Genomic DNA, 115,343 nt, shown 5'->3' on the forward strand with positions numbered 1-115,343 from the left:
CGGAGAACGGCTTTGAGGTGACCATCATGGCCGGCCGCGACACCGACTACCGGCTACTACGGAAAATCATGCAGACCTGTGTCGACCAGCAGTATCGTCAGGTGAAGCTGGCAGTCGAGTCGGTTGGGGAGGTCCGCAATGGTTGACCCTTCCAATGCCCAGCGCGGCTTGCCCTGGACCCCTGAAAAAGGTGAAAACCGACGTTTTGTACGAATCCTGTTGGTGACGCTGCTGGTGTTTTTGCCGCCTGCGGTGGTCATTCCCATGCTGGACGTCCCCGCGCCTGAACGCAGCGAAACGGAAAAAGTGCCGCCAACGCTGGCAAAACTGGTGGAGCAGAGTCAGCCACCCGAGCCTGTGGCACTGCCTGAACCGCAACCAGAGCCGCAGGCAGATCGATCCGAGCCCGAAGCAGAACCAGAACCAGAACGAACGGACGTTAGCCGGCGACCACCTGACCCTGACCGCCAGACCACCGAGCAAGCCAGGGCGACGGCGTCCCGTTCGGGTCTGTTCGCAATGAAAGAGCAGATGGCCGCGCTGCATGGGACAGACGCCGAGCCGGTCCAGACCCTTGCCGCTAATGTCCCGTCAGGAAACCCGAACGAGCCGGCCAACCGCCGCACCCGTGACGACGCTCTCAAAGGCAGCGGCGGTGTTGTGGACGAACAGGCGCCAGCACGAGTGGCAGAGGTCAGTGGTCATCAGGTTCGTGAGGTGGTGGCCACTCCACATCGTGAACCGGTGAAGGCAGCAGCGGCTGAAACCGGACCCGGAGCCGCTGAACGAGGCATGAGCAATATCCGCAAAGTGTTCGACGCCCAGAAAACCGCACTGTATTCCATGTATCGCCGTGAACTGAGGCAGGATCCGACCCTTGAAGGCAAGGTGCTGCTCGAGCTGGTCATTGAGCCCGATGGGACCGTGTCCCATTGCGAGGTGGTCAGTTCCGATCTGGACAACCCGGAACTGGAAACCCGGATCGCAACCCGGGTCCGACTGTTCAACTTCGGCTCCGCGGACGTTGCGGTGCGAAGGGTCAAGTTTCCGATTGATTTCCTGCCGGGATAATCAGTATTCGATCGTGATTCTTGGCAGGCGGGGCTTGTTGAGTGTCAGCTTTTGGGTCGGCGCAATAACCCGGGCCTGCCCGCTGACGACTTCTTCACTGTTCTGATTGTGAACAACGCACTGGAACGCCACCCGGTTTTTTGCCTCTTTCGTCTGCACGGTCAGGGTGACGGTGAGGGTGTCGTCGAGTTTTACGGGACGTTTGAACGCCAGGCTCTGCTCCAGATAGATGGTTCCGGGGCCGGGCATGACTGTGGCCAGTGCGGCTGAGATCAGCGAACCGCTCCACATGCCGTGGGCAATACGCTCCTTGAACATCGAGCCGGCCGCGAAATCTGCATCCAGATGCACCGGGTTGACGTCTCCGGAAACAGCCGCGAACAGCACGAGCTCATCTTCCGTCAGGGTGCGGGTAAAGGTCGCAGAATCGCCCTCATGCAACTCGTCATAGGTGATGTTTTCCAGGGTGTCAGGCGTGTCGCTCATGGGCTTCTCCACGATTGGGCGAGGTTTGTAAAGGCACGGAACAGGTGTGCTCTGAAAACTACCTCATCGGTCACAAAACTGCTATTCTCTGCCACTCATTTTTAGGCTGATACTTTTGTCGGGTTGATTTTTTAACCACCCCGACAGCGGTAGAACAATATAAACACAAGCGCCCTACAGGAGATGGTGATGGATTTCGAGCAGTTCTATCAGGACAAGTACCCCGCTGGTGTGCCCCGAGAGGTCGACCTGAACAAATATAAAAGCATGGTAGATGTGTTTGATCAGGCCGTTCAGAAATACGCAGACCGTCCCGCATTCAGCGCCGTTGGCGCCACCCTGACATACCGTGACCTCGACACCCAGAGCCGCAATTTTGCTGCCTGGCTTCAGAACAAGACCGACCTCAAGCCGGGCGACCGTATCGCGGTACAGATGCCGAACGTCAGCCAATACCCGGTGGTTGTGTTCGGTGCCATGCGCGCCGGCCTGATTGTGGTCAACACTAACCCGCTTTACACCACGCGGGAAATGGAGCACCAGTTCAACGATTCCGGCGCCAAGGCCCTGGTGGTTCTGGCCAACATGGCCGAGAACGCGGAGAAGGTCCTGCCTCACACCGGTATCGAGCACGTGATCGTGACCGAGATCGCCGACATGCATTCGCCGATCAAGCGCACGCTGCTGAACGCCGTGATCAAGCACGTCAAGAAAATGGTACCGCCGTTCAACCTGCCGCAGGCGCACAAACTGCCGGCCGTGCTGAGTGCCGGCGCGCGAGAGAAGTTTTCGCCGGTTGAAAGCAAACCGGACGACATTGCCGTTCTTCAGTACACCGGTGGAACCACGGGCGTGGCCAAAGGCGCCATGCTGACCCATGGCAACCTGGTGGCTAACCTGCTGCAGACCCGCCCGATGATGGAAGACATCATAGTGGAAGGCCAGGAAGTGGTCATTGCGCCGCTGCCGCTGTATCACATCTACTCCTTTACTCTGAACTGCGGAATCATGCTGGAAGCCGGCGCGCACAACGTGCTGATCCCGAACCCGCGGGATATTCCCGGGTTCGTTAAGGAGCTCAAGAACCACAAATTCACTGCGTTCCTGGGCCTGAACACCCTGTTTGTCGCCCTGTGCAACAACGAAGACTTCCAGGCGCTCGATTTCAGCGCGCTCAAACTGACGTCTTCTGGCGGTATGGCGCTGACCAGCGACACCGCCAAGATGTGGCAGCGGGTAACCGGCTGCGAGATCACCGAAGGTTACGGCATGACCGAAACCTCTCCGGTTGTTACCTTCAACCCACACAGTGCCATTCAGCTGGGCACCATCGGTCTCCCGATTCCGTCTACCGTGGTGAAGACCATCGATGACGACGGCAATGAGACGCCGCTGGGCGAGCCGGGTGAACTCTGCGTCAAAGGCCCCCAGGTCATGCGCGGCTACTGGCAGCGACCGGAAGATACCCAGAAGTCCTTTACCGACGACGGTTTCCTGCAAACCGGCGATATCGCGCTGATTCAGGAAGACGGCTACATCCGCATTGTCGATCGTAAAAAGGACATGATCATTGTGTCCGGCTTTAACGTATTCCCGAACGAGATCGAGGACGTGGTGAGCAGCCATCCGAAGGTTGTCGAGTGTGCGGCCGTCGGCATCCCAGACGCGAAAAGCGGTGAAGCCGTCAAGGTGTTCCTGGTGGCGACTCCGGAAGGGGTGTCCGAGAACGAACTCAAAGAGTTCTGCCGTGAGCGTCTGACCGCTTACAAAGTGCCGAAGAACTTCGAATTCCGCGATGAGTTGCCCAAGACCAACGTGGGCAAGATTCTGCGTCGTGAACTGCGCGACGAAGCGAATAAGAAGTAAAATTCCGCCTGGGCCTGTTCCGACAGGCTCTTACGGTAAGGAAAACCCCGCCACGGCGGGGTTTTCCCGTTTAACAGGCCAGCCAATGCCGTTAGACTGGCGCTTTTCCATTGATTGCAAACGACACTGGTAACTTCCGTTCATGACTCGGACTCCCACAAACGCATCCTCGCCCGCACCTGACAATGCCGCGGCAGTGAAGGCCATTCAGGAACAACTGGATGCCTGCAACCAGCAGGAAGCGGCCCGCATTCACAAATTGCTGGCGCGCAACAAGGGCAGGCCGGATCAGAAGGACCTCGAGAAGATAGCGGGATGGCTGGATCGCGGTCTGGCACGGGTGCAACAACGCCAGGCGCTGCACAAGCCGGCGACGTTCCCGCCGGACCTTCCGGTTTCGGAACGGGTTGATGATATCCGTGACGCCATCGAGAACCACCAGGTAGTTATCATTGCTGGTGAGACGGGCTCTGGTAAAACCACCCAGATTCCCAAGATCTGCATGAACAGTGGGCGAGGCATTCGCGGTCTGATCGGCCACACCCAGCCCCGCCGGATTGCGGCTCGCAGTGTCGCGGCCCGGATTGCTGAAGAGCTGGGCGAGCAGACCGGCCAACAGGTGGGCTACCAGGTACGCTTTACCGACACGACTTCGGAGCAGTCCCGCGTCAAGGTCATGACTGACGGTATCCTGCTGGCGGAAATCCAGCATGACCGGTTTCTGGACCGCTACGATACGCTGATCATTGACGAAGCCCATGAGCGCAGTCTCAATATCGATTTCTTGCTGGGTTACCTGCGCCAGCTGCTGCCGAAGCGGCCGGACCTGAAGGTGATCATTACCTCTGCCACCATTGAGGTGGACCGGTTCAGCGATTTTTTCAACGATGCGCCGGTGATCGAGGTCAGTGGTCGGACCTACCCGGTGGATATCCGTTACCGCCCCTTGACGGGCGACGAGGATGATCGTGACCAGGGCTGGACCGACGGTGTGCTTCAGGCCCTTGAGGAGATCGAGCAACACGAGCGTCAGCAGAAAAAGCCTCCGGGCGATGTACTAGTGTTCCTGCCCGGGGAGCGGGAGATTCGCAATCTCAGCAAGGTGCTGCGGCATGTGGATCTGAAGCACACTGAGGTGTTGCCGCTTTACTCCCGCCTGAGCAATCAGGAGCAGAACCGAGTGTTCCAGGGCCATCGGGGCCGGCGTCTGGTGCTTTCCACCAACGTGGCCGAAACCTCGCTGACCGTACCGGGCATCCGCTACGTTATCGACACCGGCGTCGCCCGCATCAGTCGTTACAGTGTGCGCTCTAAGATTCAGCGGTTGCCGATTGAAGCGGTATCCCAGGCCAGTGCCAACCAGCGGGCAGGGCGCTGCGGTCGGGTGGCACCGGGCATCTGTTTTCGACTTTACGATGAAACGGATTTTATCAACCGATCAGAATACACCGATCCGGAAATTCTGCGCACCAATCTGGCCTCCGTTATCTTGCAGATGGCGACCACCGGTCTGGGCGACATTCGCCATTTTCCGTTTCTGGAAGCGCCGGACAGCCGCCTGATCAATGATGGTTATAAACTGTTGGAAGAGCTGGGCGCGGTCGATGACAAGCGCCGGGTGACCCGTCTCGGCCAGACCATGTCGCGGCTCCCGCTGGACCCTCGTCTGGCGCGTATGCTGGTGACCTCGGCAGAGCTTGGCAGCCTGTCGGAAACGCTGGTGATCATTGCCGGCCTGAGTATTCAGGACCCGAGGGAGCGCCCACAGGATAAACAGCAGGCAGCCGACCAGGCCCATGCACCGTTTAATGACAAGGAATCCGATTTCGCCAGCCTGCTCAATCTCTGGCGTTTTTACGAGGATCAACGGCAGGAGCTGTCTCAGAATCAGTTGAAGAAAGTGTGTCAGAAAACCTTTCTGTCGTGGATGCGCATGCGGGAGTGGCGTGATATCCACCGTCAGCTGACGCTGATCTGTCGCGAGCAGAAACTGGCGATCAATACCGAGCCTGCCAACTACGATTCGCTGCACAAAGCGATCCTCGCAGGACTGCTGGGGCAGGTGGCGCTGAAGGTGGAAAAGCGTGAGTACCTCGCTACCCGAAACCGGAAGGTGACGCTGTTTCCGGGTTCGAAAGTCTCAAAGAGCGCACCCAAGTGGATTGTTGCCGCTGAAATCGTTGAAACCAGCCGGGTGTTTGCACGAACGGTGGCCGCGATCCAGCCCGAATGGATTGAACCACTGGCCGGTCACGTGGTGAAGCGCCACTATTTCGAGCCGCATTGGGAGCAGAAACGCGCCCAGGTGATGGGCTATGAAAAAGTCACGTTGTACGGTCTGGATGTCGTGACGCGGCGCCGTATTCCCTACAGCAAGGTGGACCCCGGGGTCTGTCGGGATCTGTTTATCCGCCGCGCCCTGGTCGAAGGAGACTACCGGTCACGCGCGCCGTTCATCGAACGCAACCGGGCGTTGTTGGACACGGTGGAAAACCTGGAGAAGAAAACGCGTCGGCGGGATTTGCTGGTGGACGACGAGGCACTGGTGGCGTTCTACGACCAGCGCCTGCCAGAGGACATCGTCAGCGGCCGGCATTTTGAAACCTGGTGGAAGGGGCTGAGTGCGCCGGACCTGAAAAATATGGAATTGACGGAACAGGATATTCTGCAGCGACCTGTGGATGCGCAGGCCGGCAACCTGTACCCGGATTTTCTGGCGTGGGAGGGCGTTCAATATCCCCTCAGTTACGAGTTTGAACCGACCAGTGAGCGCGACGGCGTCACGCTCCAGGTGCCGTTGATGGCATTGAAACAGATTCCGGCCCGGCGGCTGGAATGGCTGGTTCCGGGCCTGTTGAGGGAGAAATGCATCGCATTGGTGAAAGGCCTGCCCAAATCCTTGCGACGCAATTTTGTACCGGTGCCGGATTTTGTGGACGCAGCCCTGGAGAACCTGCAGCCCACCAATGAACCGCTGGCCCTGCAGCTGGGAGAGCAGCTGCGGCGAATGACCGGTGTGCAGATTGATCCCCAGGTGTGGTCAGAGGATGAGTTACCGCGGCATCTCAGGATGAACGTCCGGGTGCTCGGTGATGGCGGCAAGGTCATGGCTGAGGGCCGCGAGGCATCGGTCCTGCAGGAGCAGCTTGAGGGCAAGGCCGAGGAGGCTCTTGCATCGGCGGCACAAGCCAGCGACGACAAGCTCACGGATCAGGTTCACGAGACGTGGGATTTCGGAGCCTTGCCTGAATCGGTCCAGACCGAACGGGGCGGAATGCAGGTAACGGTCTACCCGGCGCTGGATGACCTGGGTAAAGGGGTCAGGGTTGCGCGATATCTTGACCGCTTGACCGCCGAGGATGCCACTCGCAAGGCTGTCGCCAGGCTAATGCTGAACCGTTTTGGCAATACCCTGGACGAGCTTGAGCGTAAATTGCCCCATTTCAAGGCCTCGGCGCTGATGTTCGCCCCAGTCGGTCAGGCCCGGGTGTTACTGGATGACCTGCTGCTCGCGACAGTCATGATGCATTTTCTGTCCGATGAATTACCCCGTGACCAGGGGCATTTTGACGCCATCTTCAACCAGGGTCGTGGTGAATTCATCCCTGCACTGGAACAGGCAGACCACCACTTGCACGACGCCATGAAGGGTTATCACCGGGTCGCCAAACAGTTGAAAGGGAAAATCAGCCTGTCCCTTGCCAACAGCATGGCGGATCTGAAGTTTCAGCTGCGACACCTTGTCTACCCCGGGTTTCTGGTGGCGACACCGGCGGCCTGGCTTCAGCAGTTCGGCCGCTATTTCGAGGCCGCGGCTTTGCGGCTGGAGAAAATGCCACGAGAGACCGGTCGCGAGCGAGAATTTCTCCATACCATCGAACCTCTGTGGTCCCGTTACGCCAGTAAATTCGAGCAGCAGCAGCGCCAGGGGGTTCGGGATCCGGAGCTTACCCAGTACCGCTGGATGCTGGAAGAGTTCCGTGTGTCATTCTTCGCACAGCAACTGGGCACGGTCATGCCGGTGTCGGTCAAGCGCCTTGACCGCCAGTGGGAGCAGACACGGGTGTGATACTTTGGTCGTCGCGGGCAAATCGCCGGGACTGTGTTACTATTTGGTGCATTGTCGGAATTATCTTTCACTCTTTTTAAGACAGTTGACGTGGAGTTAGCGTGATTAAAGCCGTCATTAGCGGAACCGGTCTGTACACACCGCCTGCAACCATTGATAACGATGAGCTGGTGGAGGCATTCAACGCCTTCGTGGAGCTTGAGAATGCCCGAAACGCAGACGAAATCTCCCGTGGCGAAAGGGAACCCTTGCAACCCTCGTCCTCTGCCTTTATCGAGAAAGCATCCGGGATTAAACGCCGCCATGTGATTGACAAGCAAGGTATTCTGGATCCGGAGCGGATGGCTCCGTCGATTCCGGACCGCAGCAATGATGAACCGTCAGTGCAGTGCGACATGGCCGTTGCGGCCTGTCATGAGGCGTTACGGCAGGCCGGCAAAACCGCAGCTGACGTGGACGCGGTGATTGTCGCCTGTTCCAACCTGCAGCGGGCGTATCCGGCCATTTCCATCGAGGTCCAGGAGGCCCTGGGTATTGATGGCTTTGCCTATGACATGAACGTCGCCTGCAGTTCGGCAACCTTCGGTTTGCAGGCGGCGGTGAATTCCGTGGAAAATGGCAGCGCTCGCGCGGTGCTGGTGGTGAGTCCGGAAATCTGCTCAGGCCACCTTAATTTTCGCGATCGCGACAGCCATTTCATTTTTGGTGATGCCTGCACCGCGATCCTGGTTGAGCGGGAATCCGATGTTGCCGCCGGTCAGGGCTTCGAGATTCTCGGCACCAGCCTCAAAACCAGATTCTCGAACAACATCCGCAACAATTTCGGGTTCCTGAACCGTGCCGATGAATCCGGTTTGGGCAAGCCGGACAAGCTGTTTGTCCAGCAGGGCCGGAAAGTGTTCAAGGAAGTGTCGCCGCTGGTGGCAGAGACCATACTGTCTCAGCTGCAGCAGTTGACCCTGGTACCTGACAATCTGCGGCGCATGTGGCTGCATCAGGCCAATCTCAACATGAACCAGCTGATTGCCCGGAAGGTGCTCGGGCGCGACGCCACCACCGATGAGGCCCCGGTGATTCTTGACGAATACGCCAACACCAGTTCCGCCGGTTCGATCATTGCCTTCCACAAGAACAAGGACGATTTACAGACCGGCGATCTCGGGGTAATTTGCTCGTTCGGTGCCGGGTATTCCATCGGCAGCGTTGTCGTGCGCCGCCGATAGCCCCTTTGATCAATGGGTTGCCAGGGCTCGCAGGGAGTCCGGCAACCGGGTCGATGAGCGGTTGACACGGTCAAACCACACGATCTTCGCGTAGCCCTCGGCGTACAATTCCCCGGTTTCGGCGTCTGTCAGGGTGTGATAGGTGTCAAGGCTGGTATTACCCGCCTTGTCAGCGTATGTTTTGACCACAATTGTTGCCGGGTGGTTCAACTCCTTCAGAAAAGTCGCGCTGGTCTTTATAATGATCGGACCGTCCGCGGCCTCGGAGCCGCCGAGGTTCATGGAGTTCAGCCACACAATCCGGGCTTCTTCGAAAAAGCGGAAATAAACCGTGTTGTTGGCGTGGCCGTAAGCATCCATATCACCCCAACGCAGGGGCGTGGACAAGGTGTTGACTAGATTTCCCGGTACTGACATCGGGTTCCTCCGAACCTGAGAACGAATAAAAAGAATAACAGAGCTGGTATTCTCGACGAACAGAAACGGAATTAACAACCTCAGGCTCTTAGATGACACATTTTTATTTCCGGCGCCCGTCGCCGACGCTGGTTTTATTCGCGGTGCTTGCCCTGTTTGCCGGTGTGTCGAACGTGGCCGCCCAGAACATGCAGGAGCCGGCGCCGGAGCAATCGCAGCCGGTGAAAGAATCGGATCCCTACGAGAATTGGAACCGTAAGGTGTATGGCTTCAATGAGGCCATCGACGATTGGTTCCTGCGCCCCATCGCCACTGGGTACAGGACGGTCATGCCCGGTTTTGCGGATCGGGCCGTCACCAACTTTTTCAATAACCTCACCGAAGTTCGAAATTTCGCGAACAGCCTGTTCCAGCTCAAGGGCGAGTCTGCGGTGGTTGCGGCGGGTCGCTTTACTTACAACACCGTATTTGGCCTTGGGGGGCTGATTGACGTCGCCACCGCCTTCGAGCTGCCGGAACGTCCGGAAGATTTCGGTCAGACACTGGGTTATTGGGGAATGAACTCCGGCCCTTACCTGATGTTACCCTTTCTGGGCCCGTCCAACCCCCGTGATCTGACCGGTTTCGGCACGGATATGGTATTACTGCCGTCTGCCTGGGATTATGCCGAAACCCCGGACGTGTATTACGCCCGTGGCTTGCAGGTTGTCGATAAGCGCGCTGATCTGATCCCCGCTGAAGGCTTTATGTCCGGAGACGGCTATACTTTCGTGAGAAATGCCTATCTGCAGCGGCGGGAGTTCCTGATCAATGATGGTAAAACCACTTCCGATCCGTTTGCTGAAGAAGACGAAGACCTGATGCTGGAAGATTTCTGACGCCAATGACCGACGACCGCATTCGCAAGTTTCGCAAAATGCTGGCGGAGGCCCCCAATTACGAAGTTTGGAAAGCCGCTGCCCTGGAACTCGATTTCCTCGAGGGCAGCGCGGAGTGGAAAGAGGATTTTGTTTCTGATCTTTACCATTACGAGCTGATTTACGATCGGCTCAGCAATCTCCAGCAGTACCGTCAACAGAACGATGTCGAGCGCCTGAAGCGCGCGCTCCGGGAGGGGCTGCATCACGACCTCGGGAACATGGGGAACCCAGCGCTCTATACCCAGTCACGGGTGGGCACCAAACATCTGATTGAAGAGTATATCGTTCAGGTGTGTGAGGCGCTGGATTTCCTCTGCGATCACCCCGTGCAGGGTTTTCCGGTTTCTGAAAAGCTCCAGTTCTTCCGCGACACCCTGAACAGCTATGGTCGCCCGACACTCCTGCTCAGCGGCGGCGCGACTCTGGGCATGTTTCATTTCGGCGTAATCAAGGCGCTCTGGGAGAAGGGGCTATTGCCGCAGGTGATTGCCGGTTCAAGTATTGGTGCCATCATTGCAGGCATACTGGGTGTGCATACGGACGCGGAAATCCCGGAAATGCTGGTGCCGGAAAACCACCACCTGAAAGCCTGGAAATGGCGGGGGCTGCTCAGCGCCATGCGGGGTGACGGCCTGATGGATCAGGATCAGCTAAAGTCCTGCCTGCGGGCCAACATGGGTGAGCTGACGTTCGAAGAGGCGTATCAGCGTACCGGGCGTTCCATCAACGTTAGCGTCTCACCGGTACAGGCCCATCAGAAGGCACGGTTACTGAGTGGATACACCTCCCCGTACCTGCTGGTCTGGAGTGCCGCACTGGCCAGTGCGGCGGTCCCGGGTATTTTCCCGCCGGTCACTCTGATGAAAAAGGACATGCACGGGCACTCGCTGCCCTACATGCCGAGGCTGAAGTTTGTGGATGGCTCGGTGGTGAGCGATCTGCCCATCGAGCGTCTGATGCACCTGTACGACGTCAACTACACCATTGTCAGCCAGACCAATCCCCATGTGGTTCCGTTTCTCGCCCGGGGCGGGCGGGACGAAAAACTCAGTCTTGCCAAGTTGCCGGTGCACCTGATCAAGTCGGAAATCCAGTTTCATGGCCAGGGGTTGTTCGACTACCTCCGTAAGCGGGTTCGCCCGGAAATCCTTCGACAGATTTCCGGACAGATGTACACGATCATGGCGCAACGTTATTCCGGCGATGTCACCATAGCGCCGAATTACCGTTTGCGAGATTTTCGCCGTATGCTGAGTAACCCGGAGCCGGCGTATGTGCGGGAAATGATCCTCGCTGGTGAGCGCGCGACCTGGCCCAAGATCTCAATGATTCGTTCACACGCCCGGATATCCAAGACCCTTGAGCGCTGCGTCCGTCGTCTGAAAAACCAGCAAAAACGGGCCACCGGTGAATTGAGGCTGGTCAGCAATGCCGAATCCGGGAGCTCTTGAGATGACACGCCAGGGAGCCGGGCGGTATGATGAGCGCGTCATCGGGGGCGACGTCTGTCCCTGCGACTTTTTCTTTCTCCGCCTGAGCATCTGACTGGACACTCATGTACTACGATTTCTTCGGTTTTCGGGAACCCCCGTTTTCGATTGCTCCGGATCCCCGCTACCTGTATCTGAGTGAGCGCCACAAAGAAGCCTTGGCGCATCTCATGTATGGCGTCCAGGGGCAGGGCGGATTTATTGTCATTACCGGTGAGGTGGGCACAGGGAAAACCACCGTCAGCCGCTGCTTTATTGAAAATGTACCCGACCACGTCGACATCGCCCTGATCCTCAACCCCAGGCTGTCCGCGCGCGAGTTGCTGTCGTCGGTTTGCGATGAGCTTGAAATTTCTCACCCCCTGGGTGCCAGCATCAAACAGCTGGTTGATCTGATTAACGCCGACCTGCTGAAAGCCCATGCGGCGGGCCGCCACAAAGTGTTGGTGATTGACGAGGCACAGAACCTCTCCGCAGACGTGCTGGAACAGCTGAGGCTGCTGACCAATCTGGAGACCGCTGAAAAAAAGCTGCTTCAAATTGTGCTGCTGGGGCAGCCGGAACTTCAGGCGTTGCTGGCGCGACCGGAGCTTCGTCAGTTGAACCAGCGAGTGACTGCCCGCTATCACCTGGATGCGCTGGCTGCGGACGAGCTGCCGGGCTACCTGCGCTACCGGCTCGGTGTGGCGGGGCTGCGGGCCGATATTTTCAGCGCCGGGGCAATCAAGACATTGTTCCGCGTCAGTGACGGCATTCCGAGATTGGTCAACCTGATCAGTGACCGAGCCTTGCTGGGGGCCTATGCGGAAGGCGAACACGTCATTACCCGCAGGCACATCCGCACGGCCGCACACGAGGTCAACGGTGGTTTGTCTGCCAGAGTTACCTCTCGAAGCGGGGGGAACAAGCGTCACTGGCTGATGATATCGGCATCTGTTTTGCTGGCGCTTTTTGCCACTGTACTGCTGCTCGATCGCTGGAATTCCGATGCAGTGTCGCCGAGTCCGCAAGCCAGCGAAACCATACAACCACTGGCAGGTGCCATCGAACGCCTCGAGGACGCGATCGAGAGCGAGACACAGACCCAGAACCAGAACCAGAACCAGAACCAGAACCAGAACCAGAACCAGAACCAGAAAGAAGACCCCGCGCAGGCCGACCTCCCGACGTTTCCAGCGTTGGATTTCGCCCGCCAGACCAGCTCGCGAACCGGAGCCTACCGTTTGCTGTTCTCAATCTGGGATCTGGAGTATTCGCCCTCGGAAAACCCTGCCGAGTGCCTGTTTGCCGTGACAAACAATTTACGATGCCTCGAGCGTCAGGGCACCTGGCGGAGCCTTTCGTTCCTGGACAGACCCGCCATATTGGAGCTGCGCAATACTGAAGAGGTTACGGGAGAGGATTCCCAAGCAGGTCTGAGGGGGTCAACCGGTTATGCCGTACTGCGCAGCATCAACGGTGAGGAGGGGGTGCTGATCACCGCGGACGGTTCGCATACGGTGAGTGTCGGTTCCCTTGAGCGCCTCTGGACGGGAAAGTTCACCGTGCTCTGGCAGTTGCCGTCCTATATGCTGGGTGAGCGCGATGAGACCCCGGCTGCCCGTGCCGGCATGGCCGCCAGAATGATGGAATTGGCCGAGCTTCACAGCACTGACCCCACAGAGAACGACCGGATCAATCGGATGGACCTTACCGAGCAGATAAGGTGGTTTCAGAGCAAGAAAGGCTTGACGGTGGATGGCATTGCCGGGCCCATGACCCTCATTCAGATTAATAATGATCTGGACGCAGACCTCCCGCGGCTCAGCGACGGTGCATCGGGTGGAGGGAACTGATGTCCTACATTCTCGACGCCCTCAGAAAATCCGAAAGCGAGCGTCGTCAGGGCAAGGTCCCTGACCTGGGCCAGCAGGTTCAGATCATTCATAAACCGCGAAAGAAATCGGTCCCGCCTGCTGTCTGGATCACGATTGCCCTGATCATCAATGCCGTGGTTCTGGCCTTCATTTTCTGGCCAGTGATGGCGGAGAAGATTCGCACGTCTGCTGCGCCGGAGATACGGGATGTGCCAGAAACTCAGGAAACCACGGAAACTCAGGAAATGTCTGCGGTTAACCTGCCCGATGTGCCCCCGGTGGGTGAGCCTGAACTCGCTGAGACCGGGGAGCCGGAGCCGCGGCTGGCGCCTACGATTATTGTACCGGACCGCAGGTTGCCGGTGGCGTCCCCCGCTGAATCCGAGCAAATCCCGGAGGGCCGTGTACCGCATCTTGTTGAACTACCCGTGCCCTTTCAGAGAAGCATTCCCGATTTGAAGTTCAACAGTCACATCTACGCCTCAGAGCCGTCGGCGAGACGGGTAATGATCAACAACCAGTACATGAGGGTAGGCGACAGCTTTTCCGGCATTCGCGTTGAGCGCATCACCGAAGAGGGGGTGGAACTCAGCAAGGAAGGCCGCCGTTTTCGCGTGGGTGTGGTACGTGACTGGATGAGCCCCCGCTGATGGCCCTCGCTGACGACACAAAGCAGCAGATTCAGCAAAGTTACCGGGACGTGCTGGCAGGCAAGGATATTCGTGCCCGTTACGGTCAACGCCTGATGATTGCGGAAATCGCGCGGTATATGGGCGATATCACGGAAAATGATGGCCAGCGAACCTCTCCGCCGTCGGCCTGTGTGGTGGAGGCCGGTACCGGTACCGGGAAGACCCTCGCTTACCTGATTGCGGCCATTCCGGTTGCCAAGGCGCTGGGTAAGACCCTGGTCATCTCGACCGCCACGGTCGCGTTGCAGGACCAGATCGTTCATAAGGATCTGCCGGATCTCAAGAAACACAGTAAAATGGACTTCTCCTGGACCCTGGCGAAGGGCCGCGGACGCTACCTTTGCATGTCGCGGCTGGAGGCAAGACTGCACGATGAGGGTAACGGCGACAGCGATACCATGCCGCTGTTTCTGCTGGACGGCCCTGGGCATGAAGAGCCGGGCACCCGTGCCTTCTTTGAGGAAATGCTGGCCAGCTACGGGTCCCGCACCTGGGATGGTGATCGGGACCACTGGCCTGACCAGATTCCCGATGACGTCTGGCGCCAGGTCACAACCGATCACCGCCAATGCACCAACCGGCATTGCAGCTACTTTGACAGCTGTGCGTTCTTCGACGCCCGTAAAGACCTGGACGATGCTGATATCGTGGTGGCCAATCACGATCTGGTGCTGGCGGATCTGGCATTGGGCGGCGGCGCCATTCTGCCGGAGCCGGAGAATGCCCTGTTCATTTTTGACGAAGCCCATCATTTGCCCGACAAGGCCCTCAACCACTTCGCCGCGTCGGTTCCGCTGAATGCCACGCGCCAGTGGCTCAAGCAGCTTTCGCAGGCCCTGGGTAAGATGCAACCCTACCTGTCGCCGACGACGCTGGCGGCCAAGACCATTGATCGTGTCAGCCATGCCTCCCGGGAGGTGGACGTGGCGCTGACAGAGGTCTACGACGAAGCCGAGCAGAATACCGGCTGGGAATTCAGTGAGGAACGTCGTTCTGCCCAGTGGCGCTATCCGGAAGGTGAGTTGCCGGAAGCACTGGCGGATTTGGCCGCAAACGCGCGCCTGGTAACCGCCAACCTGGTTCGTCAGCTGGGCGTGTTGGCGGACGAGCTGCAGAAAGCCTTTGATGAGCGTAAAGAGCATGAGGTGGATCGGGAGACGGCGGAGTCCTGGTACCCGGTGATCGGATCCTTTCACGCGCGTTCGGAAGAGCAACTGAGACTCTGGGCAGCCTGGTGTGAGCCCACGGCAGTGAAAGCCGAGGAGGACGCGTCTGGCGAGGAGGCGCCGTCAAAGCCCAGGCCAAAGCTGAAAAGCCCACCAGCGGCCCGCTGGGCTGTGCGCCAGCGCTGGGATCATGCTGAAGATATCACCCTCTATAGCAGCCCGGTACTGGCAGACAACCTGTTGTATTCCCGTTTGTGGTCGCGGGCCTACGGCGCGGTGTTGACCAGCGCCACTCTGACAGCGCTGGGACGATTCGACCGCCTTCAGGCGAGGGCGGGTCTACCGGAGGCCAGCCGCTTCCTGGTGGTGCCCAGTTCTTTCCGCTATGCCGAAATGGCCACGGTGGAAGTGCCGGCGATGACCGCCATGCCCACCGATGATGCGTTCACGGACGCGTTGGTGTCACGATTGCCGGACTTGTGGGCCGGGGAGAAGGCCACGCTGGTGCTATTCACCTCCCGCCGGCAAATGCAACTTGTGCGGGATGCGCTGGCGCCGGAATACCCGGACCTGATTGTCACCCAGGACGACATGGCCAAAGGCGAAGTGCTGCGCCAGCACTGTGCCCGCGTCGATGAGGGGCGACCCAGCGTGTTGTTTGGCGTCGCGAGTTTTGCCGAGGGAATCGACTTGCCCGGCAAGTACCTCGGCCACGTGGTAATCACACGGCTGCCATTTTCGGTGCCGGATGATCCCATTGAGGCCAGCCTCGCCGAGTGGGTGACTCAGCGGGGTGGCAATCCGTTCATGGAAATCACCGTACCGGACGCCTCCATCAAGCTGGTGCAGGCCGTGGGCCGACTGCTGCGCACCGAGCAGGACACCGGACGGGTGACCATTCTTGACCGCCGCATTATTGCACGCCGGTACGGCCAACTGCTGTTGGACGCGCTACCGCCGTTCCGCAGGATCATCGAGCACTGACCGTTCCCTGCCCATAAAAAAAGAGCCACTCGATGAGGAGCGGCTCTTGTCAAAGGGGGTTCGTTTAGAACCCGGGCGTCGAAACAACGCGGAACAAGAAGTCTGAAGGCCTGAAGTTTCAGAATTCCCGGTGAGGGCTCGCCTCACCATGGGGATCATCATAGAAGAAGGCGGGGCGTACCCGGATCGTCCAAAGGGCGTAGTGGGGCGGATTACTCCGGGAAAACTGTGACGTGCATCACAACGTGATGCCGCCAGATGACGGCGTCAATCCAGCAATCCCAGTTCCCGCGCTCTTGCCAGTGCCTCCGTGCGGCGACTGACCCCAAGTTTGCCGTACAGATTGCGGATGTGAGCCTTTACCGTCGCCGGGGCGACAGTCATCCGCGTGGCAATCTCCTTGTTGGCAAGCCCCTGGTTAATCAATTCGAGAACTTCTAATTCCCGTTGGCTCAGGGGTTCGGCAAGGGCGTCATTGCCTGATTCGGGCGGCTTTACGTGCGGGGGTTGTTCTGCGACTTCGGCCCGTTCAGGGGCAACCGGGTCCAGATTCCGGAGCATGTCGAGCACACGGCCGTTCCAACTTGACGGCGCATGCAGCGCCGGGAGGTCCAGCAATCGCTGGCGAATGGCCGCACTTTCCTCGGCAAAGATCCGCATGAAGCCCGCCTGCGCCCCTTTCTTTACAGCCAGTGTCAGTATCTCATCCGCTTCCTCTGTCCTGTTTGCGCAGTACAGGGCCTCCGCATGCACGGTAAGGATTTCCACCAGATGACGGAAATGCTGATCCCTCTCTGCGCCTGCGCGCATCGGGGTGAGCAGTGCAATTGCCTCGTCAGCGCGGTGTGACGCCACGAGAACTCGGGCGGTGCTGATCTGGTTCTGCTCGAAATTAAGGGGGTTGGAAAACGCCTCGCCTTTCACCGAATCAACCCATTGCATGGCCTGTTCAGGGTGCCCCGAGGCAAGGTAACAGCGAGACAAGAGGGCCGAACACGCCGGTGGCTCGAACACGATGTGATCGCGGCGTCGCCGAGCCACCGATACTGCATCCTCGAGGGCCGATATGGCGTCCTCATGGCGCCCCTCGCTGAATGCCAGGTGGCCGCGAACATACTGAATGATGACATGCTGGCCAGGCTCGGTGCCGTTGGTGACGTGGTCCAGCAGCGGCGCAAGGTGCGATGCCGCCAGCTCGGGTTCGTTGCGCTCCCGGTAGATCTCGGTCAGTGCGCTGTTCTGCCAGCAGGATATCAGCCTGGGCTGGGACGGATCAGAATAATGCTGGTCGACCCAGCGGCGAACCGATGTGCAGGTTTCCAGCGCCTCATCGATATCTCCGCGGTTGTACTGGATCCACGCCAGCAATCCGCCACTGGAGAGGACTGTGCTGGGTTTGCGTTCGAGCTCGCCGTATCTTACCGCTGAACGAAGCGCTTCCTGGGCCGATGCCAGATCCCCCTTGTCGTAATAATCGAGACCCACACCGTAGTAGGTTACCGATTTCAGCGGAATACGGGTGTGGTCGATATCCCGAAGCACCTGTTGGGTAAGATCTGACGCGCTTTTTTCGTCACTACGGGTGCGCGCCAGGTAGGAGCGAATCAGTGAGATTTCACTCTGCAGGCCCAGCGCACCCTCCGCATCCGGGTGGGAGTCCGCCACCCGGCGGTCGAGCATGTCTTCCAGGTCTGACAACAAGGGTTCCAACACGTCCACCCGGTTGGCAAAGAACAGCGACCAGATTCGCAGCATCTGCAATTGGGGGCTGTCGTCCACGGTAGCCACGGGTAAGGCATCCAGCCATTGCAGCACGGGCAGGTGATACCCGCCATGAATCAGGTTGTTGCCGTGTTCAGCAAGAACCTGTGCCAGCCAGGTCCAGTCCTGTTGCCGAACGATCTGGGCTATGCCCTCCTGAACGTGATCGTGGGTCATCAGCCACTGCACGGCCCGCTGCCAATGTAGGCGGGCCGATTCCGGATCGCGCGCCCACGCCCTTTTCAGCAGGGCATCCCGGAACAGGTCATGGTATCGGAACCAGTGATTTCGGGTGTCCAGAGGGATCAGGAACAGGTTCTGGCGCAGCAACTGCTCAAGCATCGTCTGACTGTTTGATGTGTCGCGTACGCGATCACACAGCGATGCGCACAAGCGCGGACAGCAGGCGGTGCTGGTCAGAAAATCCCGGATTGCCTGTGGCTGCTGCTCCAGCACCTCGGTAAGCACGTAATCGTTAATGCTGCGCTCGTCGACATCCACAGAGATGGCGGAGGCGGTGGGCGAGCCGCTGGCATCCGTCGCGCCTGTCAGCGCGGAGAGCTGCATGGCAGCCACCCAGCCCTCGGTCTTTTGAAGAATATGACGGATGTCATGTTCGGACACCTCCATCTCCATCGTCTCCCGGAAGAAACGTCGGCACTCGTCCTCGGAGAAGGCGAGCAGAGCAGGGTGCACGTCTTCAATCCAGCGTCGGACCCGCCAACGCGCGAGCGGCAGGGAGGCTTCGGTTCGCGAGGTGAGAGTCAGGGTGACCCCGGGCGGGAGGTAATCCACGAAATACGCCAGCTGGCGCTGGATTTCGGGGTTTCGGATGAAATGGAAGTCATCCAGAACCAGTGACCAGTTGGCACCGTCGCTGGACAGGGCGTTGATCAGGGCCGTGATCGGGCCCTCAAGTTCTTGAAGCGAGCAGTGACTGAGTTGTTGACGACAGGTGTCCATGCCTGCCAGTCCGCTGTGTTCGAAGGCACCGGTCATGTATTGCCAAAAACGCCTGGGTTCGTTGTCATGCTCATCGAGGGACAGCCAGGCGGTAGAAGACCCGAGTTGAGCGCACCACTGGCTGGCCAGGGTGGTTTTGCCAAAACCGGCCGGCGCGACCACAAGGTTGAGACGCTTGGGAGCTCCCGGTTGCAACAGACCGTATAACCGCTCGCGCCTTACGGCGCGGGGGTCTGAGGTGGGTCTGAGGAACTTGGTGGTGAGAAGCATCTTTTCCCTGAATGCGCTTGAAGTGTCGATACCGGATTGTGTGCTTTGTCACACTGAAGTCAAGGGAGAGAGCTGCAAAAACGTCATTAGCGATGCGGCGTTATTCGATTTTTGGTCTAAACTGACTGAGATAGGTTTTGTATACTCAAAAAGAATGAAAAATATTATTGTTATACGTATTCTGTTCCTTACGGCAGGGCCGCAGGAACAGAGCACAAGCGGCCCGACATTTGCGGGCGTTCAGGGGAGCGACAGGGTCGATGAAATTACAACAGTTGCGCTATATCTGGGAAGTGGCACACCACGATCTCAATGTATCGGCAACCGCCCAGAGCCTTTTCACTTCACAGCCGGGGATCTCCAAACAGATCCGTTTGCTCGAGGACGAACTGGGTCTTGAGGTATTTGCGCGCAGCGGCAAGCACCTCACCCGCATTACGCCCGGGGGTGAGATCATCATTCGAGAGGCCGGAGAGATTCTCCGACGGGTCGAGGGTATCAAGAAGATTGCTCAGGAATTCAGCAATCAGCGGAAGGGCGATCTGAGTATTGCCACCACGCACACCCAGGCCCGCTATGCGCTGCCACCGGTGATCAGCGGGTTCATCGAAGCCTACCCTGACGTATCTCTGCACATGCACCAGGGCACACCCATGCAGATTTCGGAGATGGCGGCTAATGGCGCAGTAGATTTTGCCATTGCCACAGAAGCCATGGAGCTGTTCAACGACCTGATCATGATGCCGTGCTACCGGTGGAATCGCAGCGTTATCGTGCCGCGGAATCACCCGCTGGCAGCGCTCTCCGAGTTGACGCTGCCGGAACTCGCCAAATACCCGTTGGTGACCTATGTGTTCGGGTTTACCGGCCGCTCAAAGCTGGATGAGGCGTTTCAGTCACAGGGACTGACCCCGAAAGTGGTGTTTACGGCGGCGGACGCCGATGTCATCAAAACTTACGTCCGCCTGGGCCTGGGTGTTGGCATCATCGCCAGCATGGCCTTTGATGAAAAAGTGGATACCGATCTGGTCGCGCTGGATGCCCGCAAGCTGTTCCGTCCCAGTGTAACCCGCATCGGATTCCGCAAGGGCACCTTCCTGCGGGGTTATATGTACGACTTTATTCAGCGCTTCGCGCCTCATCTCACCAAGGACAGTGTCGATGAGGCGGTCGCGCATCAGGGCAGTCGCTCAGAAATCGAAGAGCTGTTCAAGGACGTGAATCTGCCGACTTACTGATTGTCACTCGCGATCAGGTTACCTGCGTGCAGGCCACACTCTTTCTGTGTGGCCTCTTCCCACCACCAGCGTCCTTCCCGCTCATGCTGGCCCGGCAAGATTGGCCGGGTGCAGGGCTGGCAACCAATGCTGACAAACCCCTTTTCGTGCAGGGCATTGTAGGGAACCTCAGACATCCGGATGTAATCCCAGACTTCTTTTGAGGTCCAGTCAGCGAGTGGGTTGAATTTGATCAACTGATGGGTATCGCTGGAAAAGGCGCTGTCGATCTGCGCCACCGGCACCTCGTTGCGGGTACCCGGGCTCTGGTCCTTACGCTGGCCAGTGATCCAGGCATCCACCGTGGCCAGCTTGCGCCTCAGCGGATTGACCTTGCGGATGCCACAGCACTCACCGTGGCCATCTTTATAGAAGCTGAACAGCCCCTTACCGTTCACCAGCTCCTGTACCTCCGTGGCATCCGGAAACAGCACCTCTATCTCAATGCCGTAATGCTGACGCACTTTCTCGACAAACTCGTAGGTTTCCGGATGCAGCCGACCGGTGTCGAGAGTGAAAACCTGCAGGTTGTCTGTCAGCTTGTGGGCCATTTCAATCAGTGCTACGTCCTCGGCACCACTGAACGAGATCGCAATGTTATCGAATCTGGCCAGGGCCGCTTTCAGGATGGCGCGCGGGCTTTGGCCGTCCAGTTCCTGTTGTAACGATGCAATATCAGTCATGAAAAGGGTTGTCCGTGATAAATGTGTGATAAATCTACCATTAACCGCTGCTGGCCTGAAGGAATCTGGTTGTATAACCTTATAGCGGGCAAGATGCACGATGCATTCGGCGGCGTATTTTCTTATCATACGTGCCGATTACCCGCCGCGCTGCTCATCGGCGCTGTAACTACTGACTTGATTAGCAGGAGAACACTGTGGAACTCGCGTGTCTTGACCTCGAAGGCGTACTGATCCCGGAAATCTGGATCGCGTTTGCAGAAAAAACCGGCATTGAGGAACTGAGGGCAACCACCCGCGACATTCCCGACTACGACGTGCTGATGAGACAGCGTCTTCGCCTGTTGGACGAGCATGGTTATGGCCTGCCACAGATTCAGGAAGTGATCGGAGAGCTGGACCCGCTGCCCGGTGCCAGGGAATTCCTCGACTGGCTGCGAGAGCGGTTTCAGGTGGTCATTCTGTCAGACACCTTCTACGAGTTTGCCATGCCGCTGATGAAGAAGCTGGGCTATCCGGCGCTGCTGTGCCATAAGCTGGAAGTGGCGGAGAATGGGCAGATCACCAATTACCTCTTGCGTCAGCGGGACCCGAAGCGCCAGTCGGTGCGGGCGTTCCAGCTGCTCAATTACCGGGTCATTGCGGCCGGTGATTCCTACAACGACACCACCATGCTGGGTCAGGCTGAAGCGGGCATTCTGTTCCACGCACCGCAGAACGTGATCGATGAATTCCCGCAGTTTCCGGCGGTGCATACGTTTGAGGAACTCAGGCAGGAGTTTCTGAAAGCAAGTGCGGTGCACAGCGAGACCTGATCGGTCTCAGGTGTTGAAGTGCTCCAGAAAAGCCATGAGGGGACGCACTTTGGTCAGCGTCTCCTCATACTCAGCCTGCGGATCGGAATCCGCGACCACCCCTCCGCCTCCCCAGCATCGGATGGTACCCGCGTCGTCACACAGCAGCGTACGAATGGCGATGTTGCTGTCCAGTATGCCGTTCAATCCCCGGTAAAATACCGATCCGCAGTACGGCCCGCGCCAGTGCGGCTCCAGCTCACGGATGATCTCCATCGCGCGGATCTTCGGGGCACCGGTGATCGACCCTCCGGGAAACGCATCGATCAATGCTTGCATCGGCGACACGTCTTCCCGAAGCGTGGCACGGATGTGACTCACCAGGTGATGAACGTTGCGGTAAGACTCCAGTGAAAACAGGGCGTCCACGGACACGCTGCCTGCCTCGGCGCTGACGCCCAGATCATTCCGCAACAGATCCACAATCATCAGATTCTCGGCGCGGTCTTTCTCCGATGCCTGCAGTTCGTTCGAGTAGGCCACGTCCTGTGCGGACGTATCGCCGCGTGGTCGGGTGCCCTTGATGGGGCTGGTCAGGATCGTTTTGCCGCGAATTTCCAGAAACCGCTCCGGAGACACCGACAGAATGCTCTGCCCGCCGGCCCGGATAAACGCGCTGTAGGGTGTCGGGTTTTCAGCGGCCAGCGCCTGGAACGCGTGCCAGGGGTTGCCGCGGAACTCTCCGCTGAATTCCTGGGACAGGTTCACCTGATAGCAGTCACCTGCGCTGATGTAGTCACGAATGGCGCTGACGCTATCGCGGTAGTCCCGTGCGGATTGCCGCGGGGCAAAAGGCCGGATCATTGTCCAGTCGGCGGGCCCTGGGGCAAGATCGGACTGCAACCAGCGAGCCAGCGTTTCAAGGGTACGTTGCTCACATGCCGGGTGAATCCACAGATAATACGTCCCACTTGTGCGGTTGTGGCTGGCAGTCCAGAGATAGAAGCCCGCATGCAAGAGGGGAGTATCGACATTCGGGCACAGGGGCGCCAGGCGTTTTTCTCTGACATAACCGAGTTCGTAGCTCAGGAAACCGATCCAGCCACCGCTCAGAAAGTCCGCCGCTATTGACGAGTCGAGTGCGTATTTTTCGACCACCTGTTCCATCTCGTCGGCGAGTCCGGACAATCTGGCCCGGTCCGACGATTTGCTGTTGACCGTTATGGATTCGCAGGCAAGGGCGGAGAAGCCACAAAGCAGACCCCGTGCATTTCCCTCACCGGTACTGCCTATGTAGGCGAAATCCGGTGCCCCAGACGCTTGCGCCTGAAGTCTCTGGTACTCCTCTCGGGTAAGTAGTCTGGAAACAGATAGGCTCAAAATTTCCCCGTGAAATATAGAAGATGATACACAGGCCACAAAACGGGCATTGTGAGGCGTAAAGCCGCACTGATCTAATAATAAAGCAGTATGTTCTGCTCAGATCGGTGGGTTGATACGCCAAGGTATTTTACCCGAGTTATAGGTTTCAAATGTGGAAATCAGATCAAAATAAAAAGGACACCTGTCATGCAAAAGATGAATCGTTTCATTTTCGGTGTTGCACTCGCCGCTGTGAATTTTCTGCCCCTATCAGTTGCCGCTGAGGAGGAACAGATCGAAGTGCAAATACCTAAAAACAGTGTTCTGTCAGATGGCAAGCTTTCCAGTGAGGAATTGGCACGATACGCAATTGTCGGGCAGGAACAGCTGGTCAGGTTGACGGAAAAGGCGACGCAAGAGTACACAGTAGGATTGCAGGAAAACGATAGCACTATGCCAGCCGCCTGGATGCTGCTGAACGATGGCGAGACCATCAAGCGGATCAACATTGACGGCCAGACCGGCCAGACGCCCGCAAGTGTGCGAATTCTGATGTATCGGGCCGCGCTGAAGTCTATCGCCCGACGAGGTAAGATCAACGCTGCCGTCATTCTGTACACCGGCAAGGTTAAAGAGGGCGAGAAAGCTGAGGCTTTGGTTATCGAACATGAGCACCGGCTCGGTATTGCCGGGAACAAGATCATCCCCTACACCATCGAAGATGGAAAAGTTTTTTATTCTCAATCTGTTACAAAAGAAAAGCCCTTTGAGATGTTCTATGACGATCGAGGGCAGGCGCCCACGAATCAAATCTGAAGATGAGATGTGAATCCCGTTTGTTTCAGGTTGTAAGCAATGCGTTAAGAAGTGTGAATGCAGTCACGGACTAGGACTGTAAAACAATCTTAAATGGCCTCGTGGGGTAAGGGACTCCACGAAAAATACAAACTCAGATAATAACAACATGAGTTTATAAGGAGATAAATATGAAAGGCCTGAAGAAAATCGCACTCGCAACGGCTGTAGCCGCTGCTCCTTTTGCAGCTCACGCTGACCTGAAAGCCATGGATGACAGCGCAATGGGCAACATTACCGGTCAGGCCGGTGTGACCATTGAGCTCGAAACCAAAGTCAGCATCGGACAGTTCAAGTACACTGACGAAGGCTCGTTCGCGGTCAACGACATCATCCTTGGTGGTGCCGGTGTAACTACTGACGGTGCAGCTGCGGGTTACAATGACCTGCTGGACCAGCTGAAAATTGACATCGATGTTGCAGACGACGGCGACGCTGTAATTCACGTAGCGACTCTCGATGGTAATCCGATCGACTGGGGTTTGAAGGTTGGGTCCATGGAGCTTCTGGCTGGTACTACCGGTTCAGACAGCACCACGCTGATCTCTAACATGAGCGGCTACGGTAACCTTGCTCAACTGGATATCCGTGTGGATACCGCTACTGACCACCTTAACATCGTAGCTGCATTTGACGTGCAGGATATGGATTTCGACGTTGAATTCCTGGGTATCGGCGTGCGTGACATGACCATCTCCGGTGCAGGCGGTAACTTCGACTACGATGGTGATGGCTCGGTAATGACAGCTGATGCTGACGGCGAATTCGGTTTGGATCCGACTTCCAAGGAAGCACAGGTTCTAGCTGGTTTCGCTAACGTGAACTTGGACGTCTACAAGGGTGCTGGTCTGGGCGCATCAACTGCCACCGACGTGCTGCGTATCGACGTGAACAACGTCTACATGGACATGTCCATCGGTGCTGTTGAAATCGGTGGAACTTCCATCGGTTCGTTCGCCATCGACAACCTGGCGATCACCGACACCAAGCTGGCTGTTTACGGTCACTAAGCTGACCTGACACCTATGGTGTTGAACGCCCCGCTTAGGCGGGGCGTTTTTGTTTCTGGATGAGTACCGTCCAGGCATAAAAAACGGCACTTTCCAGTGCCGTTTTTTTGCGTCCCGTTAAAGTAAAGTGCCCAGTTAACGATCCGGGACCGCAATGGACAGATCAAATCCGCCGCCGGGCCGCGGCGTCAGGGTCACGGGCCCTTCGTTAATGGCCTGCGGGACTTCGATCCGGTCAATCCCAGGAGGGTTACCTATGGAAAAGTTCAGATTCTGGCCATCAAACCCGACACCGAGTTGATCGTTCAGGAATGTTTGGGTGAACGGCTCGTCGGGGATCTGCGCCTGCTGGCCAAAAATGATCGGCTGAATCGGGGGTGTGAAGTCTGCCGGTGGGCGCGCCCGGGCCAATTCTTCCTGGGGTAGCAGCAGTGCACGGCGCAGGAATTCTTCCTCTGCGCTTTCCAGCGCATCCGACGTGCCCTCGTCCTGGTAACGTTGCATTGCCTCCCGGTAGGCTTCCTCCTCGGCTTCCGTCAGGACCGGCTCGCCGGGTGAGATGGTCAACGACCGAATGATGCGCTGGCGATCAGCCTCGCTTTTACGCTGATCCTTGGGCACCACGATCACGGCAGAATCCTTGACGTAGGTCTCGACCATTTCGTCAGAGGTCATGGTCTGAACACCGGCCAGCAGACTGCTGCTGAACAGCGCGGCACCGGCTGTGCTGATGATGGCGATTGAGAGGGAAGTTCGGCGTGTCATGGTGTAGCCTCTTGGCTTGTGATCCACGAAAATGAGGCGCTTCTGAGGATACTTCGATCAGTCTGCTCCCTTAATAATCAGTATTCGGATTGCCCGACACAAATTCAAGGGCTTTGTGGCGGTAATGTGATCACATCCTGTGTATTGTCAGTATTGTTATGAAAACCCTGTCAGCGAGGGGTAACACGATTCAAGGATGCTCTATGTTTCAGGCATTACGAGTTCGGTGGCAGCGGTGGGTGAACCGCAGGATTCCCCGTACCGATAAACAGGTATTCAGCCAGCGCAATATTTTTATTCTGCCAACCGGTGCCGGCGTGGTGTTTGGTGTGTTGTTGCTGATCATGCTCATTACCGGCATTAACTACCAGAACAGCCTGATTTATCTGCTGACGTTCCTGCTGGGTGCCATCATGGTGGCCGCCATGCATCAGACCCACCGCAATCTCGCTGGCCTCGAGCTGACACTGGTGAAGACCGGGGAGGGGTTCGCCGGTGATTCTTTACCTTTTCATTTCCGGGCTGTTTCCGGGAAACACGATGCGGTCGCCATTTCTCTGTGTTCCGACGGTCACACACTGGACCAGCAACACGTCCCCGCCCGGCAGGCCGCCGACATGACGATCGCACTGGCCTGTCATCAGCGTGGTTATTTCCGGCCGGATCGTATTCGTGTCGAGACCCGGTTTCCGTTCGGACTTCTCAAAGCCTGGTCGTGGGTCAGGCCGGTGTCCTGCGCCATTGTCTACCCGCGGCCGGTGCCGGCGCCGGAAGCGCCCAGCACGGTAACCGACGGTGACGACCAGTCCAGCGCGCGCTCGGTGGAGGGTAACGATCATGCGGACATGCGCCCGTGGCGCGAAGGCGACCCGAGTCAGCGTGTGCTCTGGAAACGTTACGCCCGTTCCGGGCAGATGGTGATTGCAGATTGGGAAGGGGAGCAGGGCAGTCCCCATTGGCTGGATTTTCATGCTTTTCCGGGCGTGGACATGGATTTGCGGCTGAGTTATCTCACGGCTCAGGTGCTGGAGCGGGGGCGGAGCGGAGCGCCGTTTGGCCTGAACCTGCCAGGACAGATGATCGAGCCGGATACCGGACCGGCGCATGTCGCCCGGTGCCTGAAAAGTCTGGCGGTGCTCGGCATTGAAAAGCCGCGGGATGATTCCTCCGCGCCCTTCGGCACCCGGCAAACCGGAACCACGCAGGAATTTGCAGTGGGAGAATCCGGATAATGGCTTTGTCAGGCTTGGCTGCCACCAGCGGAATTCACGGCAATGCGCCGGCATTGCCGACGCGGGCGCTGCTCTGGTTGATAGCCAGCTTTGCGGTGTTACTGGTGCCTCAATGGGATCGGTTACCCATCTGGCTGGTGGTCACCTGTGTTGTGCTTGCGGGCTGGCGCTATATGGCACAGAGCGGTCGTGTCCGACTCCCCGGTAAATGGTTGAAAACGGGGATCATGCTGGTGGTTATCACGGTTTACGTCGGCACCGTCCAGGGTCGCTTTACCGTTGATACGGCGGCCTCGTTCTTTGTGCTGGCGGTCGGACTCAAGTGGCTCGAGACCCGTTCCAGGCGCGACTTTTACGTTCTGTTCTTCATTCTTGTGTACCTCGCAACAGTGAATTTCCTGTTTCACCAGCAAATCTACTGGGCGGTGCTTAATCTCTTTGCCGTCGGCCTGCTGCTGGTAGGCCTGCAGGTACTGAATGCGCCGGATCTCCCTGACACCATGGCGTCCGGTTGGCGCCGTTTGGGCATGATGCTCCTGAAAACCTTGCCCATTGTGATTCTCCTGTTTGTGTTCTTTCCACGCATGGCGCCGCTGTGGAGCGTCCCGATGGTGTCTGGACAGGCGCGCACCGGCATCAGCGACACGATGCGCCCCGGGGACATATCGAACCTGGCGCAAAGCAGTGAGCGTGCCTTTCGCGCCACCTTCGGGGAGGAGCTCCCGGCCTACCGTGATCGTTACTGGCGCGGCTTGATCCTGGATTACCTGGATGGAGAAACCTGGCGCCAAGGCCGTGAAGAGCCGTTCCGCCGACCCGGCCGCGTTGCTGTTGACGGCGGTGCGGGTGAGCTGGAGCGTGGTCAATACGATGTGCTGCTGGAACCCACGGACCAGACCTGGGCGTTCGCACTGGAAAACTCTGTTGCCGTTTCTGACAACGTGCTCAGCGCTGATGACTCGTTGTTCCGCTTCCGCCGGCCGGCAGATTCATCGGTCCGTTATCGGATGAAATTAGCGGCCGCCGAGGTCACACGGACGGACACGGCCGAACCTGACAACGTCAGGCGTTATCTGCAACTACCGTCAGAGGGGAACCCCCGCGCCCGCGATTTGGCGGAGGATCTGCGAGCGACCGCGGCGAGTGATCGCGAGGTGGTCAATGCGCTGATGTCAAAGTTCCGTGAGCAGGAATACTTTTACACCTTGCGCCCGCCGGCCATGCCGAACGATGGCGTCGATACCTTACTGTTCGACGAGAAGCGCGGGTTCTGTGCTCATTATGCCGGCGCCGCCACCTTCGTGTTCCGTGCCGCCGGAATTCCGTCACGGGTGGTTGTCGGTTATCAGGGGGGAGATCCCGGTGCCGATGACGAGTATCTGATCGTGCGCCAGTATGATGCCCATGCATGGGTGGAGGTATGGCTTCAGGGGCAGGGTTGGGTGCGGGTCGACCCTACCGCCGCCATCGCTCCGGACCGAATTGAGCTGGGCTTGCGGGATGCTGTGGCCGATGAAGGGTCGTTTCTGGAAAATGAATGGGCGTCTCCTCAGCGCTACGGTGATATTGCCGTCCTGCAGTGGGCTTCCCTCCAGGTTGACCGGATCAACTACCAGTGGCAGCGCTGGGTGGTAGGTTATCAGGGGCAGTCACAGATGGATCTGATGTCCCGTCTGCCAGGCGGCATGGGGCTCAAGGAACTGGGTTACGCCACGGCCGGCATCGTCGGGCTGGCGCTATTAATTGCCGGGCTGGTGTCCGCCTGGCAGGTTCGTGGCAGCGGGTCGCGCGATCCCATGGTCCGCCTGATCAGTCAGTGGCACCGGTTGTGCGAGCGCAGCGGTATCCCGGTGCGGCAGGGGGAGACGCCCGTTCAGCTGGCACAACGAATCGGCGCGGCAAGGCCCGCCGCCAGCAACACGGCGCGATCTTTTGCCCGGCTGGTCAACAAGCATTACTATGGCAGCGAATCTGTGGCCCAAAGTGATTCCCGGAATGCCATGAGGCGTTTGCTGTCGACGATGCGCCGGCAGCTTCAGCGTGATTCCGGGCAAGCCAATACAGCACGAAAAACGCCAGCAAGGTCAGAAGGTTGAATATAGACAGTTTATCAATGCCCTGGCTGAACGAGGCCTGGGCCAGCCTGCAGAAGCGATTTGATGAGAATCGGCTGCCGCACGCCCTGTTGGTCAACGGTGAGCGGGGTGTGGGTAAGCGCCTGTTCGCCGATGCCCTGGCGTCTTTGTTGATTTGCGATCAACCGGAAAAAGGTGGAGGCATCCTGGCCCGCCCCTGTGGTCGCTGCAAGCAATGCGAACTGGTGGCGGCGGGCACCCATCCTGATATACGGGTTTACACACCGGAAAAATCGCGGATGATCAAGATCGACCAGATTCGGGCCTTGTCGTCCTTTGCCGTAGCCTCACCGCAGGTCGGCCACCGTAAAATCGCCATTGTTGACCGCGCCGATCAACTCAACATCAACTCGGCCAACGCCCTGCTCAAAACGCTGGAAGAGCCCTCGGCTGATGTGGTGCTGATCCTGTTGCAGGAGAGCGGGCGCCCGGTGCTGCCTACCATCCGCTCCCGGTGTCAGTCCATGCTGATTCCCACTCCCGGGGAAGACGACGCGGCCCGCTGGCTGACGTCTCGGGTCATGGAACTGGAGGAAGATTCTCGCCCCGCTGCGGCAGAGTGCGTCAAAGCCCTGGCCATGGCCGCCAATGCGCCCAGACTTGCACTGGAATATCTCAACAGCGACTTTCTCGCGCAGCGTGACCAGGCTCTGGAGTGTTTCCGGCACTTCATGAAGGGCCAGATGACTGTTGGTGAGGCCGCAAAACCCTTCAAAACGCTGGGCCTGGATGCGGCGCTATGGCTTTTTGAGCGTTGGGCCGCCGATCTGGCGAGGCTGGGCGCCGGCGGACACGCCCTGGATTCGGACGCGGCGGACATGCTGGGATACCTTGCCAGAAACAATCCGCCATGGCGGGCCCATCAGTTACTGGACCAGATTCATGAAGCCCGTTCCGCGGCGGTATATAACGTGAATCCTGAGCTGGAGGCCGGGCGCCTTCTGATTGCCTGGCAAGGGCTGATGCCCGTCAAGAGGCGCGTGCCCGCCTGACCGTGCGGAGGCACAACAGAAAGAGCGTATTACAGTCACTGCTGCTATCATTGGGAAATATTGCGGAATTCGACAAATTCCCAACAACAAACAGATACATAGCCAGACAGAAGGTGTGAATTATGGGGCCCGGTTTCGGCGCACGAAGTGGCATTCTGACCCTCACTATCAAAGACAAGGCGGTGCTTTACGCCGCTTATATGCCCTATATCCGGCAGGGCGGGCTGTTTATACCGACGCAGAAACAGTATCAACTCGGTGACGAGGTGTTCCTGTTGTTGAACCTGATGGATGAGCCGGAAAAAATTCCGGTGGCTGGCAAGGTTATCTGGATCACCCCGAAAGGTGCCCAAGGAAACCGGGCAGCCGGTATTGGCGTACAGTTCAATGGCGATGACGAAACCGCCAGAACCAAAATAGAATCCTATCTGGCCGGTTCGCTGAGTTCTGACCGACCTACCCACACCATGTAACTGGAAGCCACTACCCACCCTTGATGACTGACACTGCTCTGAATCCCGAAAACACTGACACTGCGCCTTGTGAAGAGGTGACCTGGCCACTGCAGGATATTGAGCTGGCGGGGCTGCATTGGCCAGCGAAATACCCCACGGCAGATGCCTGCCCCGTGCTGATGCTTCATGGCTGGCTGGATAACTGTCTGACCTTTGACCGACTGGCACCTTCCCTGGCTGAATCCCGGAATGTATTTGGTATCGACATGGCCGGTCATGGTCATTCCGGGCATCGCCCGTCCGGGCAGAGCTATCTGCTGATGGATTATGTCGCCGACCTCGCAGAGCTGATCGCGCAACATTTTGCCGAAGGGCCTGAAGGTCGGGTCGATCTGGTTGGTCACTCACTGGGTGGGATAGTCTGCGTCCTCTATGCCGCCGCGTTCCCGGAACACGTGCGGAGCCTGGTGATGATCGACAGCCTGGGGCCGATCAGCCGGCCATCCGCCGACACCATTCCCCAACTGCGCAAAGCCATCAAAAAGCGGCTGGCCGGCTCCGGAAAACCGGTGGTTTACCCGGACACCCGCACCGCCGGCAAGGCCAGGGAGGGCGGTCTGAGTCCGCTCTCCACCGAGGCGGCCATGACCCTGATCCCCAGAAACATGAAAGCCGTTGACGGTGGTTACGTGTGGGGCACGGATCCAAGGCTGCGTCATCCGTCACCGATCATGCTGGAAGAAACCCAGGTGCTGGCCTCTCTGGCCAAACTGACGACTCGCGCCTTGTTCATTCGTGCAGAACACGGTTTGCTGGCCCAGCGTGAAGGCTGGCAACCCCGCCTGGACGCCATTCCCCACCTTGAGACCATCACCGTCGCCGGTGGGCACCATTGCCATCTTGATGGCGACGTTGAACCGGTCAATCACGCAATCAGGGCTTTTATTAACCATGACTCGTAACATCGCTATCCGTCTGGCCGGCGCCGTGCTGCTTCTGTTTCCTTTACTTGCATTGGCGGTCGAGCCCGATCCTGCAAGTATCCCCGAGGCCTTTGCCCAATCTTCTCTTGAGGCGGAAGTGCCGGTGGTGTCATCGGGACACCTGGTCCTGTTCAGTCCGGTGCGAGAAGTGAACAACCAGATTCGTTCCGATAAAATGGCACGAATTCCGGTTCGCGGCGTCGGCCAGCTTCACGAGATCTCCCGGGACTCCAGCCGGAGAGAGGCCCGTGAGCATTACCAGAGAGTGCTTCAGGCCCGAGGGGCTCAGGTATTGTTTGAGTGCAGCGGCCGCAGTTGCGGGCGCAGCAACGTGTGGGCAAACCAGATCTTCGACCAGGCGACTCTGTATGGTCGTGACGCCGATCAGGATTACCTGGTTGCGGCAGTGACGGACCCGTCTGGTAAGACCTGGCTGACCCTGGTGTACACCGTTACCCGTGGTAACCAGCGTGAATATGTCTGGATTGAGCATCTGGAAGCGGGTGAGGGTGCTGCGATACCCGGCCTGAATTCCGCCAATGCCCGAGTGCGCGGCCCGATCATCGTGCCTTGGCAGGGCGGTATAACCTATCGGTTTGACTGGAGCGCCAGCGACCGTCGTATGCTGAGCAACTGGATGGACGAGAAAGGCGCCAGGGCGACATTGACCGGGTATGCAACCCTGGGTGCTGATGAAGATCTGGATGACGCCATGGCGCGTGCGGGAGAGGCGTTGGAGTCGCTGTCGCAAGTGCTCGACAAAACCGGCGTGTCCCTGGCGCGACAAACACTGATCAACGTCGGACCTGCGGTCATCATTCCATTACCTGAGCGGCAGGGCGACCGCATTGAAATCGTGGTAATCACGGGGCCAGACCAGTGAGTAACTCAAACGACAATCAATCACCCGGGCCTCGCAATTCCGGGCAAGGCGGAGTCAGCGACGGCGCCTCAGCCATGGTGGAGAGCCCGGACCTGTCTGCTGCGGAAGCGGCGTCCAGTTTGGCGCGCAAGCCCACATTGCCCGGAAAAGGGAAAACCGTCGCGCTGACGCTCGGTAGCGGCGGGGCGCGTGGCTATGCTCATATCGGCGCTATTGAAATCCTGCAGGAGCGGGGTTACGACATCATTGCTATTTCCGGTTGCTCGATGGGTGCGTTGATCGGTGGCATGTACGCGTCGGGGAAAATGAAAGACTACAAGGACTGGGTCACTGGTCTCGGGCAGTTCGATGTGTTGAGGTTGCTGGATGTGACCTTCAATTCAGTGGGCGCTATCCGCGGAGAGAAGATTTTCTCCGTGGTGCGGGACATGCTGGGTGATACCAGGATAGAGGATTTGCCCATCGCCTTTACGGCGGTGGCAACCGACCTGCTGGCGCACAAGGAAATCTGGTTTCAGGAAGGGCCGCTTGATCAGGCGATTCGTGCATCAGTGGCGATTCCCGGCGTAGTGACGCCGCTGGTCCTCAACGGACGTGTGCTGGTAGACGGTGCGCTGCTGAACCCATTGCCGATTATTCCCACCATTTCTTCTCATGCCGATATGGTCGTTGCTGTGAACCTCAGCGGTGAGGATGATCGACGCAGACGGATTCCGGATGCCGCCTTCGGTGACGCCGGTGACGCGGATGAATGGGTCGACGTATTGCGAGACAAAGCGTCACGCTGGTTTGACTGGGATGCCTTGAAGACCCTCACCGGCAAGAAGAGCGGTCTGCCCAGCGACGACAGCGCTGAGGACAAAATCAGCAAGGCGGTGGAGAAAAATCAGTCCGAGAAACGCCAGCATGACAAACACAGTGTGGCCGTCAGCAAGGCAGCGGAAGAGGCCGAGCAGGCCCATGAAACGATTGACTGGGACAAGCTGGGCATTGGCAAGTTTGATGTGATGAACCTCACCATCGAAACCATGCAGAGCGCCCTGGTGCAATACAAGATCGCGGGTTATCCCCCGGATCTGCTGGTTAACGTTCCGAAAAACGCCTGCCGTGCCTACGACTATCATAAAGCGCCGGAACTGATTCAGCTCGGCCGCGAGCGCATGGCGGCAGCGCTGGATCGTTACGAGGAGAGCCGCACCAGCTCGGGACCGTTGGCACTCTGACTCAGCCGGTGGGGCTGCAGTGTGGCGAACAAACTGCGTATAATACCGGCCACTTTTGCACTCACGCACTTTGGCAGGAACCCGAACATTGTGACCAACCCCATTGACGAGCTTTACACCGTGCGGGATTACCTTCGGTATGTTTCCACGACGTTTTCCGCATCGCCTCTGTATTTCGGCCATGGCACCGATAACGTCTGGGATGAAGCCGTTCAGCTGGTGATGCGCACACTGAACCTGCCGCTGGAAAACAACACGCTGTTTCTGGACGCCCGGCTGATACTGGCAGAGCGGGAGTTGATCCTCCGTCGTATGCAGCGGCGTATCGAAGAGCGGGTGCCCATGGCCTATCTGCTGGGTGAGGCCTGGTTCATGGGCATGCCCTTTCACGTGGACGAACGGGTTCTGGTGCCACGGTCTCCCATCGGTGAGCTGATCGAGCGCGGTTTGCAGCCCTGGTTGGGTGAGGCGCCGGTGCAGCGTGTGCTGGATCTGTGCACTGGCAGTGGCTGTATCGGCATTGGTGCCGCAACCGTTTTTGACGAGGCGGAGGTGGACCTGGCGGATATTTCAACGGATGCACTGGACGTGGCCGCCAGCAACATCGAGTTTCATGGTCTCCAGGATCGGGTCCGCACGGTAAAAACGGACGTCTTCGACGGCGTTGAAGGTCGGTACGATGTTATCTTGAGCAATCCGCCCTATGTCGACGCCGCGGATCTTGCCAGCATGCCGGCCGAGTACCGTCATGAGCCGGAACTGGGTCTTGCAGCGGGCAGCGACGGTCTGGATATTGCTCACCGGATCATTGCCCATGCCGCGGACCATCTGAACCCGGGCGGCCTGTTGATCGTTGAGGTGGGCAATAGCTGGGTAGCCTTTGAGCAGGCGTACCCGGATTTGCCGTTTACCTGGCTGGAATTTGAAAACGGTGGTGACGGGGTCTTCCTGATCTACGGGGATGAGCTGCGTCAATGGCAGAGCAATTCCTGAGAATCTTTTTATAAAACCTGGATAAGATACTGAATCATGTCGGGAAACACATTCGGAAAATTGTTTACGGTTACCTCTTTTGGTGAGAGCCACGGGGCCGCGCTGGGTTGCATCATTGATGGCTGCCCTCCGGGCCTGGAGCTTTCCGAAGCCGATATGCAGCGGGATCTCGACCGCCGCAAGCCCGGCACCTCCCGTCACACCACGCAACGCCGCGAGGCGGATGAGGTCAGGATTCTTTCCGGGGTGTTCGAAGGTAAAACCACGGGCACGCCTATCGGCCTGGTGATCGAGAATACCGATCAACGCTCCAAGGACTATTCGAAAATCTCCGAGCAGTTCCGTCCGGCTCACGCCGATTACACCTACGCCCACAAGTATGGCGTTCGTGACTACCGGGGTGGCGGCCGCTCCTCGGCCCGGGAAACGGCAATGCGGGTGGCCGCAGGCGCGGTGGCCAGAAAGTTTTTAGAGCAGCGCCTGGGTATTACGGTTCGGGGTTATCTGTCACAGCTTGGGCCGATCAAAGCCGAAAAGTTTGATTGGGATCAGGTGCATCAGAATCCGTTCTTTTGCCCGGACGCGGACAAGGTCCCGGAAATGGAAGCCTACATGGATGCGCTCCGCAAGGAAGGCGATTCCATCGGAGCCCGCATCAATGTGGTTGCCGAAGGCGTGCCGCCGGGCCTGGGTGAACCGATTTTTGATCGCCTTGATGCCGATCTCGCCCACGCCCTGATGAGCATCAACGCCGTCAAGGGTGTGGAGATCGGAGCCGGGTTCGACTGTATCGAGCAAAAAGGCACCGAGCACCGGGATGAGATGACGCCCGAGGGTTTTCTGTCGAACAGCGCGGGTGGCGTTCTGGGCGGTATTTCCTCCGGTCAGCCCATCGTTGCCAGCATCGCGCTGAAGCCGACGTCGAGCCTGCGGATACCTGGTCGCAGCATTGATGTGCACGGCAATCCGGTAGAGGTGATCACCACCGGGCGCCACGATCCGTGTGTGGGTATCCGGGCGACGCCGATTGCCGAGGCGATGATGGCCATCGTATTGATGGATCATTACCTTCGGCATCGTGGTCAGAACGGTGATGTCGTGGTACCCACGCCGGTACTCGGCCAGCTCTGACGGGCGCAGAGAGACCATTGTCTATTCACTGGCGGCTTTCCAACCTCTATTTCTGGTTCTTTGCCCTCCTCGGAGGGCTCCTTCCTTACTGGTCCCTCTATCTTGAAGGGCAGGGCTTTTCCTACCTGCAGATTGCCACCCTGATGGCCACCATTCAGCTCACCAAGATTATTGCGCCCAGTGTCTGGGGCTGGCTTGGTGACCGCACCGGTCAACGGGTTCGATTGGTGCGTTTCGGAGCGATCACCGGTTCACTTTTTTTCGCCGGGGTGTTTCTGGAGCCCGGTTTTTATGGCCTGCTGCTGGTCATGCTGGCCTTTACCTTTTTCTGGAATGCCATCCTGCCGCTGTACGAGGTTATTACCCTCAGAGCGCTGGGGAAGCAAAAGGACCGGTATGGCAAGGTAAGGCTTTGGGGTTCTGTCGGATTTATCGGAGCGGTTGCACTGGTGGGTGGCATTCTGGAGTGGATGCCCATTGAGGGGTTGCCCTGGTTGTTGCTGCCGGTGTTTGCGGGCATTGCGATCTCGGCATTTCTGGTGCCGTCCGAGCGTGGTGAGCGCAAACCCCCGGCGCCGAGGGGAAGCCTGAAAGCCATTCTTACGCATCCTGCGGTGGTGGCGTTCTTCCTGATGAATTTTCTGCTTCAGGTGTCCCACGGGGCCTACTACACCTTCTTCAGTATTCATCTTGAGCAGCACGGCTACGGCAAGCTGGCGATCGGCCTGCTGTGGTCGCTGGGTGTGTTGGCGGAGATCGGGCTGTTCCTGGTCATGCACCGTCTGACACGCCGCCTGTCGGTCCGTCAGATCGCCATAGGGGCCCTGACATTGACCATGATTCGCTGGGTACTGATCGCTGAGCTCACCGATGTGGTTGCTGTTCTGGTGTTTGCCCAGCTGTTGCATGCGGCATCCTACGGCGCGTTGCATGCCATTTCGGTTCAGTATGTGCAGGGGTTTTTTGGCCAGCATCACCACGGCCAGGGTCAGGCACTGTACAGCGGGTTGACGTTTGGCGCCGGCGGAGCGCTGGGTGCCTGGATGTCCGGCTTTCTGGTGGAGGGGTTCAGCACCTCAGCAGCCTTCTGGGGCGGCGCGGCCGCCATGCTTGTTGCGATCGTGATCACCTGGCGCGGGTTGCGGCCACCGCCGTCAGACGGTGACACCAGCCCGCCGTGACGGCTATGGAAGCGGGTGCTCCTGTGCCCGCACAACCTCAATAAGGGCCCGCGCGGCACCCGAAAGCTGGCGTCCCGACAACCCGACGGCGCCCAACACCCGCGTGACCGGAAAGCCGAGATCCAGCCGTCGCACGCTCTCGTCCACCATGCTCAGTGGCAGCACGCTCCAGCCCAGGCCCACGCTGGTCATCATCTTGATGGTCTCAAGGTAATTGGTGGGCATCTGCGGGTGCAGAGGCAGGTTGGCTTCCAGAAACAAGCGGCTGACCACCCGGTAAGTGGCCGTTGTGGTATCAGGCAGCAACGCCGAATGCCTGGCCAGGTCAGCGAGCCTGGGTGCGTCAAGGTCAGCCAGGGCATGCTCCGGACCCGCAACAAACGCCATCGGATCCGACCACTGTTCATACACCGAGTAATGGCCCGGCATGCTGTCACTCAGAGTGACAAAAGCAAGCTCCGCGTTACGCTTGCGCATCTGCTCGTAGGCCGCGTCGGACTCCATGAACTGCAGGCTTAGCGATACCCCGGGAAAGTCACGGGTGAAGCGCCGTAACCAGTTAGGCAAGTGGTGAAGCCCGATATGGTGACTGGCGATGATGTGCAGTTCCCCCTCGACCGTTGCAGAGTCTGGCGACAGCGCCACCCGGGCGTTATGAATCTCGTCCAGAATTTTGCGGGCGTGGGGCAACAAGCGGGCACCCGCGCTTGTCAGGCGGATCTGGCGGTGGCTGCGGTCTATCAGCGGCGAGCTCAACTGGTTTTCCAGGGTTGCCAGGCGCTTGGAAATTGCAGGCTGGGTCAGGTGCAGGATCTCGGCAGCCTCGGAGAATGAACCCTGATCGACGATGGTCAGGAACGCTTTGAGTAAGTTGGCATCCATGGCTCCGCTCCGGTGATGCTCTGCGTGGTTGGTCAGGCAGTGCTGTGATCCCAAAATAAGGTATGCCAAAAAGGAATGCAAAGAATAAAAAACATGAATTGAGGTTATTCATGCAAAGGCGGTAAACTGTTCCCAGATACGCGGTACACAGCAACCCCCAGAGAGTGAGAGAAAATCATGGCGGGCAAGACCTTATACGACAAATTGTGGAACGACCATCTCGTCAAACAGCGTGATGACGGCTCGGCGCTGATCTACATCGACCGGCAACTGCTTCACGAAGTAACGTCGCCCCAGGCCTTCGAGGGTTTGCGCATTGCGGGTCGTAAACCGTGGCGTCTTGATGCCAATCTCGCCACACCGGATCACAACGTGCCCACCACTGACCGCGCCCGGGGCATCGACGGCATTGTCGACCCGGTGTCCCGTATTCAGGTGGAAACACTGGACAGGAACTGCGACGAATTCGGCATTCTTGAATTCAAGATTCTGGATCAGCGCCAGGGCATCGTTCACGTGATCGGGCCGGAGCAGGGCGCGACACTGCCGGGTATGAGCATTGTCTGCGGCGACTCCCACACCTCGACTCACGGCGCCTTCGGGTGTCTGGCCCACGGCATTGGCACCAGCGAAGTAGAACACGTTCTGGCTACCCAGTGTCTGGTGCAGCAGAAAATGAAGAACATGCTGGTAAAAGTGTCCGGCAAGCTTGGCGCCGGCGTCACCGGCAAGGACGTGGTGCTGGCCATTATCGGCAAAATCGGTACCGCTGGCGGAACCGGCTATGCCATCGAGTTTGGTGGTGAAGCCATCCAGGGCCTGAGCATGGAAGGCCGCATGACTATCTGCAACATGTCCATTGAGGCGGGAGCGCGGGTTGGCATGGTGGCCGTGGATGACACCACCATCGCGTATGTCAGGGATCGTCCGTTCTCACCCACAGGGGAAGCCTGGGATGCCGCCGTTGATTACTGGCGCACGCTGCACAGCGATGACGACGCCGCGTTCGACAAAGTGGTCGAACTGAACGGTGCCGATATCCAGCCACAGGTCAGCTGGGGTACGTCTCCGGAAATGGTCGCCGGCATTGACGGCCATGTGCCCGACCCGGCGAAAGAAACCGATCCGATCAAGCGCGAGGGCATCGTTCGTGCCCTGAAATACATGGGCCTGGCGCCCAATCAGGCGATCACCGATATCAAGCTGGATCGGGTGTTTATTGGATCCTGCACCAACAGCCGTATCGAAGATCTCCGTGAGGCAGCCGCCGTGGTGAAAGGTCGTAAAGTGTCCCCATCGCTGAAGCAGGCGATGGTGGTGCCGGGTTCCGGGCTGGTCAAGGCTCAGGCAGAACAGGAAGGGCTCGACAGGATCTTTATCGAAGCGGGTCTGGAGTGGCGTGACCCGGGCTGCTCCATGTGTCTGGCCATGAACGCCGACAAGCTGGGGCAGGGCGAGCATTGCGCGTCCACCTCAAATCGCAACTTCGAAGGTCGTCAGGGCTTTGGCGGTCGCACCCATCTGGTCAGCCCCGCTATGGCGGCAGCCGCCGCGGTATCCGGCCATTTTGTTGATGTTCGTGAACTGACCCACTGAGCCACAGGAGAGAACCATGCGCGCTTTTACGCAACACCGGGGCCTCGTTGCTCCCATGGACCGTTCCAACGTGGACACGGACATGATCATTCCCAAGCAATTTCTGAAGTCCATCAAGCGCACCGGATTCGGCCCGAACCTGTTTGATGAGCTGCGCTACCTGGATGAGGGCAAACCTGATCAGGATTGCTCCCAGCGTCCGGTGAATCCGGATTTTGTACTGAATCAGGACCGCTACAAGAACGCCAGTGTGCTGCTGGCCCGTAGCAATTTCGGATGTGGTTCCAGCCGGGAGCACGCCCCCTGGGCCCTGGACGATTACGGCTTTCGGGTGATCATCGCGCCGAGTTTTGCCGACATCTTCTACAATAATTGCTTCAAGAATGGCTTGTTACCCATTGTTCTTGATGTAAAAGTGGTTGATCAGTTATTCCGTGAAGCTGAAGTCGAAGAGGGTTATCAGCTGGCGGTGGATCTTGAGGCAAAGACGGTAACCACGCCCTCCGGTGAATCCTTCGGGTTCGACGTGGACGATTTTCGTCGCCATTGCCTGCTGAACGGGCTGGACGACATCGGTGTCACGCTGGAGGATGCGGACCTGATCAAATCCTATGAAGACAGCCGTCGCAAAACCGCTCCCTGGTTATTCGGCGCTGGTCACTGAATCTGACAATTTACTGAATCTGCAAGGAACGGCTATGTCCAGAACAATTCTGATGCTGCCCGGTGATGGTATTGGTCCTGAAATCGTCGCTGAAGCCGAGAAAGTGCTCCACAAAATCAATGAAACGTTTGATCTTGGCCTGATCTTCGAGGGCGGTCTTGTAGGTGGTGCAGCCATTGACGAAACCGACAGCCCCCTGCCGGATGAGACGCTGGAAAAGGCCCGCAAGGCGGACGCGATCCTCCTCGGCGCGGTCGGCGGCCCCCAGTGGGACAGTCTGCCCATGGCAAAGCGCCCGGAAAAGGGGTTGCTGGGCCTGCGCTCAAATCTGGAGTTGTTTGCCAATCTGCGGCCGGCCATTCTGTACCCGCAACTGGCGTCAGCATCCTCGCTGAAACCGGAGGTGGTGTCAGGGCTGGATATTATGATTGTGCGCGAGCTCACCGGCGGTATTTACTTCGGCCAGCCGCGCGGCGTGCGGGAACTGGAGAGTGGTGAGCGCCAGGGTTACAACACCTATGCCTATACCGAATCCGAGATCCGCCGGATTGGCCGGGTGGCTTTCGAGGCGGCCCAGCAGCGTGGCAAGAAACTCTGCTCGGTCGACAAGGCGAATGTGCTTGAAGTGACCGTACTCTGGCGGGAAGTGATGAACGATCTGCGCCGCGAGTACCCGGACGTGGAACTGTCCCATATGTATGTGGACAACGCCGCCATGCAGCTGGTTCGCGCCCCCAAGCAGTTCGATGTGATTGTGACTGGCAACATGTTTGGTGATATTCTTTCCGACGAAGCGGCGATGCTCACCGGTTCGATTGGCATGTTGCCGTCTGCGTCGCTGAACTCGGACAAACAGGGCATGTATGAGCCGTGTCACGGTTCCGCGCCGGACATCGCCGGGCAGGGTATCGCTAATCCGCTGGCGACCATTCTCAGTGCGGCGATGATGCTGAGGTACAGCCTCGGCGAAGAGAAAGCGGCAGATGCCATAGAAGCGGCCGTCAGCAAGGTACTGGATCAGGGGTTGCGCACTGCGGACATCATGTCCGAGGGCGCCCGCAAAGTGTCCACCCGTGAAATGGGTGAGGCGGTTCTGGCGGCACTCTGATAACAGCTCCGGCAATGCGAATCTGAGACCCGACGGTAACAGGATGCGGTTACCGCGGGATCATCCATCCTGTCCCTGCCAGCGATAACTGCAGAGGGCGGGCATAAAATGAGGTTCAAAGGTCGCACATGAAGCGAGTTGGACTTGTAGGTTGGCGTGGCATGGTGGGCTCAGTCCTCATGCAGCGCATGCGTGAAGAAAACGATTTTGCCGATATCGAACCGGTCTTTTTTACCACGTCCCAGGCGGGTAAGCCGGCTCCCGATGTGGGCAAAGAAGGCGTTCCGCCTCTCCAGAACGCGTTCGACATCGACATTCTCAAAACCATGGACGTGATCGTGACCTGTCAGGGTGGCGACTACACCGGCGAGGTCTACCAGAAGCTGCGCGACGCAGATTGGCAAGGCTACTGGATTGATGCCGCCTCCACGCTGCGGATGGTGGATCACTCCGTCATTGTTCTGGACCCGGTCAATCGCAATGTGATTGATGCCGCGCTGGACAAAGGCGTGAAGGATTATGTCGGCGGCAACTGCACCGTGAGTCTGATGATGCTGGCGTTAGGCGGTTTGCTGGAGCAGGATCTGATCGAGTGGGTGTCTCCCATGACCTATCAGGCGGCCTCCGGTTCCGGCGCGCAGAACATGCGTGAACTGTTGAACCAGATGGGTGAGCTCAACAAGAGCGTCCAGAGCGAACTGGATAATCCGTCGTCCGCCATCCTCGAAATCGACCGCAAGGTTACCGACACCATGCGTTCTGCGGATTTCCCGACCGAGCACTTCCAGGTCCCCCTGGCGGGGAGCCTGATTCCGTTTATCGACAAACAACTCGATAACGGTATGAGCAAGGAAGAGTGGAAAGCCGGGGTCGAGACCAACAAGATCCTCGGTCGCTCCGATCATCCGATCCCGATTGACGGCATCTGCGTGCGGATAGGCGCCATGCGCTCCCACAGCCAGGCATTGACCATCAAGCTGAAGAAGGATCTGCCGGTCGCAGAGATCGAATCGATCCTCGCCAAAGCCAATGATTGGGTCAAAGTCATTCCCAATGAACGCGATGCGACCATTGAAGAGCTGACCCCGGCGAAGGTGACCGGTACATTGAGCGTGCCCATCGGCCGTATTCGAAAGCTGTCCATGGGGCCGGAATACATTTCCGCGTTCACCGTAGGCGATCAACTGCTGTGGGGTGCTGCTGAACCGCTGCGCCGCATGCTCCGGATCCTTCAGGAGCGTTAAAAATTGTTACACGGGGGCGTTAAATGCCAACTGTGTCCGGTTTCGGCAAACCGGCAAGGGGGCGGAGGCTGATTTCAGCCCCCGCCCCTGTTATTTTCAGGAACGCTAAGCAGTTCCGCGCGATTGATAAAAAAATGGTGCAAGGATTGCTGCTGATCGATTGATAAAAGGGGTTTTATCAACAATACTTGCCCAACTGAAGATTAATAAGCTGACATAATAACGAGAATTATCCAGACGGAAGTCATCCAACCTCGTCCGATTCTGTTTGAAAAAGCAGTAACGAATAACGGAGACTGGAAAGGAATAAGCATGAAGGTACGCAAGCTGGCGGTTGCCCTGGCTCTGGCGGGAGGGCTCGGTTCGGGAGTCGCACAGGCCCTGGGGCTGGGTGAAATTGAATTGCAGTCCTATCTCAATGAGCCTCTGGACGCGGATATCAATCTGCGTAAAAGCCAGGGGGTCGATCCCGGCGATGTGTTCGTCAATATCGCCTCTGAGAACGACTATCAACGGGTCGGTATCGACCGGAACACATTCCTTACCAAGCTTCAATTCGAGGTGACGACCAGCCGTGATGGCGGTCTGATCGTCAACGTGACGTCGCGGGAACCCTTGCGGGAGCCATACCTCAATTTTCTGCTGGAGGTGACCTGGCCGAGTGGCAGGTTGATGCGCGAATACTCGGTATTGGTTGATCCGCCCGTCTACGCGGAAGAGTCCGGCATCGAAGAGCGAGTGTCTGCACCTGCGACGCGAACCGAGACCTCGACAACCCAGCGTCAGGAGCCTTTTGGCGCCTCCGGCCGGGATGGCGACACCCGTGCTTCGTCCGGTTCCGCTGCAAGAACGTTCGGTCCCACCAATTCTTCCGACACACTCTGGAAAATTGCGGCCAATGTGCGTCCGGATGACAGTGTCTCGATGCAACAGGCCATGCTGGCCATCCAGGATCTGAATCCGGGTGCGTTCATCGATGGCAACATCAACCGCCTCAAACGGGGCGAAGTGTTGCGTCTTCCGGACATGGACCAGATGCGCAGTCGCAGCGCTGCCGAGGCTACCCGCCTGGTAGCGGCTCAGAATGAAGCCTTCTCCAGTCCCCGGCCCGCCGTTGACGCAACCGAATCCGCTTCTGCTCCTGCAGAGGCAGCCGCGCAGGCTCCCTCCGGTGACGAGTTGCGTCTCATCGCTGAAGACGACTCCGGCTCTCGCTCGTCCGAAGATGGCGGCTCCGCCGGTGGCGATGGCCAGACAGCCGGTGGCGTTGATGCCGGCTCTGCCGTTGCGATGGAAGAACTGGAGAGTGCGCGGCGTGAAAATGATGAGTTGAACAGCCGTGTCGACGATCTGCAGGATCAGGTGGAAACTCTTCAGCGCCTGCTGGAGCTGAAAGACAGCCAGCTCGCAGAGATGCAGCAGATGGGCGCCGACGAAACGCCCGAGGCAGACATGCCCACTGCGGGTGACGATTCGCCGGAAGCAGCGATGACCGGTGGCGAATCCGCTATGGAAGACGACCAGGCCCCTCACGGTGATGGGGATGCGATCGCACCTGAAGCCGATGCATCACCGGACGAGTCAGGCCAGGACGGCGCGACGACTGGCGAAGAGCAGCCCAGTGCTGATGAGGCCATGGCCGACAGTGAGGGTAACGAGACCGATGTCGAGGAGCCGCCTGTTGCCGTCGAAGGCAGCGAATCCGTCAGCGAAGCAGAGAGCGCCCTGGTTGCTGATGACATCGAGGCGCCGGAACAGGCCGCTGAACCTGCCGAGCAGCCCGAGGCCGAAGAGCAGCCCGCGGTTCCGGCTCAGCAGCCGGAAAAAGGGTTCCCGGGCAACATCATCGATGCGATCACCGGCAATTCTCTGTATCAGCTTGCTCTGGGTGGCGGCCTGGTAATCCTGTTGCTGCTGTTGCTGCTTCTGGCTCGCCGCAACGCGAATCGGGAAAAGGCATTCTATGAGCAGTTGAACGGTGAGGTTGACGACAGCACAGACTCGTTCGACCTGACACTTGATGATGAAGATACCGTTGACGTTGGCGCAGACGAGCCGATGGCCGAGGCTGAAACCTACATCGCCTACGGGCAGATGGACAAGGCGGCCGAAACTCTGGAATCCGCCATTTCCCGAGAGCCAAGCCGTACTGATTTCCGGCTGAAACTGCTGGGCGTCTACGCCGACACGCAGGATCGCGAGTCTTTTGAAAAGCAGTTCCGCGAAATCGAAGCCCTGAACGACGAACAGGCTACCGAAGAAGCGACTGCGCTGCGCGATCGTCTGGAAGAAGCCGAGGCGATGCCCAGTATTGATGACCTGGAATCCCAGCTTCGGTCCGATTCCTTCCCCAGTGACGACAAGCCATCTACGGATGCACCCGCTGAGCAGGAAGGCCATCTGACGGATGAGGCGCTTTCGGATCAGTTTGAAACCAGGCCTGAAGAGACCTCGGCCGAGGAGTTCGGGGAGCTCGATACCGATTTCGCTGATTTTGATCTCAGCGACGAGGCGTTGGAAGACTCCAGGCCCGGAGAAGAGGCGGCTGACAGTGACATGATCGAATACGATCTGTCGAGCCTGGAATCCGGTGACGAGAACGAGACCGTCGAGGATGACGCGCTCACGACCGGGGAAACTCGAATCGCGGGTGACCACGCCGCCGATGCCACCGGTGAGGCAGTGGACGAGGACGACCTCAGCTTTGATTTTGACTCGTCGGATTTCGACGCCAAACCCGAGCCGGCCACCAGCGACGCGGATAATGATTCGGGAGAGCTGGATCTGGACGAGTTCGAAAGTCTGGATACCGAATCCGACAGCCGGGATACCGAATCCGATCTGACCAATGGCCGCGGTGCCGAAGAATCCGAAGACGCGGTAACGCCGTCTGATGCAGGCGAGGACGTGGGAGATCTGGACGAATCTTTCCTGGACGAGCTGGACGCAGAACTCGATAAAGTCGCGGGTGAGGAAACTGAGTCTTCCGGCAGTGAGGAGTCTTCATTGGACGATCTTGAACTCGACGTGTCCGAAGAAGATCTCGCCCTGATGGAAGAGTTTGCGGACTCGAGTGATTCGGCCAATCCGGAAACGTCCGAGCCGGGGGTTTCTCTTGATGAAGAGCTGGACCTGGAGGATAACCTGGTGGATAAAAGCAGCGAGTCGCCAGAAGAGCTGTCGGCGGAAGCCGAGAACCTGGAGGGTGTCGAGGGCCTTGATGAAGAGTTGTCAGACCTTGACGTCGACGGCCCTGAGGCCGGGGAAGACGCAGAGCCGCCGTTGGCATCCGATGCTGTCGACAAGAGCGCGCGTCGCAGTGTTGTGGATGAGATCGACGAGTCAGAACTCGGCGATGACGACGACTTCGACTTCCTTGCGGGCACGGATGAGGCAGCCACCAAGCTGGACCTTGCCAGGGCTTACATCGAGATGGGTGATGTCGATGGCGCCCGTGACATTCTCGAGGAAGTAGCACTTGAAGGTAATGACGAGCAGAAGACCGAAGCTCAGGATCTTCTTAAAAATCTCTCCTGATTCGTTATAATCAGGTTCAGTGTGTTCATCGCGCCGGCTCCCGGGTTCATTCCCGGCCAGAGCCGGCGTTTTGTTTTATACCCATGGTCAGTCGGATTATCTCTTGTTCCTGAACCCCCAAGCGCTTACCACGGACAATGCCATTGGCGACGGTCGCGTTGCTCTGGCATTGGAATACGATGGCCGGTCGTTTCATGGCTGGCAGCTCCAGAAGTCGGGCGTGCGTTCCGTTGAAGCCGAGCTGAATCGTGCCGTTGCTCGTGTGGCGGACCATCCGGTCGATCTGGTTTGTGCCGGCCGGACCGATGCTGCCGTTCATGCCAGCTACCAGATCGTGCATTTCGACACACCCTCTGTGCGCAATCTGCGTTCGTGGGTGATGGGGATCAACACGGCGTTGCCGGATGATATTGCGGTGCACTGGGCCGGGCATGGAGTCGGAGATTTTCATGCGCGCTTTTCCGCAACGTATCGCCGCTACCGATATGTGATTTACAACAGTCCTGTGAGGCCGGGCATCCAGCGTGGGCAGGTGAGCTGGACCTACAGGCCACTGGACTCGGAACGCATGCATGAGGCCGCACAGGCCCTCAGTGGTGAGCATGATTTTTCTTCGTTTCGTGCGGCCGGCTGTCAATCCCGCTCTCCCAACCGCTTCATGGAGCGGATCTCGGTAACCCGAAATGGGGATTTTGTCGTAATTGATGTGCAGGCAAACGCGTTCCTGCACCATATGGTCAGGAACATTGCCGGCGCCCTGATGGCCGTTGGCAGTGGTGCGCGACCTGTGACCTGGATTCGTGAGATACTTGAAACCAGAGATCGAAAGGCGGCGGGTGTAACGGCACCCCCTTTCGGGTTGTACCTGGTGGATGTGGGGTACCCCGAACGTTTTGCAATTCCGTCCGCGCTGTGTGGCCCGGGGTTCGTTCGCCCCTGGTTCCAGCATGACGAGAACGCACCCAGGCTGCCAACATGGACTCACCGACCGAACTGACTCCAGGCTTATGAGAACCCGAATCAAAATCTGTGGAATCACCCGCCGGGATGACGTGCAGGCGGCTGCACAAGCTGGCGCCGATTCCCTGGGCTTTGTGTTTTATGAGCCGAGCCCCCGCAACGTCAGCCCGGCGACGGCAGCGGCTTTGGTGGCGGCCACTCCGGCGTTTGTCGGCACCACCGGCCTTTTTGTGAACCCGTCGCGGGCGTTGGTCGAGCAGGTGCTGGCGACGGTCCCGCTGGACTTGCTCCAGTTTCACGGTGACGAGACGGCCGAATTCTGCGCCAGTTTTGATCGGCGCTGGATCAAGGCGGTGAGGGTTCGGCAGCAGGCGGATATCGAGGCCGCTTTCGAGCAGTTCAGGGGTGCCGGCGGGTTGCTCGTGGATGCGTGGGATCCCGAGCGATACGGCGGTACCGGAAAACGTTTTAACTGGTCACTGATACCCGATAACAGACCAATGCCCCTGATATTGGCCGGTGGCCTGGCTTCTGATAACGTTGCCAGCGCCGTCGAGCAGGTGAGGCCCTGGGCAGTAGATGTCAGTGGTGGTGTAGAAAGCAGCAAGGGCGTGAAAGACCGCGCAAAAATTTCCGACTTTATAAACGAGGTTCACCGTGTCGATGAAACTGACTGAAGAAATGCTGAGCGCACTTCCGGATGCACGGGGCCACTTTGGTGCCTACGGCGGCCGGTTTGTATCGGAAACCCTGATGGATTCGCTGATGACGCTGGAAAAGGAATACCTGCGCCTGAAAAAGGATCCGGATTTCCAGAAAGCCTTCGATGAAGATCTGGCTCATTATGTTGGTCGTCCCAGCCCGCTGTATTTCGCGGAGCGGCTTACCCGCGAAACCGGCGGGGCGCAGATCTGGCTCAAGCGGGAAGATCTCAACCACACCGGCGCTCACAAGGTGAACAACACCATCGGGCAGGCGCTGTTGGCGAGCTTTCTTGGCAAGAAACGGGTGATTGCGGAAACCGGGGCTGGTCAGCACGGAGTGGCAACCGCCACCGTATGTGCCCGTCTCGGTCTGGAGTGTCATGTGTTCATGGGCGCGGAGGACGTCAAGCGTCAGTCCCTGAACGTCTATCGCATGAAGCTTCTGGGTGCCCAGGTGCACGCGGTCCAGAGTGGCACTAAAACCCTCAAGGACGCGATGAACGATGCCATGCGGGACTGGGTCTCGAACGTGGATGAGACTTTCTATATCATCGGCACGGTGGCCGGGCCTCATCCCTATCCGTTGCTGGTCCGTGACTTCCAATCGGTAATTGGGCGCGAGACCCGGGCTCAGGCAATGGCGCAGGCAGGCAAGCTGCCAGACGCCCTGGTCGCTTGTGTTGGCGGTGGCTCGAACGCGATCGGAATGTTCTATCCGTTCCTCACCGATGAATCTGTGCAGATGTACGGTGTTGAGGCTGGCGGGCTGGGTATCGATTCCGGCCAACATGCGGCTCCGTTGTGTGCCGGTCGCCCGGGCGTGCTTCATGGCAACCGCACCTATCTGATGGAAGACGAGAATGGCCAGATTGCCAGCACCCATTCGGTGAGCGCGGGCCTGGATTACCCGGGGGTTGGCCCGGAGCACAGCTGGCTGAAAGACATCGGGCGGGCGCACTATGTGTCGGTCACCGATGATGAGGCTCTGGACGGGTTCCGTAAGCTTACCCGCGTCGAGGGCATCATGCCGGCGCTGGAAACCGCCCATGCGGTGGCCTACGCGATGAAGCTGGCGCCGACCATGGATAAGGACCAGATGATCGTCATCAATATTTCTGGCCGCGGTGACAAGGACATTCACACCATCGCGCAGCTCGATGGCATTGAAGCCTGATGATTGGCAATCAGGAAGCATAATAAACAGGAGCAGGCATGAGTCGAATTGAAGGGGTTCTGAAAACCCTGAAAGGGCAGGGCCGGAAGGCCCTGATTCCCTACATCACTGCAGGTGATCCTCACCCGGATCTGACCGTTGAGCTGATGCACACTCTGGTGGACGCCGGTGCCGATATCATCGAGTTGGGCGTGCCGTTCTCCGATCCCATGGCGGATGGACCCATTATTCAGCAGGCGTGTGAGCGGGCGCTTGTCCATGGCACGTCGCTGCGTCAGGTGATTGCCATGATCAAGCAGTTCAGAACCAGCAACGACACCACGCCAGTGGTGCTGATGGGGTACCTGAACCCGATGGAGGCCATGGGCTACGAGACCTTTGCTGACGCGGCCGCAGACGCCGGAGTGGACGGCATTCTTACGGTGGATCTGCCCCCTGAGGAAGCAGACGAAGTGGCGCCATTGTTCACCGCGCGCGACCTCGATGCGATTTTTTTGCTGGCGCCGACCACAACGGATGAACGAATTCGCTCAATTAGCGAGCACTCTTCCGGCTATGTGTACTATGTTTCATTTAAAGGCATTACGGGAGCTGGCAAGATAAACGTGGATGAAGTTGCTGCCAAAGTTGCACATATTCATGAGATCACGGCACTTCCGGTAGGTGTAGGTTTCGGTATTCGAGACGCCGAAACCGCAGCGGCCATTGGCCGGGTATCCGATGGTGTAATTGTTGGCAGCGTGCTGGTCGATACAATAGCCCGAAATCAGGCAGATTCTGATCAGCTCAAGCGGGCGCTGACAGATTTGCTCCACCCAATGCGTGAAGCACTGGACGGTCTGGCCTCCTGAGACTCAGGATGGCCCGGCGGGCAGGCATCAAAGGATAGGATGAGATCATGAGTAACTGGCTGGACAAAATCATGCCGAGCAAGATTCGTTCGGAATCCAAACAGCGTACTGGTGTACCTGAAGGCTTGTGGAAGAAATGCCCCAAGTGCGGCGCGTTTCTGTACAAACCCGAGCTTGAAAAAAATCTTGATGTCTGCCCCAAGTGCAATCACCACCTGCGGGTGGATGCCCGCCGTCGCCTGGCTATTTTCCTTGACGAGGAAGGTCGACAGGAAATCGCCGCGGACCTTGAGCCCTGGGATCGATTGAAGTTCAAAGACAGCAAGCGTTACAAGGACCGCCTGTCACAGGCCCAGAAGGCCACCGGTGAAAAAGACGCATTGGTCGTTATGAGGGGGACAACCCTGGGTTTGCCTTTGGTGGCTTGTGCCTTCGAGTTTAATTTCCTTGGCGGGTCGATGGGCCAGGTGGTCGGTGAGAAATTCGTGCAGGCCGCCAATGTGTGTCTGGAGGAGCGAATCCCGCTGGTGTGCTTCGCTGCAAGTGGGGGCGCCCGGATGCAGGAAGCGATTCTGTCGCTGATGCAGATGTCCAAGACGGCGGCGGTGCTTGAGCGCATGAAGCAGGAGGGTATCCCGTATATTTCAGTAATGACGGATCCCGTCTTTGGTGGGGTCTCTGCTAGCCTGGCTATGCTGGGTGACCTGAATATCGCTGAACCCAATGCCCTCATCGGCTTCGCCGGCCCCAGAGTTATTGAACAGACCGTCCGCGAGAAACTTCCGGAAGGTTTCCAGCGCAGTGAATTCTTGCTGGAACACGGTGCCATCGACATGATCCTGCATCGCCACCAGATGCGTGAGCGCATTGCTCATGTGCTGGCCAAGTTCACCGGGCAAGACAAGCCGGCCACGGAAGCACCGATCGAATTTGAAGTGACGGAAAGACCGGAAAGCGATGTCCCACAAAGCTGAAGGTTCTGACCGGCACCCGCAAGCGCCGGGTGCCGGAGCCACACTGGATCAGTGGCTGTCCTACCTTGAATCCATCCATCCTTCCGAAATAGACATGGGCCTCGAGCGGGTGCTGATGGTGTTACGCCGTCTGTTTCCTCGCAAACCGCCAGCGCGGGTTGTCACCGTGGGTGGTACCAACGGCAAGGGAAGCACCGTAGCCTGCCTTGAAGCAATGTTGCTGGATGCGGGCCGCACGGTGGGGGCCTACACATCACCACACCTGCAGCATTACAGCGAACGGGTGCGCATCAACGGCACCGATGTCAGCGACGCTGAGCTGATTGACGCTTTTTGCGACGTGGAAGTCGCCCGCAAAAATGTAACTCTGACCTATTTTGAATTCGGCACCCTGGCCGCTTTTCTGATTCTGGCAAAAGCGGGCGTACAGGACTGGATTCTGGAAGTGGGGTTGGGTGGTCGTCTGGATGCGGTCAACGTGCTTGACGCTGATCTGGCTGTCATCACGTCCGTCGACATTGATCATGTTGCGTTTCTCGGTGACAACCGGGAAGTGATCGGGTTTGAGAAAGCCGGGATTCTCAGGCCGGGTATCGCCGCAGTGTACGCCGATATTGATCCGCCACGCTCGGTGCTCCAGCAGGTCGCGGCGCAGAAGGTGCGCCTGCAACGGCTCGGAGAAAATTATCGACTGGTGCCTGAGGAGCATGGCCATCGTCTGGAGTTCAGTGACGGCGCAGCATTACAAATCGCCGACAGTGTGCCGCTGCCTCTGCACAGTGTTGCCGCAGCCGCCGTAGCTTTCCATGAGCTTGAGCCCGGGGTCGGCCCGGACACCATTGCCCAGTCCATCGCCAGGGTTCGGGTACCGGGGCGTTTCGAACGTCTGGGGCAGGCGCCTGCACTGTATGTGGATGTTGGGCACAACCCCCATGCGGCACGCTGGCTGGCTGATCGCGTTGGGTTGGCCCGACCGGAAATTGGCCGCGTCAGGGCGGTGTACGCGGCCCTCGCTGACAAGGATGTTGAGGGCGTCGTGGCGGCTATGTCAGGTGTTGTCGACGAATGGTATCTGGGTGGGCTCAGCTGCCACCGGGGCTTGGGCAGTGACGCACTGGTACAGCGGATACGTGAGCTACCGGTGCCCCTGAAGTCGAGGGAGTTTGGTACCGTTAGCCTGGCGCTGAGCGCCGCCCTGGAGGATGCCGGGGCTCAAGACCTGGTGATAGTGTTCGGGTCGTTCTTCACCGTGGCTGAAGCGCGGCAATGTCTGGGTGTCGCCGGAAGAGGCCGACAGCCTTAAAGTTTGGTCATGCCCCCGACGAAGCTTTGAGTTCTCCGGAGCGGGCGGTTAGTATCTGCCTTGCTTGCCACTTTCCATGGCCACATGCGAACAGAACAGGGGAAATCAGAACGTGGACGGACTGAAGCAGAGAATCATCGGTGCGCTGGTGCTGGTGTCACTCGCAGTGATTTTTGTGCCCATGCTGTTTGATGAGCCTCATTCGGAACGCACCTCGAGCTCCATTAAGATCCCTGAAGAGCCGCCATTCCCGGAAGTGGATGCACCGGACCCGGTCATGTCCGATGCGCCCGCGTACCGTCTGGAGGAGCCCGCTGATACCGAAGCGAGCACCCAGCCGGTCCGCCCGGAGCCGGTTGAGCCGGAAAATACGGCCTCTGATCGCAGGGCTGCGGAGCCCGTACAACCTGAACCCTTGGATCAGGCTGTGGCCAACTCGCCGGATTCCGGGGCCCCCGCGGAAGATCTGCTGGACACTCAGGCGGATGAAGCCAGTGGGTCTGCCGCCGAACCGGCGGAATTCACCGGATCACTGGACGGCGCTTGGGTCGTGCAGCTGGGCAGTTTTGGCAGCGGCGACAATGCCCTCAACTTGCGTAACAAGGTTCGCGAAGTCGGCTACAGCTCGCATTTTCAGAAAATTCAGCGTGGCGATGCCACCCTGACGCGGGTATTCAGCGGGCCTTTCGCCGAAAAGGCCGAGGCTGAGCGCGCCAAGAAAGCCCTGGACCGGGAGTTCGGTCTCAATAGCCTGGTGACCACTGGCGGCAAATAGTTCGACATCCAATCCGATTGGTACAAACCGGCAGTTTGGTGCGGGTGCGTTTCCTGTTAGAATTCGCGCTTCAATTTCGCCACCGGGTTTTTCATGGAAGCGCTGATCTGGATTGACTGGGTCATCATCGCCCTTATCACCGTATCCACTCTTATCAGCCTCAAGCGGGGGTTCGTCAGGGAAGCCCTGTCTCTGGTCACCTGGATTGGTGCGTTTATTATCGCGCGCACCTTTCACCCCCAGATGCAGGCTTTGCTGGAAAACACCGTAGAAACGCCCATGGTGCGCCTGATCGCGGCGTTTGCCATTCTGTTCTTTGGCACCCTGATTGTGGGCGCCATCATCAATAATATGATCGGGCATCTTGTCCGGGCTACCGGCCTTTCTGCCACGGACCGTGTGCTGGGCATGGGTTTCGGTCTGCTACGCGGGGTGGTGGTCGTGATCGTAGGCATCGCCTTGACCCGTTACACGCCGCTTGCCCAGGATACCTGGTGGCAGAGTTCGGTGATGATCAACCGGCTGGCCGTCGTCGAAGACTGGTCCAGACGCACGCTCGGGGACGAGTTCGCCCGGTTTCTGGGACCGGCGGCAGACAACGCTGCCGGGTCGTCGGATCCCCAGCAGGAAGAAGGCATGGAACCCGATTCCGTGTCCCGCTAACATTCAGTTTTAACGCTTCGGAGATAACCGTATCCATGTGTGGCATTGTCGGCGTAGTCAGTACTTCCAACGTGAATCAGTCGCTTTACGATGCGCTGACCGTTTTACAGCACCGGGGCCAGGATGCGGCGGGCATTGTTACCTTTCAGGATGACCGTTTCTATCTGCGCAAGGACAACGGCCTGGTGCGGGATGTTTTTCGTACCCGTCACATGCGTCGTCTGGTGGGCAATGTGGGTATCGGTCACGTGCGTTATCCGACTGCAGGCAGTTCCAGTTCGGCAGAGGCACAGCCGTTCTACGTCAACAGTCCCTACGGCATCACCCTGGCGCACAACGGCAACCTGACCAATGCCGATGATCTGAGCAAGGACCTGTTCCGCACTGATCTGCGCCACATCAACACCAATTCCGATTCCGAAGTGTTGTTGAACGTGTTCGCCCACGAACTGCAGAAACTGGGCAAACTGGATCCCACCAAGGACGACATTTTCTCAGCGGTGCGTGCTGTACACCAGCGCTGCCGCGGTGCCTATGCGGTCATCGCCATGATCACCGGCTACGGCATTGTCGGGTTCCGTGATCCTAACGGCATTCGCCCCGCCTGCTACGGCGTCCGTGAAACCGACGAAGGCAAAGAGTACATGATTGCCTCAGAGAGCGTGGCCCTGAGTGCCGCCGGGTTTACCCTGGTGCGTGATATAGCGCCGGGTGAGGCGGTGTACATCGAAACCGACGGCACGCTCTACACCGAGCAATGTTCCGAGGAACCGCACCTGTACCCGTGTATCTTTGAGCACGTGTATTTTGCCCGTCCGGACTCCATCATAGACAAGGTGTCTGTTTACAAGGCACGGTTGCGAATGGGCGAGACCCTGGCTGACAAAGTACTGAGGGAGTGGTCAGACCACGACATTGACGTGGTCATGCCGATTCCGGACACCAGCCGGACGTCGGCGATGCAGATGGCCCACTTGTTGGGGGTGAAATTCCGTGAGGGGTTCATCAAGAACCGCTACATCGGCCGCACCTTCATTATGCCGGGTCAGAAAATGCGGAAGAAATCCGTTCGCCAGAAGCTCAACCCTATTGATCTGGAGTTCCGTGGCAAGAATGTGATGCTCGTAGACGACTCGATCGTGCGTGGCACCACCTGTCAGGAGATTGTGCAGATGGCCCGTGACGCGGGCGCCCGCAAGGTCTATTTCGCCTCTGCCGCGCCCCCGGTTCGCTTCCCGAACGTCTACGGCATCGATATGCCGTCAGCCAGTGAGTTGATTGCTCATGATCGCACGGTGGAGGAAATCCGTGACCTGATCGGCGCGGACTGGCTGCTGTACCAGGACCTGAACGATCTGGTGACCTGCGTCAGCGATGTCAATCCGGACATCGAGGGCTGGGAGTGTTCCGTGTTCACCGGAAACTACATCACCGGCGATGTGGACGAGGCCTATCTTACCCGCCTCGAAGCCATGCGGAACGATGAAAACCGGTTTGAAGGCGGTAACGTGGACTCCGCAGACAACGGCATCATTGACCTTTATAACGATGAAGATTAACCGGCAGACCGCCAGTTTCAGGAGCGTATCATGACCTTTTGCCGCGACGAGCATGTCTGGATTCCGGAGTCGGACCTCGAGGGCATGTCGGTGGACACCCTGGCGGTGCGTGCCGGTCAGATCCGGACCGGTCAGCTTGAGCACAGTGACGCGATTTTTCCGACGTCAAGTTTCGTCTACGGGAGTGCCGCCCAGGCCGCGGCCCGCTTTGGCGGTGAAGAGCCGGGCAACATCTATTCGCGGTTTACAAATCCTACTGTGCAGGCGTTCGAAGCCCGTATTGCGGCTATGGAGGGCGGGGAAAAGGCCGTGGCCACCTCTTCGGGCATGGCCGCTATCCTCAGTACCTGCATGGCCCTGTTGAAGTCCGGTGACCATGTGGTGTGTTCCCGGGGCGTGTTCGGCACCACCAACGTGCTGTTTCAGAAGTACATGGCCAAGTTTGGTGTAGAAACCAGCTTTGTCAGTCTGACTGATCAGGCGCAGTGGGAGCGTGAGATCCGCCCGGAAACCCGGATGCTGTTCATCGAAACACCCTCGAATCCGCTGTGTGAAGTGGCCGACATGGCCGCGCTGGCTGCACTGGCCCATGCCAACGATGCCCTCTTTGTGGTGGATAACTGCTTCTGCACCCCGGTATTGCAGCGCCCGCTTGAACATGGAGCAGACATCATCATTCATTCGGCAACCAAGTATCTGGATGGCCAGGGCCGCTGTGTGGGCGGCGTTGTTGTGGGGCCAGCGAATCTGATGGATGAAGTCTATGGGTTTTTGCGCTCGGCAGGCCCGACCATGAGCCCCTTCAATGCCTGGGTGTTTCTCAAGGGGTTGGAAACCTTACCAATCCGTATGCGAGCCCATTGCGACAATGCGTTAGAGTTGGCGCAGTGGCTGGAGGCGCAGCCTGCTGTGGCGGAAGTATTCTATGCGGGACTCGAGAGTCATCCTCAGCATGCGTTGGCGCGGGAGCAACAATCGGGCTTTGGCGGCGTTCTCTCGTTCAGGGTCAAAGGGGGCCGGGAAGAGGCGTGGGCATTCATTGACGCCACCCGAATGATTTCAATCACCGCGAACCTGGGCGACGTGAAGACCACCATCACCCATCCGGCGACCACAACCCACGGCCGATTGTCGCCGGAAGACAAGGCTCAGGCCGGTATCACCGAAAACCTGGTCAGGATATCGGTCGGTATTGAAGCCGTCGAAGACCTGAAAATCGATCTTCAGCGCGGTTTCAGCGCTCTGGAAAAATAACCGTCACGGAAACGTCTGGGCATTCATGGCAGAGTCGGCAAAAGCACAAAAGGCACCCCAACTGACCGAAAAGCAGCAGCGATTCCGTCGCCTCGCGGCTCAGGGCACCCGCGAGGGCGCCGTGATTGCGCTGATTGCCCTGTGTATTTACCTGGCAATGGCTCTGGTCACCTTCAGCCCGTCTGATCCGGGGTGGGCGAGCATTGGCCACGATACCAGCGTGCAGAATCACGCGGGCCGCACCGGCGCCTGGATTGCGAGCCTGTTGATGGATTTCTTCGGCCATGTGGCCTTCCTGTTTCCGGTGATGATTGCCGGTTACGCGCTGATGCTCATCCGCCGCCGCAATGACGCCATTGATCTGCATTGGCCGCTGCTGGCCATGCGTTTTGGCGGGTTTCTTCTTATTCTCCTGTCTGCCACCAGTCTTCTGTCGCTGTACTCGGTGTTCGGCCTCGGGGTGTCGTCCGGCGGTGTGCTTGGATCGGCCGTGTCCGAAGCCATGGTGCGTTTTTTCAATCTGCCCGCTACCACGCTGCTACTGATTGCTATTTTCCTGTTCGCGCTGACGGTCACCACCGGGCTCTCATGGTTTTGGCTGATGGACCAGCTTGGCCTGGTTACCCTTCGGTTCGGTGCCTGGCTGAAGCGCGTGTTCAGTGCCCAGGGCAGGGCCAAAAAGCCGGCAAAGCCTGAGGTGGCCGCCAAAGGAACACCGCCGGAGCCGCCGGTGGTCAAGGATCGCGTGGAAGTACCCAAAGTGCGTGCTGCTGCGGGTCTGCGCTGGTGGCAGAAAATACCCGGCCTGGGCCCGAAAAAGCCGAAAAGTAAACCGGCCAAGGAAGCCGCACCGTCTCAGCAACGGCGGGAACCTGCCATCGACGGCCTTGCCGAGACCCAGGATGTCGAGCCTGCGCGCCTGGAGAGCTTCAGTTCCCGTGACGACCATGCCGATGCCGCTGATAAGGCGTCAATGAATGGCGTGGCGAAGACGGCGCCGGTAACGGGTGGCGCGGTATCCAGGGCACTGAAGATTTCGCCGTTCAAGCGAGACGAACAGGCCAAAGCCGACTCGAAAGGGAAGGGTAGCCAGCCGTCTCTGCTGGAAGATGTCGAGAGCCCGATTCCGCCTATTTCGTTGCTGGACCCGCCCGAAGAGCATAAGGAAAAAGGCTACTCCGAAGAGGCCCTCGAGCATATGTCCCGCTTGCTTGAGGAAAAACTGGCGGACTTTGGTGTGTCGGTCGAAGTGGTCGAGGTCAACCCCGGCCCGGTGATCACCCGTTTCGAAATCAAGCCGGCCCCGGGCGTCAAGGTTAGCAAGATCTCGAATCTGGCGAAGGATCTGGCCCGCTCACTCGCGGTGCTGAGTGTCCGCGTTGTGGAGGTGATTCCAGGCAAATCCGTCGTGGGTATCGAGATTCCCAATGAAGAGCGCGAAATCGTTCGGCTCAGTGAAGTGTTGAGCGCGCGGGTTTTCGAGGATTCGTCATCACCGTTGACCCTCGCCCTGGGGAACGACATTGGCGGTAACCCGATGGTGGCCAATCTTGCCAAGATGCCTCACCTGCTGGTGGCGGGCACTACCGGTTCCGGTAAGTCCGTGGGTGTCAACGCGATGCTGCTCAGCATGCTGCTGAAGGCCACGCCGGAAGAAGTTCGCTTCATCATGGTGGACCCGAAGATGCTGGAGCTGAGCATCTATGACGGCATTCCCCACCTGCTGGCACCGGTGGTAACGGATATGAAAGAAGCCGCTAACGCCCTGCGTTGGTGCGTTGCGGAGATGGAGCGCCGCTATCGGTTGATGGCCAATCTGGGTGTGAGAAACATTGCCGGCTACAACCGCAAGATCCGGGATGCTGCTGCAGCGGGCGAGCCCATTCTCGACCCGCTTTGGAAACCTGACGAATACCTGGCCAATGACGAGCAGGAGCGCCCGGAACTGGATACCCTGCCGTTCATCGTGGTGGTGATCGACGAATTCGCCGACATGATGATGATTGTCGGTAAGAAGGTGGAGGAGCTTATCGCCCGTATCGCGCAGAAAGCGCGGGCAGCGGGTATCCATCTGATTCTGGCGACTCAGCGACCCTCGGTGGACGTTATTACTGGTCTGATCAAGGCCAACATCCCCACGCGGATGTCGTTTCAGGTGTCTTCCAAGATTGACTCCCGCACCGTGCTTGATCAGGGTGGGGCGGAACAGCTACTGGGGCATGGCGACATGCTGTATTTGCCCCCGGGCTCCGGTCTCCCTGTGCGGGTGCACGGCGCCTTTGTGGATGACGACGAAGTTCACCGGGTTGTCAGCGCCTGGAAAGCCAGAGGCGAGCCAGTGTACATCGACGACGTGCTGAACGGTGCCGAGGGCGAAAGTCTGCCCGGCGTACCAAGCCTGTCAGAAGGCGGCGACAATGAGGGAGACGCGCTTTACGATGAGGCCGTCGCTTTCGTGACGGAAGGTCGTCGGGTTTCCATTTCCTCTGTTCAGCGAAAATTCAAGATCGGGTACAACCGGGCGGCAAACCTGGTTGATGCCATGGAAGCATCAGGCGTGGTCAGCGCTGCGGGGCACAACGGCGCCCGGGAAGTGCTGGCACCGCCGCCACCGAGAGATTAGGAGTTGTTATGACGATGAAACACATTGCCCGTGCTTTCTGGATGCCGTTGCTGCTGGTGGCCATGCTGTCACCCGTTGCTGCTCAGGCTGACAGTGAGAAAGATGCAGCCGAACTGGCCAGGACGCTGGAAAGCTATGAGTCCTATCAGGCCGACTTTATCCAGATTGTGGTGAATGAAAATGGCAACCGCGTGCAGGAATCCCGCGGGGCACTCAAGGCCAAGCGCCCAGGTCTGTTTTACTGGGAGACAAACCAGCCCCACTCACAGTTTATCGTCAGCAACGGCACCACCGTAGAGGTGTATGATCCGGATCTTGAACAGGTCACGGTCCACAACCTGGATAAGCAGGTCCAAACCACCCCCGCGCTGTTGCTCAGCGGCGAAGTGGGCAATCTGAATGACACCTACAAGGTCTCTGGCAGCGTCAAGGGCGAGCATACCCGGGAGTTTACCCTGGAGCCCCGCGATGCAGATTCGCTGTTTGTGTCGCTGCGGCTAACCTTTTACAAGGGAGAATTGCAGGAAATGCGCATGCAGGACTCCCTCTCTCAGATCAGTGTGCTGAGCTTCGACGATATTCAGCTCAACAGTGCCATTGCCGACAAGGTGTTCACCCTCGACTATCCGGACGAGGTGGATGTGATCCGGGACGGAGCCTGATGCAGGACAGCCTCTTCCAGGAAAAGGAGGGTTTTCGCCCTCTGGCGGCGCGTATGCGACCGCGAACCCTGGAGGATTACGTCGGGCAGGCTCACCTGGTGGGTGCGGGAAGACCGCTCCGCAGGGCGGTCGAGCAGGGGCAACTGCATTCGATGATTCTTTGGGGGCCGCCCGGTGTCGGCAAAACCACCTTTGCGCAGCTGCTGGCCAACCTCAGCGATCTGAGTTTTGAAACCGTTTCCGCTGTGCTCAGTGGCGTCAAAGACATTCGCGAGATCGTTGAGCGGGCAAAGAACCGCAAAACCATGGAAGGTCGGGACACGCTGTTGTTTGTCGATGAGGTCCATCGCTTCAACAAAGGTCAGCAGGACGCCTTTCTGCCCCACATTGAAGACGGAACCTTCATATTTGTCGGCGCAACCACCGAAAACCCTTCCTTTGAGCTGAACAGCGCGTTGTTGTCGCGAACCCGTGTCTATGTGCTCAAGAACCTTGAAGCGCAGGATGTGATGCGTTTGCTGCGCCGGGCGCTCGAGGCGCCGGAGGGCCTGAACGCGGCGGTGGACGTTGACGACGCGGTGTTGACGATGATGGCATCGGCCTCGGGCGGTGACGCCCGCAAGGCCCTGAACATTCTTGAGGTGGCAACGGATCTGGCCGAGGACGATGGTCAGGGCCGACTCCGGATCACCAACGGGCACCTTGAGCAGGTGTTGCAAACCAGCCTGCGACGTTTTGACAAAGGCGGAGATGTCTTTTATGACCAGATTTCCGCCCTGCATAAATCCGTTCGTGGTTCGGACCCCGATGGATCGCTTTACTGGCTGTGCCGAATGCTCGACGGTGGTTGCGACCCGCTGTATGTCGCCCGTCGCCTGGTGAGAATTGCCAGTGAGGATATTGGCAACGCCGACCCCCGGGCACTGCAGTTATCAATGGACGCCTGGGCCGCCCAGGAGCGGCTGGGCTCCCCGGAAGGGGAACTGGCCCTGGCACAGGCGGTGACCTATCTGGCGCTCGCGCCGAAAAGCAACGGCGTCTACAACGCATTCAATCAATGTATGGCGGATATCCGCAGCGATCCCGACTACGAGGTGCCCGTGCACCTTCGCAACGCACCGACCAAGCTGATGAAAAGTCTTGGTCACGGTGACGAGTACCGCTACGCCCACGATGAACCGGACGCCTTTGCCGCCGGGGAATCCTATCTGCCTGAGGCCGTTCACCGGCGTCGTTACTATGAGCCGGTTAATCGAGGGCTGGAAATCAAGCTGGCCGAAAAGCGCCAGCGTCTGGATGTTCTGAACGCGCAAAGCCCCCGAAAACGCTATTCCTGAGCCGACCCGCACGGTAGCCAGCAGCGTCAGCGCAGGTATAATGGCCAGTTACTCCACACACATCGTTAACCGGAAGATTCAGGATAATCATGCTCGATCCCAAACGTGTCCGTACCCAGACTGAAGAGATCGCCCGTCGGCTGGCCATCAAGAATTATGTTCTTGATACTGCCACCTTCGAACAGCTTGAGGAGCGTCGACGTGCCCTCCAGGTTCGTACGGAAACACTGCAAAGCGAGCAGAACAAGCGGTCCAAATCGATTGGTAAGGCCAAGGCGGCGGGTGAAGACATCCAGCCGCTGCGGGACGAAGTCGAGAGCCTGAAAGCACAGAAATCCGAGGCGGAAGAGGAACTGCGCACTCTGCAGGAAGAACTCAACGGATTCCTCGCAGGAATTCCGAACGTGCCTGATGAGGATGTTCCGGCCGGCGAAAGTGAGGATGACAACGTTGAGGTGCGCACCTGGGGCACGCCGAAGACCTTTGACTTCGAGGCAAAGGACCATGTGGCGCTGGGTGACGAACTGAACGGTCTGGACTTCGAGACCGCCACACGCCTGGCGCACTCCCGCTTTGCGGTGATGCGTGGACCGGTTGCCCGCCTGCACCGGGCGCTTGCGCAATTCATGCTGGATCTGCACACGGCAGAACATGGCTACACGGAGGCCTACGTGCCTTACCTGGTCAATGCCGACGCCCTGTACGGTACCGGGCAATTGCCCAAGTTTGAGGAAGATCTGTTCAAGACCGGCGGTGATCATCCGCTGTACCTGATTCCCACTGCCGAGGTGCCGGCCACCAATCTGGTGTCGGACTCCATTCTCGATGCGAAAGAGCTGCCGCTGCGGCTGGTTTGCCACACTCCGTGCTTCCGTAGCGAGGCCGGATCCTATGGCCGGGACACCCGCGGTATGATTCGCCAGCACCAGTTTGACAAGGTGGAGCTGGTTCAGGTCGTGCGCCCAGAGGATTCTGAGGCGGCGCTCGAAGCACTTACCGGGCATGCCGAGAAGGTGCTCCAACTGCTCGGCCTGCCTTACCGCGTGGTCGCACTGTGTGGTGGCGACATGGGCTTCTCGGCGGCCAAGACCTACGATCTTGAAGTCTGGCTACCGGGCCAGAGCAAGTTCCGTGAGATTTCTTCCTGCTCCAATACCCGTGATTTCCAGGCACGGCGCATGCATGCGCGTTGGCGTAATCCGGAAACCGGAAAACCCGAGCCCGTTCACACCTTGAATGGGTCAGGCCTTGCTGTTGGCCGTGCACTGATTGCGGTCATGGAAAACTACCAGCAGGCCGACGGCAGCATTCTGGTTCCGGACGTATTGAAGCCGTACATGGGAGGTTTGGAAAAGATTCAATGAGCGAGCGAAATCTTGCACCAGGGAAGGGCGTGAGGGCATGGCCTGCACCGGTTCGGTACAGGGCCAACCCGGTCACCGATAACCCCAACAGTTCCAGCGGTGAGGTGGCCCTGGTAGGGGCCGGTCCCGGCGACCCCGAGTTGTTGACTCTCAAGGCCTGGCGGCTGATCCAGTCTGCCGAGGTCGTGCTGTATGATCGGCTGGTGTCACCGGAGATCATGGCCTTGATTCCGGAGACTGCCGAACTGATTCATGTTGGCAAGCAGCGCTCCAATCACACACTGCCTCAGGACCAGATCAATGCCCGTCTGGTGGAACTGGCGCAACAGGGGCGGAGAGTGGTGCGGCTGAAAGGCGGCGACCCGTTCATTTTTGGCCGCGGGGGTGAGGAAATTGAAACACTTGCCGAGGCCGGCGTTCGCTTCCAGGTGGTGCCGGGTATAACGGCGGCGTCCGGTTGTGCCGCCTATGCCGGTATCCCTTTGACTCATCGAGATCACGCCCAGTCGGTGCGGTTTGTGACCGGACACTTGAAAGACGATACCTGCAATCTGCCCTGGAAGGATTTCGTGCAGAACAACCAGACCCTGGTGTTCTACATGGGCCTGGTGGGTTTACCGATCATCTGCCGCGAGTTGAGCGCCCATGGCATGGATTCCGGGATGCCGGTTGCTCTGGTCTCCAAAGGCACGACGCCGGATCAGGAGGTGATCACCGGTGATCTGTCGAATATTGTCCAGCGCGTGAGCGAGCGCCAGGTGCATCCACCAACGCTGGTGATTATCGGCCATGTGGTGAGTCTGCGAGAACGACTCGACTGGGTCGGCGCTGTTACGCCGCCGGCATAAAAAAGGGGAGCAGCAGCTCCCCTTTTTTGTGGCCAGCATCACGCCCGACGTTTAGGCAACACGTCTTTCAGTTTGTCCCGCATGTCCCGAATGGCTTTTTCTGTGGTCGGCCAGTCGATGCAGGCATCCGTTACGGAGACACCGTATTTCAGGTCTTGGAGGTTCTCCGGAATGGACTGGTTGCCCCAGTTGATGTTGCTCTCAACCATCAGGCCCTGAATGGACTGGTTACCTTCAAGAATCTGATGGGAGATATCCTGCATGACCAACGGCTGAATCGCCGGGTCTTTGCTGGAGTTGGCGTGGCTGCAATCCACCATGATGGATTTGCGCAGTCCGGCTTTATCGAGCGCCTGCTCACACAACGCCACACTGACGGAATCATAATTCGGCTTGCCACCACCGCCCCGCAGAACCACGTGGCCATAGTTATTGCCCTTGGTACGGATGACCGCAACCTGGCCTTTCTGATCAATGCCCAGGAAGCTGTGGGGATGAGAAACTGATTTCATGGCGTTGACTGCGACATCCAGACTGCCGTCGGTACCGTTCTTGAAGCCGATGGCCATGGACAGGCCGCTGCTCATCTCACGATGCGTCTGGGATTCGGTGGTACGGGCGCCGATGGCAGACCAGGAGATGGTGTCTTGCAGGTACTGTGGCGAAATGGGGTCCAGTGCCTCAGTGGCTGTCGGCAAGCCCAGCTCTGCAATGTCGAGAAGAAGCCTGCGGCCAATGTGCAGCCCCTGTTCGATGTCGAATGTGTCATTCAGGTGGGGGTCGTTGATCAAACCTTTCCAGCCGACGGTCGTCCGCGGCTTCTCAAAATAGACCCGCATAACAATCAACAGCGTATCGCTGACTTCGTCGGCCAGTTTCTTCAGACGGGCAGCATAATCCTGGGCAGCCTCAACGTCATGGATAGAGCAGGGGCCGACCACCACAAACAGGCGATGATCCTTACCGTCCATGATGTCATAAATCGCCTGTCGGCCATTCTTGACCGATTCCGCCGCAGCGCCGGAAAGCGGCATTTCCTGCTTCAACGCTTCGGGGGTAATCAGTGGTTCCTGACTCGCCACATTAAGGTTCTCAAGTTTGGTGCCCGACATGCTCTTGTTTTCCCTGGTTCTGATCCAAGCAGCGGCCCTCGCAGGTTTCTGATACGCTGCAAACCGTGCTCATTTTAACGAATGCGCCGGCGTTGGTATGAAGCAATGGCCGGCGAGTTCGTTATACTGCGTTATTTGATAGACCATTTCAACGCTTCTAACGTGCGGGAACCGGATGTCTGAACAGCGGCAGAAAAAGCCTGCAATGCAGCCTCGTGAGGAGGTTATGGAGAAGCTTGGCGACGTGCTCTCGGGCATCCGTGTGCCTGACCTGCCGTACTCGGCAGGCAAGCTGGCAGCGGATACCGTCAGTGACTGGAAACCGCTGCTGTTTTCCTGCTGGACCGAGCAACGGGATGAGCGGGTGATTCAGCTGGTCCGGTCAGTGTCACTGACCTGGTCGGTCAGGCAGATCAATTCGGCGTATGTCGCCGATCGGATTATGGACGTCTTTCTCAAAACCAGCGGGTTGCACCCGGAGCTGGCCCGGCGCGTTGCGCGCCTCAGATTCTTCCTCGCCTGGCGGATGAACGAGACCGGGGCCGCAGCTTTCACCGACGAACTGCTCGACTGGCTCGACGGTCTCCAGGAATTCCGCGGGTGGAGCGATTCCGGCGGCCGGTCGGCGCGGGTTCTCCTGGAGCAATTGGACTCGCTGGTGATTGCAGTGTCCGCCTGCTTTGAAAACGGGGTCAGTGAACCCTTTGATGCCTTCTGCCGGGAGTGGCAGGCGGATTCCGGTAAAAGGGATCAACTGGTGTCCAGGCTTCGTCAGCGCTTGCTAGAGACAGAGCAGGGGGCTGCCCGGCAGCGCTGGGCGGATCAAACAGCGCGGGCCCTGGTTGGTCGGGCGATGACCGGACGACAGTTACCTCCCGCCATTACCCAGTTCATTTTTGAGCTGTGGATGCCGCTGCTGAAACAGGTGGTGTGGGCGGGCGATCTCGACGCTGAGGATGGGCGCCATAGCAGTAAACTGCTGGAGTGGCTGGTCTGGGTAGGTGACCCATCGCTGTCTGACAAGGACCGTAACCGCCTTTACCATGTGGGTGAGCAGATCGGCGACAGGCTGGTTGACGTGTGGCGGCGCGTTCAGGGGGAGGATCTCGCCGCTGACGCCCTGGAAGGCATCGAGGCGGTGCTCGTGGCCAGACTGCGCGGAGAAACCCCAGAACTGGTCGACGCGTTGCCGGGCCGGGACAGGTTTGAGTGGGATACCTCGTGGCTACAGGCCGCCCGGCCCGCCACGGAGGTGGTAAACGAGTCGGTCGGCCAATGGTTCGTTGAAGGTGAAGGGACGGATGAACAGCGCCGCTATTTTTTCGCCCTGCTGGAGGAAACCGCCGAGATTCTGTGGACCAATGGCTCTGGGGTGAAACTGGGGCTCCAGCCGTGGTCGGAGTTTGTTAAGACGCGGGAATGCGGAATCCTGCGGCCGCTGCCTGCGCTGACACCGTTCGGCCGGGTACTGGCGGAGACGATTGGTTCGCTTGCCGTGGTACAGGAACGCCAGAAGGCTTTGCGTCAGAAGGCGGCTGAAGAGGCCCGGGCGCGGGCCGATACCCTGCGCCGGGAAAAGGAAGCAGCTGAGGCGAAACGCAGGGCTGAAGAGTCGCAACGGATAGCTGAGCTCGAGAAGCGGCAGCAGGAAGAGCGCGAACAGCGCGAGGCGGATGAACACGCCGAGCAGGTTCGCCTTGAACAGGAACAACGGCAGGCCGCACACAAACTGGTTGATGGCATTAAGCTTGGGGGTTGGATCGTGCTGGCCGAAAACGACGCGGTGGGCGACCCTGTGCGGTTGAAGCTTGCTGTCAGGATCAACGCGTCGAATAAGTTGGTGTTTGTTGATCGCCTGGGTTTGAACCGCCGTGAGTTCCTGGTGGATGGGTTGGTGCAGGAGGTGCTTGCGGGCAGGGTTCGGGTGCTTGGCAGTTCCGCCGAATTCGACGATACGCTCAGCCGGGTGGTGGGCCGTATCAGGGTGGGTCGCAATTAATGGCAGCGGAGCAGCGGCATGAGTGATGTCGATTACACCTTTGGCAATCCGAATGGTCCCAAACGTGGTGATGACGGGACGGGTGACCAGCGGGAGGACTACCGGCTTTCCGCAATCGCCGTTGCCGTACTTGAGTTGGAATCCGGCTTTCCGGAAGAGAGCGGGCAGGTGCGGGGATCCGCGCGCACGCTGAGTTGTCGGATCCGCGACCTGTCCGCGAAAGGGCTGTGCCTGGTGGCACCGGAAGCGGTGACGGTGGGGGCACTTCTACCCGCCAGAGTGGCACTCGGGCAGAATCCGGAATCGTTCGAGCTGACGGTGGAAGTGGTGTGGTGCCGAACGGAGTCGGAAGGGCTGTCACTGGTTGGCGTGGAAATCCAGGACTCTGACGATACCTCCTACGTGGACTGGGTCGAGGCAGTGGCGAGGGTGATGACCGAGGATTGATCGCGGGGCGACCAGGCTGCTGGTTGCAGTCCGGACACCCCAACCATCAGATCAGTCTTCCAGTTCACCCATTCCGGTGATATTGAAGCCCGCGTCCACATACATGATCTCGCCGGTGATGCCACTGGCCATATCGGAGCTCAAAAAGGCTGCTGCGTTGCCCACCTCTGCGGTGGTGACGTTGCGGCGCAGAGGGGCGCGTTTGGCATTTTCTGCCAGCATACGACGGAAGCTCTTGATGCCGGACGCAGCCAGGGTCTTGATCGGACCGGCGGAAATGCCATTCACCCGGATTCCTTCCCGGCCGAGGCTGGCGGCCATGTAACGGACGTTGGCTTCCAGAGACGCCTTGGCCAGCCCCATCACGTTGTAATTCTGGAGTACTTTCTCCGCGCCCAGGTAGCTCAGCGTCAGCAACGAGCTGTTTTCATGCATCATGCCGCGCGCGCCCTTGGCCAGTGCGACAAAGCTGAAGGAACTGATGTCGTGGGCGATCCGGAAGCCGTCACGGGTGGTGACGTCAACAAAATTACCATCCAGCTCATGGGCCGGGGCATAGCCGACCGCGTGGATGATGATGTCAATGTTGTCCCAGTGCTTGCCCAGCTCCTTGAACACGTTGTCGATTTGCTCGTCGCTGGCGACGTCACAGGGAAATGTGAGTGTGCTGCCCCAACTGTCCGCGAATTTTTCAACCCGGGACTGAAGCTTCTCGTTCTGATAGGTGAAGGCCAGCTCGGCGCCTTCGCGGGCAAAAGCTTCGGCGATGCCATAGGCAATGGAGTGTTTGCTGGCCACGCCAACGATCAGCGCTTTTTTGCCACTGAGAATTCCCATACATGTTCTCCCTGTGTTCTTGATTTCCGTGCATTATCCCCGAACTGTTCTGACGGAGGTAACACTCAATTGGTCGTAGGCTTCTGGTAGAACAGGGCTGCACTCAGTAACTCTCTGGTGTAGGCCTGTTGCGGTGCACGGAAGAGTTCCGCTGCATCACCGTACTCGACAACCTTGCCCTGTTGCAGCACCAACAGCTTGTGGCTGAGCGCGCGCACCACCGACAGGTCGTGACTGATGAAGATATAGCTTAACTGATAACGGGCCTGGATATCCCGCAGCAGCGTGATGACCTGTTTCTGAACGGTGCGATCAAGCGCCGAGGTGGGCTCGTCCAGGATGATCACCTCCGGCTGCAACACCAGCGCCCGAGCTATGGCAATGCGCTGACGCTGCCCCCCGGAGAACTCGTGGGGGTATCGGTGTCGGGCTTCCGGGTCCAGCCCGACATCAGTCAGGGCCTTGATGACCTTGCCTTCGTGGGCTTCGGGGCTGTCCGGGGAGTGAATTTCGAGGCCTTCGCGGACAATTTCAGCCACCGACATACGTGGACTGAGGCTGCCAAACGGATCCTGGAAGACGATCTGAATCCGGCTCCGATAGGGCCTGAAGCGTTTCTGGTCCAGATTACCGATATCCTCGCCGTCGAGGCGGATAACGCCGGTGGCCGCGGTCAGTTTCAGCAGGGCGTGTCCGATGGTGGTTTTGCCGCTTCCGCTCTCACCAACGATCCCCAGGGTTTCACCTCGAGCCAGCGTAAAACTGACGTCCTGAACCGCATGGTAAAATTTAGAGGAGCGGCCGAACAGGCTCTTGCTGGTGATGAAACGAACGTTCAGTTTGTCAATTTCCATCAGCGGGGCGCCGGACTGCACTTGCATGACCGGTGCGGCGGGAGGTTCAGCATCCAGCAAGCGACGGGTGTAGGGATGCCGGGGAGCGCTGAACAGCTCGGCAGTCGGCCCCTCTTCAACCAGTTTGCCCCGTTCCATCACCGCCACACTGTCGGCATATCGGTGCACAATGGACAGGTCATGGGTGATCAGAAGAATGGCCATCCCCATTTTTCCCTGAAGCTCACGCAACAGTTCCAGCACCTGTCGCTGAACGGTGACATCCAGTGCGGTGGTGGGCTCGTCGGCGATCAGCAGGTCGGGCTCGTTGGCCAGGGCCATGGCAATCATTACGCGCTGCTTCTGCCCACCGGACAACTGATGGGGGTAGCTTCCCAGGCGGGTCGCGGGCTCGGGAATCCCCACCAGCTCCAGCAATTCTATGCAGCGCTGACGCGCCTGTGGGCCGCGCATGCCCTTGTGAAGCGACAGCGTTTCAGTGATCTGCTTTTCCACGGTGTGCAGCGGATTCAGGGAGGTCATGGGCTCCTGGAAGATCATGCTGATGTGATGGCCCCGAATCTGGCGCAGGCGCCTTTCAGTGGCTTTCAGCATGTCTTCGCCATTGAACAGGATCTGTCCGCTCGGGTAGCTGGCGTGGCGTTCATCCAGCAGCCTGAGGATCGAGAGCGCAGACACCGACTTGCCAGAGCCGCTCTCACCGACCAGCGCCAGAGTTTCGCCCTGGCGGAGGTTGATGGACAGCTGGTCCACCACCACCTCACTGTGGTCAAAGCTGATGGACAGATTGGAGATTTCCAGCAGATTGGCCATATCAGTTCTTTCTCGGATCGAAGGCGTCTCGGACGGCTTCACCGACGAACACCAGCAGGGTCAGCATGACCGACAACGACACAAAGGCGGAAATACCAAGCCACGGCGCGTGGAGATTGGCTTTGCCCTGGGCGATAAGCTCCCCCAGTGACGGCGAGCCCGAGGGCAACCCGAAGCCCAGAAAATCCAGGGACGTGAGTCCGGTGATGGCCCCGGTCAGAATGAATGGCAGAAAGGTCAGGGTGGCAACCATGGCGTTGGGCAGAATGTGGCGGAACATGATTTTGCGGTTGCCCAGCCCCAGCGCCCGGGCGGCACGGACGTACTCGAAATTCCGCGCCCGGAGAAATTCGGCGCGAACCACATCCACCAGTCCCATCCAGCTGAACAGCAGCATGATCCCCAGTAACCACCAGAAATTCGGCTGCACAATACTGGATAGAATGATCAGCAGGTAAAGCACGGGAAGCCCGGACCACACCTCAATAAAGCGCTGGCCCAGCAGATCCACCTTGCCGCCGTAATACCCCTGAATGGCTCCGACGATCACGCCGACAATACAACTGGCGATGGTCAGGGTCAGACCGAACAACACGGAAATGCGGAAGCCATAGATGACCCGGGCGGCCACATCACGCCCTTGATCATCAGTGCCGAGCCAGTTCTCGAGGGTAGGGGGCGCCGGTGAGGGTACCTCAAGGTGGTAATTGATGGTGTCATAGCTGAAGCGAATCGGGGGCCAGAGCATCCAGCCATTGGCTTTGATTTCATCAGCGATAAACGAATCCCGGTAGTCTGCCTCGGACGGAAGGAAACCGCCGAAAGTCTCTTCCGGAATGGATTCAGCCACTGGAAAGTAGAGTTCTCCCTTGTAGGACACTACGAGGGGGGAATCGTTAGCAATCAGCTCGGCAACCAGCGACAGTCCGAACAACGCCAGAAAAATCCAGAGTGACCAGAAGCCACGGCGATTTTTGCGGAAATTGTGCAGCCGGCGTTGCTGGATGGGGGTCAGTGCTTTCATGTATCAGGCACCCTCCCGGCTTTCAAAATCGATTCGCGGATCCACCAGAACGTAGGTGATGTCGCTGATCAGCTTCAGAACCAGTCCCATCAGGGTAAAAATGTACAACGTGCCAAAGATGACCGGGTAATCACGGTTCAATGCCGCTTCGAAACCGAGCAGCCCGAGGCCGTCCAGTGAGAAGATCACTTCGATAAGGAGAGATCCGGTAAAGAACAGAGCCACCAGAACGCCCGGCAGACTGGCGATGACGATCAGCATGGCATTGCGGAAGACATGGCCGTAGAGCACCTGTTTTTCCTCCAGGCCTTTTGCTCTTGCGGTTACCACATACTGCTTGCTGATCTCATCCAGGAACGAGTTCTTGGTCAGCAGGGTGAGGGTGGCAAAACCGCCAATCACATTAGCGGTGACCGGTAATGCCAGGTGCCAGAAATAATCGCCGATCTTCTGGTACCAGTTGAGCTCGTCAAAGTTTGACGAGGTCAGGCCTCGCAGAGGAAACCAGTCGAAATAACTGCCACCGGCGAACAGCACGATCAGCAGAATCGCGAATAGGAACCCGGGAATGGCGTAGCCCACAACGATGGCCGAGCTGCTCCAGACATCGAATCGGGAACCATCGGACACCGCCTTACGGATACCGAGCGGGATCGAGATCAGATAGATGATCAGGGTTGACCACAAACCCAGGGAGATGGAGACGGGCATCTTGTCGACAATCAGCTCGAGAACGGTGCGCTCTCGAAAGAACGATTCCCCGAAATTGAAGGTGGCATAGTCCCCTAGCATTTTGAAGAAGCGCTCATGGGCCGGCTTGTCAAAACCATACATGATCTCGATTTCCCGGAGCATTTCGTCCGGTATGCCGCGGGACCCGCGGGAATCTCCACCCGAGGCAACCTCGCCGCCGCTGCCACCCCCGCTGGCGCGGGAAAGGGCCCCACCACCGTGGCCTTCCATTTCGGCAATCAGTTGCTCAACCGGACCGCCAGGCGCAGCCTGCACAATCACGAAGTTCAACAACATGATGCCGATCAGGGTCGGTATGATCAGCGCCAGCCTTCGGAGTATGTAAACGCCCATCTAATGGATTCCCTTCGCCGCTACGGTGGTGTGCAGAACCATGGGGTCAGAGCTGTATCCACCAGTTATCGATATCAATACCGTTCTTGGGCGTGTTACCCGGCTTTTTGAGGTAGGCCCAGTAGGCAATCCGGTCACGGGGAAGGTACCACTGGGGAATCACGTAATGCCCGTGAAGAAGAACCCGATCAAGGGCTCGCACCCGATAGATCAGCTCCTCGCGGTCAGGGGCCCGGATCACTTTGCCAACCAGCTCATCGACCACCGGATCATTTACGCCCATGTAGTTTCGTGAGCCCGGTACGTCCAGATTGGAGGAGTGCCAGTACTCCCGCTGCTCGTTTCCTGGGGAATCCGACTGAGGCAGCACCTGCGTGATCACGTCGTAGTCGTACTGACGAACCCGTTGAATATACTGGTTGGTGTCCACCAGACGAATGGAAACGTCGATGCCCAGGCGGGCCAGATTGTTCTTCAGGGGCAACACTACCCGTTCAAAATTCTTCTGGTGAAGCAGGATCTCGAACGTGAGCGGTTTGCCGGTTTCAGTGTGGGTCATTTTGCCATTCTGGATGTCATACCCGGCATCCTTGAGCAAGCCCATGGCTTTCCGGAGGTTGTCCCGCAGCCCGCCTTTGCCGTCGATGACGGGCGGTTGATAGACCTGTTCGAATACCGCGGCGGGCAATTGGTCCCGGTACGGCTCAAGAATTTCAAGCTCGCGGCCTTCCGGCAATCCGCTGGAGGCCAGCTCGCTGTTCTCGAAGAAACTTTTGGTGCGGGTGTACTGGTCGTAGAACAGGTTTTTGTTCGCCCACTCGAAATCGAAGGCGTGGGACAGGGCCTCCCTGACGCGGGCATCCGAGAACATAGTTTTGCGGGTGTTGAGGGCGAACGCCTGCATGCCTGCAGGGCGGTGATGCTCGATGGCTTCGGTGACGATGGTGCCGTTGTCAAAACGGTCACCGGTGTAGGCGGTGGCCCAGTTCTTCGCTGAGGGCTCTACCCGGAAATCAAAGCTGCCGGCTTTGAAGGCTTCCAGAGCAACGGTGTCGTCAGAGTAGTAATCAAACCGTATTTCATCGAAGTTGAAACGCCCTTTGCGGGTTGCCAGATCTTTCGCCCAGTAATCATCTGCGCGCTTGAAGGTGATCGACCGACCAGCGTCGAAATCGCCAATCTGATAGGGGCCACTTCCGACCGGGCGGGTCAGGCCGGCACGTCCGAACTCCCGTCCCTCCCAATAATGGGCCGGTAGAATCGGCATCTGCCCGAGGATCAGGGGCAATTCGCGATTGGTGGTGTCGCTGAAATCAAAGCGAACCGTATGATCGTCTACAACGGTTACTTTGCTCACATCTGCGTAGTAGTTGCGATAAAAGGGGTGGCCCTCGGTGGTCAGAATCTCGAACGAAAACTTTACGTCGGCTGCGGTGATGGGCTCATCATCGTGGAACCGCGCCTGCTCGTTCAGATGAAACGTCACGTAGCTGCGGTTATCCGGGGTTTCAATGGATTCTGCGATCAGTCCGTAAGCGCTGAACGGCTCATCGTCCGAGGATTCCAGCAGCGTGTCGTAAAGGTAGCTACTGACGCCTGACGCAGGCACGCCCCGAATGACAAACGGATTGAAGGAGTCGTACCCGTTGGCAACAACCGCCATTCTGAGGGTGCCGGCTTTGGGGGCTTCGGGGTTGACGTAATCGAAGTGGCTGAACCCCTTCGGGTACGTGGGTTCCCCGTGCATGGCGATCCCGTGTTGCGGCTCGACCGCGGTGTCGGCGCTGTGAGCCGGGGTCACGGTGGCGGCCATGAACACCGCCAGGGAACAAAACGACGTAAGGTATGAGGCTTTCCGTGTTTTTGTCATAGATCTCGCACGCTTTGATGATTCGTCCAGGATTCAGTGATTCTTTTTATTCCCCGGAGTTCCCGCTGCACGCGAAATCTTCAGGGGCTGTTCCTGATATCCACGTAGAGTACCAGACTTTGCCCCGGCTGAAGATAACGTGCTGAATTCAGGTCGTTCCAGCTTGCGATGTCGCTCACATTCACGGCAAACCGGCTGGCAATGGTTGACAGCGAGTCGCCCTTGCGAACCCGGTAGCCCACTTTTCTCACCATGGCGTTACCGCGGTTGTTGCTGGCAACGGCCGCGGGTTGTTGCTTGCTTTGGGACCAGATCACGATGCGTTTGCCGGGGATCAGGGGGTCGCCGGGCGCCATATTGTTCCAGGCGGCTACTTCGCGCACGGTGACGCGGTGTTCCCGGGCAATGTCCCAGAACGTGTCTCCACGCCTGACGGTGTAATCAACACGGGTACCACTGCGCCCGCGGGATTGCTTGCGTTCCAGACGTTGGCCAGCGCTGAGGGCGTATTTATCCGAGTTCTGGCTGGCCGAGGGGATCATCAGGCGCTGACCGATCCGTATCATGTCACCGTTGAGATTATTCACACGGCGAATGACTGACGGCGTCGTCGAGAATTTGCGGGCCACAGTGCTCAGACTGTCGCCGGACTGGACCTGATAGTTGCGCCACGCAACCCTCTGGTCTTTCGGGATTTTCCCCAGAGCATCGCTGAAGGTGGCGGCCTTTTCTATCGGGATCAGTAACCTGTGCGGTCCGTCCGGTGAGGTGGCCCACCGGTTGAAGGAGGGGTTCAGCAGGTAAATTTCGTCCACGTCCACACCCGCCAGTTTGGCTGCCTGCGCCAGATCCAGCTGTGATCCGGTGTCGACCACCTCGAAGTAGGGTTCGTCTTTCAGCGATGGAAGACTGATGCCGTAATCTTCCGGCTTGTCGAAGATTTTTGCCAGCGCGATCAGCTTTGGCACGTAATGTGTGGTTTCTTTGGGCAGCCTGAGCGACCAGTAATCGGTTGGCTTGCCGGCATTGCGATTGCGCCGCATGGCAATGGAAACGGTACCGCCACCGCTGTTGTAGGCCGCCAGCGCAAGCGTGTAATCGCCATCGAAGCGCTTGGCGAGGCGATCAAGGTAGGTCAGGGCGGCGTCCGTTGCGGCGATGACGTCACGGCGCTCGTCGTGCCACCAGCTCTGGGTCAGACCGAAGTATTTGCCGGTGCTCGGAATGAACTGCCAAAGCCCCGCAGCACGGCCATGGGAGTAGGCGAAAGGATCGAACGCGCTTTCGACAATGGGCAGCAACGCCAGCTCGGCCGGCAGCCCCCGCTTTTCGGTTTCGGTCACAATGTAGTGGAGATAGCGACTGCCACGCTCCACGACACGGTCGATGTAGCTGGGATGTTTGCGATACCAGTCCAGTTGGGTTTTGACTCTGGGGTCCGTCACGTCATGGTCGAGTTCAAATCCCGCTCGCAGGCGGCGCCACAAATCGGGCGTGGTATCCGCATCCTCATCAACGCGATTCGAAGGCGCATCCAGTTTGTCACGAGCCTCCTCGGCTGCAGCCTTGAGCTCCGGTGAGATGGCCTCGTCCAGCTGTGTGCGTGCTTCATTGCTGGACAGGCCTCCGGACTCGACCGATTCCTTCAGCTCGTTATCGCCAGCCGCCACGGTAGTTCGGCGTGAATCCAACGGATTGTCTGCGCCGTTTCTGCTGCTGTCGTCGTCAAAGTAAGAGGCCGGATTCATCCACTCCGGCGTGCTACTCTCGAGGGTTGTGCAACCGCTGAGTACGGCGCTGGCAATCAACACAGTGGAAAAACGTCTGACCGACATAATAGGACTTCCGGCTGGATTACAACGCCGGCCTGTGTCAAAAAGCCGGCGATATTTAATAAGTTACAGTTCTGAAATTAGACGGATTCTATGAGAAGCGCTCAAACAGGGTCAAGAAACCTCTCGTTACGTCATTGAGAGGATTTGTTAACCGCGTCAGAAGTGATCCTTGCCGTGGCGGATTGCCGCAAACACGTCGTTCGCGCTTTCTGCCGGCAAGCCATTGTTCGCACAATAGGTTTGGGCTACTGCGATGACCGCCGGATCGTCCCAGCGCAGGAAAGGATTCATCCGTTTCTCATCTCCCAGAACGGACGGCACGGTGGGCTTGTTCTGGTCACGGTTTGCCTGACAGGCTGCTTCGAACTGCGTCAGGGCGATATCATCCGGCAACCAATGACGCGCAAAGCGAAGATTGGCCAGCGTGTACTCGTGGGCACAGTAGACCCGGGTGTTGTCGGGCAGTTGCCGCAGGCTGGCAAGGGATTCACGCATCTGTGCCGGAGAGCCCTCGAACAGGCGGCCACAGCCGCAGACAAAGAGGGTGTCGCCACAAAACAGCACCGGGTGGTCATTTACCGGCGTGTCAGTGAAAAAGGCGATATGATCAAGCGTATGGCCAGGAACGCCAAGCACCTGGAAGGTCAGACCATTCCAGATGACTTCGCCTCCTGGATGAACCGGGTGGGTTATGCCTCCGAAGGGCGATCCGGCGGGACCGACGATGCGGCAGTCGGCGGTTTCGGCAGCCAGGCTTTTCACACCGCCAACGTGGTCGGGATGGTGATGGGTGACGAGGATGGTGTCCAGCGCCAGGCTGTGCTCGGCAAGATGCCTGCGGACGGGATCCGCCTGGCCGGGGTCTACAATTAATGCCTTGCCCGTCTGGTGGTCCGCGAGGCACCAGATATAGTTGTCATTGAACGCAGGGATGGGCGTAATGGTCAGCATAGGGCCTCGCATGTAGCAAAAATGTGTGCCTGTTATGATAGAGCATTAACCAGGTCGTCCCAAGGGCGACCCCCAAATGGTCAGGGATACGCAGACAATGCCACCAAGCACAGCAGTTGATTACGCACAACGGCATGACAGCTTTGAGCGCTGGTACCAGACGCCACTGGGGCGTGCGTTGCTTGCTGACCAACGGGCCTGCGTTGATGCGCAGATTGAAAAGCTCACGGGCGCGCGACAGTTGCAGGTAGGCGTCAGCCATCGGTTCCCGCTGGCCAGCGGTGCCGATTTTGCCCAGAAAATTGTAACTACGCCCCGCTGGAGCCCTGCCATACCGGACGGCGTTGCGGTGTGCGACGCTGACGAGCTGCCGTTCCCCGGAGATTCCATGGATCTGGTGATTCTGCATCACACCGCCGATTTTTCACCGCATCCTCATCAGGCGTTACGGGAGGCGGCGCGCGTGTTGAGGGGGGAGGGGTCCATTCTGTTGATCGGGTTTAACCCACTCAGTGTCTGGGGCGTGCGACGCTTGTTGTCGAGAGCGCGAAGCGGCCCCTGGGGCGGACGTTTCCTGATGAAAAGCCGTATGGAAGACTGGCTCAGATTGCTGGATTTTTCGGTGGAACACTCCCGCTCCTGTTTTTATCGGTTGCCGCTGCACAAGGCCGAGGCCGGGCAAAAGATGAGCCTGTTTGAATCTGTATGCGGCAATGGCATTCTGCCTGTTGGGGCCTATTACTGTATCCTTGCCAGAAAACGGGTCTGCTCACGCATGCCCCGTCGTCCGGCGTGGCGGCAACAGAAAGTGATTCCGTTGCCCGGTACCGGAACGGTTGGCGCTTCTCGCGGATGCGCCAGCCAGGTCAACATTGAAACACGAGATCTTGGGAGTGGTCATGGCCGGTAAGGTTGTTCTGTATACCGATGGCGCCTGTAAGGGCAATCCGGGGCCCGGAGGGTGGGGCGTGGTACTCCGTTACGGCGATGTACGCAAAACCCTGCACGGTGGGGAATCTCAAACCACCAACAACCGTATGGAGCTCATGGCTGCCATCAAAGGGTTGGAAGCGCTGAAACGGCCGTGTGAGGTTGAGCTCTACACTGATTCCCAGTACGTGCGCAAAGGGATCATCGAGTGGATGGCCGGGTGGAAGCGCAACGGCTGGAAGACTTCGGCGAAAAAGCCGGTGAAAAATGAGGACCTGTGGCGGGAGCTTGATGATGAAGTGGCTCGCCACCAGGTGAACTGGCATTGGGTAAAAGGACACTCCGGTGTGCCCGACAACGAGCTGGCAGACGAGCTGGCCAATCGGGGTGTGGACGAGTTGGCGAACGCGTAGGCAAATAAGGTAGGGCATGAGACAGATAGTACTGGATACAGAAACCACCGGTATTGATCCCAACGAGGGTCACCGCATTATCGAAATCGGCTGTGTGGAAATGATGGAGCGGCAACTGACCGGCCGTAACTACCATGTTTACATCAACCCCCAGCGGGAGGTTGAGGCCGAAGCGATCACGGTGCACGGGATCACCAACGAGTTTCTTACAGACAAGCCGGTGTTTGCCGAAATAGCTGACGAGTTCTTCGAGTTTATCAAGGGCGCCGAACTGGTTATCCATAACGCCGCTTTCGACGTCGGCTTCATGGATTCGGAATTCGCCCGTCTCAAGCCGGTACGCAAAACTGCTGAACATTGCGGCGTGGTTGACTCACTGGCCATCGCGCGCAAGAAGCACCCGGGTCAGAAAAACAACCTTGACGCACTGTGTAAGCGTTACGGGGTCGACAACAGCAATCGTGAGCTGCACGGCGCCCTGCTGGATGCGGAGATCCTCGCGGACGTCTACCTTCTGCTCACGGGGGGGCAAACGGCGTTGTCACTGGATGCCGGCAGCGAGGAGGGAGGCGGCTCTGGTGGTGTCCGGCGGCTATCAGCAGAACGAAAGCCACTACGGGTTCTGAAAGCGTCTGCCGATGAGGCCCGGGCCCACGTCGAGTTCATGGATGCACTTGCAAAGCAGGCCGGTGGTACTGTCTGGAACCGCATCGAGAATCCGGGCGATTAGACCTGACCGGATTTCATACACGGGAAGTGAGAACTGCATCTTCCTGTACCATTTGTTACATTCCGGGTTTCTTGAGCAACTTGAGTTTTGTGTTATAAGTAATGATTAGTTCGCCACTTTTTTGCGAACAGTAATAAGAATAGGACGCGGTAGTCTCCGCAACATTAACAGGAAGCGTTTATGGTTCAATCGTCTCTGGCGACGAAATCGCAGTCTTTTGATCTGGTCAAAATTGAAATTGAGCAGACCATAAAGCAGGCAGAATCCAGCCTCGAACGCTTTCAGGAAAACCGTGAAAGTGGCGAAGATCTTCAGAACTGCGTGGATTTCCTGAACCAGCTTCGCGGCATTTTCATTCTTGTTGAACTGCGCGGCGGCACGTTGCTGTGCCAGGAAGCCGTGAGCATGGCCAACGATGTGCCCGTTGGCGCGAACGATGACAAGAACATTCTCCTGACCACGCTGAACAGTGCGCTCTTCATACTCCGTCGCTATGTCGAGTATTACCATCAGCAGCGTGCTGATCACCCCGAATTGCTCCTGCCTGTGATCAATGAGCTTCGCGAAGCGCGTAAAGAGAAGCCATACCCTGAATCCTGCTTCTTTGAAGTAGACGTGAAGGAACGGCCGGATTTTTGTGACGGTGTCAGCATCCAGCCCTTTGAAGGCAATGAATCAGAATACGAGATTCTTGCCCGTCGCATGCGCCTGAGCTTTCAGGTCGGGCTTCTGGGCATTCTCCGTGAACGTAACGAAGTGGTGAGCAAGAAATTGTTCGGTCGCTCTGCCCGTGGACTCGCGCGCTTGTGCAAGGGCGCCCCGATGGGGCAGATGTGGTGTCTGGTGGCGATTGTGGCTGACACCATGCTGGACCGGGCCATGCCGTTCAACAAAGCTCGCAAGCGCATGTTCATGCGAGTTGAGAAATACGCACGGGAAGTGGTTTACGTCGGCGAGGTTGCCACCGCGAAAGACGCCCCGGACTCGTTGATTCGGGACCTTGTCTATCTGCTTTATCGCAGTGGCTCCGGCAACCCTGAAGTCACCAGCATCCTGTCCGCTTACCGGTTGGCGCCAACCGAGTACCCGGATTCCATGATGGCTGCTCACGCACGCCGTTTGTACGGGCCGGGCTCCGATGTTTTGAAGTCCTTGTCCGAAGCACTGCAGGACGAGCTGAATCAGCTTAAAGACAAGCTTGATATCATTGAACGGGGAATTGAGCCCGACATTGCCGAGCTGTCCTCCATTGCCGATACCCTTGAGCGTCTTGGCAACACATTGCTGATGCTGGATCTCAACAAGCTGGCCGGTCGTTGCCGGGAAGAAGCGGCACGCCTGCGGGCCTGGGAGTCGGAATCCCGCCTGCCTGCCGATGATGAACTCTACGCTCTCGCCGATTCCGTCCTGGGAATTGAAGATGCCGTGCTGCAGATCGTAACCCGCGGCATCACATCGGAAACCGACGCACTGGCGACCGGTGAGCGCAAGCGCGATGAATCCCTGTATCTTCAGGAGGCCATGTTCGTTGTTGCGGATGAGGCCAGAAGCGCCCTGACACTGGCCAAACGAGCCATTACTGCGTTCATTGAATCCGATTACGACAAGCTCCACCTCGCCAACCTGCCCGCCACGCTGCACAGCATATGGGGCGGGCTGCAGATGGTAAACGATCCGGCGGCCGCGGATGTGCTGGCCCGGGTGGCGGCGTCGATCCAGGATCGCTTGCTGGACGCTCGGGGAGCGCCCGCAGCCCAGGTGCTGGAAGCGCTGGCGGATGCTTTGACGTCGCTGGAGTATTACATCGAGAGTATCGGCAAGCGGGAGGAGCGAAACGCTGACCTGCTTCGCCTTGCGGAGACGTCACTGGACGACGTCGGGCTCTGAATAAAAAAAAACCTGCCAACTGGCAGGTTTTTTTTGGAGCGATGGTTCTGTAGGCAGGTGATCAGCCCATCTTGAACAGTTCGCCCAGTTTGGTTGCCAGCATCATGTCGCCTTCGGCGCGCAGCTGGCCGGCCATGAACGCCTGCATGCCGTCAGTCTCGCCTGAGACGATGCCTTGCAGGGTTTCTGAATTCATAATCAGGGTCACGGAAGGATCGTCGTGGGCACCTTCGTGAAGTTTGCAGGTGCCATCATTGATAACCAGGTGGTAGGTCTTGTCATCTTCGATGTCGAACTGGAATACCAGATCGAGGCCTTGCGCTGCGTCTGCGTTGAAATTCTGTTCGAGCTTTTCAAATACCTGAGCTACAGACATTATTTTACCCTTTTTGATGATTGTCTTGGCTTGGCGACGGCTATGGGGTCCCTGGCATGCGCCTGTTCCGGGCCGGGAAGAGCCGACGTAGCTTCCCGACTTTAGGGTGACAGACTGACAGTGTCAACCTCTATCGAACGCTTGTTTTAAAATCGCAGGTCGCTTACTACAACAGACCCTGTAAGTTACAATCACCGCTTTGAAAATCTGCCTGGAGAAGCAATTTGGAATTTCTGACAGAGTTCGGTTTGTTCGTTGCCAAAGCTGTGACACTGGTCGTGGCATTGATCGTTGTCATTTCGGTCATCCTGTCTGCCGCCCAGAAGGATAAGGGTGAGGAAAGCGGCGATGGTGAGCTCAGGGTGCGGAAACTCAATGAAAAGTACCGCAGGCTGCGGGAATCCCTGGAGGCTCGCTTGCTATCCGAACCGGATCGCAAAGCCTGGGCCAAGAAATACAAGAAGGACGAAAAGGCCAAGGCCAAGGCTGACAAGGGAAAGCGCAAAGCCGGAGCGGAGCCCGCGGATCCGAAAAAGCGGGTCTTCGTGCTGGATTTTGACGGCGACATCAAAGCCAGCGATACAGACCCTCTGCGACGCGCCATAACCGCCGTACTGAGTATCGCCAAGCCGGGTCAGGATGAAGTGGTGATTCGGCTCGAGAGTGGAGGAGGTCTGGTCCACTCCTACGGTCTGGCCGCGGCTCAGCTTGACCGTATCCGCAGCAAGGGCATCCATCTGACCGCCTGCGTTGACAAAGTGGCCGCCAGTGGCGGCTATATGATGGCCTGTGTCGCCGACCGGATCGTGGCCTCGCCGTTTGCCATTCTCGGCTCCATTGGCGTCGTTGCTCAGTTACCCAATTTCCATCGGTTTCTGAAAAAGAACGACGTGGATTTCGAGGTGCTCACTGCCGGTGAACACAAGCGGACGCTGACTGTATTTGGCGAGAATACCGACAAGGGCCGTCAGAAATTCCTGGAGGATCTGGAGGATACCCACGTACTGTTCAAGGAGTACGTCAGTGAGCGCAGGCCGGGGCTCGATATCGCCGCGGTCGCTAATGGTGACATCTGGTTTGGCCGCCGTGCTCTGGATGTCAATCTGATTGATCAGATTCAGACCTCCGACGAATATCTCATTGAAGCCTGCGAGCATGCTGACGTAATCTCGGTCACATTCCAGCGCAAGCGAACGTTGCCGGAAAAGCTTGGTCTGGCCACCAGCGCCGCTCTAGAGCACACCGTATGGAAAGTACTGAGCGCGTTCCGGAACCAGAAAATCCAGTAGCTGACAGACACGGGGCATCATCATGACAAACCCAACCGAATTCAAGGCCTGGCAAGTACGGGAGAGTAACGGCGAGTATCAGGGCAGCGAGCAGACCCTGAATACCGCCGATCTGCCGGATAACGATGTATTGATCAAGGTTAGCCACTCATCCCTGAACTACAAGGATGCGCTGTCTGCCTCGGGCAACAAGGGCGTTACCCGCAACTTTCCCCATACGCCCGGCATTGATGCCGCAGGTGAGGTGGTGGATTCCGCTACGGGTGAGCCGGCCGTCGGCAGCAAGGTCATCGTGACCGGTTATGATCTGGGTATGAACACCGCGGGCGGGTTTGGCGAGTATATTCGGGTGCCGGTCTCCTGGTGCGTGGCCATGGCACCAGGCTGGGATGCTCGCACCGCGATGATCTACGGCACCGCCGGCCTGACCGCCGGGCTGTGTGTTCAGAAGCTTCTTACCATGGGGGCCCGCCCCGAGCAGGGCAAAGTGGCGGTCTCCGGTGCCAGTGGGGCGGTAGGCAGTGTTGCCGTTGAGTTGCTGGCCGGGCTGGGTTTTGACGTTGTCGCCATCAGCGGAAAAGCCGGCCACACCGATGAATTGAAAGCCCTTGGCGCGTCCGAGGTGGTCGGCCGTGATGCGCTGGCCGCTGAGAAAAAACCGATGCTCAAGCCGGTATTTGCCAACGCGGTGGACACGGTCGGTGGTCAGCCCCTGGCGGAACTGCTGAAGCAGATCTTGCCGGGTGGCTCGGTCTCCTGCTGCGGACTGGTCGCCGGCCCGCAACTGGAAACCACGGTACTGCCTTTCATTCTGAGAGGCGTTAACCTGCTGGGTGTTGATTCGGTGGAAATACCGCTGGCGGAGAAAGCGGCTATCTGGGAGAAGTTCGCCGGAGCCTGGGCATGCCCGAAAACGGAAGCCACCGCCCGCACAATCGGTCGTGGCGAGCTGGACGGGGCGCTGCAGGCGTTTCTGAAGGGCGAATCGTCAGGCAAGATTGTTCTGGATCATTCGCTCTGAGGCCACGCCCCGGCGCGCGGGTTTCAGGGATGAACAGAAAAGGGGGAACCGCCGGTTCCCCCTTTTTTACACCAGCAATGACTTCTGACCGGTCAGGACGCCCGGCGACGAAACAGCGGCATGTCGGTGTCGGTCGCGGCCTGATACCCCTGGCTGAAGAAGCTCAGAGAGCGGGCCGCCTTGGTGGCGTCCTTGTCTTCCCGCAATGCGTAGCTGTCAAACCCGCAGCGTTTCATGAACTGCAGCTGATCCAACAGTACATCGCCGATAGCCCGCAGCTCGTTCTGGTAACCGAATCGCTCACGCAGCAGCCGCGCAATGCTGTAGCCCCGACCATCACTGAACTTCGGGAAATTGACGGCAATCAGCTTCAGCTCATTGACCAGGCCGTCCAGAATTTCCGGCTCGTCGTGACTGTCGAACCACACGCCGATGCCATCGCGGCCCTCAAAGTGCTCTTTACCGGCCAACCACAGATCCGCTGGGATCAGTGCTGGCTGGTCCGGTATGGAGAGGGCGTCCCCGTCAGCGGGCCGGGGGACGACCACCCAGGTGTCCGCCGAGATGGTTCCGTCTCTGGAAATAATGTCACGCATAGACCCGCTCCTTGAAAGGCTCAATTCCGATCCGACGATAGGTTTCGAGGAACGGTTCCTCGTCTTTCCGGTTATTCACATACACATCAATGATCTTGGCAATCACTTCCGGCATGTCATCCTGGGCAAACGAGGGCCCGAGGATCTTGCCAATGGTGGCGTCGTGATGGGACGAGCCGCCGAGGCTTACCTGATAGAACTCCGCGCCCTTTTTGTCGACACCGAGTACCCCGATATTGCCCACGTGGTGATGACCGCAGGCGTTCATGCACCCGGAAATGTTGAGATCGATGTCCCCCAGGTCGTAGAGGAAATCCATGTCGTCGAACCGGCGCTGGATGGATTCGGCCACCGGAATGGATTTAGCATTTGCCAGGGCGCAGTAATCGCCGCCGGGGCAGCAGATGACGTCGGTCAGGGTGTTGAGATTGGCGGTGGCAAAGCCCATGGGCTCAATTTGCTGCCAAAGCTCAAACAGCTGATCCTGACGGACATCCGCTAGCACTACGTTCTGCTGATGGGTCACCCGCACTTCACCAAAGCTGAACGCTTCGGCCAGTTCGGCAATCTGCTCAAGCTGGGTGTCGGAGACATCACCCGGGGGCGTGCCGGTTTTCTTCATGGTCAGCGTGACAATGGCGTAGCCGGGCTTTTTGTGGCTGTCGACGTTGTGGCTCAGCCATTGGTCAAAGCGACGGTTCTCGAAGCGTTGGGAGGCCAGCCGCTCCGACGCATTGTCCATCGCTTCGTAGGCGGGCTCGGTGAAATAGCCCTGAATACGCTCGATGGCTTCACGGGTCAGCCGGGTGGGGGAGTCCTTGATGTGGGCCCACTCTGACTCGACCTTCTCCGCAAACCCTTCGGGAGTCAGTGCTTTTACCAGAATTTTGATCCGAGCCTTGAACTTGTTGTCGCGGCGGCCGTAACGGTTGTATACCCGCAAAACGGCTTCCAGGTACGTCAGCAGATCCAGCTCGGGCAAAAACTCGCGGATCACCGGACCCACCATCGGAGTGCGGCCCAGACCGCCACCCACATGGACCCGATAACCCAGTTCACCCTGATCGTTACGGACCATTTGCAGCCCGATGTCGTGAACCTGAATAGCCGCACGGTCGGTGTTTTCAGAGGCGTTGACTGCTACCTTGAATTTACGGGGCAGGAAGGCGAATTCAGGGTGGAAGGTAGACCACTGGCGAATGATTTCGCAGTAAGGCCGCGGGTCGACCACCTCGTCAACCTGAACGCCGGAAAACTGATCTGTGGTGGTGTTTCGGATACAGTTGCCACTGGTCTGGTTGGCGTGCATCTCGACTTCCGCCAATTCCGACAGAATGTCGGGCACATCTTCCAACGCCGGCCAGTTCAGTTGCACGTTCTGGCGGGTCGTGAAGTGGGCATAACCCTTATCGTAGTCACGGGTAATACGCGCCAGCCGACGCAACTGGTCGGACCTGAGCATGCCGTACGGAACACAGATCCGCAACATGGGCGCAAGACGCTGAACGTAAAGACCATTCTGGAGCCGAAGGGGAAGGAATTCTTCCTCACTCAGCTCGCCGGCGAGCGCACGCTCTGTCTGGTCACGGAATTGGGTAACCCGCTCGGCCGCTATCTGCCGATCGTGTTCATCGTATACGTACATAGTAAAACGTCCTGCAAAAACGCGTGGTATCAGGGATAAGGCCCCTTTTCGAGGAGGGCAGAATATCATCGTGTATATATTGTTAAAATGATTATTTCCAAATATGTTTATCGATTCGAGTGATAAACAAACACCAAAAAGACTGGACGGAAGGCGATTACATGCTTAACTATAGTGGAACGGGGTTGGCGGCATTCGTGATCGTCACTTTCATATAATAAAAAGGTATCGGGAGGAATCCGAGATGAAAAAGAACGCACATTCAGACAGCAGTGTTGATGCCGTTGCGGCGGTTTTTCTGGTCATGCTGGTCGTGGCGTTTGCCGTCGTCTGGGTCAGCGGGCAGTAAATTACTGCGCTGACAGCACCAGCTTTACCACGACAACCAGGGTAATCACGAAGCCTGTCGTGAACAGCAGGCCCGCGATGATATAGGGAAGCGGGCTGTGGCTCGAGAAATCCTCCTGCCGGCGCTTGTCGGATTGAACTCCGAACGCGCCGGCGAGGATGCTCTGAATGATTTTCAGTACCCCCGGTCCTTTGGGTTTCTGGTCATCTTTGCCTTCGGTAGCCATAGTGCTCCCAGTACAAACTTGCCGTTCAGATTTATTCCGCAGGGTCGTAAGCCAGACTTGGTGCCAACCAGCGCTCGGCCTCGGCCTTCGAAATGCCCTTCCGTTCAGCATAGTCTTCCACCTGATCCGCGCCAATCTTACCCACCGCAAAATATTTCGACTCCGGGTGAGCAAAATACCAGCCAGAAACCGCGGCCGTTGGATACATAGCGAAACTCTCGGTCAGTTCGATGCCGATCTTGTCAGTAGCCTCCAGCAGCGAGAACAGCGTTGCCTTCTCGGTGTGGTCCGGACAAGCCGGGTAACCCGGTGCCGGGCGGATACCGCGGTAGCGTTCCCGGACCAGATCTTCGTTGGCCATGTTTTCGTCAGCGGCATAACCCCAGAACTCGGTCCGCACCCGCTCATGCATGCGCTCGGCGAAGGCCTCCGCCAGCCGGTCGGCCAGGGCCTTGACCATGATGGCGTTGTAGTCGTCATTCTGATCCTTGTACTCCAGCGACAGCTCTTCAGCGCCGATGCCGGTTGTTACCGCAAAGCCGCCGATATAATCGCAGGCCCCGAGCGCTTCCGGTGCAACAAAATCAGACAGTGCCATCATCGGTTTGCCTGGTGCCTTCTCGTCCTGCTGGCGCAGGTGGTGCAGCGTGGTCATTTCTTCGGATCGTGATTCGTCTGTGTAGACCACCACGTCATCACCGCGACGACTGGCAGGCCAGAAGCCGATCACACCCCGGGCGGTCACCCGTTTTTCGTCAACCATCCGCCGCAGGATATTCTGCGCGTCGTCGAACAGCGTGCGGGCGGCGTCACCCCGTTTCGGGTCGTCGAAAATGGCCGGATACTTCCCGGATATGTCCCATGAGATGAAGAACGGCGTCCAGTCGATGTAATCCACCAACTCATTGAGGTCATACTCTTCGAACACCCGGACGCCCGTAAACAAGGGCTTTGGCGGCTGGTAATCGGTAAACTGGAGTTCCGGCGCGCGGGCGCGGGCTTCCTTCAGCGAGACCAGCTTGGTGCGATCGCCACGATTCTTGCGACGCTCGCGGATCTCGTCGTATTCAGTGCGGGCGGCTTCCACCAGTCCTGATTTCGCGGTCTTGCTCAGCAGTTGGGACGCCACATTCACGCAACGGGAGGCATCCGACACGTACAGCGCGATGTCATTCTTGTACATCGGTTCGATCTTGACGGCGGTATGTGCCTTGGAGGTTGTCGCACCACCGATCATCAGCGGGATGTTGAAATCAAGGCGTTGCATTTCGCGGGCCACGTGTACCATTTCGTCAAGCGAGGGCGTGATCAGGCCGCTGAGGCCGATGATGTCGACGTTCTCAGCCTTTGCCCTCTCGAGAATCTTGTCGCACGGCACCATCACGCCCATATCGATCACTTCGTAGTTATTGCACTGAAGCACCACACCCACGATGTTCTTGCCGATGTCGTGCACATCGCCCTTGACCGTGGCCATGAGGATCTTGCCTTTGGCTTTTTGCTCTTCGGTCTTTTCGGCCTCGATGAAGGGGATCAGGTGCGCTACGGCCTGCTTCATGACGCGGGCACTCTTCACCACCTGGGGCAGGAACATCTTACCGTCACCGAACAGGTCACCGACCACATTCATGCCGTCCATCAGCGGCCCCTCGATCACTTCGATAGGGTGGCCGGCTTCCAGTCGGCAGGCTTCGGTGTCTTCAAGAATGTGGCTGGTAATGCCTTTAACCAGGGCATGCTCCAGGCGTTTCTGCACGGGCCATTCGCGCCACGCCAGGTCTTCCTCCTGGGTTTTCCCCCCCTTGCCCTTGAAGCGCTCCGCAATTTCCAGCAGGCGGTCGGTGCCGTCTGCGCGGCGGTTGAGCACCACGTCTTCGACCAGATCCTTGAGTTCCGGATCGATCTCGTCGTATATCACCAGCTGACCCGGATTAACGATCCCCATGTTCATGCCGGCCTTGATGGCGTGGTAAAGGAACACAGAGTGGATGGCCTCGCGGACCACATCGTTGCCACGGAATGAGAACGACACGTTGCTCACCCCGCCGGAAATGCTGGCATGGGGCAGATTTTCGCGGATCCACCGGCTGGCATTGATGAAATCCACGGCGTAGTTGTTGTGTTCTTCGATGCCGGTGGCGATGGCGAAGACGTTGGGATCGAAGATGATGTCGCCCGGGTTGAAGCCGATGCCGATGAGCACGTCGTAGGAGCGCTTGCAGATCTCGGTCTTGCGTTCGTAGGTATCCGCCTGGCCCTGCTCATCAAACGCCATGACCACCACGGCAGCGCCATAGCGCATGCAGTCGCGGGCTCTCTTGATGAACTCTTCCTCACCTTCCTTGAGGCTGATGGAGTTGACCACCGCCTTGCCCTGAATGCAGCGCAAGCCCGCTTCGATCACGTCCCACTTGGACGAATCAATCATGATGGGCACGCGGGAGATATCCGGCTCAGAAGCCACCAGATTGAGGAAGGTCACCATGACCTCCTTCGATTCCAGCATGCCCTCGTCCATGTTGATATCGATGATCTGGGCACCGTTCTCGACCTGATCCCGCGCAACGCTGAGCGCCTCTTCGTACTGTTCTTCCTTGATCAATCTCAGAAAGCGCTTGGAGCCGGTCACGTTCGTGCGCTCGCCCACGTTGATGAACAGGGTGTTTTCATCCCCGGTGAACGGTTCCAGGCCGGACAGGCGCAGCGCTTTCGGGCGCTCCGGAATCTGGCGGGGAGGGTATTTGGACACCGCCTTGGCGATGGCTTCAATGTGATCGGGCCGTGAACCGCAGCAGCCGCCAATGATGTTGAGGAAGCCGTCGCGGGCGAAACCTTCGATGATCTCGGCCATTTCTTCCGGGGTCTGATCGTACTCCCCGAATTCGTTCGGCAGACCTGCGTTCGGGTGCGCGCTGACGTAGGTCTCGGCCTTGTTGGCCAGCTCTTCCACATAAGGGCGCAGGGCGTCGGCACCCAATGCGCAGTTCAGGCCGACGGAAATCGGTCTGGCATGGGCCACGGAATTCCAGAAGGCTTCCGTCGTCTGGCCGGACAGAGTGCGGCCGGAAGCATCGGTAATGGTGCCAGACAGCATGATCGGCAGGGTAATGCCGCTGTCTTCGAAATACTGCTGCGTTGCGTAGATCGCGGCCTTGGCGTTCAGGGTGTCGAAGATGGTCTCGATCAGGATCAGATCGGAGCCGCCCTCCACCAGACCTTCGACAGCCTCATAGTAGTTGTCGACCAGAGTCTGAAAGTCCACATTCCGGTAGCCCGGGTTGTTGACGTCGGGAGAAATGGATGCGGTTCGCGAGGTGGGGCCGACGGCACCGGCCACAAACCGGGGCTTGTCCGGGTTCTTTGCGGTGAACTCATCGGCAATGTCCCTGGCCAGCCGGGCCGAGGCGACGTTCAGCTCTTTGGCGATGGATTCCAACCCGTAATCCGCCTGGGACAACTGGGTGGAATTGAAGGTGTTGGTTTCGATGATATCCGCGCCGGCATCCAGGTAATCCGCATGAATATTGCGCATCAGTGCCGGCTGAGTCAGGTTCAGCAGGTCGTTGTTGCCCTGGACTTCGCGGTCGTAATCAGCAAACCGGTCGCCTCGGAACGCTTCCTCATCCAGCTTGAGGTTCTGGATCATCGTGCCCATACCGCCATCGAGGATAACAATGCGTTCCTGCAGGGCTTTATGGAGCTGGTCCAGGCGAGTGTTGCGGTCGGTCATAGGAATACTTCCGGAAGTCGTGTTTAACGTCATATTTAACTGAACGGCGCGGGATCATAGCAAAATTGCCGGATTCCGTCCCGGTACGGGTGACTAATGTCAATTACCGGTGTCAATAAGGGAAACTCATCGGCGCTCTAAAGCCTGACTATTTTACTTGGTCTTTCATGTTCTGGCGAACTCCCTTAAAATGAACTCAAACTTTCAAACGGGTTGAAAACATGGCACTGGTTACTGTGACTGATCCCGCACGGGATTATCTGGCGCAACTGATTGAAAAGCAGGATGTGGAAGGCATGGGCGTGCGCATTTTCGTGACCCAGCCGGGCACCAAGAATGCCGAAACCTGCCTGGCCTACTGCCCACCCAATGAAGTGGTACCCACCGACGAGCAAGTGGATCTGGGCAAGTTCACCCTGTTTCTGGATCATAATTCTGTACCATTCCTCGAAGAAGCATTCGTGGACTATTCCAAGGATCAGATGGGCGGGCAGCTCACCATCAAGGCGCCCAACGCCAAGGTTCCGAAGATCGATGACGATGCACCGCTGCCTGACCGGGTCAATTACATCCTCGCGTCCGAGATCAATCCCAATCTGGCTGCCCATGGAGGCGATGTATCACTCGTCGAGATTGTGGACGAATCGGTCGCAGTGCTTCGTTTCGGCGGCGGCTGTCAGGGTTGCAGTGCCGTCAGCCTGACCCTGAAGCAGGGCGTCGAGACCACACTTAAAGAGCGAGTCCCGGAAATTACGGCAGTGAGGGACGTAACGGATCATTCCGTGACAGACAATGCTTACTATCAGTAACCGTTTCTGACGGCTTATCGCGAACAGAACAGCCCGGTAATGCACCGGGCTGTTCTGTTCCGGCCCGCGCAAATTGTCTGCCGCATTTCCCATCTTTCGTTGGCGGCACGGCCAATGCCCCGATATTTCAATTACTTCATCATTCGTCACATAATCAGAAACGACAGGCGAGTACCACTCTGGCCTGGCTCATAACGATGGTCTCGCTGGCGTTTCTGCCCGCGACATTTATAACCGGGGTTCAATTTGTTCGACGTTGCACTCTTATCTGTGCCACTGATGGCGGCCGTTGTAGGCTGGTTTACCAACTGGCTCGCCATCCAGATGTCTTTCTATCCCGTTCAGTTTATCGGGGTGGGTGCTTTTGGCTGGCAGGGTGTGATTCCCCGCAAAGCCGAAAAGATGGCCCATATCTGTATTGATCGAACCCTGCAGCAGTTCGGTGATCTCAACGCCGTCTACGCCAAGCTGGAGCCCCAGCGTATTGTCGAGCAGGTGGTGGCTCAGGTGAATCCTCGGCTGGATGAGTACATCGATGAAGTGATGTACGAGATCCAGCCCGTGCTCTGGGACAACCTCCCTCTGTTTTTGCGCAACCGCATCTATCAATGGGCGCGCGAGCAATTGCCGTCACGCATCGAATCGCTGGTTGAGGATTTCGGAGACGATCTCAACGAGCTGGTGGATCTCAAAACCCTGTTAAGCCGGGAACTCAAGCATCACCCGGATCTGATGAACCGGATTTTCAAACAAGCCGGCTCCGTGGAGCTGCAATCGGTGATTAACCGGGGCGCCATCATCGGTGGCCTTCTGGGAGCTGCGCTGGCGCCGCTGTGGGCGACCTATCCGGAGCCATGGCTGTTGCCGATCGGTGGATTTGCAATCGGTTTTCTGACCAACTGGTTGGCCATCAATCTGATTTTCAGCCCGCTGCGTCCGCGACGGATCCTGTTCTGGAAAGTGCAGGGGTTGTTTCTGCGCAGGCAGGAAGAAATCAGTGAGGTATGGGCGCGGCTGGTTGCCGAGGAGCTCATAACGGTTGAGAAAGTGGCGGATGCCATGATCAACGGCGGGCATGGTGACCGCACCCGGGCGATTATTCAGAAGCACCTTCGGCCGCTGCTGGACAACTCGGTGGTGATGAAACTCACCGCTCAGGTGACCGTGGGCATGACCGGTTATACCGAACTGAAAAAAGCGATGAATCAGAAAGCCGTACTGGCGACCCGCGATGTGTTTGGTGACCCATCGTTCAACCGTGAGCGAGCACCGGTGGTAGCCAGTGTTCTTGCGGGGCAGATGAAAGCACTGCAACCGGCCGAGTTTCAGGACATTCTGCGTCCGGCTTTCCGTGAGGAAGAGCTTCAATTGATGGTAGTGGGTGGTCTGTTCGGCGCTTTGGCGGGTGCTGCACAGTTTTTCTCCCTCACTTCCTTACCCTTCTAGCCAGCGATCCAGGCAGGCGATCGCAAAGGAGAAACGGTTATGGAATTCGCATTGACACTCGTGGCCCAGGCGGCAGTAACCGTGTTGGCGGTACTTGCGGCGCTGGCGGGGTTTTGGTTTCGTGTGGTGCGGCCTTACCTGAACGACAAGGTGGCTGAGCTGATTGCGGCGTCGAAGGAAATTGAGCCCGGAGTCACTCGGGGCGTCAAAAAAGGCGTGTCAGAGTCTCTTCGGGACCTTCCTGAAAACACGGTAAAGGAGTCGACGCGTCAGTTTCTCAAATTTGGTTCTGGATTGTTCGAGAACGGGCTGAGCAGCTTTCTGGGAAGCGCGGCCGACCTTGAGCGAAAAGCCGCCGATCAGGACGGTAACAGCCCTCGCGATTACTGAGAACGCTGAATCAGAGGCAGTTCGTGGGGCGCGGCAGGCCGGCAATACGACAGGCTGTTTTGGCCGGCGTACCGGGAAATAGCTGCATCAGGTAGATGCTGTTGCCCTTGTCTTCGCCGAGCGCTTCTTTCACCGCTTTAACAAACAGGCGGTTTGAGGGCGGAGACATCTCATGTGTTTTGTAAAAAAACCGCAAAAAACTAATGATCTCCCAGTGTTTTTCACCTAACTCGATCTGATCCTCTTCCGCAATGATCCTCGCGACCTCTTCGGTCCAGTCAGCGGCGTTTTGCAAAAAACCTTCGTTATTACGTATGGCCGTTGTCATGATTTACCAGCTTATGACCCGTTGAGCTTGAATGGTCAGCGCCACCATGTCGTCAAAACCGATAACCTGGCACTGGGCGCTGTCCGGTGTCAGGGCCCGGGCCTGAATATCATCCTTTAAGCCATAAAGCGGCGAGGGCACTTCGATGCTGGTATCGGCAAGGGCAACCACTCCGTTACCGGTAAGCAGAACGGCATCGTTGGTATCGACCATGGCGAGACATTCCCGGAAGCGGGGGTGCTCCGGCGATTTACTGACAATGTGCAGTGTGTGCATGATGATGGCTTTCCTCTGCCTGGAAGGTGCGGGTCTACCCGGGGAAGACAACGTGATCATAACGGCGCAGGGTCGCACGCAGGTTTTCGACCGTTTCAACACCGTCAATAAGCGTTTGCCCGGTCAGACTGAAACGCTGGCACGCGGACTGATCTGCCATCAGTGATTCTATGCCGAACATGGCAGCGGCTTTCAGGTTGCGCTCAACCGACTTCTGCGCAATGCCGGTCGCATCTTGCCCCTTGTTGAGCCAGAGCACGCCCTCACCGACGAACAATAACGATACCGGCTGGTCAAAGGCCGCAAGGGAAAACGCCATGTCGAGGCTCTCACGGCCGCTCCAGCTGCCGTATGGCGGACGGTCGATGATGATCAGGGTCTGCATTGGCTCAGTCGCCCCCGTGAAAGTAGATAACCCGGGATGACTGCATAACGCCTTCCACCCATTCACCGAGACCGGCGATCGAAAACGGCGCCGCAAGATTGCTGGCTGGCAGCTCGTGGCGCTGCTGCTCCGCGGGGTCAATCAGCCCGCGGCGGAGCGCAGAGGCAATACAGGCGATTCCGGGCACAGAGTGTTGCTCGAGAAACTCGCCCCACGCAGATGTCCAGTTGGTTTCATCGGATGGCGGGCAGCTCAGTGCAGATGCCAGGTGAACCCCTTCGCCGTACAGAAAGACACGATCAATAGCATGGCCGCTGGCAACGACCGCCCATGCGAATCCGAGCGCGGTTTGCGGCGCCTGGCTGGAATAGGGCGCTCCGGTAATCACCAGGGTGAAATGACACGATTCTTGCGACATTGCTTGCTAGGGATCCTGAGTAGATGATGTTAAGTGTACCCATAGCAAAAGCCCCGGCAAATGCCGGGGCTTTCGGAGTCGGACAAGGTCAGCCCGAATCAGTCGTCGCCGCTGAATGCCATCAGCAGGTGCAGCAAGCTGACAAACAGGTTGTAGATTGCCACGTACAGACCGACCGTCGCGATGATGTAGTTGCGCTCGCCGCCATTGATGATCCGGCTGGTCTCGAACAGGATCATAATGGACGCAAAGATGGTGAAGCCGGCGGACACCGCGAGGTGCAGTACCGAGCTTTCCATGACGAAAGCCAACACCATGGCGCCGATCAGCACGAACGCGCCAGCGGTCAGGAAGCTGGACATGAAGCTGAAGTCCTTCTTCGTGATGATCGCGGTGGCGGACAGGCCAACGAACGCAACGGCTGTCAGGGTCAGTGCCTGAGCGACAACCTGGGAAGCGCCCGCGGCGACAATCGCGCCGATGATCGGACCGAGTGTGTAGCCCATGAAGCCGGTGAGGGCGAAACAGGTAACAATACCCCAGGGGCTGTTCTTCAGTTTATAGGTCGCGAAAAGCAGACCGATATAGCCCACGATGGTAATCAGGAATCCCGGATGAGCGCCGTTCATGTTCAGGAAGGCAGTCAGGGCCGAGAAAGCCAGGGTCATGCCCAGAAGCATGTAGGTGTTGCGCAGCACGTTCATGGCATCTGCACTGATGCCCGTGGTCGCGCGCTCTGCCTGGGGAGCGTTATAGGCTCCCTGGTTGTTCTGAACGCCGAATCGTCTGTCTTCCATTGTCATCTCCGTAGGTAAAACAAGAAGTCTCTTGCATCACTATAATGTCACAACCGTGACTTTCAATCATTTACGACAGAAAAGCACCCATCAGATTCCATTAAATGCTGTTAATGTTGAAAGTTCCGGTCGACTTTATGCAGGGCGTTGACAGCACAGGCAATTCCGGTATCATGCTCACCGCTGTCGCAATGACGGCTAGTGAGAAAAACGGTGGGCTGGCAGAGTGGCTTAATGCAGCGGTCTTGAAAACCGCCGAAGGTTAATAGCCTTCCCGGGGTTCGAATCCCTGGCCCACCGCCACTTTTCTCCACGCCTTTGAAGTTCCCTCCAGAAGTACCTCCAGAAAATACCCACATTTTCAGTAGTTGCCCCGAACCTCAGTACGCCTGAAATCCGGGGATAAGGTTGGTAGGGCGGTTGTCAGGCGTTACAGGTTACGCCCGGGATAAATCGCCTCTTTCTGCTGTTTGGCCAGGCTCTCCCTTAGCTGGAGATCGTCCGGCGCATTGGTCGGAACGCTCCAGCCCTGCAGGTTGTCTTCAATAAGCTTAACCAGCGCATCGATGTGGCCCGGGGAGTCATTCAACGCCGGGATATAGCTGAATCCCTCGCCGCCGCCTTCCATGAAATACTCACGGTTTTCCTCGTCGATTTCCTCTATGGTTTCCAGGCAGTCGGAGGAAAAGCCGGGGCAGAATACATCAATGGATTTTACGCCCTGTCCCGCAAGGCCCTTCAGGGTTTCATCGGTGTAGGGCTGCAGCCACTCTTCACGGCCAAACCGCGACTGGAACGTGGTCTGGTAGTCGTCTCTGGAGATTCCCAGGCACTCCGCCAGCAGGCGGGAGGTCTTGTGGCACTCACAATGATAGGGATCGCCACGCGTCAGGTACTTCAGCGGCACCCCGTGGTAGGACAGGATCAGTTTCTGGTTGCGACCATGTTGTTCCCAGTGTGAGCGGATGTGAGACGCCATAGCCTCGATGTAGGGCGGGTAGTCCGGATAGTGGGACACAAACCTGAAATCCGGCAGCCAGCGGCGTTTGGTGAAATCATGGGCGATGGCATCGAACGTCGAGGCCGAGGTAGACGCGGAGTACTGCGGGTAAAGAGGCAGCACAAGGAGTTTTCTCACGCCTTGCCCCTGCATTTCATCCAGCACCTTGGAAATGGAGGGGTTGCCGTAGCGCATGGCGAAGCCGACCACCACGTTGTTGCCGTACTTTTTCTGTAGCGCTTTGCGGATGCCTTCAGCCTGATTGGCTGTGTGAATCAGGAGTGGCGATCCCTCCGGCTGCCAGACGCTGGCATACGCCTTTGCGGAGCGACGTGGCCTGATGCGCAGTATGATGCCGTGCAAAATCAGCCACCAGATCGGCCGTGGCACTTCCACCACCCGGGGGTCAGCCAGGAATTCGGCAAGGTAGCGCCTCAGGGCGGAGGGTGTGGGGGCGTCGGGTGTGCCCAGATTGGTGACCAGCACTCCCAGCTTTTCCGGCTGGTTGTGACTGAAATTATCGGTGCCTTTGTACTGCATGGTAGAACGTCCTGGCTGGCGATCGTGGTGGTTGTGCTCTGGTCGGGGCCGATCCGCTTGCCCTCTGCCGGTCAGGAGTCTTCTCGGGTCGCCTGCTGGGCAAGTCGTGAGGCCAGGCCGCGAATATCGTAACCCGCATTGCCTGCTTTGCTGACGATGTCGATGGCGGGCTGCGAACGGGCAGAGCTGAGTGCCCAGAGTACCGTGCAACGGGTTCCTGACCGACAAAAAGCCAGTACGGGTTTTGCAGCCTGACGGATCATCAGCGCAAACCGGTCGACGTCGTCGTCCGTGATGTGCCCGGATTCAACTGGCAGGTAGACCCATTCCAGACCGTGCTCTCTGGCGGCGGCTTCGATGTCGCCCATGGCGGGCTGCCCGGGCTCTTCCTGATCTGGCCGGTTGGCCACGAGGGTCTTGAACCCCAGTTTCGCAATCTCTGCGACATCGTCGACGCTGATCTGGGGAGCTACGGTAATCTGGTCGTCAATCTTTCTCAGTTCCATAGTGCAAACAAGCCTTTGGATTCGTTGGCAACAGGCGCAATCATGACACAGCGCCCAGGATCTTTCAGGACATCCAGTGGTATTTTAACCAAATTGCATCAGGCCGCGCTGCGTTTGCGTTCTATCCATTCGTAAACGCCCATGCCGGCCACCATGGACGAGACAAACACGACGGCTTTGAGCTCTCCTGCACCCAGCGCAACCAGCCCTGGACCCGGGCAAAAGCCGGCAATACCCCAACCGACGCCGAACATCAGGCTGCCCACCACCAGGCGCGAATCGATATGTGTGCTGGCGGGCAGTTTCATATTAAACCCGAGGAACGACAGCGTGCGTTTGCGGGCGACGGTGAAGGCCACCAGACCAACCAGAATGGCACCGCCCATCACGAAGGCCAGCGAGGGATCCCAGAGCCCGGCAAGATCCAGAAAGCCCAGCACTTTCTCGGGGTTGGCCATCCCCGACAGAATCAGACCCAATCCGAAAATCAACCCTGACAGGAACGCGGCGACAGAGAATTTCATGGTTCTATACTCCCAGAGCATGGCGGATCAGGAACACGGTGACAAAACCGGTGGCCATAAAGGTCAGCGTAGCCACCAGCGAGCGCGGCGAAAGCCGGGAAAGACCACATACCCCGTGGCCACTGGTGCACCCTGAGCCATAGCGTGTGCCGATGCCCACCAGCAGGCCGGCAACAATCAGCGCCGGATAGCCAGCCTCAACATTGATGGGGGGCATGTCGGCCGCCAGAATCCAGAGCAGGGGCGCACCAATCAGGCCCGCCATAAAGGCAACACGCCAGCCAATGTCGCCGGTGCTGGGGGTGAGCAATCCGCCCAATATGCCGCTGATACCGGCAATGCGACCGTTAAGCAGCACAAAGCTGGCAGCCGCAAGACCGATCAGAATGCCGCCGGCCAGAGCGGTCCAGGGAGTGAATTCGCTCCAGGCGATGTCGACCATAAGGTTCTCCTGACGTTAAAATAATCAAATGAGGTGACACATGGAATAAGCATAGATTATAAGGTAATAATATAGCCGGAGCGAGGCAAAAAAAAAGCCCGGCACTGGTGGCCGGGCAGAGGCGTGCGAGTAGTATCCATGAAAGACTTCCAGACAAACCGGCATCAGCAGGGACGCCGGTATAGGGAAGTATTGACCATAATTTGTACACTTCAAGCCGAGGGTCGTTTACTTTCAAAACATTTTTTCATATCCATTGAGTACTTATACTGCGGCCTTGCACGGTGCGGGTTTCAGGCAGGTACAATGCACTGAAATTCGTGCCTAGCTGTAATACAATGGCGCCAAGATACTCTTTCATGCCCAGAGGTTGTTCCATGTCCGACGATAACGAAAACAAGCCCCAGAATGATCCGTTGCTTCCGGGCAAAATCAAGGACTCTGCGCGCCAGATCTGGCTGGCAGGACTGGGTGCCTACACCAAGGCGGAAGAGGACGCCGGGCGATTTTTTGAGCGTCTGGTACAGGAAGGCGAGCAGTTGGAAAACAAGACCCGTGATGTGGTCGAGAAGCAGATCAAGACAGTAGAAGACCGGGTGGGCGATGTTCGTGAGCGTGCAACCGGAACCTGGGACCGCCTGGAACACATGTTTGACCAGCGGGTATCCGGGGCCCTGCGTCGGTTGGGTATCCATCGCCGGGAGGAAATCGAGTCCCTTGAACATCGCATTGCGGCTCTGGAAACCGAACTCCGCCGCCTTCGCGGCGACGATGACGAGGAATAACGCCCTGCTACAGGTAGTCCTGGCTCATCAGGCAAACCTGTTCCTGCTCGTCTGCTGAAAGGTGGGGCAGCAGTAACTGCATCATCTGGTAAACGCCACGACCGGGATCCACAGCGTCCCGGTCATCCAGGTGAGAGAGGCTATCATAACTGCTCCAATAACAAGCTGTTAGAGTCAGTTGCTCACAAAGTGCTGAGAGTTGGCTCGCGGAAATGTCCATCATGCCCTGGCGTTGCAAGCTGGCACAGATCGTAACGAACGCTGCCGTTTTCTTTTTCAGAATCCGCCGGAACCGGCCTTGCAGGCGATCGTAACGGGACAGCACATTGACCAGGTCCTGGTACAGAAAGCGATACCGCGCCACCGTCTCGAACAGGAGATGCAGAAAGAAACTCTGTTGATCCAGGCCGATCTCAACATCTTCCGGAACCGCCAGCAAATCCAGCATTTCCCCTTCATAGCGTTCGAACAATTCCTCGACGATATCGCCTTTACTCTTGAAGTGGTAATACAGATTCCCGGGGCTGATTTCCAGTTCGTCGGAGATCAGCAGGGTAGTGACATTAGGTTCGCCGACGCTGTTAAACAGCGCCAGGCTGGTATCAAGAATACGGTCGCGGGTTTTGATTTTTTTCATATCGCGGCCTGGAAGGCAGGTTACAGGTCGAAGCTGGCCCACACCGGACAATGGTCCGAGGGCCGCTCCATGGCACGAATATCATAGGATACGCCGGCTTCACCGACCTTGGGCAACAGATCGTCGCTTGCCATGATCAAGTCAATGCGAAGTCCGCGTCGCGGATCACGTTCAAACCCCTTGCTGCGATAATCGAACCAGCTGAACGTATCGGCTTCGTCGGGGTGCAGGTGGCGGAACACGTCAGTGAAGCCACGGCTCTCTACCTGTGCCAGCCATTCCCGTTCCTCGGGCAGAAAACTGCACTTGCCGCTGCGCAGCCAGCGTTTGGCATTGTCTGCACCGATGCCGATGTCTCTGTCGGTAGGGGAGATGTTCATGTCGCCCATCAGGACCACCTGGCCACCTCCGGCCTTGAGGTCATCCAGGTAACGCATCAGATCGCTGTAGAATTTCTCCTTGGCGGGAAACTTCACCGGGTGATCGCGGCTTTCGCCCTGGGGAAAATACCCGTTGATCACGGTCAGCTTTTCGCCGTTGTGGGAGAAAGTGCCGGTGATCAGACGACGCTGGGCGTCGGCACCATCCCACGGGTAACCCTTGGTGACGGTTTCCGGTGCCTGCCGTGACAGCAAGGCCACGCCGTAATGGGTTTTCTGGCCATGGAAATGTACGTGGTACCCAAGCTCCCGAATGGCTTCAACCGGAAACTCCTCATCGACCACCTTGGTTTCCTGTAAGCCAATGACATCCGGGTTCAGGGCGGATATCACGGCTTCCAGCTGATGAAGGCGGGTGCGAATGCTGTTGACGTTGAAGGACACAAACATCATGGGTGACGACTCTCTGCGACGCTGGCTCAAGATTATGGGCTTAGCGCGGGAGTTTAGCACAGCCAAGGAGGGAATCCGCCTTGGCTGACAGGACGGGATCAGGGAGTCAGTTCACAATCCGGGCGTTCGCTGGCTTCGTAGCGAATATGCACGGTGTAATTGCCATCCTCGGATTTGCGGATATTGCTCAGGCCAATGTAATCCGTCAGCGCGCCGGTCTCGTCATAGCCCAGGGTGATGGGGTCAACCAGAAAGCGCAAAACCATGCCGGAGGGCCGGATTGTGACGGTGTGCTCGGCCTCGGTCTTGTCCGTACTGACAGGTTCCATAACAAACGCGTAGTGCTTGCCTCGGGTAGGCGCCAGAAAGCGGAAATCGACTGGCTTGTCTGCGGTCACTCTGTCCCAGTGACGGCGAACCAGGTTATCGAAACCGGCATCGATAACCACGGCCTCGTCGAATTCGGTGCGGAAGGATTCGGTCTCACCCGCCGGAGTTTGCCAGCGGATGTCCAGCGAATCGTTGTTTGCCTGCGTGACCCTGATGGTTTCGACAAACTCCGGTTGCCGGAAATCCATCTCGGGTCGCAGCGCAGAGTGTTTGTAGTCCAGTGCCTTGGTCGCGAAGGCGTCGCTGGCGCCGGGCTTGCGATATTCCACGGTGTGAGTGGCCGGGCGCCACCGGCCCTCCCGGCATTCACCGGTGACGGCGTGGTGCTCTTCATACACCGGCGAATTGTTCTCACTGGCCTTGCCCACGAACGTGAAGCGCGCTTCGCTGGCAAAAGCCATTGGCGCGAGAGCGAGCGCCAGAGCCAGGGTCGTTACGGACCGGATTCTCATGAGGCTAGCTCCGTATACAGTGAATTACGCACATACAACAGCATTGGGAAAACCGCCAGCCAACCCACGGCCAGCGCAAGCAGAGACGTAGTCAGTACCGGCAACTCCACCGCACCAAGTTGGCTGGCAGACCAGTAGGTGAAGGGGCCGGTAATCGGAGCCAGCACCCAAGGCAGCCAGGGCTTGCTGCTGATCCACTGCAGGGAGTGAGAGAGCGTGGTCATGAAAATGGCCCAGATCGCAATCAGCCAGATCGGTGTGATCACAACCTGCCCGGTGCCGTCATCGAGGATGCCGGTGTTGAACCAGATACCATCGAGTACACCACCAATGACAGTGCCGAAGCCGATGAACTGGGCTTCCATCCAGCGGTTCTGGCTGATCAGTGTAAAATGAATCACCAGGAAAAGGGCCACCACGCCGGCCGCCATCATGCCCGGATACAGAATACAGATCAGCCACCCGGCCTGAAACAGCACGAAGTTGATGACATTGCGGAGCGTCCGGGACTGGATCATAGGCTCAGGATGTTGTCACGTTTGTTGCCCGGCTTGGCGAACACCAACTGGGAGACACCGATTGCGCGCTCACTGAAGCCCGCTTCGCAATACGCGAAGTAGAAATGCCAGAGGCGGCGGAAGGCTTGGTCGTAGCCCTTCGCCTCCAGTTTATCGGATTGGGCCATGAACCGGTTGCACCAGTCATGCAGGGTGCGGGCATAGTGGAAACCGATGTCCTCGGAGTGGGTGAGCACCAGGTTGCTGCCTTTGCGAACCGACTCGAGAATGGCGCCAAAGGACGGAATGAAACTGCCGGGAAAGATGAATCGCTGAATGAAATCCACGTTGCGCAATGCCCGCTGGTACCGCTGCTCCGGCATGTTGATCGCCTGTACCAGCGCCAGTCCGTCGGGTTTGAGCAAGGTACTTATCTGGCGGAAGTAGCTGTCGAGAAACTGTGGGCCGACGGCTTCGATCATCTCGATGGACACGAGCTTGTCGAACTGGCCTTTCAGGTCACGGTAATCATCAAACAGCAGAGTAATGCGATCGTCCAGTCCCGCTTCGGTCACGCGTTCTTTGGCCAGTGCCAGCTGCTCTTCAGAAATGGTGGTGGTGGTGACGTGACAGCCGTAATGACGGGCCGCATGAATAGCAAAGCCGCCCCACCCAGTGCCGATTTCGATCACCCGGTCTCCGGGCTTGAGATCGAGCTTCTTACAGATCGCGTCCAGTTTGTGGACAGCCGCTTCATCGAGGTTGCTCTCCGGCGTAGGGTAGATGGCCGATGAGTACATCATGGTCGGGTCGAGAAACATCTCGAACAGGTCGTTGCCCAGATCGTAATGGGCGCTGATGTTCTTCCGCGAGCCCGCTTTGGTATTGCGATTCAGCCAATGCAGACCCTTCAGAGCAGGCTTGGTGATCCAGCTGAAGCGATCCTCGAACTCGTTCATCCGGTCTACGTTGCGGGTAAAAAACTGCAACAAGGCCACCAGATCCGGGCTGTCCCAGTCGCCCGCGACCCAGGATTCGGCGGCGCCAACGCTGCCACCGGTGAGCAGATCCCGCCAGGTGCTGTGATGATGGATGTGAAGTTCCGCAGCGGGATGCTGGCTGTTGCCATCGCCGAATACCAGATCTCCCTGACCTGCTTCGCGGATGGTCAGCACGCCGTCACGCAGCAGCGCCAGCTGCTGACAGACCAAACGTTTGGCGACGCGGCTTGTGGCAGGCGCACTGGGATCATCGGCGGTTGTCTGCAATGAGGTATTCAGGTTCTCCATGAGCTCACCTTTCCGCTGCTGCGGTCAATCGTATTGTTGTTTGTCACATCGACACCGGAATCATCAGTTCCAAGCCGGTGGAACGGATCGGTCTCCGGCAATTTGTCCGGATGGGTATAGAACGGCGCCCCTTTGAATTTCAATTTCAGAGCGTGCCAGTAGATCCCGGCCGCCACTTTGATTGCTTCCAGCGGAAACCGGCGCAAAGTTCCATGCAGGTGTTTACGGGTCAGAGGCGTTCGTTGGACTACTAACGTTGCGTCAAATTGCTTCGCGCTGCCCTCCAGTACGTTCATATGAATGCGCAGTTCCGGTCCACGGAAGCTGAAAGTCCACTGGTAGTGCTGGTCCATGCCATTAAACGGCGAGACATGAAAGCGTTTCTGGAAGCCGAATCGCTCGCTGTGCCAACCCGCGTGCATTGCCGGGGAATCTTCAGCCTCTCCACGGGTCTCCAGGCAATAAAGGTGCCGATCGTGCCAGGGGGTATTGGTGATCTGCGCGAGAATGACCTTGGGCACGGCGCCGGTGTCGGGTCGATCGCCGGCGCGATAGCAGAAATAGAAGCTGACAGGGTTGAACACGTACCCCAGGTACCGCGGGTGGGTGATCAGTTCCACCGCACCGTCAGGTCGCCATCCGGTGGCTTCCTCAGTCTGATCACGAATGGCGGTCAACAGGTCCGGGCTGTCGGGCCGGAAGTAGTCCTTGCGATACAGCGATAGCCAGTTAAAGCGCTCACTGGAAAACAGCGGGCTGATCGTCGTGATTCGGTGCCATTCGCCAAGCTCCAGCGCCAGCATGCCGGTACGGTAGCTGAATTCGTGGCCCACCGGCGATTTGCGACGGTGGCGGATGCTGCCTTCCAGCCACTGGCTGGCCAGCGCGGCTTCGGCTGAATGGCGGGCCGATGCAGACATGATCAGAGCTCCACACCAAAGGCGTTGGTTACCCGCAGGGCACTGCGTACCCCGTCTTCGTGAAACCCGTTGAACCAGTACGCACCGCAAAAGTGGCTACGGTTGCGATTGCCGATCTCGTCATAGCGATTCTGTGCCGCGACGGCCTCGAGGGTGAACACCGGGTGCGCGTAATCGAAGCGCTTGATAACACTATCCTTGGCAATGTCCTGACTCCGGTTAAGGGTCACGCAGAAGGTTTCCGGTGCGTCGTGGAAATTCTGCAGGATATTCATATTGTAGGTTACCGAGACCGGCTCGGTGCTGTGCCCGGGGATGAAATAGTTCCAGGCAGCCCAGGCCCGGCGGTTGGAGGGCAGTACCGAACTGTCGGTATGCAACACCACGTCGTTGCGCTGATAGCCAATGGCGCCAAGTACGTCCCGTTCGCTGTTGGTGGGATCGGCCAGCATGGCGAGCGCCTGATCACTGTGGCAGGCAAAAATGACCTGGTCGAAGGTATGCTCTTCGCCGCGCACGGTCAGCACAACATTATCAGGATGGCGCACCACGGAGGTGACCGGGCTGCTGAGGTGTGTCCGGTCACCGAGTCGGTCCATCATTTTGCTGACGTACTGCGCCGAACCGCCGGAGATCACCCGCCAGGTTGGCCGGTGATCCACCGAGAGCATGCCGTGGTTGTTGAAAAACTGGAGGAAGAACCGGATCGGAAAACGCTCCAGGACAATCTCCGGCGCCGACCAGATCGCCGCTCCCATGGGCACAATGTAGTAACTGCGGAAATACCGGGAGTAGCGGTTGCGGTTCAGGTATTCCCCCAGCGTTTCCTCGTCATTGATCGAGCCGGCTTTCAGATCTTCACGGGTTTCTTTATTGAACCGCAGGATTTCGCGAATCATTTTCAGAAACGGCAGATTCAGCAGGTTGCTGCGCTGGGCAAATAATGTGTTGAGGCTGGTCCCGTTGTATTGCAGACCGGTGGCGTGGCTATCCACGCTGAAGCTCATGTCGCTGACTTCCGACGGTACATCGAGGCGATCCATCAGCTTCATGAAGTTCGGGTAAGTCCAGTCGTTGAAGACAATGAAACCGGTATTCACCGGCCAGACCCGACCGCCTGCCTCAACCTGTTCGGTGTTAGTGTGTCCGCCGGCGTAATCCGCCGCTTCGAAAAGCTGAACGTCGTGTTTTTCAGAAAGCAGCCAGGCAGCAGTGAGGCCGGAAACCCCGGCGCCAATGACAGCGATGCGCTGACGTGGTTCATTCATCAGGGTGTTTCCTGTCAGTTATTACCTTGCCGGGCCATGGCCGCGGACATTCGGTCGATGATCGGACGGGGAAGGGCACCGAGCAGGCGCAGCGTCCAGGTGAAGCGTTTGGGAAAAGCGATTTCATTCCTGCCCTTGGCGAGACCTCGGACGATCCGGTTCGCAGCGTCCTCGGAACTGACCAGGAACGGCATCGGAAAATCGTTACGATCGGTCAGTGGAGTTTTCACAAACCCCGGCGACACCACAACCACATCAATGCCTTCGACCGCCAGATCGGCTCTGAGGGCGTGGGCAAAATAGGTCAACGCGGCCTTGGAGGCGCCATAGCCTTCAGCCCGAGCGAACGGAAACCACCAGGCTGACGAACTTACAATCACCAGCGTTGCCGGCTCACCCTTGGCTTTCGCCCGCCGCAGCGCGGGCAGGGCTATATCCAGGCAGCGTGCCGTACCAACCACGTTTGTATTGAGGTTGTTGGCGATAATCTGGCTGTCATAATCAGCGATCTCCAGGTACTCACAGGTGCCTGCGTTGAGAATCACCATATTGAGCGGGCCGTAACGCTCAAGTTCCGGCGCCATCGCCTGCAGCCGCTCTGTATCTGTCGTGTCTGCAGGCGCGGAGGTTACCCGGTCCGGGGCCAGTTCGGCCAGTGTGTCCAGCGGCTGTTGACGACGACCAGTGACGATCAGCCTGTGTCCCTGTTCGATCAGGGCCACTGACACCGCCTCACCTATGCCGGTACCGGCGCCCGTGATCCAGATGTTGCGCGTGCCTTCCAGTCTCTTGCTCATCCCGCATGCTTCCTGAGCCAACGGATAAATGCACCGATAACCGGGAGATTCTCGTAAAGCAGCTGGCCGGCGTCGAAATAATCCCGGTGGTGGGTGACCTTGCCGTGCCGGATCACCAGCCGGCTCATACCGTCGACGTGGATTTCGCGCCCGCGACGGATACGCTTGTGCCGCAGATGCATGACCCAGGTAATCCCGACATTCTCGCCGTTTACCACAGGCTCACCGAAATCAAAGCGGCAAGACACCACGTTGGCGTAGGCACCGGCAAAGTAGTGAGTCAGTTGATCGAGACCAGTGACGGCGTTCAGCGGATCTTCGAACTGAACATTTTCACTGTAAACGGTCGACAACTTGTTCAGATTTCCGGCGTCCAGAGCATTAAACAGTTCACGGAATCGGTCCAGAGTGACCGGAACCGCGGAGTCCTTGCTGCCGACTTCGATGACTGAGGCGGTGCTCATCAACGATTCCTCCTCTTCGCGTCGAGATTGCGAGTTTCTTCCTGAATGTGTTTGGGAATCGGATTAAGGTCCCAGATGATGCCGAGCTTCGACATTAGCCAGAGCCCGTACCAGGTCACGTCGATTTCATACCAGCGGAAACCCTGGCGTACGGATTGCGGCCAGCGGTGATGGTTGTTATGCCACCCTTCGCCCAGTGTCAGCAGAGCCAGCCAGAAGTTATTGCGGCTGTCGTCGTCGGTGTCAAAACGGCGTTTGCCCCAAACGTGAGAGAGCGAGTTGATCGACACAGTAGCGTGAAACAGCACCACGGTGGATACAAAGAAGCCCCACACCAGCAGTTGCAGTCCGTTCGTGCCCAACCCCGGTGCCCAGGCTGCAAGGGCTTCGCCCAGTGCGTAGATCAGAACGGCAGCGGCGGCTGGAACCAGCGAATCAAACCGGTTAACGAACTTGAGTTCGGGAAACTTCAGCCAGTCTTTTACGCGGCGCTCGTTCATGGCGAACCCGGCATCGCAGGTGAACCAACCGGCGTGGGACCACCAGAAGCCACCCTGATGGGGGGAGTGCAGATCCTGCTCCTGATCAGAGTGCTGATGATGATGGCGATGGTGTGCGGCCCACCACAATGGACCGCGTTGGGCAGAACTGGCGCCGAGAATCGCAAAGGCAAGCTGCGCCGGGCGGCTGGTTTTGAACGTTTTGTGGGCAAAATAACGATGGTAAAACCCGGTTATCGCGAACATACGAATCAGGAAAAACCCGAATGCAAAGGCCAGCGCGAATCCGCTGACACCGGTATAAAATGCAAGCAGGCACGCAAGATGGAGTGCGATGAATGGAATGACCCGGATAATGTTGAATGATCTCGACGTGGAGTCGATGTGATCCGAACCCGCCGAGGAGTCGAACCATCTCAGAATGTTGGTTAACCAATATTGCGCTCGGGTCATACCCAGACTGCCCTTTTTCGTGAATAAACTGTTACTGCATTATTCGCACGCTACCGTTGATATGGTTCAACAGTCGCTCGAATTTACGTTCTAACCCTGCTTTTGGATGCACCTTTAACAATGATTAACCAAAAAAGTCAGAGCTCGGATATACGCCGTGTCGCGGTTGTTGGTTCAGGTTTGGCAGGCCTGTCGGCCGCGCGACTGTTAACGCAGCAGGGCACTTCTGTGACCCTGTTCGAGAAGAGCCGGGGACCCGGCGGACGTCTCGCTGCCAAGCGGGTAACCGGTGGTTCGGCCGACGTAGGAGCTCAGTATTTCACAATCCGGAGCCCGGAGTTCTCCCGTTTTCTCCACGAATACGCCGGTGAGGCGGCCTTTGCCGCCTGGGAGGCACGTTTTGGCTATCAGCAGCCCGATGGTCGGTGGCAGGCTTTTCCGGAGGAGCCTCGATATGTGGGCACGCCGCGGATGACCGCCATCAGCCGAGCTCTCGCGTCGGGCCTGGAGATACAGGCAGAAACCCGGATTGCCGAATTGGCCCGAACCGACACGCAGTGGACACTGACCGATACCGCCGGCCAGCATTATGGCCCCTTCGACGCCGTGATTATCACCGCTCCGCCGGCCCAGGCCCGGGATTTGCTGGCGGACAGCGCACTGCCGGATTTGGCGCAGCAGCTGAACGGCCCAGTATCAGCCATTTTGCCGTGTTGGGCGGTGGCGGCTTACTATGAAACCCCACCCACTGACACCTTCGAGGGTATGCGCCCCAACCACGACATACTGTATTGGGTTGCCAACAACTCCAGTAAGCCGGGGCGAGACGACAAGGGCCAGTGGTGGGTCCTGCACGCAACGCCGCAGTGGTCAGCCGACAACGAACACACCCCCGCGGAAGAGGTGATGGGTTCGATGGTCGCGGCCTTCCAGGAACTGACCGGTGCGCAACACGCACCGGTGGAAACCGTGAGCCACCGCTGGCTTTATGCCCGATCTGCTGACTCAGACAGGCCCGGGTGCCTGTGGTTCCCCGACGACGGCATAGGGCTGGCCGGTGATTGGCTGGCCGGTGGCCGTGTGGAGGGGGCATTCGACAGTGCCCGGTCCCTGATCAACGCGATGAACAGGGTCTAAGCGGGCGCGGTAACGGTCGGTTGCAGGTAGAAATGGGTGATCGTGCCGTCACTGAACTTGCTGAAAAAGGCACTGACATCGGTGATTTTCCGCAACGACCGGGTTCGGTATATGGGGTCTCTCACCAGCACCTTGATGCCATTGAAGTTATCCTGGATATTCGAGAAGCGCGCCCGCATGGAGCAGGTCACCACCCGGGCCGGATCGAGCTTGAGCTCCTTGGCGAGCCAGCGGCTGTGATCGGCTATGCCGGCGGCGCTCAGATCCTCCCGGGTGTCGAGATGGTCCAGTTTGATCCGGTCCACAATGCAACGGGAAAAGCTGCGGGGGTCGCGCCGGGCCACCTTGCGAAACGCCTCCCAGAAAAAGTTGTCTGTGAGTTCTGCAAAATACCGCATGTTGCTGAGACAGGTGTCGACCCATTCAAAGCTTTCCCGGTCTTCGAGGACTTCGTTGATTGCCTCGCGCAGCAGCCAGTCGAAGCCGAGTGCTGTCTTGTGGGCGTAGACCTTGCGGTACATCTGGTGGCGGCTATAAACGAAGTCCTCCAGCGCACCCAGACCTTTCTGGGTGATCGCCAACCCGAGCCAGGGTTCTGCCACATTCCAGCCAAAACGAAGGTTGCTCAACAGATGGTCAAGGTTGAAGCCGCCGATGGTCACCGAAGAGTGGAAGCCGTCCCGCAGCATGTAATCCGCCCGGTCCGCGTCAATTTCACCAGAGACAATGGATGACAACAGATCCATGACCAGGTGCGGAATGTCGGCATTGCTCAGGGCGCCTGAGTGGGCGTCATCGCCGGCAATGAACCCCCAGAATGTCTGGGCGTGGCGGCAGAATGCCTCGCTGGGCTGCACATCCGTGGTCTCCATGATACCGATGACATCCCGGGCGTCGAGTCCGGCCGCAGCGATGTCGATATCGGCCAGCACTTCGTGGGCGACACGCACGGAGTAGTGCTCGTGTTCCAGTTCGTCCGGCGCGCTCTGGTGGTACACCGAGTAATCCACGCCTTCCCACAAGTCGTCGAACCGGCTCGGCCGGGACATCAGGTCGCGAATACGCCGCGCCTGGGTAAACTGATGGGAGAAGCTGGAATGGCCGCTATCATGCAGCAGGCAGCCGAGACGAATGGTCTTGGCGAGGTAGTCAATAGCGTCCAGTTGGCTGAGGCTGAGATCGGTTTTCTCGCTGAGCTGTTTTTCCCGCAGGTAGGCATCGATCATGGAGCGGAACATGCGGGTGCCCACGTGCATCACACCAATGCTGTGGAGAAATCGAGAGTGGGTCGCGCCAGGAAACACCAGACTGAGGATGTCGTTCTGGCAGATATTGCGCAGGCGCTGGAAAAGCGGATGATCGATCACGCGTATCTCGTGACGATAGAGTGGAATGCCCCCGTGCACCGGATCCATGATCAGTTTGTCGTAAGCTCCGAGCAGATCGTTTACGGCGCTTCTCATCGTGTCTTTTCCCCCAAAATCAGCAAACTTGGCTTGTTATATCACACGGTCGTGCCAGAATAGGCGTTATATACCGGAATTATCCTTTAACGATGGTAGTTTAGGGCCACCGCCATGACCTCGCGCACTGAGCGCATTCTTATCATAGATTCCGACGAGAAGGCACGCAGCGAACTGAGCCGCCATCTGGAGGCTCGTGGCTTCTATGTGACCGGTTGCCCCGACAGCATCACGGCGCTGGATATGTTCACCAAGAGCATTCCGGACGTGATATTCGCTGACTTGCCCACCAGTGCCATCAGTGAACTGGCAGCCCGGCTGGAAGATCTGGAAACCTTTACCCCCATTGTGGCCTGTTCTGACACAGTCCGCTCTGTTGATGTGGTGGACGCGCTGCGCGCGGGCGCCGCGGACTTCGTGCTCAAGTCCTGTGCCGACGGCAAGAACGCACTTGATGATGTGATTGGCAAGCTGTTCGACCGGGTCCGGGTCAATCGGCTGAATCAGTTGTATCGGCAGGAACTGGAAGAGGCCAACCGCGATCTGCGCAACGGGATAGCCGAGCTCCGGGCGGATCAGCGGGCAGGGCGCAAAGTTCAACTGAAAATGCTGCCGGACAACGATCAGATCCTGTCCGGCCTGAGCGTGACCCATCTGATCAAGCCTTCGCTGTATCTCAGTGGTGATTTTCTCGACTATTTCCGCATTTCCGAAGACAAGGTGCTGGTCTATATTGCTGATGTGTCCGGCCATGGCGCCAGCTCTGCATTTGTCACCGTATTGCTGAAAAACCTCTCCAACCGTCTGCAGAGAAACCTTCGTCGTGGGTCCAGCGATGACATTCTGTACCCGGAGCGTTTCCTGGAACGCATCAATTCGGAACTGCTGGACACCGGCCTCGGTAAACACGTAACCGTGTTCGTTGGCATTATTACGGTATCTGAGCGTAAATTACGGTATGCAGTCGGCGCCCATTTCCCGATGCCGATCCTATCCTTCGATGGCGGCAGCACGGCATTCCTTGAGGGTAGCGGCCTACCGGTTGGGTTGTTCGAGTCTCCGGAATGGGAGGTGTACGAGGTTTCCCTTGAGAAGCCGTTTCGGCTGATTCTGTTTTCAGATGGCATTCTGGAAGTTATCCGGGCCAAAAGCCTCGATGAAAAGGAACAGACACTACTTGAACTCGTGTCGGGAGGTCGTCACACTATCGCATCTCTGAACCAGGCGCTGAGTCTGGATGCGATCACAGAGTTACCGGACGATATCGCGATAGTATCGGTAACTGACATCCTCGCCGGTTCGGACAACACGTCGTCGAAATAGTGGCAGTGTAAAACATGGCTGGTTACAAGATCCTGCAAGCTGAAAATCAGGGCATCTACCTCCTGAAGTTTATTGGTGAAATCCGGCTGAACCTGTGTTCGACGCTGGATAATCTGGTTGAATCCATCACCCAGGATCCGGAATTCAAAACCGTGGTCATCGATCTCACCGAGTGTGAGATCATCGACAGCACCACGTTGGGACTGCTGGCCAAAATCGCCATGGCGGCCCAGAAACGAAGCCACTTTCTGCCTACACTGATCTCCACCAATCCCGACATTACCCGAATTATCACCTCCATGGGCTTCGACAAGATTTTCATCATTGTCCGCGAACCCGCCTCCAGAATCGAAGAGCTCGAAGAAATCCCGGTACTGCGCGCCAGTGAGCAGCAGGTGCGCGACAAGGTGCTGGACGCCCATCGAGTGCTGATGGGCCTGAACAGTCGCAACCGGGAAGAGTTCAAAAATCTGGTGCGTGCCCTGGAATGTGAAGAGCCCGGCTGATCCAAAAAAAGAACGGACAAACTATGCCTGATCAAAAAGACCTGCAAACGACGGGGCCTTCGGCTACCGGTCGTCATATTGCTGTGCTTGGCGGCGGCAGTTTCGGTACTGCCATGGTTAAGGTGCTTTCCGAAAACGGTCATACCGTGCATTTCTGGATGCGAGACGCCGCTCAGGCGGATGAGGTTCGTTCCACCGGTGTTAACAGCCGCTACATGCCTGATGTTCACCTGACCGGCGATATTCAGCCCACGACGGATCTGCCCGCCGCCATTAAAGACGCTGAAGTGGTTTTCGTGGCCATCCCCAGCAAGGCATTCCGCTCCGTCATTCGCGAATATTGCCGCGAATTCGCAGACGACCAGATTGTCATCAGCCTGACCAAGGGCATCGAGGCCCAGGGCTTCAAACTGATGAGTGAAATTCTGCAGGAAGAAATTCCACGGTGCCGGATCGGGGTGCTGAGCGGTCCGAACCTCGCTGGCGAGATCGTCAATCGGGACCTGACCGCGACGGTGATTGCCGCCAAAGACCCGGAGGTCCGTCGCGCAGTTCAGGATCTGCTGGGTTGTGAATACTTCCGTGTATACGCCAATGTCGACGTTTACGGTGTCGAGCTGGCCGGTGCGCTCAAGAATATCTACGCCATTGTCTCCGGCCTGGCTTCAGCGCTGGCGCTGGGCGAGAACGCCAAGGCCATGCTGATGACCCGCGGCCTGGCCGAGATGAGCCGCTTTGCGGTCAGCCTCGGGGCCAATCCGATGACCTTCATGGGGTTGGCCGGTGTGGGCGATCTGATTGTCACCTGCACTTCATCCAAAAGCCGGAACTACCGGGTGGGTTATGCGGTGGGCAAGGGCAAGAAGCTGGATGATGCGGTGGCCGAGCTGGGACAGGTGGCGGAGGGCATCTATACTCTGAAGCTGGTGAAAGAGAAATCGGAAGCTATTGGCATCTACATGCCGCTGGTGCGCGGGCTTTACGAGATTCTCTATGGTACCGCGTCCATCAGTGCCGTCATCAATAGCCTGATGATGTCGGTGCAGAATTCCGACGTGGAATTCATTCTGCCACGCACCATCAGTCAGTAACCCGCTCGAACCTGGAGGTGGCCCTTGATTCTGATCGTCATGCGGCACGGAGAGGCCGGCTGGCACAGCATGGATCAGCAGCGTGAGCTGACCGAAGCGGGGCGCACCGGTGTGGCGTCTGTCGCCGCTGATATTGCCGAATCGCCATGGCGGCCCGAGCGGATCTGGTGCAGCCCGCTGGTTCGCGCTCGTCAGACCGCTGCCATTGCCTCCGAGATCCTCAATTGCCCGGTTTCGGAGGTGCCGTTCATCACACCGGACGATGACCCGGGGGCCTGCCTCGACGCTCTCCTGGAAGCGCCTGAATCACCGCTGATGCTGATCTCCCATATGCCGTTCGTCGGGGCGCTGTCGACCCTGTTGGTTGACGGGCACCGGCGGGGCATTCCTTTTATGACATCTCAGGCGGTTTTGCTGGAATTGCCGGTGGTTGGCCCCGGTTGCGCCGATCTGAAGGCGCAGTTCCTGCCGTAAGTAACGTCGAACCCTCTTAAAGAGTTTATCAACGGTTTATGCATAGCTTTCCAATCGATTACATCGAACCTGTATTCCGGCCACCCAGCGAAGCCAGGTCGTTGATCCTGCCGGTCACCAATGGCTGTTCCTGGAACCGCTGCACGTTCTGTGATTAGTAGAATGAAGTTTCTGTACTAAAAACACCTTAAAAATCCCCCAAAGTTCCTAATCCGCACTTTCTTCTTCACTTTAATCCCACTATAGTACTATTAAAAACATACTACAGATACGAGAAAAAATGTGCTTAATAGTGTTTGTCTGGAAGCGAACATCAGAGTAGATAACACCGGACTCCAGGTCAGTCTTCCGGTAATCGTGACGCACGATGGCCTGTTGAGAAGCTATCTGGACTATTTGATCGTCCATCGGAACAAGTCACGGAGCTGGAAAGACAGAAGCGCCTTCGCAGTCCGGCTTTTGATCGATTACACAAAGCAAAACGAGGGCTGTTTTGATAAGCACTATCAGCTTTTCCGAGAGTTTTCCAACAGCCTGTACACGGGAACGATTGGTGAAAACGGTAATGACCCCAGTTGGTTGCGTTGGAAGCCACGCTCAGACAACGATGCAGCTTTTCTTATCAAGCTCATTACACACTACACAGACTGGTTGGCTAAGCAACACGAAGAGAAAAAATACCAGATAAACCCGAAGGTTAAACCAACCCGTTATGAGGAATGGATGGGCTTGGCAGCCCATTATCAGAAAAAGCGCCGTGCCTTTTTCTCCCATCTTTGGGCAAGCAAGCCGGACCCCTCTTATTTTCGATATGTCATGCCCAGGAAGGTTTCTCGCTCAAAAGGTACCGAAAGCACGAAAAGTTTTCCGGAAGGACGGATTGATGATTTGCGTTGGGACGGATTCGTTCGATACGGCTTCGAGACCAGCGATAGGATTCATGAGCGGCTCGACCTGAAAAATGTACTGATCACCATGTTGATGCATTATGGAGGGCTTCGGCTCAGCGAGTGCTTCCACCTTTGGGTAGAAGACATTATCCCTTGGGAGGATGGAACGGCGCTCGTCAAAGTTTTTCACCCCGAAAAAGGGAAGCTAAGTCCGAACAGCCCAAGTAGACGTGAAGAGCTGCTTCAGCGGTTCGGACTAAAGCCCCGATTCGAGTATCCGAAGTCTCACACCCTGCATGCAGGATGGAAAAATCCGAAGGAGGATAACGAAGACCTCCACTTCATGACGGTTTGGTGGTTTCCGCAATCTGCCGGCGAAACTTTCAATGAGCTATGGCGGTTGTACTTGATGTATCAGCGGTATTCGGATGATGGAATGCATCCGTTTGCGTTTACAACTCGCACTGGCGCTCCTCACTCGATTAAAGGCTACAACCAGTCGCTCAAAAGAGCAGTAGAGCGGGTCGGCCTACCATTTTCAAAAGAAGCTGGAACAACGGCCCATGCCCATCGTCACTCATACGGGCGGGCTTTGTCTGACGCCAAATCCAGTTCCCTGATCATTAAAAACGCGCTGCATCATAAATCAATAGAAAGTCAGCAGGTATACACCGAACTCACTGAGAAACAGATGCGGGCGCATTTGAAGAGACTCTCACCCGAACAGCATCCGATATCTGCAATTTCGAGAGGACTCTCGCATGACGACTAAATACGCCACCTACGCCGAAGCGTCTGAGGCCGCGCAGAGACTGGGCTTTACATCACAACCTGAATACAACAAGGGCTACCGGCAAGACCCCAGCCTGTCGAGCGCTCCTTATAAAGCCTACGCTGAGGACTGGGTAGACTGGTACGATTTTCTCGGTACAGAGCGTCCCGGCGAGAAATACGCCACCTACGCCGAAGCGTCCGAGGCCGCGCAGAGACTGGGCTTTATATCACAATCTGAATACGCAAAAGGCTATCGGCAAGATCCCAGGCTGCGGAGCGCCCCTGATAAAGCCTACGCTGAGGACTGGGTGGACTGGTACGACTTTCTCGGTACAGAGCGTCCCGGCGAGAAATTCTACGCCACCTACGCCGAAGCGTCCGAGGCCGCGCAGGGACTGGGCTTAACATCACTATCTGAATACCTAAAAAGCTACCGGCAAGACCCCAGGCTTCCGAGCGCTCCTGATAGAGCCTACGCTGAGGACTGGGTGGACTGGTACGACTTTCTCGGTACAGAGCGCCCGGGCGAGAAATACGCCACCTACGCCGAAGCGTCCGAGGCCGCGCAGGGACTGGGCTTAACATCACTACCTGAATACAAAAAGGGCTACCGGCAAGACCCCAGTCTGTCGAGCGTTCCTGATAAAACCTACGCTGAGAACTGGGTGGACTGGTACGATTTTCTGGGTACAGAGCGTCCCGGCGAGAAATTCTACGCCACCTACGCCGAAGCGTCCGAGGCCGCGCAGAAACTGGGCTTAACATCACGACATGAGTACAAAAAGGGCTACCGGCAAGACCCCAGTCTGCCGAGCGATCCTGATAAAATCTACGCTGAGAACTGGGTAAGCTGGCCCATGTTTCTAGGAAACGAAAGCGCCTTTGACCCTGAATTGCTGACCATTTATCCGAGGATTTGGGAAGCCATCCAGCGTTATGTGGAGGCAGGCACAAACCAAGCCGCCAAATACTCACATTTGAGGGCTTTTCTCAGGGTCTACGTGGCGGGGCAGAAGCTGATCGACGATCCTGGGGCCATGCTGTCGAGGGACATCCCTTTTAATGAGAGTGCTTATGAGGCTTTTGTTCACGCAACGGGCGATACCGTAAAAAAACCTAGGCATAACATCTGTGCGGATTTTCTCGAATGGGTTTTGAAGAATTATTGCGCGGATGTGGATGATGAGGGCGAGCTGATTTTCCTGCCAGGATTCCGCAACCCCTTACGAACGGTGCTCAAGGGCCTGCT

The 115,343-nt window shown here is 57.9% G+C and carries 102 protein-coding genes, 1 tRNA gene and 4 pseudogenes (2 of these 107 cut by a window edge); 67 read left to right on the top strand and 40 right to left on the bottom strand.

The genetic code is table 11. The features are described from left to right. Both MLC70_RS00890 and MLC70_RS00895 read left to right on the top strand, forming a co-directional pair. Nucleotides 1-146: the 3' portion of an ExbD/TolR family protein gene (locus MLC70_RS00890; protein WP_248181085.1), read on the top strand. It extends 349 nt beyond the left edge of the window; the window shows 146 of its 495 coding nt (coding positions 350-495); its start codon lies beyond the left edge, outside the window; its stop codon occupies nucleotides 144-146. Then, on the top strand, nucleotides 139-1,071 hold the full coding sequence (locus MLC70_RS00895) for an AgmX/PglI C-terminal domain-containing protein (protein ID WP_248181086.1): 933 nt from the start codon (nucleotides 139-141) through the stop codon (nucleotides 1,069-1,071). Before MLC70_RS00890 ends, MLC70_RS00895 begins: the two co-directional genes overlap by 8 nt. Here the strand turns inward: MLC70_RS00895 and MLC70_RS00900 are convergent, their stop codons facing one another. Beyond that, entirely contained in the window at nucleotides 1,072-1,557 is a 486-nt protein-coding gene (locus tag MLC70_RS00900; protein ID WP_248181087.1) for a MaoC/PaaZ C-terminal domain-containing protein, read from the bottom strand. A 189-nt stretch (nucleotides 1,558-1,746) separates the two neighbouring features. Here MLC70_RS00900 and MLC70_RS00905 point away from each other — a divergent pair, with 189 nt between their 5' ends. The 3 genes from MLC70_RS00905 to MLC70_RS00915 all read left to right on the top strand — a co-directional run bounded on the left by MLC70_RS00905 (nucleotide 1,747) and on the right by MLC70_RS00915 (nucleotide 8,715). Beyond that, a complete protein-coding gene (locus MLC70_RS00905; protein ID WP_248181088.1) occupies nucleotides 1,747-3,423 on the top strand; it encodes a long-chain fatty acid--CoA ligase in 1,677 nt (558 codons plus the stop codon). A 142-nt stretch (nucleotides 3,424-3,565) separates the two neighbouring features. Then, on the top strand, nucleotides 3,566-7,492 hold the full coding sequence (gene hrpA, locus MLC70_RS00910) for an ATP-dependent RNA helicase HrpA (protein WP_248181089.1): 3,927 nt from the start codon (nucleotides 3,566-3,568) through the stop codon (nucleotides 7,490-7,492). Nucleotides 7,493-7,593: 101 nt separating this feature from the next. Beyond that, nucleotides 7,594-8,715, top strand: a complete 1,122-nt coding sequence (locus tag MLC70_RS00915; RefSeq protein ID WP_248181090.1) for a beta-ketoacyl-ACP synthase III — start codon at nucleotides 7,594-7,596, stop codon at nucleotides 8,713-8,715. Between the two features lie 9 nt (nucleotides 8,716-8,724). Here the strand turns inward: MLC70_RS00915 and MLC70_RS00920 are convergent, their stop codons facing one another. Beyond that, nucleotides 8,725-9,132 (bottom strand): acyl-CoA thioesterase, encoded by a 408-nt coding sequence (locus tag MLC70_RS00920; RefSeq protein ID WP_248181091.1) that lies wholly within the window; start codon nucleotides 9,130-9,132, stop codon nucleotides 8,725-8,727. Nucleotides 9,133-9,224: 92 nt separating this feature from the next. On the opposite strand from MLC70_RS00920, the gene MLC70_RS00925 reads away from it, so the two are divergent. The 5 genes from MLC70_RS00925 (at nucleotide 9,225) to dinG (ending at nucleotide 16,240) form a co-directional block, all read left to right on the top strand. Continuing rightward, nucleotides 9,225-10,010, top strand: coding sequence for an MlaA family lipoprotein (locus MLC70_RS00925; RefSeq protein WP_410797569.1), 786 nt, complete (start codon nucleotides 9,225-9,227; stop codon nucleotides 10,008-10,010). Nucleotides 10,011-10,015: 5 nt separating this feature from the next. Then, nucleotides 10,016-11,503, top strand: coding sequence for a DUF3336 domain-containing protein (locus MLC70_RS00930; protein ID WP_248181092.1), 1,488 nt, complete (start codon nucleotides 10,016-10,018; stop codon nucleotides 11,501-11,503). Nucleotides 11,504-11,607: 104 nt separating this feature from the next. Next, a complete protein-coding gene (locus MLC70_RS00935) occupies nucleotides 11,608-13,377 on the top strand; it encodes an ExeA family protein (RefSeq protein WP_248181093.1) in 1,770 nt (589 codons plus the stop codon). Then, nucleotides 13,377-14,048 carry a general secretion pathway protein GspB gene (locus MLC70_RS00940; RefSeq protein WP_248181094.1) on the top strand — a complete coding sequence of 224 codons (672 nt, stop codon included), beginning with the start codon at nucleotides 13,377-13,379 and terminating at the stop codon, nucleotides 14,046-14,048. The genes MLC70_RS00935 and MLC70_RS00940 overlap by 1 nt, the downstream gene beginning before the upstream one ends. Then, on the top strand, nucleotides 14,048-16,240 hold the full coding sequence (dinG, locus tag MLC70_RS00945) for an ATP-dependent DNA helicase DinG (RefSeq protein WP_248181095.1): 2,193 nt from the start codon (nucleotides 14,048-14,050) through the stop codon (nucleotides 16,238-16,240). The genes MLC70_RS00940 and dinG overlap by 1 nt, the downstream gene beginning before the upstream one ends. Before the next feature lie 267 nt (nucleotides 16,241-16,507). Here the strand turns inward: dinG and MLC70_RS00950 are convergent, their stop codons facing one another. Next, on the bottom strand, nucleotides 16,508-19,234 hold the full coding sequence (locus tag MLC70_RS00950) for a winged helix-turn-helix domain-containing protein (protein WP_248181096.1): 2,727 nt from the start codon (nucleotides 19,232-19,234) through the stop codon (nucleotides 16,508-16,510). Between the two features lie 260 nt (nucleotides 19,235-19,494). Between MLC70_RS00950 and cysB the strand changes: the two genes are divergently transcribed. Beyond that, nucleotides 19,495-20,472: an HTH-type transcriptional regulator CysB gene (gene cysB, locus MLC70_RS00955; RefSeq protein ID WP_248181097.1), complete on the top strand. Its 978-nt coding sequence runs from the start codon at nucleotides 19,495-19,497 to the stop codon at nucleotides 20,470-20,472. Here the strand turns inward: cysB and MLC70_RS00960 are convergent. Then, the gene (locus MLC70_RS00960; RefSeq protein ID WP_248181098.1) at nucleotides 20,466-21,194 is read right to left on the bottom strand and encodes a phosphoadenylyl-sulfate reductase; all 729 of its coding nucleotides are present in this window, start codon (nucleotides 21,192-21,194) and stop codon (nucleotides 20,466-20,468) included. The two genes, cysB and MLC70_RS00960, sit on opposite strands and share 7 nt — an antisense overlap. 197 nt (nucleotides 21,195-21,391) lie before the next feature. Between MLC70_RS00960 and thrH the strand changes: the two genes are divergently transcribed. After that, a complete protein-coding gene (gene thrH, locus MLC70_RS00965; RefSeq protein ID WP_248181099.1) occupies nucleotides 21,392-22,009 on the top strand; it encodes a bifunctional phosphoserine phosphatase/homoserine phosphotransferase ThrH in 618 nt (205 codons plus the stop codon). A gap of 6 nt (nucleotides 22,010-22,015) precedes the next feature. Here thrH and pabB read toward each other — a convergent pair whose 3' ends face one another. After that, nucleotides 22,016-23,368 carry an aminodeoxychorismate synthase component I gene (pabB, locus tag MLC70_RS00970; RefSeq protein ID WP_248181100.1) on the bottom strand — a complete coding sequence of 451 codons (1,353 nt, stop codon included), beginning with the start codon at nucleotides 23,366-23,368 and terminating at the stop codon, nucleotides 22,016-22,018. Nucleotides 23,369-23,557: 189 nt separating this feature from the next. On the opposite strand from pabB, the gene MLC70_RS00975 reads away from it, so the two are divergent. After that, on the top strand, nucleotides 23,558-24,166 hold the full coding sequence (locus MLC70_RS00975; protein ID WP_248181101.1) for a hypothetical protein: 609 nt from the start codon (nucleotides 23,558-23,560) through the stop codon (nucleotides 24,164-24,166). Nucleotides 24,167-24,336: 170 nt separating this feature from the next. Next, entirely contained in the window at nucleotides 24,337-25,215 is an 879-nt protein-coding gene (locus tag MLC70_RS00980) for a DUF6160 family protein (RefSeq protein ID WP_248181102.1), read from the top strand. Nucleotides 25,216-25,350: 135 nt separating this feature from the next. Here MLC70_RS00980 and MLC70_RS00985 read toward each other — a convergent pair whose 3' ends face one another. Next, nucleotides 25,351-25,980, bottom strand: coding sequence for a hypothetical protein (locus MLC70_RS00985; RefSeq protein WP_248181103.1), 630 nt, complete (start codon nucleotides 25,978-25,980; stop codon nucleotides 25,351-25,353). 203 nt (nucleotides 25,981-26,183) lie between these two features. On the opposite strand from MLC70_RS00985, the gene MLC70_RS00990 reads away from it, so the two are divergent. The 10 genes from MLC70_RS00990 (at nucleotide 26,184) to MLC70_RS01035 (ending at nucleotide 37,188) form a co-directional block, all read left to right on the top strand. After that, entirely contained in the window at nucleotides 26,184-27,212 is a 1,029-nt protein-coding gene (locus tag MLC70_RS00990; RefSeq protein ID WP_248181104.1) for a DUF58 domain-containing protein, read from the top strand. Next, nucleotides 27,212-29,308, top strand: coding sequence for a transglutaminase TgpA family protein (locus MLC70_RS00995; RefSeq protein ID WP_248181105.1), 2,097 nt, complete (start codon nucleotides 27,212-27,214; stop codon nucleotides 29,306-29,308). The genes MLC70_RS00990 and MLC70_RS00995 overlap by 1 nt, the downstream gene beginning before the upstream one ends. A 17-nt stretch (nucleotides 29,309-29,325) precedes the next feature. Further along, entirely contained in the window at nucleotides 29,326-30,339 is a 1,014-nt protein-coding gene (gene holB / locus MLC70_RS01000) for a DNA polymerase III subunit delta' (RefSeq protein WP_248181106.1), read from the top strand. Nucleotides 30,340-30,461: 122 nt separating this feature from the next. Next, nucleotides 30,462-30,812, top strand: a complete 351-nt coding sequence (locus MLC70_RS01005; protein ID WP_008171779.1) for a PilZ domain-containing protein — start codon at nucleotides 30,462-30,464, stop codon at nucleotides 30,810-30,812. 23 nt (nucleotides 30,813-30,835) lie between these two features. Next, nucleotides 30,836-31,756: an alpha/beta fold hydrolase gene (locus MLC70_RS01010; RefSeq protein WP_248181297.1), complete on the top strand. Its 921-nt coding sequence runs from the start codon at nucleotides 30,836-30,838 to the stop codon at nucleotides 31,754-31,756. Further along, a complete protein-coding gene (locus MLC70_RS01015) occupies nucleotides 31,746-32,660 on the top strand; it encodes a DUF4892 domain-containing protein (protein WP_248181107.1) in 915 nt (304 codons plus the stop codon). Before MLC70_RS01010 ends, MLC70_RS01015 begins: the two co-directional genes overlap by 11 nt. Next, nucleotides 32,657-33,883 carry a patatin-like phospholipase family protein gene (locus MLC70_RS01020; protein ID WP_427902079.1) on the top strand — a complete coding sequence of 409 codons (1,227 nt, stop codon included), beginning with the start codon at nucleotides 32,657-32,659 and terminating at the stop codon, nucleotides 33,881-33,883. The genes MLC70_RS01015 and MLC70_RS01020 overlap by 4 nt, the downstream gene beginning before the upstream one ends. A gap of 90 nt (nucleotides 33,884-33,973) precedes the next feature. Further along, on the top strand, nucleotides 33,974-34,876 hold the full coding sequence (gene prmB / locus MLC70_RS01025; RefSeq protein WP_248181108.1) for a 50S ribosomal protein L3 N(5)-glutamine methyltransferase: 903 nt from the start codon (nucleotides 33,974-33,976) through the stop codon (nucleotides 34,874-34,876). A gap of 36 nt (nucleotides 34,877-34,912) precedes the next feature. Next, entirely contained in the window at nucleotides 34,913-36,007 is a 1,095-nt protein-coding gene (gene aroC / locus MLC70_RS01030) for a chorismate synthase (protein ID WP_248181109.1), read from the top strand. 17 nt (nucleotides 36,008-36,024) lie between these two features. Further along, nucleotides 36,025-37,188 carry an MFS transporter gene (locus MLC70_RS01035; protein ID WP_248181110.1) on the top strand — a complete coding sequence of 388 codons (1,164 nt, stop codon included), beginning with the start codon at nucleotides 36,025-36,027 and terminating at the stop codon, nucleotides 37,186-37,188. Between the two features lie 3 nt (nucleotides 37,189-37,191). Here the strand turns inward: MLC70_RS01035 and MLC70_RS01040 are convergent, their stop codons facing one another. Further along, a complete protein-coding gene (locus MLC70_RS01040) occupies nucleotides 37,192-38,070 on the bottom strand; it encodes a LysR family transcriptional regulator (RefSeq protein ID WP_248181111.1) in 879 nt (292 codons plus the stop codon). A gap of 177 nt (nucleotides 38,071-38,247) precedes the next feature. Between MLC70_RS01040 and leuC the strand changes: the two genes are divergently transcribed. The 22 genes and pseudogenes from leuC to cobA all read left to right on the top strand — a co-directional run. Beyond that, nucleotides 38,248-39,666, top strand: coding sequence for a 3-isopropylmalate dehydratase large subunit (gene leuC / locus MLC70_RS01045; RefSeq protein WP_248181112.1), 1,419 nt, complete (start codon nucleotides 38,248-38,250; stop codon nucleotides 39,664-39,666). Between the two features lie 16 nt (nucleotides 39,667-39,682). Continuing rightward, nucleotides 39,683-40,330 (top strand): 3-isopropylmalate dehydratase small subunit, encoded by a 648-nt coding sequence (leuD, locus tag MLC70_RS01050; protein ID WP_248181113.1) that lies wholly within the window; start codon nucleotides 39,683-39,685, stop codon nucleotides 40,328-40,330. A 34-nt stretch (nucleotides 40,331-40,364) separates the two neighbouring features. Beyond that, nucleotides 40,365-41,438, top strand: a complete 1,074-nt coding sequence (gene leuB / locus MLC70_RS01055; protein ID WP_248181114.1) for a 3-isopropylmalate dehydrogenase — start codon at nucleotides 40,365-40,367, stop codon at nucleotides 41,436-41,438. Nucleotides 41,439-41,566: 128 nt separating this feature from the next. Then, entirely contained in the window at nucleotides 41,567-42,682 is a 1,116-nt protein-coding gene (gene asd, locus MLC70_RS01060; RefSeq protein ID WP_248181115.1) for an aspartate-semialdehyde dehydrogenase, read from the top strand. A 23-nt stretch (nucleotides 42,683-42,705) separates the two neighbouring features. Then, complete coding sequence (locus MLC70_RS01065) at nucleotides 42,706-42,846, top strand: hypothetical protein (RefSeq protein WP_248181116.1); 141 nt, start codon at nucleotides 42,706-42,708, stop codon at nucleotides 42,844-42,846. 148 nt (nucleotides 42,847-42,994) lie between these two features. Further along, nucleotides 42,995-46,219, top strand: coding sequence for a FimV/HubP family polar landmark protein (locus MLC70_RS01070; protein ID WP_248181117.1), 3,225 nt, complete (start codon nucleotides 42,995-42,997; stop codon nucleotides 46,217-46,219). 103 nt (nucleotides 46,220-46,322) lie between these two features. Beyond that, complete coding sequence (gene truA / locus MLC70_RS01075; RefSeq protein ID WP_248181118.1) at nucleotides 46,323-47,216, top strand: tRNA pseudouridine(38-40) synthase TruA; 894 nt, start codon at nucleotides 46,323-46,325, stop codon at nucleotides 47,214-47,216. A 10-nt stretch (nucleotides 47,217-47,226) separates the two neighbouring features. Beyond that, the gene (locus MLC70_RS01080) at nucleotides 47,227-47,856 is read left to right on the top strand and encodes a phosphoribosylanthranilate isomerase (protein ID WP_248181119.1); all 630 of its coding nucleotides are present in this window, start codon (nucleotides 47,227-47,229) and stop codon (nucleotides 47,854-47,856) included. Continuing rightward, nucleotides 47,843-49,057: a tryptophan synthase subunit beta gene (gene trpB, locus MLC70_RS01085; protein ID WP_248181120.1), complete on the top strand. Its 1,215-nt coding sequence runs from the start codon at nucleotides 47,843-47,845 to the stop codon at nucleotides 49,055-49,057. Before MLC70_RS01080 ends, trpB begins: the two co-directional genes overlap by 14 nt. A 38-nt stretch (nucleotides 49,058-49,095) precedes the next feature. Then, nucleotides 49,096-49,908, top strand: a complete 813-nt coding sequence (gene trpA, locus MLC70_RS01090) for a tryptophan synthase subunit alpha (protein ID WP_248181121.1) — start codon at nucleotides 49,096-49,098, stop codon at nucleotides 49,906-49,908. A 47-nt stretch (nucleotides 49,909-49,955) separates the two neighbouring features. Continuing rightward, on the top strand, nucleotides 49,956-50,882 hold the full coding sequence (accD, locus tag MLC70_RS01095; protein ID WP_248181122.1) for an acetyl-CoA carboxylase, carboxyltransferase subunit beta: 927 nt from the start codon (nucleotides 49,956-49,958) through the stop codon (nucleotides 50,880-50,882). Further along, the gene (gene folC, locus MLC70_RS01100) at nucleotides 50,866-52,185 is read left to right on the top strand and encodes a bifunctional tetrahydrofolate synthase/dihydrofolate synthase (RefSeq protein ID WP_248181123.1); all 1,320 of its coding nucleotides are present in this window, start codon (nucleotides 50,866-50,868) and stop codon (nucleotides 52,183-52,185) included. Before accD ends, folC begins: the two co-directional genes overlap by 17 nt. 112 nt (nucleotides 52,186-52,297) lie before the next feature. After that, nucleotides 52,298-52,960: an SPOR domain-containing protein gene (locus MLC70_RS01105; protein WP_248181124.1), complete on the top strand. Its 663-nt coding sequence runs from the start codon at nucleotides 52,298-52,300 to the stop codon at nucleotides 52,958-52,960. Between the two features lie 93 nt (nucleotides 52,961-53,053). Further along, nucleotides 53,054-53,623, top strand: coding sequence for a CvpA family protein (locus tag MLC70_RS01110; protein ID WP_248181125.1), 570 nt, complete (start codon nucleotides 53,054-53,056; stop codon nucleotides 53,621-53,623). A 35-nt stretch (nucleotides 53,624-53,658) separates the two neighbouring features. Further along, a complete protein-coding gene (gene purF, locus MLC70_RS01115) occupies nucleotides 53,659-55,182 on the top strand; it encodes an amidophosphoribosyltransferase (RefSeq protein ID WP_248181126.1) in 1,524 nt (507 codons plus the stop codon). A gap of 30 nt (nucleotides 55,183-55,212) precedes the next feature. Continuing rightward, entirely contained in the window at nucleotides 55,213-56,436 is a 1,224-nt protein-coding gene (locus MLC70_RS01120) for an O-succinylhomoserine sulfhydrylase (RefSeq protein WP_248181127.1), read from the top strand. Between the two features lie 25 nt (nucleotides 56,437-56,461). Beyond that, nucleotides 56,462-57,184, top strand: a pseudogene (locus MLC70_RS18715) (DNA translocase FtsK 4TM domain-containing protein); the annotation flags it as partial. 297 nt (nucleotides 57,185-57,481) lie between these two features. Then, nucleotides 57,482-59,059 (top strand): annotated as a pseudogene (locus tag MLC70_RS18720) (DNA translocase FtsK); the annotation flags it as partial. 41 nt (nucleotides 59,060-59,100) lie between these two features. Further along, complete coding sequence (lolA, locus tag MLC70_RS01130; RefSeq protein WP_248181300.1) at nucleotides 59,101-59,721, top strand: outer membrane lipoprotein periplasmic chaperone LolA; 621 nt, start codon at nucleotides 59,101-59,103, stop codon at nucleotides 59,719-59,721. Then, a complete protein-coding gene (locus MLC70_RS01135) occupies nucleotides 59,721-61,058 on the top strand; it encodes a replication-associated recombination protein A (protein WP_248181129.1) in 1,338 nt (445 codons plus the stop codon). The genes lolA and MLC70_RS01135 overlap by 1 nt, the downstream gene beginning before the upstream one ends. Nucleotides 61,059-61,147: 89 nt before the next feature. Then, nucleotides 61,148-62,422: a serine--tRNA ligase gene (serS, locus tag MLC70_RS01140; protein ID WP_248181130.1), complete on the top strand. Its 1,275-nt coding sequence runs from the start codon at nucleotides 61,148-61,150 to the stop codon at nucleotides 62,420-62,422. Further along, nucleotides 62,419-63,270, top strand: a pseudogene (gene cobA, locus MLC70_RS01145) (uroporphyrinogen-III C-methyltransferase); the annotation flags it as partial. The gene serS and the pseudogene cobA, both read left to right, overlap by 4 nt. A 38-nt stretch (nucleotides 63,271-63,308) precedes the next feature. On the opposite strand, the gene MLC70_RS01150 reads toward cobA, so the two are convergent. After that, nucleotides 63,309-64,382: a 3-deoxy-7-phosphoheptulonate synthase gene (locus MLC70_RS01150; protein ID WP_248181131.1), complete on the bottom strand. Its 1,074-nt coding sequence runs from the start codon at nucleotides 64,380-64,382 to the stop codon at nucleotides 63,309-63,311. A 175-nt stretch (nucleotides 64,383-64,557) separates the two neighbouring features. On the opposite strand from MLC70_RS01150, the gene MLC70_RS01155 reads away from it, so the two are divergent. Together MLC70_RS01155 and MLC70_RS01160 are read left to right on the top strand one after the other, a co-directional pair. Next, a complete protein-coding gene (locus tag MLC70_RS01155; protein WP_248181132.1) occupies nucleotides 64,558-66,381 on the top strand; it encodes a DUF1631 family protein in 1,824 nt (607 codons plus the stop codon). 18 nt (nucleotides 66,382-66,399) lie between these two features. Continuing rightward, nucleotides 66,400-66,828 carry a PilZ domain-containing protein gene (locus MLC70_RS01160; protein ID WP_248181133.1) on the top strand — a complete coding sequence of 143 codons (429 nt, stop codon included), beginning with the start codon at nucleotides 66,400-66,402 and terminating at the stop codon, nucleotides 66,826-66,828. A 51-nt stretch (nucleotides 66,829-66,879) separates the two neighbouring features. Here the strand turns inward: MLC70_RS01160 and MLC70_RS01165 are convergent, their stop codons facing one another. The 7 genes from MLC70_RS01165 to gloB all read right to left on the bottom strand — a co-directional run bounded on the left by MLC70_RS01165 (nucleotide 66,880) and on the right by gloB (nucleotide 76,098). Next, complete coding sequence (locus MLC70_RS01165) at nucleotides 66,880-67,665, bottom strand: enoyl-ACP reductase FabI (RefSeq protein ID WP_248181134.1); 786 nt, start codon at nucleotides 67,663-67,665, stop codon at nucleotides 66,880-66,882. Between the two features lie 65 nt (nucleotides 67,666-67,730). After that, nucleotides 67,731-69,332: an ABC transporter ATP-binding protein gene (locus MLC70_RS01170; RefSeq protein ID WP_248181135.1), complete on the bottom strand. Its 1,602-nt coding sequence runs from the start codon at nucleotides 69,330-69,332 to the stop codon at nucleotides 67,731-67,733. 1 nt (nucleotide 69,333) lies between these two features. Next, the gene (locus MLC70_RS01175) at nucleotides 69,334-70,356 is read right to left on the bottom strand and encodes an ABC transporter permease (protein ID WP_248181136.1); all 1,023 of its coding nucleotides are present in this window, start codon (nucleotides 70,354-70,356) and stop codon (nucleotides 69,334-69,336) included. Nucleotides 70,357-70,359: 3 nt separating this feature from the next. Beyond that, nucleotides 70,360-71,442: a microcin C ABC transporter permease YejB gene (locus tag MLC70_RS01180; RefSeq protein ID WP_248181137.1), complete on the bottom strand. Its 1,083-nt coding sequence runs from the start codon at nucleotides 71,440-71,442 to the stop codon at nucleotides 70,360-70,362. A 46-nt stretch (nucleotides 71,443-71,488) separates the two neighbouring features. Next, complete coding sequence (locus MLC70_RS01185) at nucleotides 71,489-73,255, bottom strand: extracellular solute-binding protein (protein WP_248181138.1); 1,767 nt, start codon at nucleotides 73,253-73,255, stop codon at nucleotides 71,489-71,491. 137 nt (nucleotides 73,256-73,392) lie between these two features. Next, nucleotides 73,393-75,147 (bottom strand): lytic transglycosylase, encoded by a 1,755-nt coding sequence (locus MLC70_RS01190; RefSeq protein WP_248181139.1) that lies wholly within the window; start codon nucleotides 75,145-75,147, stop codon nucleotides 73,393-73,395. A 156-nt stretch (nucleotides 75,148-75,303) separates the two neighbouring features. Then, a complete protein-coding gene (gloB, locus tag MLC70_RS01195) occupies nucleotides 75,304-76,098 on the bottom strand; it encodes a hydroxyacylglutathione hydrolase (protein ID WP_248181140.1) in 795 nt (264 codons plus the stop codon). Nucleotides 76,099-76,195: 97 nt separating this feature from the next. On the opposite strand from gloB, the gene MLC70_RS01200 reads away from it, so the two are divergent. From MLC70_RS01200 to MLC70_RS01215, 4 genes are all read left to right on the top strand, one after another. Then, nucleotides 76,196-77,008, top strand: a complete 813-nt coding sequence (locus MLC70_RS01200; protein WP_248181141.1) for a class I SAM-dependent methyltransferase — start codon at nucleotides 76,196-76,198, stop codon at nucleotides 77,006-77,008. After that, nucleotides 76,998-77,441, top strand: a complete 444-nt coding sequence (gene rnhA / locus MLC70_RS01205; RefSeq protein ID WP_248181142.1) for a ribonuclease HI — start codon at nucleotides 76,998-77,000, stop codon at nucleotides 77,439-77,441. The genes MLC70_RS01200 and rnhA overlap by 11 nt, the downstream gene beginning before the upstream one ends. A gap of 16 nt (nucleotides 77,442-77,457) precedes the next feature. Beyond that, on the top strand, nucleotides 77,458-78,171 hold the full coding sequence (gene dnaQ / locus MLC70_RS01210) for a DNA polymerase III subunit epsilon (RefSeq protein WP_248181143.1): 714 nt from the start codon (nucleotides 77,458-77,460) through the stop codon (nucleotides 78,169-78,171). Between the two features lie 180 nt (nucleotides 78,172-78,351). Further along, nucleotides 78,352-80,058, top strand: a complete 1,707-nt coding sequence (locus MLC70_RS01215; RefSeq protein WP_248181144.1) for a FimL-related protein — start codon at nucleotides 78,352-78,354, stop codon at nucleotides 80,056-80,058. A 61-nt stretch (nucleotides 80,059-80,119) separates the two neighbouring features. Here MLC70_RS01215 and MLC70_RS01220 read toward each other — a convergent pair whose 3' ends face one another. Then, nucleotides 80,120-80,434: an SCP2 sterol-binding domain-containing protein gene (locus MLC70_RS01220; RefSeq protein WP_044385673.1), complete on the bottom strand. Its 315-nt coding sequence runs from the start codon at nucleotides 80,432-80,434 to the stop codon at nucleotides 80,120-80,122. 224 nt (nucleotides 80,435-80,658) lie between these two features. On the opposite strand from MLC70_RS01220, the gene sohB reads away from it, so the two are divergent. Continuing rightward, the gene (gene sohB, locus MLC70_RS01225; RefSeq protein WP_248181145.1) at nucleotides 80,659-81,723 is read left to right on the top strand and encodes a protease SohB; all 1,065 of its coding nucleotides are present in this window, start codon (nucleotides 80,659-80,661) and stop codon (nucleotides 81,721-81,723) included. Between the two features lie 22 nt (nucleotides 81,724-81,745). Continuing rightward, entirely contained in the window at nucleotides 81,746-82,744 is a 999-nt protein-coding gene (locus MLC70_RS01230) for a YhdH/YhfP family quinone oxidoreductase (RefSeq protein ID WP_248181146.1), read from the top strand. Between the two features lie 92 nt (nucleotides 82,745-82,836). Here MLC70_RS01230 and MLC70_RS01235 read toward each other — a convergent pair whose 3' ends face one another. The 4 genes from MLC70_RS01235 to metH all read right to left on the bottom strand — a co-directional run bounded on the left by MLC70_RS01235 (nucleotide 82,837) and on the right by metH (nucleotide 89,290). Further along, nucleotides 82,837-83,340, bottom strand: a complete 504-nt coding sequence (locus tag MLC70_RS01235; RefSeq protein ID WP_248181147.1) for a DUF934 domain-containing protein — start codon at nucleotides 83,338-83,340, stop codon at nucleotides 82,837-82,839. Beyond that, nucleotides 83,333-84,985, bottom strand: coding sequence for a nitrite/sulfite reductase (locus tag MLC70_RS01240; RefSeq protein WP_248181148.1), 1,653 nt, complete (start codon nucleotides 84,983-84,985; stop codon nucleotides 83,333-83,335). The genes MLC70_RS01235 and MLC70_RS01240 overlap by 8 nt, the downstream gene beginning before the upstream one ends. Nucleotides 84,986-85,335: 350 nt before the next feature. After that, complete coding sequence (locus MLC70_RS01245; RefSeq protein WP_248181149.1) at nucleotides 85,336-85,560, bottom strand: DUF2970 domain-containing protein; 225 nt, start codon at nucleotides 85,558-85,560, stop codon at nucleotides 85,336-85,338. Between the two features lie 31 nt (nucleotides 85,561-85,591). Continuing rightward, nucleotides 85,592-89,290: a methionine synthase gene (metH, locus tag MLC70_RS01250; RefSeq protein ID WP_248181150.1), complete on the bottom strand. Its 3,699-nt coding sequence runs from the start codon at nucleotides 89,288-89,290 to the stop codon at nucleotides 85,592-85,594. Nucleotides 89,291-89,511: 221 nt separating this feature from the next. On the opposite strand from metH, the gene nfuA reads away from it, so the two are divergent. The 3 genes from nfuA (at nucleotide 89,512) to MLC70_RS01265 (ending at nucleotide 91,935) form a co-directional block, all read left to right on the top strand. Beyond that, nucleotides 89,512-90,099: a Fe-S biogenesis protein NfuA gene (gene nfuA, locus MLC70_RS01255; RefSeq protein WP_248181151.1), complete on the top strand. Its 588-nt coding sequence runs from the start codon at nucleotides 89,512-89,514 to the stop codon at nucleotides 90,097-90,099. Between the two features lie 246 nt (nucleotides 90,100-90,345). Then, nucleotides 90,346-91,545 (top strand): DUF445 domain-containing protein, encoded by a 1,200-nt coding sequence (locus tag MLC70_RS01260; protein WP_248181152.1) that lies wholly within the window; start codon nucleotides 90,346-90,348, stop codon nucleotides 91,543-91,545. 39 nt (nucleotides 91,546-91,584) lie between these two features. Next, a complete protein-coding gene (locus MLC70_RS01265) occupies nucleotides 91,585-91,935 on the top strand; it encodes a hypothetical protein (RefSeq protein ID WP_248181153.1) in 351 nt (116 codons plus the stop codon). 10 nt (nucleotides 91,936-91,945) lie between these two features. Here the strand turns inward: MLC70_RS01265 and MLC70_RS01270 are convergent, their stop codons facing one another. From MLC70_RS01270 to MLC70_RS01290, 5 genes are all read right to left on the bottom strand, one after another. Next, complete coding sequence (locus MLC70_RS01270; protein WP_248181154.1) at nucleotides 91,946-92,263, bottom strand: TusE/DsrC/DsvC family sulfur relay protein; 318 nt, start codon at nucleotides 92,261-92,263, stop codon at nucleotides 91,946-91,948. 3 nt (nucleotides 92,264-92,266) lie between these two features. Beyond that, nucleotides 92,267-92,539, bottom strand: coding sequence for a sulfurtransferase complex subunit TusB (gene tusB, locus MLC70_RS01275; RefSeq protein WP_248181155.1), 273 nt, complete (start codon nucleotides 92,537-92,539; stop codon nucleotides 92,267-92,269). A 34-nt stretch (nucleotides 92,540-92,573) separates the two neighbouring features. Continuing rightward, nucleotides 92,574-92,924 carry a DsrE family protein gene (locus MLC70_RS01280; RefSeq protein ID WP_248181156.1) on the bottom strand — a complete coding sequence of 117 codons (351 nt, stop codon included), beginning with the start codon at nucleotides 92,922-92,924 and terminating at the stop codon, nucleotides 92,574-92,576. A gap of 4 nt (nucleotides 92,925-92,928) precedes the next feature. Continuing rightward, nucleotides 92,929-93,342 carry a sulfurtransferase complex subunit TusD gene (gene tusD / locus MLC70_RS01285; protein WP_248181157.1) on the bottom strand — a complete coding sequence of 138 codons (414 nt, stop codon included), beginning with the start codon at nucleotides 93,340-93,342 and terminating at the stop codon, nucleotides 92,929-92,931. A 98-nt stretch (nucleotides 93,343-93,440) separates the two neighbouring features. Next, on the bottom strand, nucleotides 93,441-94,139 hold the full coding sequence (locus MLC70_RS01290) for a Bax inhibitor-1/YccA family protein (RefSeq protein WP_248181158.1): 699 nt from the start codon (nucleotides 94,137-94,139) through the stop codon (nucleotides 93,441-93,443). Nucleotides 94,140-94,351: 212 nt separating this feature from the next. On the opposite strand from MLC70_RS01290, the gene MLC70_RS01295 reads away from it, so the two are divergent. Continuing rightward, nucleotides 94,352-94,442, top strand: a tRNA-Ser gene (locus MLC70_RS01295). Between the two features lie 127 nt (nucleotides 94,443-94,569). Here the strand turns inward: MLC70_RS01295 and hemH are convergent. The 4 genes from hemH to MLC70_RS01315 form a co-directional block, all read right to left on the bottom strand. Beyond that, on the bottom strand, nucleotides 94,570-95,679 hold the full coding sequence (gene hemH, locus MLC70_RS01300) for a ferrochelatase (RefSeq protein ID WP_248181159.1): 1,110 nt from the start codon (nucleotides 95,677-95,679) through the stop codon (nucleotides 94,570-94,572). Between the two features lie 71 nt (nucleotides 95,680-95,750). After that, nucleotides 95,751-96,185: a protein tyrosine phosphatase family protein gene (locus MLC70_RS01305; protein ID WP_248181160.1), complete on the bottom strand. Its 435-nt coding sequence runs from the start codon at nucleotides 96,183-96,185 to the stop codon at nucleotides 95,751-95,753. Nucleotides 96,186-96,283: 98 nt separating this feature from the next. Beyond that, nucleotides 96,284-96,709, bottom strand: coding sequence for a DUF6691 family protein (locus tag MLC70_RS01310; protein WP_248181161.1), 426 nt, complete (start codon nucleotides 96,707-96,709; stop codon nucleotides 96,284-96,286). A gap of 4 nt (nucleotides 96,710-96,713) precedes the next feature. After that, nucleotides 96,714-97,151, bottom strand: a complete 438-nt coding sequence (locus tag MLC70_RS01315) for a YeeE/YedE family protein (RefSeq protein WP_248181162.1) — start codon at nucleotides 97,149-97,151, stop codon at nucleotides 96,714-96,716. 377 nt (nucleotides 97,152-97,528) lie between these two features. On the opposite strand from MLC70_RS01315, the gene MLC70_RS01320 reads away from it, so the two are divergent. Further along, the gene (locus MLC70_RS01320) at nucleotides 97,529-97,936 is read left to right on the top strand and encodes a phasin family protein (RefSeq protein WP_248181163.1); all 408 of its coding nucleotides are present in this window, start codon (nucleotides 97,529-97,531) and stop codon (nucleotides 97,934-97,936) included. Between the two features lie 7 nt (nucleotides 97,937-97,943). Here MLC70_RS01320 and MLC70_RS01325 read toward each other — a convergent pair whose 3' ends face one another. The 10 genes from MLC70_RS01325 to MLC70_RS01370 form a co-directional block, all read right to left on the bottom strand. Further along, nucleotides 97,944-98,573 (bottom strand): TetR/AcrR family transcriptional regulator, encoded by a 630-nt coding sequence (locus MLC70_RS01325; RefSeq protein ID WP_248181164.1) that lies wholly within the window; start codon nucleotides 98,571-98,573, stop codon nucleotides 97,944-97,946. Nucleotides 98,574-98,593: 20 nt separating this feature from the next. Then, a complete protein-coding gene (xthA, locus tag MLC70_RS01330) occupies nucleotides 98,594-99,406 on the bottom strand; it encodes an exodeoxyribonuclease III (protein ID WP_248181165.1) in 813 nt (270 codons plus the stop codon). A gap of 98 nt (nucleotides 99,407-99,504) precedes the next feature. Beyond that, nucleotides 99,505-100,248: a hypothetical protein gene (locus tag MLC70_RS01335; RefSeq protein ID WP_248181166.1), complete on the bottom strand. Its 744-nt coding sequence runs from the start codon at nucleotides 100,246-100,248 to the stop codon at nucleotides 99,505-99,507. Further along, the gene (locus MLC70_RS01340; protein ID WP_248181167.1) at nucleotides 100,245-100,766 is read right to left on the bottom strand and encodes a DUF2878 domain-containing protein; all 522 of its coding nucleotides are present in this window, start codon (nucleotides 100,764-100,766) and stop codon (nucleotides 100,245-100,247) included. The genes MLC70_RS01335 and MLC70_RS01340 overlap by 4 nt, the downstream gene beginning before the upstream one ends. Beyond that, nucleotides 100,763-102,034: an SAM-dependent methyltransferase gene (locus tag MLC70_RS01345; RefSeq protein ID WP_248181168.1), complete on the bottom strand. Its 1,272-nt coding sequence runs from the start codon at nucleotides 102,032-102,034 to the stop codon at nucleotides 100,763-100,765. The genes MLC70_RS01340 and MLC70_RS01345 overlap by 4 nt, the downstream gene beginning before the upstream one ends. Next, nucleotides 102,022-102,918 (bottom strand): DUF1365 domain-containing protein, encoded by an 897-nt coding sequence (locus MLC70_RS01350; RefSeq protein WP_248181301.1) that lies wholly within the window; start codon nucleotides 102,916-102,918, stop codon nucleotides 102,022-102,024. Before MLC70_RS01350 ends, MLC70_RS01345 begins: the two co-directional genes overlap by 13 nt. A 38-nt stretch (nucleotides 102,919-102,956) precedes the next feature. After that, nucleotides 102,957-104,222: an NAD(P)/FAD-dependent oxidoreductase gene (locus tag MLC70_RS01355; RefSeq protein WP_248181169.1), complete on the bottom strand. Its 1,266-nt coding sequence runs from the start codon at nucleotides 104,220-104,222 to the stop codon at nucleotides 102,957-102,959. A 14-nt stretch (nucleotides 104,223-104,236) separates the two neighbouring features. After that, on the bottom strand, nucleotides 104,237-105,019 hold the full coding sequence (locus tag MLC70_RS01360; RefSeq protein ID WP_248181170.1) for an SDR family NAD(P)-dependent oxidoreductase: 783 nt from the start codon (nucleotides 105,017-105,019) through the stop codon (nucleotides 104,237-104,239). Then, entirely contained in the window at nucleotides 105,016-105,483 is a 468-nt protein-coding gene (locus tag MLC70_RS01365) for a nuclear transport factor 2 family protein (protein ID WP_248181171.1), read from the bottom strand. Before MLC70_RS01365 ends, MLC70_RS01360 begins: the two co-directional genes overlap by 4 nt. After that, a complete protein-coding gene (locus MLC70_RS01370; RefSeq protein ID WP_248181172.1) occupies nucleotides 105,483-106,436 on the bottom strand; it encodes an acyl-CoA desaturase in 954 nt (317 codons plus the stop codon). The genes MLC70_RS01365 and MLC70_RS01370 overlap by 1 nt, the downstream gene beginning before the upstream one ends. Before the next feature lie 120 nt (nucleotides 106,437-106,556). Here MLC70_RS01370 and MLC70_RS01375 point away from each other — a divergent pair, with 120 nt between their 5' ends. Further along, nucleotides 106,557-107,573, top strand: coding sequence for an NAD(P)/FAD-dependent oxidoreductase (locus MLC70_RS01375; RefSeq protein ID WP_248181173.1), 1,017 nt, complete (start codon nucleotides 106,557-106,559; stop codon nucleotides 107,571-107,573). On the opposite strand, the gene MLC70_RS01380 is transcribed toward MLC70_RS01375, so the two are convergent. Next, complete coding sequence (locus tag MLC70_RS01380) at nucleotides 107,570-109,036, bottom strand: HD domain-containing protein (protein ID WP_248181174.1); 1,467 nt, start codon at nucleotides 109,034-109,036, stop codon at nucleotides 107,570-107,572. The genes MLC70_RS01375 and MLC70_RS01380 overlap by 4 nt on opposite strands. A gap of 114 nt (nucleotides 109,037-109,150) precedes the next feature. On the opposite strand from MLC70_RS01380, the gene MLC70_RS01385 reads away from it, so the two are divergent. The 7 genes and pseudogenes from MLC70_RS01385 to gmtZ all read left to right on the top strand — a co-directional run. Continuing rightward, on the top strand, nucleotides 109,151-110,359 hold the full coding sequence (locus tag MLC70_RS01385) for a PP2C family protein-serine/threonine phosphatase (protein WP_248181175.1): 1,209 nt from the start codon (nucleotides 109,151-109,153) through the stop codon (nucleotides 110,357-110,359). A 14-nt stretch (nucleotides 110,360-110,373) separates the two neighbouring features. Further along, complete coding sequence (locus tag MLC70_RS01390) at nucleotides 110,374-110,865, top strand: STAS domain-containing protein (protein WP_248181176.1); 492 nt, start codon at nucleotides 110,374-110,376, stop codon at nucleotides 110,863-110,865. Nucleotides 110,866-110,888: 23 nt separating this feature from the next. Then, nucleotides 110,889-111,956: an NAD(P)H-dependent glycerol-3-phosphate dehydrogenase gene (locus tag MLC70_RS01395; RefSeq protein WP_248181177.1), complete on the top strand. Its 1,068-nt coding sequence runs from the start codon at nucleotides 110,889-110,891 to the stop codon at nucleotides 111,954-111,956. Nucleotides 111,957-111,980: 24 nt separating this feature from the next. Continuing rightward, nucleotides 111,981-112,430 carry a SixA phosphatase family protein gene (locus tag MLC70_RS01400; protein WP_248181178.1) on the top strand — a complete coding sequence of 150 codons (450 nt, stop codon included), beginning with the start codon at nucleotides 111,981-111,983 and terminating at the stop codon, nucleotides 112,428-112,430. A gap of 38 nt (nucleotides 112,431-112,468) precedes the next feature. Then, nucleotides 112,469-112,585 (top strand): annotated as a pseudogene (locus tag MLC70_RS01405) (radical SAM protein); the annotation flags it as partial. Between the two features lie 127 nt (nucleotides 112,586-112,712). Further along, on the top strand, nucleotides 112,713-114,092 hold the full coding sequence (gene gmtY / locus MLC70_RS01410) for a gamma-mobile-trio recombinase GmtY (protein WP_092032529.1): 1,380 nt from the start codon (nucleotides 112,713-112,715) through the stop codon (nucleotides 114,090-114,092). Further along, nucleotides 114,082-115,343, top strand: partial view of a gamma-mobile-trio integrase GmtZ gene (gene gmtZ / locus MLC70_RS01415; protein WP_248181179.1) — the beginning only. Its footprint extends 2,038 nt past the window's final position; the window shows 1,262 of its 3,300 coding nt (coding positions 1-1,262); its start codon is at nucleotides 114,082-114,084; the stop codon falls past the right edge of the window. The genes gmtY and gmtZ overlap by 11 nt, the downstream gene beginning before the upstream one ends.

It is taken from the genome of Marinobacter goseongensis, assembly GCF_023156235.1.
Taxonomy (GTDB): domain Bacteria; phylum Pseudomonadota; class Gammaproteobacteria; order Pseudomonadales; family Oleiphilaceae; genus Marinobacter; species Marinobacter goseongensis.

Coding starts and splice junctions, on each gene's coding strand:
- MLC70_RS00895 (WP_248181086.1), top strand. CDS start 139: ATGGTTGACCCTTCCAATGCCCAGCGCGGCTTGCCCTGGACCCCTGAA.
- MLC70_RS00900 (WP_248181087.1), bottom strand. CDS start 1,557: ATGAGCGACACGCCTGACACCCTGGAAAACATCACCTATGACGAGTTG.
- MLC70_RS00905 (WP_248181088.1), top strand. CDS start 1,747: ATGGATTTCGAGCAGTTCTATCAGGACAAGTACCCCGCTGGTGTGCCC.
- hrpA (WP_248181089.1), top strand. CDS start 3,566: ATGACTCGGACTCCCACAAACGCATCCTCGCCCGCACCTGACAATGCC.
- MLC70_RS00920 (WP_248181091.1), bottom strand. CDS start 9,132: ATGTCAGTACCGGGAAATCTAGTCAACACCTTGTCCACGCCCCTGCGT.
- MLC70_RS00925 (WP_410797569.1), top strand. CDS start 9,225: ATGACACATTTTTATTTCCGGCGCCCGTCGCCGACGCTGGTTTTATTC.
- MLC70_RS00930 (WP_248181092.1), top strand. CDS start 10,016: ATGACCGACGACCGCATTCGCAAGTTTCGCAAAATGCTGGCGGAGGCC.
- MLC70_RS00935 (WP_248181093.1), top strand. CDS start 11,608: ATGTACTACGATTTCTTCGGTTTTCGGGAACCCCCGTTTTCGATTGCT.
- MLC70_RS00940 (WP_248181094.1), top strand. CDS start 13,377: ATGTCCTACATTCTCGACGCCCTCAGAAAATCCGAAAGCGAGCGTCGT.
- dinG (WP_248181095.1), top strand. CDS start 14,048: ATGGCCCTCGCTGACGACACAAAGCAGCAGATTCAGCAAAGTTACCGG.
- MLC70_RS00950 (WP_248181096.1), bottom strand. CDS start 19,234: ATGCTTCTCACCACCAAGTTCCTCAGACCCACCTCAGACCCCCGCGCC.
- cysB (WP_248181097.1), top strand. CDS start 19,495: ATGAAATTACAACAGTTGCGCTATATCTGGGAAGTGGCACACCACGAT.
- MLC70_RS00960 (WP_248181098.1), bottom strand. CDS start 21,194: ATGACTGATATTGCATCGTTACAACAGGAACTGGACGGCCAAAGCCCG.
- MLC70_RS00975 (WP_248181101.1), top strand. CDS start 23,558: ATGCAAAAGATGAATCGTTTCATTTTCGGTGTTGCACTCGCCGCTGTG.
- MLC70_RS00980 (WP_248181102.1), top strand. CDS start 24,337: ATGAAAGGCCTGAAGAAAATCGCACTCGCAACGGCTGTAGCCGCTGCT.
- MLC70_RS00985 (WP_248181103.1), bottom strand. CDS start 25,980: ATGACACGCCGAACTTCCCTCTCAATCGCCATCATCAGCACAGCCGGT.
- MLC70_RS00990 (WP_248181104.1), top strand. CDS start 26,184: ATGTTTCAGGCATTACGAGTTCGGTGGCAGCGGTGGGTGAACCGCAGG.
- MLC70_RS00995 (WP_248181105.1), top strand. CDS start 27,212: ATGGCTTTGTCAGGCTTGGCTGCCACCAGCGGAATTCACGGCAATGCG.
- holB (WP_248181106.1), top strand. CDS start 29,326: ATGCCCTGGCTGAACGAGGCCTGGGCCAGCCTGCAGAAGCGATTTGAT.
- MLC70_RS01005 (WP_008171779.1), top strand. CDS start 30,462: ATGGGGCCCGGTTTCGGCGCACGAAGTGGCATTCTGACCCTCACTATC.
- MLC70_RS01010 (WP_248181297.1), top strand. CDS start 30,836: ATGACTGACACTGCTCTGAATCCCGAAAACACTGACACTGCGCCTTGT.
- MLC70_RS01015 (WP_248181107.1), top strand. CDS start 31,746: ATGACTCGTAACATCGCTATCCGTCTGGCCGGCGCCGTGCTGCTTCTG.
- aroC (WP_248181109.1), top strand. CDS start 34,913: ATGTCGGGAAACACATTCGGAAAATTGTTTACGGTTACCTCTTTTGGT.
- MLC70_RS01040 (WP_248181111.1), bottom strand. CDS start 38,070: ATGGATGCCAACTTACTCAAAGCGTTCCTGACCATCGTCGATCAGGGT.
- leuC (WP_248181112.1), top strand. CDS start 38,248: ATGGCGGGCAAGACCTTATACGACAAATTGTGGAACGACCATCTCGTC.
- leuD (WP_248181113.1), top strand. CDS start 39,683: ATGCGCGCTTTTACGCAACACCGGGGCCTCGTTGCTCCCATGGACCGT.
- leuB (WP_248181114.1), top strand. CDS start 40,365: ATGTCCAGAACAATTCTGATGCTGCCCGGTGATGGTATTGGTCCTGAA.
- asd (WP_248181115.1), top strand. CDS start 41,567: ATGAAGCGAGTTGGACTTGTAGGTTGGCGTGGCATGGTGGGCTCAGTC.
- MLC70_RS01065 (WP_248181116.1), top strand. CDS start 42,706: ATGCCAACTGTGTCCGGTTTCGGCAAACCGGCAAGGGGGCGGAGGCTG.
- MLC70_RS01070 (WP_248181117.1), top strand. CDS start 42,995: ATGAAGGTACGCAAGCTGGCGGTTGCCCTGGCTCTGGCGGGAGGGCTC.
- MLC70_RS01080 (WP_248181119.1), top strand. CDS start 47,227: ATGAGAACCCGAATCAAAATCTGTGGAATCACCCGCCGGGATGACGTG.
- trpB (WP_248181120.1), top strand. CDS start 47,843: ATGAAACTGACTGAAGAAATGCTGAGCGCACTTCCGGATGCACGGGGC.
- trpA (WP_248181121.1), top strand. CDS start 49,096: ATGAGTCGAATTGAAGGGGTTCTGAAAACCCTGAAAGGGCAGGGCCGG.
- accD (WP_248181122.1), top strand. CDS start 49,956: ATGAGTAACTGGCTGGACAAAATCATGCCGAGCAAGATTCGTTCGGAA.
- folC (WP_248181123.1), top strand. CDS start 50,866: ATGTCCCACAAAGCTGAAGGTTCTGACCGGCACCCGCAAGCGCCGGGT.
- MLC70_RS01110 (WP_248181125.1), top strand. CDS start 53,054: ATGGAAGCGCTGATCTGGATTGACTGGGTCATCATCGCCCTTATCACC.
- purF (WP_248181126.1), top strand. CDS start 53,659: ATGTGTGGCATTGTCGGCGTAGTCAGTACTTCCAACGTGAATCAGTCG.
- MLC70_RS01120 (WP_248181127.1), top strand. CDS start 55,213: ATGACCTTTTGCCGCGACGAGCATGTCTGGATTCCGGAGTCGGACCTC.
- lolA (WP_248181300.1), top strand. CDS start 59,101: ATGCCGTTGCTGCTGGTGGCCATGCTGTCACCCGTTGCTGCTCAGGCT.
- MLC70_RS01135 (WP_248181129.1), top strand. CDS start 59,721: ATGCAGGACAGCCTCTTCCAGGAAAAGGAGGGTTTTCGCCCTCTGGCG.
- serS (WP_248181130.1), top strand. CDS start 61,148: ATGCTCGATCCCAAACGTGTCCGTACCCAGACTGAAGAGATCGCCCGT.
- MLC70_RS01150 (WP_248181131.1), bottom strand. CDS start 64,382: ATGTCGGGCACCAAACTTGAGAACCTTAATGTGGCGAGTCAGGAACCA.
- MLC70_RS01155 (WP_248181132.1), top strand. CDS start 64,558: ATGTCTGAACAGCGGCAGAAAAAGCCTGCAATGCAGCCTCGTGAGGAG.
- MLC70_RS01160 (WP_248181133.1), top strand. CDS start 66,400: ATGAGTGATGTCGATTACACCTTTGGCAATCCGAATGGTCCCAAACGT.
- MLC70_RS01165 (WP_248181134.1), bottom strand. CDS start 67,665: ATGGGAATTCTCAGTGGCAAAAAAGCGCTGATCGTTGGCGTGGCCAGC.
- MLC70_RS01170 (WP_248181135.1), bottom strand. CDS start 69,332: ATGGCCAATCTGCTGGAAATCTCCAATCTGTCCATCAGCTTTGACCAC.
- MLC70_RS01175 (WP_248181136.1), bottom strand. CDS start 70,356: ATGAAAGCACTGACCCCCATCCAGCAACGCCGGCTGCACAATTTCCGC.
- MLC70_RS01180 (WP_248181137.1), bottom strand. CDS start 71,442: ATGGGCGTTTACATACTCCGAAGGCTGGCGCTGATCATACCGACCCTG.
- MLC70_RS01185 (WP_248181138.1), bottom strand. CDS start 73,255: ATGGCCGCCACCGTGACCCCGGCTCACAGCGCCGACACCGCGGTCGAG.
- MLC70_RS01190 (WP_248181139.1), bottom strand. CDS start 75,147: ATGTCGGTCAGACGTTTTTCCACTGTGTTGATTGCCAGCGCCGTACTC.
- gloB (WP_248181140.1), bottom strand. CDS start 76,098: ATGCTGACCATTACGCCCATCCCTGCGTTCAATGACAACTATATCTGG.
- MLC70_RS01200 (WP_248181141.1), top strand. CDS start 76,196: ATGCCACCAAGCACAGCAGTTGATTACGCACAACGGCATGACAGCTTT.
- rnhA (WP_248181142.1), top strand. CDS start 76,998: ATGGCCGGTAAGGTTGTTCTGTATACCGATGGCGCCTGTAAGGGCAAT.
- dnaQ (WP_248181143.1), top strand. CDS start 77,458: ATGAGACAGATAGTACTGGATACAGAAACCACCGGTATTGATCCCAAC.
- MLC70_RS01215 (WP_248181144.1), top strand. CDS start 78,352: ATGGTTCAATCGTCTCTGGCGACGAAATCGCAGTCTTTTGATCTGGTC.
- MLC70_RS01220 (WP_044385673.1), bottom strand. CDS start 80,434: ATGTCTGTAGCTCAGGTATTTGAAAAGCTCGAACAGAATTTCAACGCA.
- MLC70_RS01230 (WP_248181146.1), top strand. CDS start 81,746: ATGACAAACCCAACCGAATTCAAGGCCTGGCAAGTACGGGAGAGTAAC.
- MLC70_RS01235 (WP_248181147.1), bottom strand. CDS start 83,340: ATGCGTGACATTATTTCCAGAGACGGAACCATCTCGGCGGACACCTGG.
- MLC70_RS01240 (WP_248181148.1), bottom strand. CDS start 84,985: ATGTACGTATACGATGAACACGATCGGCAGATAGCGGCCGAGCGGGTT.
- MLC70_RS01245 (WP_248181149.1), bottom strand. CDS start 85,560: ATGGCTACCGAAGGCAAAGATGACCAGAAACCCAAAGGACCGGGGGTA.
- metH (WP_248181150.1), bottom strand. CDS start 89,290: ATGACCGACCGCAACACTCGCCTGGACCAGCTCCATAAAGCCCTGCAG.
- nfuA (WP_248181151.1), top strand. CDS start 89,512: ATGGCACTGGTTACTGTGACTGATCCCGCACGGGATTATCTGGCGCAA.
- MLC70_RS01265 (WP_248181153.1), top strand. CDS start 91,585: ATGGAATTCGCATTGACACTCGTGGCCCAGGCGGCAGTAACCGTGTTG.
- MLC70_RS01270 (WP_248181154.1), bottom strand. CDS start 92,263: ATGACAACGGCCATACGTAATAACGAAGGTTTTTTGCAAAACGCCGCT.
- tusB (WP_248181155.1), bottom strand. CDS start 92,539: ATGCACACACTGCACATTGTCAGTAAATCGCCGGAGCACCCCCGCTTC.
- MLC70_RS01280 (WP_248181156.1), bottom strand. CDS start 92,924: ATGCAGACCCTGATCATCATCGACCGTCCGCCATACGGCAGCTGGAGC.
- tusD (WP_248181157.1), bottom strand. CDS start 93,342: ATGTCGCAAGAATCGTGTCATTTCACCCTGGTGATTACCGGAGCGCCC.
- MLC70_RS01290 (WP_248181158.1), bottom strand. CDS start 94,139: ATGGAAGACAGACGATTCGGCGTTCAGAACAACCAGGGAGCCTATAAC.
- hemH (WP_248181159.1), bottom strand. CDS start 95,679: ATGCAGTACAAAGGCACCGATAATTTCAGTCACAACCAGCCGGAAAAG.
- MLC70_RS01305 (WP_248181160.1), bottom strand. CDS start 96,185: ATGGAACTGAGAAAGATTGACGACCAGATTACCGTAGCTCCCCAGATC.
- MLC70_RS01310 (WP_248181161.1), bottom strand. CDS start 96,709: ATGAAATTCTCTGTCGCCGCGTTCCTGTCAGGGTTGATTTTCGGATTG.
- MLC70_RS01315 (WP_248181162.1), bottom strand. CDS start 97,151: ATGGTCGACATCGCCTGGAGCGAATTCACTCCCTGGACCGCTCTGGCC.
- MLC70_RS01320 (WP_248181163.1), top strand. CDS start 97,529: ATGTCCGACGATAACGAAAACAAGCCCCAGAATGATCCGTTGCTTCCG.
- MLC70_RS01325 (WP_248181164.1), bottom strand. CDS start 98,573: ATGAAAAAAATCAAAACCCGCGACCGTATTCTTGATACCAGCCTGGCG.
- xthA (WP_248181165.1), bottom strand. CDS start 99,406: ATGATGTTTGTGTCCTTCAACGTCAACAGCATTCGCACCCGCCTTCAT.
- MLC70_RS01335 (WP_248181166.1), bottom strand. CDS start 100,248: ATGAGAATCCGGTCCGTAACGACCCTGGCTCTGGCGCTCGCTCTCGCG.
- MLC70_RS01340 (WP_248181167.1), bottom strand. CDS start 100,766: ATGATCCAGTCCCGGACGCTCCGCAATGTCATCAACTTCGTGCTGTTT.
- MLC70_RS01345 (WP_248181168.1), bottom strand. CDS start 102,034: ATGGAGAACCTGAATACCTCATTGCAGACAACCGCCGATGATCCCAGT.
- MLC70_RS01355 (WP_248181169.1), bottom strand. CDS start 104,222: ATGAATGAACCACGTCAGCGCATCGCTGTCATTGGCGCCGGGGTTTCC.
- MLC70_RS01360 (WP_248181170.1), bottom strand. CDS start 105,019: ATGAGCAAGAGACTGGAAGGCACGCGCAACATCTGGATCACGGGCGCC.
- MLC70_RS01365 (WP_248181171.1), bottom strand. CDS start 105,483: ATGAGCACCGCCTCAGTCATCGAAGTCGGCAGCAAGGACTCCGCGGTT.
- MLC70_RS01370 (WP_248181172.1), bottom strand. CDS start 106,436: ATGACCCGAGCGCAATATTGGTTAACCAACATTCTGAGATGGTTCGAC.
- MLC70_RS01375 (WP_248181173.1), top strand. CDS start 106,557: ATGATTAACCAAAAAAGTCAGAGCTCGGATATACGCCGTGTCGCGGTT.
- MLC70_RS01380 (WP_248181174.1), bottom strand. CDS start 109,036: ATGAGAAGCGCCGTAAACGATCTGCTCGGAGCTTACGACAAACTGATC.
- MLC70_RS01385 (WP_248181175.1), top strand. CDS start 109,151: ATGACCTCGCGCACTGAGCGCATTCTTATCATAGATTCCGACGAGAAG.
- MLC70_RS01390 (WP_248181176.1), top strand. CDS start 110,374: ATGGCTGGTTACAAGATCCTGCAAGCTGAAAATCAGGGCATCTACCTC.
- MLC70_RS01395 (WP_248181177.1), top strand. CDS start 110,889: ATGCCTGATCAAAAAGACCTGCAAACGACGGGGCCTTCGGCTACCGGT.